Annotated in this window: 109 protein-coding genes, 1 tRNA gene and 1 other annotated feature (1 of these 111 running past the window's edge); of the genes, 91 read left to right on the top strand and 19 right to left on the bottom strand. The window is 58.9% G+C overall.

The genetic code is table 11. The annotated features are described in order from the left end of the window. From AC50YL_RS21465 to AC50YL_RS21455, 3 genes are all read left to right on the top strand, one after another. Positions 1–326, top strand: partial view of a phosphotransferase family protein gene (locus tag AC50YL_RS21465; RefSeq protein WP_494834615.1) — the 3' portion only. The gene continues 787 nt to the left of window position 1, outside the view; the window shows 326 of its 1113 coding nt (coding positions 788–1113); the start codon falls outside the window, past its left edge; its stop codon occupies positions 324–326. Next, on the top strand, positions 323–913 hold the full coding sequence (locus AC50YL_RS21460; protein WP_494834614.1) for a TetR/AcrR family transcriptional regulator: 591 nt from the start codon (positions 323–325) through the stop codon (positions 911–913). The genes AC50YL_RS21465 and AC50YL_RS21460 overlap by 4 nt, the downstream gene beginning before the upstream one ends. A gap of 85 nt (positions 914–998) precedes the next feature. Next, positions 999–1445, top strand: a complete 447-nt coding sequence (locus AC50YL_RS21455; protein ID WP_494834612.1) for a DoxX family protein — start codon at positions 999–1001, stop codon at positions 1443–1445. A gap of 123 nt (positions 1446–1568) precedes the next feature. On the opposite strand, the gene AC50YL_RS21450 is transcribed toward AC50YL_RS21455, so the two are convergent. Then, complete coding sequence (locus tag AC50YL_RS21450; protein WP_494834610.1) at positions 1569–2300, bottom strand: TetR/AcrR family transcriptional regulator C-terminal domain-containing protein; 732 nt, start codon at positions 2298–2300, stop codon at positions 1569–1571. A gap of 111 nt (positions 2301–2411) precedes the next feature. Here AC50YL_RS21450 and AC50YL_RS21445 point away from each other — a divergent pair, with 111 nt between their 5' ends. Next, a complete protein-coding gene (locus tag AC50YL_RS21445; protein WP_494834609.1) occupies positions 2412–3095 on the top strand; it encodes a DUF6022 family protein in 684 nt (227 codons plus the stop codon). Between the two features lie 184 nt (positions 3096–3279). Beyond that, positions 3280–4311 carry a methyltransferase domain-containing protein gene (locus AC50YL_RS21440; RefSeq protein ID WP_494834608.1) on the top strand — a complete coding sequence of 344 codons (1032 nt, stop codon included), beginning with the start codon at positions 3280–3282 and terminating at the stop codon, positions 4309–4311. Between the two features lie 55 nt (positions 4312–4366). Here the strand turns inward: AC50YL_RS21440 and AC50YL_RS21435 are convergent, their stop codons facing one another. From AC50YL_RS21435 to AC50YL_RS21420, 4 genes are all read right to left on the bottom strand, one after another. Next, the gene (locus AC50YL_RS21435; RefSeq protein ID WP_494834607.1) at positions 4367–4834 is read right to left on the bottom strand and encodes a DinB family protein; all 468 of its coding nucleotides are present in this window, start codon (positions 4832–4834) and stop codon (positions 4367–4369) included. A gap of 41 nt (positions 4835–4875) precedes the next feature. Continuing rightward, positions 4876–5388, bottom strand: coding sequence for a HugZ family pyridoxamine 5'-phosphate oxidase (locus AC50YL_RS21430; protein ID WP_494834606.1), 513 nt, complete (start codon positions 5386–5388; stop codon positions 4876–4878). A 537-nt stretch (positions 5389–5925) separates the two neighbouring features. Next, entirely contained in the window at positions 5926–9651 is a 3726-nt protein-coding gene (locus tag AC50YL_RS21425; RefSeq protein WP_494834604.1) for a non-ribosomal peptide synthetase family protein, read from the bottom strand. A gap of 74 nt (positions 9652–9725) precedes the next feature. Beyond that, positions 9726–11483, bottom strand: a complete 1758-nt coding sequence (locus AC50YL_RS21420) for a methyl-accepting chemotaxis protein (RefSeq protein ID WP_494834603.1) — start codon at positions 11481–11483, stop codon at positions 9726–9728. Positions 11484–12094: 611 nt separating this feature from the next. On the opposite strand from AC50YL_RS21420, the gene ilvD reads away from it, so the two are divergent. From ilvD to AC50YL_RS21390, 6 genes are all read left to right on the top strand, one after another. Further along, positions 12095–13783 (top strand): dihydroxy-acid dehydratase, encoded by a 1689-nt coding sequence (gene ilvD, locus AC50YL_RS21415; protein WP_494834602.1) that lies wholly within the window; start codon positions 12095–12097, stop codon positions 13781–13783. Positions 13784–13899: 116 nt separating this feature from the next. Further along, positions 13900–14523: a TetR/AcrR family transcriptional regulator gene (locus AC50YL_RS21410; RefSeq protein ID WP_494834600.1), complete on the top strand. Its 624-nt coding sequence runs from the start codon at positions 13900–13902 to the stop codon at positions 14521–14523. Between the two features lie 60 nt (positions 14524–14583). Continuing rightward, positions 14584–15807, top strand: a complete 1224-nt coding sequence (locus tag AC50YL_RS21405; RefSeq protein WP_494834598.1) for a YhgE/Pip domain-containing protein — start codon at positions 14584–14586, stop codon at positions 15805–15807. 57 nt (positions 15808–15864) lie between these two features. Further along, entirely contained in the window at positions 15865–16281 is a 417-nt protein-coding gene (locus tag AC50YL_RS21400) for a VOC family protein (protein WP_494834597.1), read from the top strand. A gap of 154 nt (positions 16282–16435) precedes the next feature. Further along, complete coding sequence (locus tag AC50YL_RS21395) at positions 16436–17221, top strand: phospholipase D-like domain-containing protein (RefSeq protein WP_494834595.1); 786 nt, start codon at positions 16436–16438, stop codon at positions 17219–17221. 176 nt (positions 17222–17397) lie between these two features. After that, positions 17398–19827, top strand: coding sequence for a sensor domain-containing diguanylate cyclase (locus AC50YL_RS21390; protein ID WP_494834594.1), 2430 nt, complete (start codon positions 17398–17400; stop codon positions 19825–19827). A 62-nt stretch (positions 19828–19889) separates the two neighbouring features. On the opposite strand, the gene AC50YL_RS21385 is transcribed toward AC50YL_RS21390, so the two are convergent. Then, positions 19890–20576, bottom strand: coding sequence for a TetR/AcrR family transcriptional regulator (locus AC50YL_RS21385; RefSeq protein ID WP_494834592.1), 687 nt, complete (start codon positions 20574–20576; stop codon positions 19890–19892). 191 nt (positions 20577–20767) lie between these two features. Between AC50YL_RS21385 and AC50YL_RS21380 the strand changes: the two genes are divergently transcribed. Next, positions 20768–22219 (top strand): DHA2 family efflux MFS transporter permease subunit, encoded by a 1452-nt coding sequence (locus AC50YL_RS21380; RefSeq protein ID WP_494834591.1) that lies wholly within the window; start codon positions 20768–20770, stop codon positions 22217–22219. Positions 22220–22377: 158 nt separating this feature from the next. Here the strand turns inward: AC50YL_RS21380 and AC50YL_RS21375 are convergent, their stop codons facing one another. Then, on the bottom strand, positions 22378–23190 hold the full coding sequence (locus tag AC50YL_RS21375; protein WP_494834590.1) for a helix-turn-helix domain-containing protein: 813 nt from the start codon (positions 23188–23190) through the stop codon (positions 22378–22380). Positions 23191–23356: 166 nt separating this feature from the next. Between AC50YL_RS21375 and AC50YL_RS21370 the strand changes: the two genes are divergently transcribed. From AC50YL_RS21370 to AC50YL_RS21320, 11 genes are all read left to right on the top strand, one after another. Next, positions 23357–24169 carry a phytanoyl-CoA dioxygenase family protein gene (locus tag AC50YL_RS21370; protein WP_494834589.1) on the top strand — a complete coding sequence of 271 codons (813 nt, stop codon included), beginning with the start codon at positions 23357–23359 and terminating at the stop codon, positions 24167–24169. A 241-nt stretch (positions 24170–24410) separates the two neighbouring features. After that, on the top strand, positions 24411–25157 hold the full coding sequence (locus AC50YL_RS21365; protein ID WP_494834588.1) for a phytanoyl-CoA dioxygenase family protein: 747 nt from the start codon (positions 24411–24413) through the stop codon (positions 25155–25157). A 51-nt stretch (positions 25158–25208) separates the two neighbouring features. After that, positions 25209–26057 (top strand): helix-turn-helix domain-containing protein, encoded by an 849-nt coding sequence (locus tag AC50YL_RS21360; protein WP_494834587.1) that lies wholly within the window; start codon positions 25209–25211, stop codon positions 26055–26057. Between the two features lie 213 nt (positions 26058–26270). Next, positions 26271–27416 (top strand): metallophosphoesterase, encoded by a 1146-nt coding sequence (locus AC50YL_RS21355; RefSeq protein WP_494834586.1) that lies wholly within the window; start codon positions 26271–26273, stop codon positions 27414–27416. A 109-nt stretch (positions 27417–27525) separates the two neighbouring features. Next, complete coding sequence (locus tag AC50YL_RS21350) at positions 27526–29841, top strand: alpha/beta hydrolase family protein (protein ID WP_494834585.1); 2316 nt, start codon at positions 27526–27528, stop codon at positions 29839–29841. Between the two features lie 45 nt (positions 29842–29886). Next, positions 29887–30315: an RbsD/FucU family protein gene (locus tag AC50YL_RS21345; RefSeq protein WP_494834584.1), complete on the top strand. Its 429-nt coding sequence runs from the start codon at positions 29887–29889 to the stop codon at positions 30313–30315. A gap of 75 nt (positions 30316–30390) precedes the next feature. Beyond that, on the top strand, positions 30391–30609 hold the full coding sequence (locus AC50YL_RS21340) for a hypothetical protein (protein ID WP_494834583.1): 219 nt from the start codon (positions 30391–30393) through the stop codon (positions 30607–30609). Positions 30610–30754: 145 nt separating this feature from the next. Next, complete coding sequence (locus AC50YL_RS21335) at positions 30755–32941, top strand: alpha-galactosidase (protein ID WP_494834582.1); 2187 nt, start codon at positions 30755–30757, stop codon at positions 32939–32941. Between the two features lie 110 nt (positions 32942–33051). After that, a complete protein-coding gene (locus tag AC50YL_RS21330; protein WP_494834581.1) occupies positions 33052–33444 on the top strand; it encodes a phage holin family protein in 393 nt (130 codons plus the stop codon). A gap of 144 nt (positions 33445–33588) precedes the next feature. Then, on the top strand, positions 33589–34041 hold the full coding sequence (locus tag AC50YL_RS21325) for a YhjD family protein (protein ID WP_494834580.1): 453 nt from the start codon (positions 33589–33591) through the stop codon (positions 34039–34041). 153 nt (positions 34042–34194) lie between these two features. Then, a complete protein-coding gene (locus AC50YL_RS21320) occupies positions 34195–34578 on the top strand; it encodes a cupredoxin domain-containing protein (protein ID WP_161744656.1) in 384 nt (127 codons plus the stop codon). A 79-nt stretch (positions 34579–34657) separates the two neighbouring features. Here the strand turns inward: AC50YL_RS21320 and AC50YL_RS21315 are convergent, their stop codons facing one another. Next, a complete protein-coding gene (locus AC50YL_RS21315) occupies positions 34658–34915 on the bottom strand; it encodes a hypothetical protein (RefSeq protein ID WP_161744657.1) in 258 nt (85 codons plus the stop codon). Positions 34916–35025: 110 nt separating this feature from the next. Here AC50YL_RS21315 and AC50YL_RS21310 point away from each other — a divergent pair, with 110 nt between their 5' ends. From AC50YL_RS21310 to AC50YL_RS21290, 5 genes are all read left to right on the top strand, one after another. Next, positions 35026–35313: a Dabb family protein gene (locus tag AC50YL_RS21310; protein ID WP_494834579.1), complete on the top strand. Its 288-nt coding sequence runs from the start codon at positions 35026–35028 to the stop codon at positions 35311–35313. Between the two features lie 145 nt (positions 35314–35458). Continuing rightward, positions 35459–35884: a DUF86 domain-containing protein gene (locus AC50YL_RS21305; protein WP_494834578.1), complete on the top strand. Its 426-nt coding sequence runs from the start codon at positions 35459–35461 to the stop codon at positions 35882–35884. Positions 35885–36021: 137 nt separating this feature from the next. Further along, positions 36022–36687 carry a helix-turn-helix transcriptional regulator gene (locus AC50YL_RS21300; RefSeq protein ID WP_494835255.1) on the top strand — a complete coding sequence of 222 codons (666 nt, stop codon included), beginning with the start codon at positions 36022–36024 and terminating at the stop codon, positions 36685–36687. Positions 36688–36840: 153 nt separating this feature from the next. Next, positions 36841–37323 carry a DUF948 domain-containing protein gene (locus tag AC50YL_RS21295; RefSeq protein WP_494834577.1) on the top strand — a complete coding sequence of 161 codons (483 nt, stop codon included), beginning with the start codon at positions 36841–36843 and terminating at the stop codon, positions 37321–37323. Positions 37324–37449: 126 nt separating this feature from the next. Then, on the top strand, positions 37450–37851 hold the full coding sequence (locus tag AC50YL_RS21290) for a YtxH domain-containing protein (protein WP_494834576.1): 402 nt from the start codon (positions 37450–37452) through the stop codon (positions 37849–37851). 160 nt (positions 37852–38011) lie between these two features. Here the strand turns inward: AC50YL_RS21290 and AC50YL_RS21285 are convergent, their stop codons facing one another. Then, positions 38012–38917 (bottom strand): AraC family transcriptional regulator, encoded by a 906-nt coding sequence (locus AC50YL_RS21285; protein ID WP_494834575.1) that lies wholly within the window; start codon positions 38915–38917, stop codon positions 38012–38014. Between the two features lie 171 nt (positions 38918–39088). Between AC50YL_RS21285 and AC50YL_RS21280 the strand changes: the two genes are divergently transcribed. The 6 genes from AC50YL_RS21280 (at position 39089) to AC50YL_RS21255 (ending at position 43695) form a co-directional block, all read left to right on the top strand. Further along, positions 39089–40387, top strand: a complete 1299-nt coding sequence (locus tag AC50YL_RS21280; protein WP_494834574.1) for an alpha-glucosidase/alpha-galactosidase — start codon at positions 39089–39091, stop codon at positions 40385–40387. A 217-nt stretch (positions 40388–40604) separates the two neighbouring features. Then, positions 40605–41414, top strand: a complete 810-nt coding sequence (gene racE, locus AC50YL_RS21275; protein ID WP_494834572.1) for a glutamate racemase — start codon at positions 40605–40607, stop codon at positions 41412–41414. 131 nt (positions 41415–41545) lie between these two features. Further along, the gene (locus AC50YL_RS21270; RefSeq protein ID WP_494834571.1) at positions 41546–42763 is read left to right on the top strand and encodes a M14 family zinc carboxypeptidase; all 1218 of its coding nucleotides are present in this window, start codon (positions 41546–41548) and stop codon (positions 42761–42763) included. Positions 42764–42783: 20 nt separating this feature from the next. Next, on the top strand, positions 42784–43029 hold the full coding sequence (locus AC50YL_RS21265; protein WP_494834569.1) for a hypothetical protein: 246 nt from the start codon (positions 42784–42786) through the stop codon (positions 43027–43029). Between the two features lie 114 nt (positions 43030–43143). Beyond that, positions 43144–43446, top strand: a complete 303-nt coding sequence (locus AC50YL_RS21260) for an iron-sulfur cluster assembly accessory protein (RefSeq protein WP_161744665.1) — start codon at positions 43144–43146, stop codon at positions 43444–43446. Positions 43447–43470: 24 nt separating this feature from the next. After that, on the top strand, positions 43471–43695 hold the full coding sequence (locus AC50YL_RS21255) for a YuzB family protein (protein WP_161744666.1): 225 nt from the start codon (positions 43471–43473) through the stop codon (positions 43693–43695). A 79-nt stretch (positions 43696–43774) separates the two neighbouring features. On the opposite strand, the gene AC50YL_RS21250 is transcribed toward AC50YL_RS21255, so the two are convergent. Together AC50YL_RS21250 and AC50YL_RS21245 are read right to left on the bottom strand one after the other, a co-directional pair. Next, positions 43775–45778: an LTA synthase family protein gene (locus AC50YL_RS21250; protein WP_494834568.1), complete on the bottom strand. Its 2004-nt coding sequence runs from the start codon at positions 45776–45778 to the stop codon at positions 43775–43777. A gap of 101 nt (positions 45779–45879) precedes the next feature. Beyond that, on the bottom strand, positions 45880–47022 hold the full coding sequence (locus AC50YL_RS21245) for a THUMP domain-containing class I SAM-dependent RNA methyltransferase (RefSeq protein WP_494835253.1): 1143 nt from the start codon (positions 47020–47022) through the stop codon (positions 45880–45882). A gap of 128 nt (positions 47023–47150) precedes the next feature. Here AC50YL_RS21245 and AC50YL_RS21240 point away from each other — a divergent pair, with 128 nt between their 5' ends. Continuing rightward, positions 47151–47792, top strand: coding sequence for an O-methyltransferase (locus tag AC50YL_RS21240; RefSeq protein ID WP_494834567.1), 642 nt, complete (start codon positions 47151–47153; stop codon positions 47790–47792). 111 nt (positions 47793–47903) lie between these two features. On the opposite strand, the gene AC50YL_RS21235 is transcribed toward AC50YL_RS21240, so the two are convergent. Then, the gene (locus tag AC50YL_RS21235) at positions 47904–49118 is read right to left on the bottom strand and encodes an MFS transporter (RefSeq protein ID WP_494834565.1); all 1215 of its coding nucleotides are present in this window, start codon (positions 49116–49118) and stop codon (positions 47904–47906) included. A gap of 201 nt (positions 49119–49319) precedes the next feature. Here AC50YL_RS21235 and hemE point away from each other — a divergent pair, with 201 nt between their 5' ends. From hemE to hemG, 3 genes are read left to right on the top strand one after another with little or no spacing between them, the layout of a single operon-like run. After that, on the top strand, positions 49320–50390 hold the full coding sequence (gene hemE / locus AC50YL_RS21230; protein ID WP_494834563.1) for a uroporphyrinogen decarboxylase: 1071 nt from the start codon (positions 49320–49322) through the stop codon (positions 50388–50390). Further along, positions 50383–51324: a ferrochelatase gene (gene hemH / locus AC50YL_RS21225; RefSeq protein ID WP_494834561.1), complete on the top strand. Its 942-nt coding sequence runs from the start codon at positions 50383–50385 to the stop codon at positions 51322–51324. Before hemE ends, hemH begins: the two co-directional genes overlap by 8 nt. Positions 51325–51359: 35 nt before the next feature. Continuing rightward, complete coding sequence (hemG, locus tag AC50YL_RS21220) at positions 51360–52826, top strand: protoporphyrinogen oxidase (protein ID WP_494834559.1); 1467 nt, start codon at positions 51360–51362, stop codon at positions 52824–52826. Positions 52827–52947: 121 nt separating this feature from the next. On the opposite strand, the gene AC50YL_RS21215 is transcribed toward hemG, so the two are convergent. Next, a complete protein-coding gene (locus tag AC50YL_RS21215) occupies positions 52948–53487 on the bottom strand; it encodes a phosphatidylglycerophosphatase A family protein (protein ID WP_494834558.1) in 540 nt (179 codons plus the stop codon). Between the two features lie 163 nt (positions 53488–53650). Here AC50YL_RS21215 and AC50YL_RS21210 point away from each other — a divergent pair, with 163 nt between their 5' ends. From AC50YL_RS21210 to rdgB, 3 genes are all read left to right on the top strand, one after another. Continuing rightward, positions 53651–54709: a GerMN domain-containing protein gene (locus tag AC50YL_RS21210; RefSeq protein WP_494834556.1), complete on the top strand. Its 1059-nt coding sequence runs from the start codon at positions 53651–53653 to the stop codon at positions 54707–54709. Positions 54710–54851: 142 nt separating this feature from the next. Further along, positions 54852–55598, top strand: a complete 747-nt coding sequence (rph, locus tag AC50YL_RS21205) for a ribonuclease PH (RefSeq protein ID WP_494834554.1) — start codon at positions 54852–54854, stop codon at positions 55596–55598. Next, on the top strand, positions 55595–56236 hold the full coding sequence (gene rdgB / locus AC50YL_RS21200) for an RdgB/HAM1 family non-canonical purine NTP pyrophosphatase (protein ID WP_494834553.1): 642 nt from the start codon (positions 55595–55597) through the stop codon (positions 56234–56236). The genes rph and rdgB overlap by 4 nt, the downstream gene beginning before the upstream one ends. Before the next feature lie 170 nt (positions 56237–56406). Here rdgB and asnB read toward each other — a convergent pair whose 3' ends face one another. Beyond that, complete coding sequence (gene asnB / locus AC50YL_RS21195) at positions 56407–58251, bottom strand: asparagine synthase (glutamine-hydrolyzing) (RefSeq protein WP_494834552.1); 1845 nt, start codon at positions 58249–58251, stop codon at positions 56407–56409. A gap of 193 nt (positions 58252–58444) precedes the next feature. On the opposite strand from asnB, the gene AC50YL_RS21190 reads away from it, so the two are divergent. The 3 genes from AC50YL_RS21190 (at position 58445) to AC50YL_RS21180 (ending at position 60575) form a co-directional block, all read left to right on the top strand. Continuing rightward, entirely contained in the window at positions 58445–58798 is a 354-nt protein-coding gene (locus tag AC50YL_RS21190) for a hypothetical protein (protein WP_494834550.1), read from the top strand. Next, the gene (locus AC50YL_RS21185; protein ID WP_494834549.1) at positions 58795–59142 is read left to right on the top strand and encodes a hypothetical protein; all 348 of its coding nucleotides are present in this window, start codon (positions 58795–58797) and stop codon (positions 59140–59142) included. The genes AC50YL_RS21190 and AC50YL_RS21185 overlap by 4 nt, the downstream gene beginning before the upstream one ends. A 101-nt stretch (positions 59143–59243) precedes the next feature. Continuing rightward, on the top strand, positions 59244–60575 hold the full coding sequence (locus AC50YL_RS21180) for a 5'-deoxyadenosine deaminase (RefSeq protein ID WP_494834547.1): 1332 nt from the start codon (positions 59244–59246) through the stop codon (positions 60573–60575). 59 nt (positions 60576–60634) lie between these two features. Here the strand turns inward: AC50YL_RS21180 and AC50YL_RS21175 are convergent, their stop codons facing one another. Together AC50YL_RS21175 and AC50YL_RS21170 are read right to left on the bottom strand one after the other, a co-directional pair. Next, a complete protein-coding gene (locus tag AC50YL_RS21175; protein WP_494834546.1) occupies positions 60635–61507 on the bottom strand; it encodes an SDR family oxidoreductase in 873 nt (290 codons plus the stop codon). Between the two features lie 211 nt (positions 61508–61718). Then, positions 61719–61795 (bottom strand) — tRNA-Arg (locus AC50YL_RS21170). Between the two features lie 366 nt (positions 61796–62161). Here AC50YL_RS21170 and AC50YL_RS21165 point away from each other — a divergent pair. From AC50YL_RS21165 to murC, 22 genes are all read left to right on the top strand, one after another. Next, entirely contained in the window at positions 62162–62962 is an 801-nt protein-coding gene (locus AC50YL_RS21165; RefSeq protein ID WP_494834544.1) for a hypothetical protein, read from the top strand. A gap of 91 nt (positions 62963–63053) precedes the next feature. Continuing rightward, complete coding sequence (gene tig, locus AC50YL_RS21160; RefSeq protein ID WP_494834542.1) at positions 63054–64355, top strand: trigger factor; 1302 nt, start codon at positions 63054–63056, stop codon at positions 64353–64355. Between the two features lie 216 nt (positions 64356–64571). Next, positions 64572–65153, top strand: a complete 582-nt coding sequence (gene clpP, locus AC50YL_RS21155) for an ATP-dependent Clp endopeptidase proteolytic subunit ClpP (RefSeq protein WP_161744682.1) — start codon at positions 64572–64574, stop codon at positions 65151–65153. 34 nt (positions 65154–65187) lie between these two features. Beyond that, the gene (gene clpX, locus AC50YL_RS21150; protein ID WP_161744683.1) at positions 65188–66444 is read left to right on the top strand and encodes an ATP-dependent protease ATP-binding subunit ClpX; all 1257 of its coding nucleotides are present in this window, start codon (positions 65188–65190) and stop codon (positions 66442–66444) included. A 101-nt stretch (positions 66445–66545) separates the two neighbouring features. Continuing rightward, positions 66546–67667, top strand: coding sequence for a flavodoxin-dependent (E)-4-hydroxy-3-methylbut-2-enyl-diphosphate synthase (gene ispG, locus AC50YL_RS21145; RefSeq protein WP_494834541.1), 1122 nt, complete (start codon positions 66546–66548; stop codon positions 67665–67667). Positions 67668–67808: 141 nt separating this feature from the next. Continuing rightward, a complete protein-coding gene (lonB, locus tag AC50YL_RS21140; protein ID WP_494834539.1) occupies positions 67809–69515 on the top strand; it encodes an ATP-dependent protease LonB in 1707 nt (568 codons plus the stop codon). Between the two features lie 86 nt (positions 69516–69601). Further along, positions 69602–71956 (top strand): endopeptidase La, encoded by a 2355-nt coding sequence (gene lon / locus AC50YL_RS21135; protein ID WP_494834538.1) that lies wholly within the window; start codon positions 69602–69604, stop codon positions 71954–71956. An 18-nt stretch (positions 71957–71974) separates the two neighbouring features. Beyond that, entirely contained in the window at positions 71975–72604 is a 630-nt protein-coding gene (gene yihA / locus AC50YL_RS21130) for a ribosome biogenesis GTP-binding protein YihA/YsxC (RefSeq protein ID WP_494834537.1), read from the top strand. A 167-nt stretch (positions 72605–72771) separates the two neighbouring features. Next, positions 72772–73362: a non-ribosomal peptide synthetase module gene (locus AC50YL_RS21125; protein WP_494834535.1), complete on the top strand. Its 591-nt coding sequence runs from the start codon at positions 72772–72774 to the stop codon at positions 73360–73362. 334 nt (positions 73363–73696) lie between these two features. Continuing rightward, positions 73697–74095: an adenosylmethionine decarboxylase gene (speD, locus tag AC50YL_RS21120; protein ID WP_494834533.1), complete on the top strand. Its 399-nt coding sequence runs from the start codon at positions 73697–73699 to the stop codon at positions 74093–74095. Between the two features lie 183 nt (positions 74096–74278). After that, a complete protein-coding gene (hemA, locus tag AC50YL_RS21115) occupies positions 74279–75664 on the top strand; it encodes a glutamyl-tRNA reductase (RefSeq protein WP_494834531.1) in 1386 nt (461 codons plus the stop codon). 132 nt (positions 75665–75796) lie between these two features. Then, positions 75797–76510 (top strand): cytochrome c biogenesis protein CcsA, encoded by a 714-nt coding sequence (gene ccsA, locus AC50YL_RS21110; RefSeq protein ID WP_494834529.1) that lies wholly within the window; start codon positions 75797–75799, stop codon positions 76508–76510. A gap of 35 nt (positions 76511–76545) precedes the next feature. Next, on the top strand, positions 76546–77223 hold the full coding sequence (locus tag AC50YL_RS21105; RefSeq protein WP_494834528.1) for a precorrin-2 dehydrogenase/sirohydrochlorin ferrochelatase family protein: 678 nt from the start codon (positions 76546–76548) through the stop codon (positions 77221–77223). Positions 77224–77235: 12 nt separating this feature from the next. After that, positions 77236–78186, top strand: coding sequence for a hydroxymethylbilane synthase (gene hemC, locus AC50YL_RS21100; RefSeq protein WP_494835251.1), 951 nt, complete (start codon positions 77236–77238; stop codon positions 78184–78186). Continuing rightward, positions 78183–79754: a uroporphyrinogen-III C-methyltransferase gene (cobA, locus tag AC50YL_RS21095; protein WP_494834526.1), complete on the top strand. Its 1572-nt coding sequence runs from the start codon at positions 78183–78185 to the stop codon at positions 79752–79754. The genes hemC and cobA overlap by 4 nt, the downstream gene beginning before the upstream one ends. A 14-nt stretch (positions 79755–79768) precedes the next feature. Beyond that, positions 79769–80764 carry a porphobilinogen synthase gene (hemB, locus tag AC50YL_RS21090; RefSeq protein WP_494834525.1) on the top strand — a complete coding sequence of 332 codons (996 nt, stop codon included), beginning with the start codon at positions 79769–79771 and terminating at the stop codon, positions 80762–80764. A gap of 63 nt (positions 80765–80827) precedes the next feature. Further along, the gene (gene hemL / locus AC50YL_RS21085) at positions 80828–82129 is read left to right on the top strand and encodes a glutamate-1-semialdehyde 2,1-aminomutase (RefSeq protein WP_494834523.1); all 1302 of its coding nucleotides are present in this window, start codon (positions 80828–80830) and stop codon (positions 82127–82129) included. A 38-nt stretch (positions 82130–82167) separates the two neighbouring features. Beyond that, positions 82168–83154 carry an RluA family pseudouridine synthase gene (locus AC50YL_RS21080; RefSeq protein WP_494834522.1) on the top strand — a complete coding sequence of 329 codons (987 nt, stop codon included), beginning with the start codon at positions 82168–82170 and terminating at the stop codon, positions 83152–83154. A 190-nt stretch (positions 83155–83344) separates the two neighbouring features. Then, a complete protein-coding gene (locus AC50YL_RS21075; protein ID WP_494834521.1) occupies positions 83345–84796 on the top strand; it encodes a LysM peptidoglycan-binding domain-containing protein in 1452 nt (483 codons plus the stop codon). A gap of 144 nt (positions 84797–84940) precedes the next feature. Then, positions 84941–85181 (top strand) — a binding site (T-box leader). A gap of 113 nt (positions 85182–85294) precedes the next feature. Continuing rightward, the gene (locus AC50YL_RS21070; protein WP_494834520.1) at positions 85295–87955 is read left to right on the top strand and encodes a valine--tRNA ligase; all 2661 of its coding nucleotides are present in this window, start codon (positions 85295–85297) and stop codon (positions 87953–87955) included. 5 nt (positions 87956–87960) lie between these two features. Continuing rightward, positions 87961–89331, top strand: coding sequence for a bifunctional folylpolyglutamate synthase/dihydrofolate synthase (locus AC50YL_RS21065; protein ID WP_494834519.1), 1371 nt, complete (start codon positions 87961–87963; stop codon positions 89329–89331). A 7-nt stretch (positions 89332–89338) separates the two neighbouring features. Next, positions 89339–90733 (top strand): UDP-N-acetylmuramate--L-alanine ligase, encoded by a 1395-nt coding sequence (gene murC, locus AC50YL_RS21060; RefSeq protein ID WP_494834518.1) that lies wholly within the window; start codon positions 89339–89341, stop codon positions 90731–90733. 229 nt (positions 90734–90962) lie between these two features. Here the strand turns inward: murC and AC50YL_RS21055 are convergent, their stop codons facing one another. The 3 genes from AC50YL_RS21055 to AC50YL_RS21045 all read right to left on the bottom strand — a co-directional run bounded on the left by AC50YL_RS21055 (position 90963) and on the right by AC50YL_RS21045 (position 92978). Next, the gene (locus AC50YL_RS21055; protein WP_494834517.1) at positions 90963–91850 is read right to left on the bottom strand and encodes a peptidoglycan-binding domain-containing protein; all 888 of its coding nucleotides are present in this window, start codon (positions 91848–91850) and stop codon (positions 90963–90965) included. A 223-nt stretch (positions 91851–92073) separates the two neighbouring features. Beyond that, positions 92074–92586, bottom strand: a complete 513-nt coding sequence (locus AC50YL_RS21050; protein ID WP_494834516.1) for an SRPBCC family protein — start codon at positions 92584–92586, stop codon at positions 92074–92076. Positions 92587–92645: 59 nt separating this feature from the next. Then, positions 92646–92978: an ArsR/SmtB family transcription factor gene (locus AC50YL_RS21045; RefSeq protein WP_161744702.1), complete on the bottom strand. Its 333-nt coding sequence runs from the start codon at positions 92976–92978 to the stop codon at positions 92646–92648. A gap of 134 nt (positions 92979–93112) precedes the next feature. Here AC50YL_RS21045 and AC50YL_RS21040 point away from each other — a divergent pair, with 134 nt between their 5' ends. The 25 genes from AC50YL_RS21040 to AC50YL_RS20920 form a co-directional block, all read left to right on the top strand. Further along, positions 93113–94522: an SPOR domain-containing protein gene (locus AC50YL_RS21040; protein WP_494834515.1), complete on the top strand. Its 1410-nt coding sequence runs from the start codon at positions 93113–93115 to the stop codon at positions 94520–94522. Positions 94523–94584: 62 nt separating this feature from the next. Continuing rightward, positions 94585–94827: a DUF4321 domain-containing protein gene (locus AC50YL_RS21035; protein ID WP_494834514.1), complete on the top strand. Its 243-nt coding sequence runs from the start codon at positions 94585–94587 to the stop codon at positions 94825–94827. A 35-nt stretch (positions 94828–94862) separates the two neighbouring features. Continuing rightward, positions 94863–95492, top strand: a complete 630-nt coding sequence (locus tag AC50YL_RS21030; RefSeq protein ID WP_494834512.1) for a Maf family protein — start codon at positions 94863–94865, stop codon at positions 95490–95492. A gap of 68 nt (positions 95493–95560) precedes the next feature. Further along, positions 95561–96253 carry a RadC family protein gene (radC, locus tag AC50YL_RS21025; protein WP_494834510.1) on the top strand — a complete coding sequence of 231 codons (693 nt, stop codon included), beginning with the start codon at positions 95561–95563 and terminating at the stop codon, positions 96251–96253. A 44-nt stretch (positions 96254–96297) separates the two neighbouring features. Next, on the top strand, positions 96298–97332 hold the full coding sequence (locus AC50YL_RS21020) for a rod shape-determining protein (protein ID WP_494834509.1): 1035 nt from the start codon (positions 96298–96300) through the stop codon (positions 97330–97332). A gap of 100 nt (positions 97333–97432) precedes the next feature. Beyond that, positions 97433–98308, top strand: a complete 876-nt coding sequence (gene mreC, locus AC50YL_RS21015; RefSeq protein WP_494834507.1) for a rod shape-determining protein MreC — start codon at positions 97433–97435, stop codon at positions 98306–98308. Next, positions 98305–98829, top strand: a complete 525-nt coding sequence (gene mreD / locus AC50YL_RS21010; RefSeq protein ID WP_494834505.1) for a rod shape-determining protein MreD — start codon at positions 98305–98307, stop codon at positions 98827–98829. Before mreC ends, mreD begins: the two co-directional genes overlap by 4 nt. Before the next feature lie 69 nt (positions 98830–98898). Next, the gene (gene minC, locus AC50YL_RS21005) at positions 98899–99558 is read left to right on the top strand and encodes a septum site-determining protein MinC (RefSeq protein WP_494834504.1); all 660 of its coding nucleotides are present in this window, start codon (positions 98899–98901) and stop codon (positions 99556–99558) included. A 16-nt stretch (positions 99559–99574) separates the two neighbouring features. Next, positions 99575–100366 carry a septum site-determining protein MinD gene (gene minD / locus AC50YL_RS21000; RefSeq protein ID WP_161744710.1) on the top strand — a complete coding sequence of 264 codons (792 nt, stop codon included), beginning with the start codon at positions 99575–99577 and terminating at the stop codon, positions 100364–100366. A gap of 7 nt (positions 100367–100373) precedes the next feature. Next, positions 100374–101522, top strand: a complete 1149-nt coding sequence (locus tag AC50YL_RS20995; protein ID WP_161744711.1) for an FtsW/RodA/SpoVE family cell cycle protein — start codon at positions 100374–100376, stop codon at positions 101520–101522. Between the two features lie 65 nt (positions 101523–101587). Then, positions 101588–102376, top strand: a complete 789-nt coding sequence (locus tag AC50YL_RS20990) for a hypothetical protein (RefSeq protein ID WP_494834503.1) — start codon at positions 101588–101590, stop codon at positions 102374–102376. Between the two features lie 78 nt (positions 102377–102454). Continuing rightward, entirely contained in the window at positions 102455–103450 is a 996-nt protein-coding gene (locus tag AC50YL_RS20985; protein WP_494834501.1) for a peptidoglycan DD-metalloendopeptidase family protein, read from the top strand. Continuing rightward, entirely contained in the window at positions 103443–104330 is an 888-nt protein-coding gene (locus AC50YL_RS20980; RefSeq protein WP_494834499.1) for a site-2 protease family protein, read from the top strand. Before AC50YL_RS20985 ends, AC50YL_RS20980 begins: the two co-directional genes overlap by 8 nt. 43 nt (positions 104331–104373) lie before the next feature. Further along, positions 104374–105600 carry an Rne/Rng family ribonuclease gene (locus AC50YL_RS20975; protein WP_494834497.1) on the top strand — a complete coding sequence of 409 codons (1227 nt, stop codon included), beginning with the start codon at positions 104374–104376 and terminating at the stop codon, positions 105598–105600. Between the two features lie 186 nt (positions 105601–105786). Further along, a complete protein-coding gene (gene rplU, locus AC50YL_RS20970) occupies positions 105787–106098 on the top strand; it encodes a 50S ribosomal protein L21 (protein ID WP_161744716.1) in 312 nt (103 codons plus the stop codon). A gap of 11 nt (positions 106099–106109) precedes the next feature. Beyond that, entirely contained in the window at positions 106110–106451 is a 342-nt protein-coding gene (locus AC50YL_RS20965; RefSeq protein ID WP_494834495.1) for a ribosomal-processing cysteine protease Prp, read from the top strand. Between the two features lie 14 nt (positions 106452–106465). After that, entirely contained in the window at positions 106466–106771 is a 306-nt protein-coding gene (gene rpmA / locus AC50YL_RS20960; RefSeq protein ID WP_090641680.1) for a 50S ribosomal protein L27, read from the top strand. 133 nt (positions 106772–106904) lie between these two features. Beyond that, positions 106905–107633, top strand: coding sequence for a Spo0B domain-containing protein (locus AC50YL_RS20955; RefSeq protein ID WP_494834492.1), 729 nt, complete (start codon positions 106905–106907; stop codon positions 107631–107633). Between the two features lie 17 nt (positions 107634–107650). Continuing rightward, the gene (gene obgE, locus AC50YL_RS20950) at positions 107651–108979 is read left to right on the top strand and encodes a GTPase ObgE (protein WP_494834491.1); all 1329 of its coding nucleotides are present in this window, start codon (positions 107651–107653) and stop codon (positions 108977–108979) included. A gap of 171 nt (positions 108980–109150) precedes the next feature. Further along, a complete protein-coding gene (locus AC50YL_RS20945; RefSeq protein ID WP_494834489.1) occupies positions 109151–109588 on the top strand; it encodes an ACT domain-containing protein in 438 nt (145 codons plus the stop codon). A 23-nt stretch (positions 109589–109611) separates the two neighbouring features. Continuing rightward, complete coding sequence (locus AC50YL_RS20940; protein ID WP_494834487.1) at positions 109612–110898, top strand: homoserine dehydrogenase; 1287 nt, start codon at positions 109612–109614, stop codon at positions 110896–110898. Positions 110899–111014: 116 nt separating this feature from the next. Continuing rightward, positions 111015–111992: a homoserine kinase gene (gene thrB / locus AC50YL_RS20935; RefSeq protein ID WP_494834485.1), complete on the top strand. Its 978-nt coding sequence runs from the start codon at positions 111015–111017 to the stop codon at positions 111990–111992. Beyond that, complete coding sequence (gene pheA, locus AC50YL_RS20930; RefSeq protein WP_494834482.1) at positions 111989–112864, top strand: prephenate dehydratase; 876 nt, start codon at positions 111989–111991, stop codon at positions 112862–112864. Before thrB ends, pheA begins: the two co-directional genes overlap by 4 nt. 27 nt (positions 112865–112891) lie before the next feature. Further along, complete coding sequence (gene ilvE, locus AC50YL_RS20925) at positions 112892–113773, top strand: branched-chain-amino-acid transaminase (protein WP_494834480.1); 882 nt, start codon at positions 112892–112894, stop codon at positions 113771–113773. 175 nt (positions 113774–113948) lie between these two features. Beyond that, the coding region (locus tag AC50YL_RS20920; protein ID WP_494834478.1) for a LysM peptidoglycan-binding domain-containing protein at positions 113949–115343 on the top strand (1395 nt) is incomplete at its 3' end.

Raw genomic sequence — 115343 nt, 5'->3', positions numbered from 1 at the left:
TGATCGACATGGCTTATTGGGAGCCCGAGGTGTACGGCGGCTGGACGGACCTGGGCTTTACCGGGCTGGACGGACCTGGGCTTTACCGGGCTGGACAAAACGAAGATCGTCGCGCGGTTGGACGCGTTTTTGCTGCTTGTGCTGGATCATTTTCGCAAGCGCTGATTATGATCGGCCGTCAAAAGAGCGAAGAAGCGGGCAGGCGCCGATCGAGCTGCTTGAAGGAGCCGGTTGAAGACGGCTTCTTTTTATTCAACCTATATACAAACCGATGGTCTGTATATATAATAAAAGCAACAACTGGAAAACGGAGGAAATCGCAATGAAGCAGGAAGAACGAAGACAGCTGACCACCCGGCAGCTGCTGGAAGCCACGAAGGCGCTCATCGGGGAGAAGGGATGCCACGTCATCACGATGAAGGACATCATGGAACGGTCCGAGCTGTCCAAAGGCGCGATTTTCCATTACGTGAAGAGTAAATACGAACTGTTCGCCTGGGTGCTGGAGGAAAGCCTGTCCGATACGAACGACCGGTTCGAGGACGAGGTCGAGCGGCACGGCGGTTCGTTCGAGCAGCCGATGCAGCTGCTGGCGAAGCGTTTCGCCGAATTGGAGGACGCCGGTAGCCCGACCAACAAGGTGCTGATGTATTTGCTGGGCAAGGAGGATGAACCGGCGGTCGCCGAGGTGCTGCGGCAATTTTACGAGCGGTCCGTCCGGCTCTCCAAGCAATGGATCGTCACGGGACAGCGGCACGGCGTGATTCCCGGGTCGGTCGATGCCGACCGGACGGCGGAGCTGTTCGTGGTTTTGGCGCTCGGACTGCGCGCGAGAGCGTCGATTCCGAATGCGGCGCGGGCGTTCACGGCGGAGCATTTCGCCTTGTTCGTGAGCAGCAGCCTGCGTGGCTAGCAGGCTCCGCATGCACCGCGAGGAACGTCGGCTTAGCGTCTATGGGAGGATAACCTTGGTTCACTAAACACGGGGAGGAATCGAAATGGCGCCTTTCATCGTCTTGTCCGGTTCATTCATTTTGTTTCGCATCCTGGGTTTCGCCGGCGTACCGTATTTCGCGGATTGGCAGCATGCGCTGCAGGCGGCCGTCGCGGCCATGCTGCTCTTGACGGCTTCGGCGCATTGGGGCAAGCGCCGCGCGGATCTGATCCGGATGGTCCCGCGCACGCTGCCGAACGCGGCGGGCATCGTCACGGTGACGGGCATGCTGGAGATCGCGGGCGCCGCGGCCATGCTGGTTCCGGCGTATTCGCACGCCGCGGCCGTTTGCTTGGCCGTCTTCTTCCTGCTGATCTTCCCGGCCAACGTGCGGGGAGCGCGGGAGAAGCTGACGATCGGCGGCAAGCCCGTACCCGGATTAATCGTGCGGACCGCCTTGCAGCTTGCGTTCATCGCGGCGGTGCTGCTGGCTTCCCCGACGATCTTCTAACGCTTGCGCTGCGACGATTCTCTATGCCAACCAGGCGGATTCAACAGGCTATCCGAACACGACAAATCGAGCGGCTATCCGGGACGTGCGTATTTCCCGGGATAGCCGTTTTTTGTCGTGCGATCAGTAGGACTCGCGGCGTTCCCCAACGAGCTGCGCGCGAAATCCGTCCAGCAGCACGTCCAAGCCGAAGCTGAATTCCTCGTCGCCGTTCATCGAGACTGTAAAGGCCGCCAGCCGGACGAAATGCGGATACCGCTCCCGCGGCAACGAGAGAATCTGCTCCGTATAGCTGTTCTCCGCCTCGTCCCGCCGGGGCTGCGCGGCTTGCGCCCGCTCGCGCAGCCGGGTTTCTTCCTCGACGAAGCCGTAAATATAATTTTTGAGCATGGCGGCCAGCCAGGGAACCCGCTCGTCCCCGAAACCGGCTTCGGCCAGCGTACGGTACAAATATTCGATATGGTCCAGACGATTCGGACTGGCTGCATGCGCCGCGTTCATGATCGGGACGGCATCGCGGAATCTAAGCAGGCTGGCGCGGAAGCTCTCCGCCCACGATCTCAGCTGCGCCGGCCAAGCCGCGGCGGGATCGGGAATATGGATGCTGACGCTGATTTCCTCCGCCAACAGATGCAGCAGCTGCTCCTTGTCCTTCACATGGTAATACAGCGCGGCGGCTTTCACGCCGAGGGCATCGGCGATTTTGCGCATGCTGATGCCATCCAACCCTTCATTCCGCAGCAGCTGCAGCACGGCGCCGATAATGCGCGCGCGGTCAAGCGGCGTATGAAGCGGCTCGGTTCCGGTATTGCCTATACCCTCGGCTGGGGAGGGATGAATGCGTCTTCTTGCCATGATGGCTCGACCTCCAAGTATGCTGTTGACAAGTATAGCATATAACGATTAATCTAACGGTATTAAATTATTATTTATCACTGTTAAATTGCTGCGGGGAGACGATGAACGATGACGAGAAGCACGATTGAAGCGATTACCCGAATGGCCGAAAAGACAATGGCGCACGCCTGGCGAGCGGTATTCGAAGACCAACAAGCCGAGTTGAAGGAAATGTTCGCCGCCCACGGCGACCGCGCCTACGGCGTATGGATCCAGCGGTTCATGCTGCCCGTTGCCGCAAGGCTTGCGGAAGAAGGATACAGCATCAAGCCCGGCTTCAACCGCAAGGATTCCGTGGAGAACTGGGGACCTCCGGAAGAGCGCGAGCGCTGCGCCTGGTACGTCGTGCGGACGGAGGACGGCGGCGCGCCGGGAACGATGGTGCTCCAGGTGTACCATTCGCACCGTTCGTTTCGCCTGCCGCGCGCTCCGCGGCTGCTTGCGCTGGAAGCGACGGAGCGGGAGGCTATCGTCGCCGCGATTTCCGATCCCTCCTTCCGGATCCGCTGGGATCTTCCGCAGGAGCGGCTGCCGCTGCAGGAACCGCATGGCGCAACCGGACGGCAGTCGTTCGAGTATGCGACGGATGCTTCCCTCGGCGACGGCTTGAAACCCGGGGAGGACGGCCAGCTGCACGGCTGGAACCTCGACGACTCGCTCGCCCACTGGGGCCGGTACGGCTGGGAGCTCGTCTCCGTCGCGCCGGCATCGGGCAGGCTCGTTGCTTTCTTCCGGCGGCCCTGCGCCGATTGAGCAACGAGGGCCGCGTCATATCGACGGCCGCAGGGTTCATACAATGACTGTATGGAGCAATTCGGAGGAGGGCGGTCTTCTATCATGGCTGCAACATTCGGCTACAAGGTTTCGGTGCGGATAAGGCATAACGGCACGGCTGCAAGAGGCTCTGCATCGCGGGCGAAGAAGAGGGGGGCTGCGCATGCAGCGCGTTGATCTGGGCTGCGGAGCCGACAAACACCGCGAATGCGTCGGCATCGACCTCATGCCGTCCGTTCATCCCGATATCGTGCATGATTTGAACGACAGGCTGCCGCTGGAGGACGATTCCGTGTCCTTCCTGCTCGCGAGCAGAAGCTTGGAATACGCGAAGGATATGGGAAGCGTGATGAAGGAGATCTACCGGGTCTGCAAGCACAAAGCGGTCGTCTGCATCGTCGCTCCGCATGCCCAGGCCGCGATTCATATCGCGAACCCGGCGGCGCGCAGCCATTTCAACGAATACACGCCGTATTATTTGACGCCGAAGGAGCATCATCACGAAATCGTATCGGCCGCGCAGTTTTCGCCGGAGTTCATTGCCGAAGAGGATCTCGGTGTCGATTTCCGGCTGCTGCGCATGGAATTTTTCTACTTCCCGCTTTATTTATCGCCGCTCTACGAGCCGGGAGAACGGATCGGCTTGATGGACGTGCAGCTTAACATGGTGGATGAGATCCTGTATCATTTCGCGGTCGTCAAAGAACCGATCACCAAGCAAGAATGCAGCATTCTGGCCGGCTCCCCCTTGGAGGAACCGGCCCGCATCAAGGAACGGCGCCTGCACGACAGCATGCTAACGAGGCAAAATGCCGAAAATGTCATCGAGTCCGAGCCCGCCCCGCAGGCCGAGGGTGAGGTAGAGCGGCCTGCCGCGGAGGAAAACGGCCGAAAGAAAGCGGCGGGTACGATCAAACCGAAGGCCAAATCCGATCCCAAAGCGAAACCGGAATCGAAGACCGGCACCAAAACGGATGCCAAAACCAAAACGGATGCCAAACCCAAGCCGGATGCCAAACCCAAACCCGATTCGAAGGCCGTCCCCAAATCCGATCCGAAAACGAAGCCGAAGGCGAAACCCTCGAAGGCCGGCACCGCGAAATCCAATAAGCAGATGCAAATCAAAATGGTGGAACCGGAAAAGCCGGAAGTCGTCCGGCGTCCCTCGCGCGTGGTGTATTTGCGCAAAGACTAACCGAAAGCGGCCCCGAAAGCGGCAGATTGCCGTTCTCGGGGCCGCTTGCGTCGCGCTAGGCCTGCTTATCCTTGGCGCTCTTCTGAATGAGGGAAATCTGACCGGCGTGGATGCCGGTATGGTACATAAGCCGGCCGACCGCCTCGAGCGGCGTCGTCGCGGGACCGCCCATCGGCGATTCGACGGGCTCGGTCCAGGCTTCCTCCGGGAGATCGCGCATGGCCATGCGCAGATGTTCGTTGGAATCGCCCAGCAGCTGCAGCAGGTCGGTCAGGTTGGCCTCGCCGCCGCTGTCGCCGGCCGGCCCGGCGTTGGTCGAGAGTCGGATCCCTTCCGGTATCGGTTTGCGGAAGAACCATTCCGTGAACATGAATTCGACTTCCGCGTTGTGCTTCAGCATGTAGCCGATGGAAGCGGGGCCGGCCTTCAGCGCCAGGTCTTCCTGGGGCAGCTGCGAGGCGGTGCGGAAGAAGCGGGACTGGATGGCGCTCCAAATGGGAAGCACGGAATCATAGTGGCTCATGGCGTTATTCCTTTCTATTGGCGAATATGGAGGCTGGCAGATCAGGCTTTTGCCGCCGTTTGGCCGTGGCCGTCGCGGTTGACGTGATCGAAGGTATCGCCGGCGAGATCGATATCGTAGGCCTGCCCGAACCCCGCGACGTAACGGCCTTCCCGAGCGGCAAGCTCGAACAGGGAAAAATCGAGTCCGCGCAGCATGGCGATCATGTTCCCGCCGAATCTGGCTTCGAACAGCGCGAAGATTTCTTCGTGTCCTTCATTGCCGACGTTGGCGGCGCTGCAAACGAAGCGCGCGCGTTGGCGGGCGAACAGATTCGCGGTGCTGGATTCGTCCTCGATCAGCATGACGTCGACGAGCGGATTGCTTTCGAGGTGGCGGAAATGATTCGCGATCCGGCTGATATAGATGTAGAACCGGCCTTCATGCTTCACGAACGGAGCATAGGAGATGAACGGGCTGCCGCTCTCGTCGACGGTGCTGAGCAGCAGCGATTTCAGGCTGTCGGCGAAGAGCAGATACTGCTGTTTGATCTTGTCGTTATCGATCGGTTTCAAGTCGTTTCCTCACCTTCTTCGAATAATGGATGTTCGCGGTCCGGAGCCGGCATGCACGGAATCGTGGATTCCGGATGTTCTGCGGCTGCGCGCTTACGGACGGCGTGAGCCGATCGCGGCCGCCTTCGGGAGTTTCGTGCGATTAGGGACGGTTGATGTCCGGGCGGCCTCGTCAATGACGGCATTTTCGCTGTTCCGTGCTTTGCAGGGCGGCTGTTATCGCCAGAAGCGAGGTAAGCAGCACGGCTTTGAAAACGGCTTGCTTCATGATACGGAAAACCCTCCATACGTAAGCGATAATGAATGCACTCGAATTATATCAATAATGATAATCATTATCAATTAAATTTTTGGCGATCCATGGAAACCCGCCGACGGGAGTCGCTTGCGCAGTAAGTTTGCGACCGGAAAACCGGACATACATAAAAGCGGCGCGCTTCCCCGAACGGGGAGCGCGCCGCTGCCGTATTTCCACTAAGCCCCGAGACCATCTCGCCATGCGGCGATCCGGCATCCAGCTTCGGATAGGAGGTTATTTTAAGAAGTTACCGCCGGCATGGCGGGGGCAGCCGGCCAATACCCGATTTTCGCCGCGTAAGCGATCATCCGGCGCAGGAAATCGCGATCCGGTTCCGCGCAGCCGATTCCCGTGCCGTTCAGGAGCGCGGTCGTTTCCGCGCAGCCGTAACGGTACGGGGAATTTTTGGCGCCGTCGCCTTCCAGCTGCGCCATTGCCAGCTTGACCGCTTCGAGGTTGCCGGTCGCGCCGCTGTGCATCAGCCATTCGCCGTAAGCGGACGGCGCCAGGGTCTCGATGTCGTAGCCGAAGCTCCGCAGACCGTCCAACAGCTGCGAATACGGCAGTTGCACCGGATTGCAGATGTGGTACACGCATCCGATCGTATCGGGACGCAGCGCCAGATGGACGATCGACTGCCCGGCATAATCGATCGGCGTGAAGTCCACGTCCCAGTCGGCTTCAACCGCTTTGCCGAAGACCAGCATCGCTTTGATCATGCGGTAGAACGCATTGCTGTCGATGTTGCGCTGGAATCTGCCGTTGAGCGAGTGGCAGGTCAGATTGCCCGCGCGGTAAATCGTCACGTCGAGCCCGTGGCCGGCCGCTTCGATAAGCAGTTTCTCCGCTTCGAGCTTGCTGTTCGTATAGACGCTTTCGACGCGCAGGCCGGCTTCGAACACCGGCTGCTCAAGCACCCGTTCCCATTGCCCGCTCAAGGCGAGATCCTCGGGGATGCCGAGCGTGGAGACGTGATGGAAGCGCACGCGCCGCGGCAGCACCTCGGCCAGCCGCACCAGATGGCGGGTACCGTCGACGTTCGTTTTCGCAAACCGTTCCTCGTCGCCGAAATGGCGGACGTCGGCCGCGCTGTGGATGATCGCGTCGATCTTCGCCCGAATGACCGCGGCATCCGCTTCGGAGAAGCCGAGATCGGGACGTTCCAAGTCCCCTTCGACGGCGATGACCCTGCCTTGCATCAAGTCCAGGACCGCCGGTCCGAAATAATGGCTCATCGTGTCCTGCAAACGGGTCAAGCCGTTCCATTTGCCGGATTTCCGGACGATGCAGTAGATCTCAGGGCTGCTTTGCTGAAGCAGATCGTACAGCAGCTGAGAGCCGAGATAGCCGGTGGCGCCGGTCAGCAGCACGGCCTTCGGCATCGCGTCAAGGGGAAGCGGACGAATCTCGCCGAAGGCAAGCGGATATTCGTCGAGCGCCGTTTTGTCGCGCTTGGCCGAAATAGCCGTAACCGTCGGAGTCGCAGCAGGCAACCGAAGCGCCTCCTCCAGCGCTTCGGCCTGCAGTTCCTCCGTTCGCCGTGCCAGCGCCGCGACCGTTCTGCAGCGATAGAAATCGTTGATTTTCAAGCCGGGGAAGACCGGCATCAACAGCGTCAGCACGTGCATGACCGCGAGCGAATCGCCTCCGGCGGCGAAGAAATCGTCGTGGATGCCGACCTGCTCGAGCTCGAGCGCCGCTCTCCAAGCCTGCGCGATCGCGGCTTGGGTATCGTTCTCGGGCCCCGGGCCCCGCGCTTCGGCGTTTTCCTCGCGATGCTCGTAGCCGGCCAAGGTTTTACGGTCGATTTTACCGGTCGGGGACAGGGGCATCGCGTCCAGCTGCACGATCCGCTTCGGCACGAAATACGCGGGCAGCTTCTCGGAAATCTCCCGTTTGATCAAGGCCGGCGGAACCGGGTGTCCGTCCCGGGACGTGAAGAAGCCGATCAGCATGTTGTGGCCGTTCGCGTCCTTCTTCGGAATGACGGCGACGTTCTGCACGTTCGCGATCTTGATGAAATTGTCCTCGATCTCGCCGATCTCGATCCGATGGCCGCGGATCTTGATCTGCGAGTCGCGGCGTCCGGCGTATTCGATCGTGCCGTCCGGCAGCAGCTTCACGATATCGCCGGACCTGTACATCAGCTCGCCTTCCGCGAACGGATTCGGGACGAACGCCGCGGCCGTCTTGTCCGGCTGGTTCAGATACCCTTTGGCCAGTCCGACGGTGGAGATGCACAATTCGCCGTGAACGTTGACCGGGCAGAGCCGGTTCGCTTCGTTCACGATGTATACCTTGTAGTTGCCGATCGGTTTTCCGATCGGCACGTTCGTCAGCTCGTCCGGGATCAGCGCGTCGACGACATGCGTCGTGGTGCAGACCGTGCATTCGGTCGGCCCGTAGACGTTCACGATCGCGATGCGGTCGCGGAAATGGCGCTGGAACGCCCGCACCTGCGCGCCGTAGAGCGCTTCGCCGGCCACGGTGATGAGTTTGACGCCGGCCAGCTTGCGGTAACCCTCGTCCGACAAGTAGGCGGTAATTTCATTGAAGAACACGGTAGGGAGGATCGCGACGATCGTCGTTCCCGTGCGCTCCACGGCGGACGCGAACAGCTCGACCGAGATTCGCTCCTCCGGCGAGAGCAGGTACAGCGTCGCGCCGTAGAACAGCGCGCCGATCGTATCCCAGACGGAAGCGTCGAAGCTGTAGGTCGAGAACTGCGTGAGCACGTCCTCGGGCTCGATGTTGCAATCGCGCCGGACCGTTTCCCCGAGGTTGACGACGCCTTCGTGTCGAATGAGCGCGCCTTTCGGCCGACCCGTCGATCCGGACGTGTAGATGATATAGGCGAGATCATCCGGCAGGACGGCCACGTTCGGATTGCCCGAGCCGTTGAAGCCGGCAAAGTCCCGGTCGCACGCCAGCACGTCCTTGACCGCTGCGGCGCCGGCGCTCAGCCCCCGCGCGCCCTCGAGATAACGTGCCTTGGTCACGATAAACGCGGAGCGAGTGTCCGCCACGATATATTGGTTGCGCTCCTCGGGATGTTCCGGATCCACCGGCACGTAGGCGCCGCCGGCCTTCAGCACGCCAAGCAGGGAGACGATGAGCTCGATGCTCCGCTCCATATAGATCGTCACGAAATCGCCGACGCCGATTCCTTGCGCGAGCAGGGCGCGGGCCGTGCGGTTGGCCGCCTCGTTCAACTGCCGGTAAGTCAAGGCGCCTTCGGACGAGGATACGGCCGTTTTATCGGGGTAACGGACGGCCATCCGTTCCACCATCCCGTGAACGGTCTCGTTCCGTTCGTAATCCGCTTCGGTGGCATTGAGCAGCCGGTGGGCCGCCGCGTCCGCTTCCGTTAGGATATCGACGCCGGCGATGCTTTGGTCCGGATCCGCGAGCGCGGCTTCCAGCAGCGCGGCGTAATAATGCGCGAAACCGGCGATCGTCTCCGCTTTGAACAGCGAATCGTCGTATTCCACGACGGATGTCCAGACGCCTTCGCTTTCGCGAAGCTGCCAGATCAGCTGCTCTCCGGCGGCTTTCGGCGACCGACGGACGGCGAATCGGGTTTCGGCCTTGCCGCCGTTCGACGCAGCGCGGTCAGCCGCGACGCGCACGAGCTCGCGGATGCCGCGGAACGTCGCGCCCGGTTCGATCTCGAGCGATACGCAAGCGGACGAATCGTTCAGATGCAGTCCCGCCGTCAGTTCCTTCTCGCCAGACATCCGGTAGATCCAGGCATAATAAACGGCAGCCAGCAAGTCTTCGACCTGCGGATCGGCATGCGCGGCGCGCTCCATCGCTTCGCTCAACCGGGCTCCGAGCGAATGCTCGGCGATCGAGAATGCGCAGGTACGGTGATGTTTGGGGAAATCGGTCGGCAGCAGCAGGACGTTATCGCGTAGGTCGGTATTCGCTTGTGAATCGACGATTTTCTCATTCATGGCTCTCATCCGTTCTCCCCTTGATCCATTGCAGGGCATGATGGTTTATTGGTTGGCTTGCGCGATTACGACGACGGAACGGCTTATCGTTTCGGGCTTACTTTGAATTGGCCGACCAGCGATTGCAGCTCTTCGGACACGGCGTTCAGTTCCGTCGAAGCTTCCACGATCGTGCCGAGCGATGCTTTCTGCTGCTCGATCGAGCTTGCGATCCGCGAGCTGTTCTCGGCGGTCATGCCGGCGGTCGCGGAAAGCTCCTCCGACGTGGCGGTCAGCTCCTGCGTGCCGGCGGACATTTGCTGTGTCGAGCCGGATACTTCGTGGATCTGATTGGAGACCGTGCGCGTGGCGAGCAGGATATTGCCGAACAGGTACTCGAGGTTGCCGGCGACTTCGATGCCCGAGCGAACCTCGCCGGAGCCTTGTTCCATCGCATGGACGGCCCGGGAGATCTCCGCTTGGATTTCCTTGATGAGCTCGGTGATTTGCGTCGCGGACTGATTGGATTGCTCCGCCAGCTTCCGGACTTCTCCCGCGACGACGGCAAAGCCTTTGCCGTGCTCCCCGACCCTGGCAGCCTCGATCGAGGCGTTGAGCGCCAGCAGGTTGGTTTGCGCGGCGATGTTCGCGATGACCGAGACGATGTTCTCGATTTCCTGGGAACGGCTCTCGAGCTGCTTGACGACGGCGCCGGTGTCGGAGACGAATTGGTCGATTTGGCTCATCTGCTCGGTCACCTGCTTAACGACGCCATTGCCTTCAATCGAGATTTGTTCCATGACGGACGCTTCGTTGGCCACTTGCGACGAATTGTCGGAGATGCTCTGGATGACGACCGCCATTTCGGACATCGCCCGCGCGCCTTCGCCGGCGGCTTGCTCCTGGGCGGAGATGTTATGCATGATTTCGTTGATGCTGGCGGTAATCGTCGACGCTTCCGCGCTATTCTGCTCGGATATGGCATGCAGCCGTTTGGACGAGGCGTTCAGCAGATGGGTGGCTTGCTGCACCTTCACCATCGTTTCGCCGATGCGGCCGACCATCACGTTGAATTTCGCGTTGATCCGACCGAGGTCGTCGTTCCCGGTCTTGATCGAGATGTCCAGGTTGCCCTCGCTGACCTGCTCGATGCCGCGCATGAGTTCTCTCAGCGGCTTCATCGTCGTGCGCGAAACAAGATATTGAACGAGCAGCACGATGACGAGGAAGATCGCCATGATGCCGATGCCGCTCGTAAGCAGCTTGTTCAGTCCTTTCGGAACGGCGCTCGCGTCGACGTCGGCGGCGAAATACGCGAAGGTTTTCCCGTCCGCATCATGGATCGGGTACGCGACGGTCGTCCACGTGCCGAAATCGTCGGAGTAGAAGGACGTAAAGGTCGGCTTGCCGGTGGCGAGCATGCTTTTCAACCCGTCCTCGACTTCTTTCGGCTGCTCGTAGAAATCGCCGATGTTCAGCTTCGCTTCCTTGAAGGCGTCCATCAGGCTGGTCGGCATGGCGACGAGCGTCGTCTGATTGCCGTCTTTCAGTTCGGTTCCGAATATGTACGCCTGCGCGATATTGGGATTATCTTTATTGACGGCGTCGAGATACGTCCGCAGCTTCGCTTGCACGGGGCCGTCGTAGCTTTTTTCCGTCACGGCCTGCTCTACGGCTTTCGCGTCGAGTCCTTTGGCCCAGGTTTGGGTAACCGCGGTAATCTCGCCGTGGAGTTGATCGATCAGCACGTTTTTCTCGATCAGATAGCCGGACGCGATGAGCACGGCCCCGATCAAGATGATGTTAAAGGACGAAAGTAGCAGGTTTTTCATAAAAAAAGACATGCCGATCATTTTTTTCATGTTGTTTCGCTCCTGGTATGATTGTAGTTGGAACTATGCCGGATCCTTCTTATGTGCAGGTCTAAACTCCCTCCTTCTGGGACTGATGCTTTGGGGAAACGCGTAAAACAGCCGAAAATACCCAAGACTTTTATATTATCGTAAGGGAAGGACTGGAATTTTATAGAATTCACAAACTTTACAAAATTCTTCTGATTAATTACAAGGGAAACGCATACGAAATAGGAGCGAAAAAGAGGCTTTGCATACGTAATAAATACAGCCGAGGCAGGACGGGAAATCGCGGCATTATAGCAAAGAAAGGGCTTCCGGAAAACGGAAATCGTTTATCGGTTTGTCGGAATTAAAGGTAAGCCGGCATAGGCTGAATTCCGATGCGAAAAATCCCGCGCCGGCAGGACGGGGGATACGGCAAGCGTCCAACCAAGCGCACGCCGCTGATTAAGGGATGCGCGAATGGGATATTATATCCGAGATATTCGCAAGCGGAATCTCCCGATGCGAACGCGAGGCTGCGAGGAACTCGTTGTAAGAAATGTAAGTATGCGATATATTGTATACATATATCGATTATGAATCTTAGCTTCATTACGAAAGGATGGTAAGGCTTAATGAACGACAAAAAAGATCTGCGCATCCGCAGCAAGGTCATCAGCGAAGGCGCGAACCGGGCTCCGAACCGCGCGATGCTGCGCGCGGTCGGCTTCACGGACGAAGATTTCAAGAAGCCGATGATCGGGGTGGCGAGCACCTGGAGCGAGGTGACGCCGTGCAACATGCATATCGACGGACTCGCCCGCGCGGCCAAGGAAGGCGTGCGGGAACACGGCGGCGCGCCGCTCATATTCAACACGATCACCGTCTCGGACGGCATCTCGATGGGGCATGAAGGAATGACGTTCTCGCTGCCGAGCAGAGAGACGATCGCCGATTCGATCGAGATCGTCACCGGCGCGGAGCGGTTCGACGGACTCGTCGCCGTCGGCGGCTGCGATAAGAACACGCCTGCCTGCCTGATGGCGATCGGCCGCTTGAACCTGCCGTCCGTGTACGTCTACGGCGGAACGATACAGCCCGGAAAGCTGGACGGCAAGGACGTCGATATCGTCAGCGCGTTCGAGGCGGTAGGAAGCTACCACGACGGCAGGATCACCGCGGAAGAGCTGCACAAGGTAGAATGCAGCGCTTGCCCGGGCCCGGGCTCCTGCGGCGGGATGTATACAGCCAATACGATGGCTGCTGCCGCGGAAGCGATGGGCATGAGCCTTCCCGGTTCATCCTCCACCGCGGCGATTTCTCCGGGGAAGGAACAAGAGTGCCGGGAAGCGGGCGCACAGGTGCTGCGTCTGCTCGAGAGCGGCATTTATCCGCGCGACATCATGACGAAACAAGCGTTCGAGAACGCCATCACCGTCGTTATGGCGCTCGGCGGCTCGACGAACGCGTTCCTTCATCTGATCGCGATCGCCCACTCCGTAGAAGTGGAGCTGACCTACGACGATTTCGAGCGGATTCGCGCGAAGGTGCCCCATCTGGCGGATCTGAAGCCGAGCGGCCGATTCGTCATGGAGGACTTGAACCGGATCGGCGGCGTACAGGGCGTCATGAAGCTGCTGCATGCGGAGGGGCTGCTGCACGGGGAATGCATGACGGTTACGGGACGCACGCTGGCGGAGAATTTGGATGCGTCGGCGCCGCTCGCCCTTGATCAGACGATCATCCGTCCGTTCGATAGGCCGCTTAAGCCGAACGGGCCGTTGTACGTACTGAGGGGCAACCTCGCGCCGGAAGGAGCGATCGCCAAGATGTCGGGCATGAAGAAGCTCCGCTTCACGGGGCCGGCACGCGTATACGACAGCGAGACGGCCGCGACGGAAGCGATTCTGAACGAGGAAATCCGCGCCGGCGACGTGCTGGTCATCCGTTACTGCGGACCGCAGGGAGGTCCGGGCATGCCGGAGATGCTGTCCGTCACCGCGCTGATCGTCGGCAAAGGACTCGGCGGCGAAGTCGCGCTCATCACCGACGGTCGTTTCTCCGGCGGCTCGCACGGCTTCGTCGTCGGGCACGCGGCGCCGGAAGCGCAGGTCGGCGGTCCGATCGCACTGCTGCAAAACGGCGATCTCGTCACGATCGACAGCGAGACGCAGGAGATCTCGTTCGACGTGACGGCGGACGAATTGGCGGCACGCAAAGCGGCATGGACGGCGCCGCCGCTCAAGGCGAAAAGCGGCGCGCTCGCGAAGTACGCGCGCCTGGTGTCTTCCGCCTCGAAAGGCGCGGTCACGGATTTATTTTAATTCGTACCGCCTTCAAGCGAGCCGCGCGGCTATTTGATTGACATTCGGCCGAATAATGCGTATGATTTCGTTAAACAATCGTAGAATGAAATGAAGGCAAAGCGAGGCGAAAGGCATTGAAACGGATTCCCCGGACGAACAGGGACATGCAGGCGGCGGAACGCAGGGAACAGATATTGCAGGGCGCCAAGGAACTGTTCGCGGAACACGGCTTTCACGGCACCTCGATGCGGATGATCAACAAGCATGTCGGCATCACGGACGGTCTCCTGTATCATTATTTTCCCGGCGGGAAACAGGAGATTCTGGAGACGGTCTTCACGGAGGCGCAGGAGTCGAAGGTGGCCTTCATGGACGAACTTCTGGCGTCCATGGATCCGGATCTGCCGCTCGAGACGGCGCTGTCCCAGTTTTTGATCGGCTTGTACACGATCTTGACGGGAGACAGGGCGTTCATCCGGATCATGTTCCGCGACGCGGAATCCGTGCAATCGAACCGGCGGAATTTCTTGTCCGAAATGATCCAGCAGCGGCATCGCAGCCTTACGGAAGTGCTCCGGAAACGGGCGGAAGCGGGCGAGATCCGCGAGATGGACTTCGGGTTGGCCGCGCATCAGATGTTGTCCGTCGGCGTCATTTGCGCGCTTCGGGAAGTCTCGTTCATTAATGTCGTCGGCGTCGAAATCGAGACGTATATTCGTAATATGGTCACTTTCTCCGTGTCGCAGTGGCGAAAGTGATTTTTTTTGGCCTGTCCATTCACCGAGCGTTGAATTAATTAATTTGGAGGTCGTTTTTTAATGCTCAAGTTTTTCCGGCAAAAGCATCCTTATCTCGCCATTCTCATCGTCTTTATGGTCATTCTTGTCCTGGGTATGGCGCAGCTCGGCTCCTCCGTTAATCCGGTGCCGAAGGATCTTCCCGTGCTGCTCGTGCAGGGCGATGCCGGAGCCGAGACGCCTGCGGGCGAGTCGAATTTCGGCAAGCAGCTGTCCGATCGCATACAGGCGGCCGAAGCGCCGAACGGCGGAGAGATGCCGCTGATATGGCGAACGGCATCGTCGGAGGACGCGGCCGTCGATGCGTTGAATCGCGAGGAAGCTTATGCCGCGCTCGTGATTCCGGCCGATTTCTCCAGTAAGCTGGCAAGCTTGTTGACCGCGGACCCGCATCCCGCGGGCGTCACGCTGTACATCAATCAAGGCATGAATTACAACGGCTCGACGATGACGAATCAAATCTTGACGAAGCTGATGGACGGCGCGAGCGGCCAAGTCCGGGAACAAATGCTGGCGAACGCTTCCGACCATGGCGGCATGCTGACGGTGAAGCAGTCGGAGGCATTGGCGGCACCGATCGCGGTGACCACGCGCAATCTGAATGCCGTAGGCGCGAACAGCGCGAACGGCAACGCGCCCGTCGTGCTCACGCAGCTCGTCTGGTTCGGCGCGATGGTGGCGACGGTGATGCTGTTCGTGGCGGCGAAGAAAGCGACCGAGCACGGCTTCCGTCTTCATCGCCTCGGCATACGGATCTCCCAGATCGTCATGGGTGCCGTGGCGACGGGCGCCGCTTCGCTCAGCATCCTCTGGATCGCCGGCCAATGGTTCGGCTTGGCCATTCCGGATTACGCGGCGGTCGGCTGGTATCTGTTCTTCGCCGGCTTCATGTTTTTTCTCATCCAGACGACCGTCATGAGCTGGCTCGGGTTCTTGGGCATGCCGCTGTTCATTCTCGTCTTCTTCTTCGGCGCGCCGATCCTGACCCTGCCTCCGGAGCTGCTGCCCGCGTTCAGCCATCATTTCCTGTACGATTGGCTGCCGCTCCGCTTCGCCGTCGAGGGTCTGCGGGACCTGTTTTACTTTTCGGGATACCGGAATTTGAGCGCGCCGACCTGGACGCTGGCAGCGATGGGAGGAGGCGGCATCGTCTTGACGCTGCTTTCCGTGCTGAAGAAGCACGGCATCGCGTCGCCTGCGGCCGGGCCGTCCGAGGCGGCGGGCGTTTCCAGCGGCATCCAATAACCGCGGAATTTGACATAAGAGGGCTTATCCACTATCCTGACGAAGAGGTGATCGATAGTGGCTGTTCAGTCCGATAAAATTTTCGTTAATTTACCGGTTAAGGATTTAAAGAAATCCGTTCAGTTTTTCAACGAGGTCGGGTTCGGGTTCAATGCGCAATTCTCCGACGAGAATGCGGCATGCATGGTCATCAGCGAGCATATATTCGTCATGCTGCTGTCCGAACCGTACTTCAAGAATTTTACGAAGAAGAAAGTGGCCGATGCCAGCAAAAGCACGGAAATGATTCTGGCCATCTCCGCCGCAAGCAAGGAAAGCGTGGACGAAATCGTCTACAAGGCGCTGTCCTCCGGCGGTAAAATATCGAACGACCCGCAAGACCACGGCTTCATGTACGCTTGGAGCTTCCAAGACGTCGACGGCCATTTGTGGGAAGTCATCTACATGGACGAGAGCGCCGCGTCCCAAGGCTAAGCCCGTCCGCGAATCGACAAGAGAAGACTCCGCCGCAGCGGAGTCTTTTTTGGTTGCGGGAGAGCCCGAGCCGCTCGCATTCCGGGCGGCGGCGCGGTTGAACGTCGCGGAATTCGTGGTAAACTAAGGAAAACCGCATGCAGGAGGCAGCAGCATGAAACGCATTCCTTTCGTACTTCCGGCATTGTTAGCCGTGTTCCTCTCCGGCTGCTCCATCTACGCTTCGCCTTCGGCGTCGGCTCCGGCCGCTGAAGGGATTCAGGCGGAATGGGCGTTCACGCAGGCGGACCAGCAGCCGGAGCGGCTGCTGATCGGCGTCATCGACGGTGCCGGCCAAACGCTCGACATCGCGATCTACAGCTTGACGAAGCCGGACATCGTGGACGCGATCAAGCGCGCGCAGAAACGAGGCGTCGCGGTGCGCATCATCACCGACCGCATCCAGGCCCAAGGCAAAAGCCAGCGCGAAGCGCTCAAGCTGCTCGGCAGCGCGGGCATTCCGATGAAGCAGAACAAGCACGGCGGACTCATGCATCTCAAAATGACGATCGCGGACGGCAAGACGGCGACGACGGGCTCGTTCAACTACTCGAAGGCCGCGAGCACGGACAACGACGAGGTGTTGATGGTGCTGCGGGGCAGCGAGGTCGCGCAGTCGTTCGAATCCCAATTTCAGGCGATGTGGGAAGATGCGGACGGATTCGTCTCCATCTCGCCCTCCATCGGGAAGGAAGCCGAAAACGTCTCGGAGACCGATGCGGAAGCCGAACCGGAGTCGGCGTCAGAGACGGAGCCGCCAGTCGGACCGACAGCCGGCGCGGCCGCGTTCGCGAGCTGCGCCGAAGCGAAGGCCGCCGGCAAAGCGCCGCTTCATAAGGGCGATCCCGGCTACAGCGCCAAGATGGACGGCGACGGCGACGGCGTCGCCTGCGAGAAATAAACGGCTGCCGCAGGAAGCGGGAAAGCCCGCCTATAGGCGGGCTTTTTGCCGTGTTGCGGAACCGGACGGCATTTTCACGCGGAATGCCGGAGGAATTTCGGTTTTTTTGTCGAATAAAGATCGCATGCATCCCCCCGGGTTGCCCCGGCTTCGACCAGCAAGGAGAGTGACCGAACATGAAAGCCGCGCTTCAACCCGCCAAGAAAAGGCCGACCCTGAACGGCAAGCTGCGATCGCTTGGCCTCGTATTCGTCCTAATCGTCGGCTGCGCCTGCACGTTGATCTTCTCGTATGTCGAGCTCGTGAATCAGAAGACGAGCATTCATCGCCAATTGGAACAAACGATCCTGCTGCAGCAGCAGTTTATCGATAAATGGCTGGACGACCGGATGTCGGACATTCGGCTCATCGCGAATTACCCCGCCGTCAAAAGCGGGGAAGCGGATCAAACGCTGGAGCTGCTCGGACTCGTCAAGAGCAATCACCGCGAATTTCGATCGCTGACCTCCGTAGACGACAAAGGCTATACCGCGGACGGCTTGAACATCCAGGACCGCTCCTACTTCGCGGAAGCGCGGCGGGGCAACGATTCGATCTCGGACGTGCTCCTCTCGCTCAAGGACGGCAAACGCATCATCGTGTTCGCGGCGCCCGTCATGGGTAAGGATGATCTTTTCAAAGGCCTCGTGATGGGAACGGTCGAGCTGACGACCATCGAGCAGCTGATGGAGCGGTTCTCGTACGGCGAGAAAGGGCAGACGTACCTCGTCGACCGCGACGGCACGCTGATTACGGGCGAAGGCAGCGGCGCCGATCATCCGGAGCGGGTCGGTCAGACCCTGCTCGAACGTGCCGAAGCCGGCATCCAATCGCGGCATGCCTACCACAATTACGACGGCATACCGGTGTACGGTGATTATCTGTGGACGAAGAACGGCAGCTGGCTCATCATCGGCGAAGCCGCCCGGAAGGACGTATTGGCTTCGCTCTATACGGAGCTCGAGTACGCGTCGTTGTTCATTTTGCTGGCGATGCTCGCGGCGGTGCTCGTCATGCTGCGGACCTCGAAGAAGATCGCGAACCCGGTCAACCATCTGCTGCGAGGCGTCCGGATGATCAAGGACGGGGGTTATCATTACCGCATCGACCCCGGCGTGCTGGACGCGTCGACGGTTGAATTCCGCCAGCTCGGCCTGACGTTCAATTCCATGTCGGACACGATCCTGGAGCATACGGCCGCGCTTGGCAAGGAGCGGAATTTCGCGTCGTCGATCATCGACACGGCGGCTTCGCTGATCATCGTCCTGGATAAGGACAGCCGCATTCTGCGCTTCAACGCCAGCTGCGAGACGGCCACCGGCTATACGTTCGAGGAGATGCGGAACGAGTCCATCTACGCCCGTTTGATCCCGGAGAACGAACGCGCTACCGTCGAAACGCATTTTATCGAGCTAATGACTACTCGGGGGAGCAACCGCAACGAGAATCATTGGCGCTCGCGTTCCGGGGAGCTGCGTCTCATCGCGTGGTCGAATACGATATTGCCGGAGACGGACGGCAAGATCAAGCACGTCATCGGCATCGGCATCGACATCACGGAGCAGCGCAAGGTCGAGCTGGCACTGGAAGAAAGCCGGGTGCGGCTGGGCACCATCATCGAGACGGTCCCGTCCGGGATCGTCGTCGTCGAGGAAAACGGCATGATCTCGATGGCGAACCGAATGGCGGAGGATATCTTCGGCATGGACAAGGCATCGATCGTGAACCGCGCGTACCAGGATGCCGTATGGGTGCTGTACGACTTCGGCGGCAATCGGATGCCCGTGGACGATTTCCCCGTCACGGTCGCCATGCGCACGGGACGGACGGTAACGAACCGCGAATTCATATTCGAGAAGCCGGGCGGCGCCCGTACGATGATTTCCTGCAATTGCTCGCCGGTATTCGATCGCGAAGGGCGCATTCGCAGCGTGCTCGTCTCGTTGTCGGACATCACCGAGCGGATCGCCGTGCAATCGGAGCTTCAGGCGGCGAACGACGAATTGATGAAGCTTTCCTCGCTCGACGGTTTGACGGGCGTCTTCAACCGCAGGTATTTCAACGAGCGGCTGCGGGAGGAATGGGATAAGCACGCGCTGAAGAACGAACCGCTGTCGCTGATCATGCTGGACATCGATTATTTCAAGGCGTACAACGACACTTACGGCCATCTCGGCGGGGATATGTGCCTGAAAACCGTAGCGGCGGCGATCCGCGATTCGCTCGACGGGCCGAGCCGCTTCGTCGCCCGCTACGGCGGCGAAGAGTTCGGCGTTGTGCTTCCGGGCACGGCACGGGAGGGAGCGGCGGCGCTCGCGGAATCGCTGCGGGTCCGGGTGGAACAACGGGAAATCGCGCACGCGAGATCGCACGTCAGCCGTTACTTGACGATCAGCCTGGGCGTGGCGACCGTCGTGCCCGACTTCGGAAGCGATGCGGAATCGCTGGTATCCGCCGCGGATAAAGGGTTGTACGAAGCCAAGCGGAGCCGCAACCGGGTTGTCGCGGAGGATGGTCGGCAAGCGGAGGCGGCAGCGTCCGCGGAAGCCGATTTCCGGGGCTTGTAAGCGAGGGAACGCCAAAAAAGGTCCGCGGGGATGCGTCTGATCGCATCCCGCGGACCTTTCGTCTAATACACGCCGTACGTCACTTTGCGGACCAACTGCTCGATTCGTTCGGTCATGGCCGAGTCGTCGATGCGCTCGTACACGTCGGGCTTGAACAGCTGACGCTTCTTGATCTGGTAGTAGTCGCCGATCGCGCCGCGCAGCGTCAAGTTATGCTTCATCAGGTAATGAGGGTCGAGCAGGTTGCGGAACATCAGCTCATCCTGCAGGATGAGCAGCGTCGCGTTGGATTCGTGGAGGCAGCCTTCCGCCATGCCTTGCTCGTAGAAGCGGCGCAAGCGTTCATGCCGCTCGCTGATCGCGACGTCGATGGAAGCCATCAGCTGCGGATACACCTCGCGAAGATCGTGGAAGAACACTTCCGTGCCGTAGTTCGCGATCATAAGCGTTTGGGCGAACGATGAGTTAAAGCCTTTGATGAAGGCCTCGCTGCTTCCGGTCTCGAATTGGCTTTCGGAGCCGACGACGAACCGGACGAACAGCTGCGCCAAGTAGTCTATGATTTCATCGCGTGAAGGAAAATATTTGTACAGGGTCGCTTTGGACAGGTCCATCGTTTTGGCGATGTCGTCCATGCGCAGGCTTTGAAAGCCGCTTAATTTCACGGGATGAAGAAGCTTGGCCACGTACTTGTTCTTGATGGTATCGTCCGTATATCGGCAGCTTTGCGTTTCATTGGTCGTTTCCATAAGCGCTCACACTCTCTTTCCATACCAGTTAGTATACACAAATCGGAACCCGAAATAAACTGTCTAGCCGAACTAAACTAAAAACGATGAAATGAGTTTACTTTATCTAGGTATTGGTGTATGATCAGTTCTGCGAAATGGCGCAGCCTGACGACGCCATTACTTTCAAGCAAGGGAGAGAAACCATCCTTATGAGCAATTCCACCGTTGCGAACGTCCGCTTCTGGCCCATTATGATCGCCATCTTCTTCGGCGCGTTCCTAAGCATTCTCGGGATCAGTACGATCAACGTGGCGCTGACCATCTTCATGAACGACTTTCATGCCGGTCTCAGCACCGTTCAATGGACGCTGACCGGTTTCATGCTCTCGCTGGGCACGATCGCGCCGTTGACCGGCTACCTGGGCGATAAATTCGGGTATAAAAATGTCTACCTCTACGCCATGGGCGGCTTCGTCGTCTTCTCGCTGCTGTGCGGCCTGGCATGGAACATCGAATCGCTGATTACGTTCCGCATCCTGCAGGGGATCTTCACGGGGCTGATCCTGCCGGCGACGATGACGATCATTTTCCAGGTCATCCCTCGGGAAAAGCAGCCCTTCGCCGTCAGCATCTGGGGACTCTCCGCCATGCTCGCGCCGGCATTCGGACCGACGATCAGCGGCTGGCTCATCCAACAGTTCAGCTGGCATTGGCTGTTCCTGATCAACGTCCCGATCGGCATCATCGCGATCGTGTTCATTATGATCATGATTCCGAGTTACCGCATCGGTTCCGCTACGCGGCTCGACAAGGTCGGACTGGTGACCGTCATGGTCAGCAGCGCGTCGCTGCTGGTCGCGCTCAGCGAAGGCCGCGAGTGGGGCTGGGGTTCCGGCAAGACGATCGGGCTGTTCGCGGTCGGCGTGCTGTTCCTGGCCGCGTTCATCGTCCAGGAGCTGAGATCGAAGAGCCCGCTGCTTAATCTGCGCGTGTTCGGCAATTACCGTTTCTCCATTACGCTGGTGGCGAATACGATTATCACGATCAGCCTGTATTCCGGCACCCTGCTCGTGCCGCTCTTCCTGCAAAACGTCCAAGGGACGTCGGCGATGGACACGGGGCTCGTCCTGCTGCCGTCTTCGCTGATCATGGCGCTCGCGATGCCGATCGCAGGCAAGATCTATCCGCGCGTCGGCGCCAAATGGATGACGGTGTCCGGCCTCGTGCTCATCATCATCGGCAGCTACGAGATGACGCAGCTCCACAGCGACAGCTCGAATTTCTATATTATCTTCTGGATGGCCGTTCGCAACCTGGGCGTGTCGTTTGCCGCCGCTGCGACGAGCACGGCCGGCATGGAAGAGATCGGGCCGTCCATGGTCGGCCACGCGTCCTCGGTGACGAACTGGGTCCGTAACGTCGGCGGGTCGTTCGCGATCGCGCTGTTCACGTCGCTGCTGGCTTCCCACTCGCTGACGCATGCCGCCGACTTGGCGCAGGCCGGCGGGAATACGCCGGCGGTCATTCAGATGCTCTCGTTCACGATGAGCGTGAACGACGTGTTCCTGATCGCGACCTTCATCGCGGTAGCCGCGATTCCGTTCACTCTGTTGATCCGCAAGAAACGCGGTACCGCGAAGACGGAAGCCGTGGCGGCTTAAGACGCTGACGGCAAAAGAGCGCATCCCGGAGAAATCCGGCGATGCGCTCTTTGCGTTTGCCGCAGGAATGCGGCACAAATGCGAGTGGCACGCTACAGCTGCCGACGCCTCCGCGTTCGCATGCGGCGATACGGGAGCGGCGAAGCCGCGCATGCGACCTACGAATGGTCTTGATTCTTGTAGGTTCGCGGGTTGACGCCGAACCGCTTGCGGAATTGGCTGGCGAAGTGGTTGTAGTTCAGGTAGCCGACCTCCTCGGCGACTTCCGCGGCCTGGCGGCCGGAATGCTCCAGCAGCAGCGCCGCTTGGCGGATGCGCATGTCGTTCAGCGAATCGATGATGGACGAACCCGTCGACTCCTTGTATAGATGCGATAGCCGCGACGGCGACAAGCCGATCTCCCGCGCCAGATCTTCGATGCGGACGGGGTCCTGCATGCGGGAGGAGAGCAGATGACGGACTTCCTCGATCCGCGGATCGAACTGCTTGGAGAGGCGCCGGGCGAGCAGCAGGACGATCTCGCGGATCGCATTCTCGCACAGCTCCCCCCAATATAGGCCGCGTTCGATGGAATCCGTCAGGATGCGCCGGAACGCCCGCTGCATGCGTTCGCGCGCGGATTCGTTGTCCATCGCGAGGACGAGCAGCTTGTCTTGGGGCAGGAGGCTCGTCTCCGTGATCCGCGACGTGAAATGCGCCCACATGAAATGCCAATTGCCGCCTTTGCGCGTCCCGTATTGATGGGGCACGCCGGGCTGCATAAGCGTGACGTCGCCGGCTTGGCAGAATCGTTCTTCTCCGTCGATGACGAAGTAACCGCTTCCGTCCAACGTATAGGTGAGCAGCCAGTCGCTCATGCCTTCAGGCCGTTTCATGGCGTAGGAATCGGGGTGGTTGAAATGTCCGGCAACGACGGTGCGAATGCCTTGTTCTTTGATGACGGAGGGCAAAGGGTTCTTTTTCGCGTTCATGGCTTGCGTTCACTCCCGGCGCAGCGTAGTTGGCTTCCAATATTTCGATTATAGCAGGATCGATGGAGTTTTCAGCATGATTCTTACTTCTGCTTCGCGGCGGCCGGTACTACAATGAAGACATGGAGAACACATCTCAATGCCATGCCAAGGGGGAAGATCACAGATGCCGCAACCGCTGCGCGCCATTACGGAGGAACAGAAGCGTCAGTTCGATACGGAAGGTTATCTGGTCGTAAAGGGACTGTTTTCGCCGGACAATCTGGCGGAGATCGAAAGCACGTTCGAGACGATGAGCCATGAAACGGTTCCCGGCTATTTCGAGCCGAATCTGGCTGGCGATGCCCAGGATCCGCTCAAGCGTTACCCGCGGGTCATGCATCCGCACCGCTTCAACGACACGGCGAAGAAATACATGCTGCACGCGCCGGTGCTGGGCATATTGGCCGACCTGTACGGCGAAGAGGCGTACGCGGCCCAAAGCATGTTCTATTACAAGCCGCCCGGCTCCAGGGGCCAAGCGCTGCACCAGGACAACTTTTATTTGAAAGTGGAGCCGGGAAACTGCATCGCGGCTTGGACCGCGGTCGACGCCGCGGACGAAGAGAACGGCGGCCTCCTGGTCGTGCCGAAGACGCAGTCGTACGACATCGCCTGCCCGGACACCTCCGCAGATACGACGGAATCGTTCACGAACCATTACGTGAAGCCGCCCAAGGACGGGGTCGCCATGCCGGTCATCATGGATAAGGGGGACGTGCTGTTCTTCAACGGCAACCTGATCCACGGCTCGTACCGCAACAAGACGAAGGACCGCTTCCGCCGGGCGTTCATCTGCCACTACGCGAATGCGTCCGCGGCCACGATCAATATCCACTACAATCCGCTCTTCAAAGCCGACGGCACGGAAGTGGTGCTGGAGGGCAATCCCGATGGCGGTCCGTGCGGCGTGGAAGTCGGCGAGTTCACGTACCATTAAAGCCGTGCAATCCGTGCAAGTCATGCAGATGCACGCGCGCCGCAGTCCAACGGACTGCGGCTTTTTGCCGTCCATGCCCGGCGCGAATTAAGGGATTCGGATCGCATCTGCCGAAGATAAGCATACTTTATCGGTGAAGAAGAAAAGCGCTTTCGCCGCAATCGCGCGATAATAAGGGCATGGCAGGCAACGACGCTCTTGAAAGAGAGCGGCAACCCCGATATCATAGGAGGCGGAAGATATGTCAAACATCGCAAACGGAAAATTGACGCAAGCGGAAGTGGATTTCTACGACGAACAGGGCTATGCGCTGTACAAGAATCAACTGTTCGGCGCCGAGAAGCAGGCGGAGCTGTCGGCGATCTTCGAGGAACAATGGGAAATGGTCGGCCGCCGGCTGAACAGCGAGCTGGACACGCCGCATTTCCGCGACGAGCGGCTGCTGAAATTTCTGCTTGCTGACGAGGTGCTGGATCTGGTCGAACCGATTCTCGGGCCGAACATCGGGCTTTGGTCGAGCCACTTCATCTGCAAGGAGCCGCTGATCGGCAAGCAGACGCCGTGGCATGAGGATTCCGCGTATTGGAAAGGCCGGCTCGACCGGTTCGACAAAATCGCGACCGTCTGGCTCGCCATCGACCGCAGCAACAAGGAAAACGGCTGCATGCGCGTCATCCCCGGCACGCACAAGAACGGCTTCTCGGACTACGAGGCCGTGAGCGAGGACGAGAATATTTTCGCGACGCAGATCAAGAACATCGACGAGTCCAAAGCGGTCTATTTCGAGCTGGAGCCGGGCCAATGCTCGATCCACGATTCCCGGATCATTCACGGCGCGACGCCGAACAAGAGCCCGAACCGCCGCTGCGGCTATACGATGCGCTATTTCTCCACGGATGCGAAGGTCATTCCGGAGAAAAACCCGGGCTTCAAAATATGGCTCGCGCGCGGGAAAGACATCGCGGGCAATCCGTTTGTCAACGCGTAATTCCTGAAGGGAATCGCGATTCGGTACCGGTCGGAAGGGGCGGTTGGCCGCATGCATGACTACAAGGGACCCGAGCGTCTGATGAACGACAGCTATATGACGCCGTCCGCCTCGGTCAGCCTGTTCAAGCATCGTCTCGACGGCCGGATCGATACGCATTGGCATGAGTTTTTCGAAATGGGCTTCGTCGTATCGGGCGGAGGCACCCATGTGCTGAACGGCGTGCCGGAGCGGCTGGGCAGAGGCTCGGCTTTTCTGCTCACGCCCGCGGATTTCCACAGCCTGGAGCCGGATGCGGGCGAGACGCTGGAGCTGTACGATCTGATCTTCAACGATCGGTTCATTCGGGAACCGATGCTGGAGCTGCTCTTCGATCACGGCGTCCGGCATACGGCCGTATACGGCAGGGAGGAATACGAGGCGGCGGAGCGGGAATTCGAGCTCGTTTGGGAGGAATCCGCGGGCGGCCGTGCGGGAAACGCCATGCTGGTGCAGGGCAGCGTCGAGCGGCTGCTCATCCAATTGTCCCGCAGGAGCGGGCCGGCGCCGGCCGCTGACGGCGATGCGCGCGGCGCCGGCCTTCCGATTGCGCCCGCCGTGCGCAAGGCGCTCATCTATATCCAGCATCATTTCCGCGAGACGCTTTCGCTTGACGATGCCGCCGCGAGCTGCGGTTTGTCGCCGAATTATTTCAGCGAATGCTTCAGCAAAGGAACGGGCGTCACGTTCCAGGCGTACGTGCAGGACTTGCGCCTGCAATTCGCCAAGTCGCTGCTGAAGACGACGCGCCTGCCGGTCACCGAGATTTGCTTCGCCTCCGGCTTCAATACGCTGCCTCATTTCGAGCGGGCTTTCAAGAAGCGTTTCGGCGGGACGCCGCGGGATTATCGGAAGCGATAGAAAGGACTGGGCTTCAAACCGGCTGCGGAAGGACGCAGCCGGTTTTTCTTCGTTTCGCTGCAGGCCGCTCGCCGGATAAACGAACGAGGATGGGCTTGCGATGCGCGCTTGCCGCTCAAATCGCATTTCCTTCGCCGAATCGCTATACTAATAGAAGGCAAGAAATGAATCATAGAATCGGATCGAGTCGCGAAAGGTTGTGGGGAGTTCTTCATGCGGAAGCTGCCGGCACGTGTCAGAATGATGCTCATGCTTTTTATTTTCGTTTGCCTGCAGGCGTACGCGGGCTGGCATTTGAAGCTGTTTATCGGAGAATCGCCGGCTATCGGCGGAGCTGCGTTCGAAGCCGTCTATTGGCCGTTGTATGTGATCGTCGCCTTCGGGTACTTATTCTCGCGGATGCTGCGCAAGCGCCTTCCCGGACCCGTCGTGCTGGCGTGGAAACGGGTTGGCGCGTATTGGGTTGCCGTATTCGAGTACGCCATCGTGCTGCTCCCGTTCGCGGATCTGGCCGCCTGGCTGCTGCGCGCCTTGTCCGTATCGAACGCGGACGCGATCCTGTACGTCGGCGGCGCCGTCATCGTCGTTATGCTCGCGATTCTGCTCCGCGGCTCATGGAATGCCTGGTCGCCGGTCGTGCGCGAATACGCCGTCGCGATCGATAAGCCGGCAGGCAGCTTGAAGGAGCTGCGCATCGCGGTTGCTTCCGACTTGCATCTGGGCACGACGGTCGGAAGACGGCATCTGGACCGGCTCGTCCGGCGGGCGAACGCGCTGGAGCCGGATCTGATGCTCCTGCCCGGCGACGTGCTGGACGACGACGTCGAGCCGTTCGTCCGGTTTAATTTCGGGGATCAGCTGGCCCAAATCAAGGCGAAGTTCGGCACGTACGCCGTTCTCGGCAATCACGAATATTACGGGGGCGGCATCGACGTCTACGTGAAAGCGATGCATGGACTCGGCATCCCCGTTCTGCTCGACGAGACCGTGACGATCGGCGACGGCTTCTACTTGATCGGCCGCAAGGACAAGACGGATCGCGACAGGGCATCCGTCGCGGAACTGACTGCCGCCTTGCCGGACGATAAGCCGCGCATCCTGATGGACCATCAGCCTTCGGCGATTCGGGAGATCGCCGGCGCGGGCATCGATCTCTCGCTGCACGGCCATACGCATCGCGGCCAGATGGCGCCGAACCATTGGATCACGAGGCGGATTTTCGAATTGGATTGGGGCTACAAGCAGTTCGATTCCTTGCATGCAATCGTCTCCTCCGGCTTCGGCACATGGGGACCGCCGATCCGCATCGGCAGCCGCAGCGAGATCCTGTTCGTTACCGTCAGGTTCGGCTCCCAATAGTGACAACAAATTCGTATTGGTCGCTGCCGGGATCCGTCGTATAATTTACTAGCAGCTAGATTCGGAGAGTAACCTACAACGACGCATCGACGAGGAGTTGGAGCCGCAGATGGACCTTGAATTGAATTCGCCGCTCATGCCGCTGCCAACCCCTCCGCAAAGGAAGCCCGCATGGAGGCGGCTGGCGGCCTGGCTGGTTGACCGAGGCAGGATGACGCTTCGATTCGATACGCTGATCTGGCGTTTCGCCATGGCCGGGCTCTGGGTCGCGTGCAGCGCGGTGCTCGTGATCACGGCGCTCGGCATGCCGACTGGCATCGGCGTCGCGTTCGACGCCGCGGTCGCGGTGGCGATCGGCACGCTTGGCATGGCCGCCGCTGGTTTGGCGGGAGCGTACGTTCTGGCGCTTTGTTACGCGCCCGTCCCGCGGCTGACGACCGGCGTGCTCGCGTTTACGGGCTTCGCGATGTGGTACGTGGGCGACAAAGCCAATCTCGGCGATTGGATCTCGCTCGTGCTGGCGGCGATTATCGCAGGCATCGGGTTAGCCGGCGGGTTGTTCGTCGGCCTGCTTGCGCACCGGCGCGTGCCGGCGCTATTAAAGGTCGCGTTGATCGTCGCGATCACGGTGTCCGGCCTCAGCTTCGACAGATGGCCCATGAACGTCTACGGCGACGTTCCCGCGGACGCGCAGGTAGTGACGCCCGAACCGGAGGTCGCGCAGATCGCGGCGGGCAATCCATCGGCGGACGGTCCTTATCCCGTGACATCCTTTACGTACGGAAGCGGCACCGACACCAAGCGGGACGAATTCGCCTCGGGCGCCGCATTGAAATCGGAATCCGTCGACGCATCCGCCTATATCCACCGCTGGAAATGGCTGAGAAGCCTGTTCTGGGGCTTCGACGAGACCAAGCTTCCGGTTAACGGCCGCGTGTGGATGCCGGAAGGAAACGGACCGTTCCCGCTCGTGTTGATCGTGCACGGCAATCATTTGATGGAACAGTTTTCCGACGAAGGCTACGCGTACCTGGGCGAGATGCTCGCAAGCCGCGGATTCATCGCCGTGTCGGTGGACGAGAATTTCCTGAACTATTCGTTCTGGGGCAATATTCCCGACAACGACATGAAGGTGCGGGCGTGGATGCTGCTGAAGCATCTGCAGCAGATCGAGACGTTCAACGAGCAGGCGGGCAGCCCGTTCTATCACCGGGTAGACCTGCAGCAGGTCGCGCTAATCGGGCATTCCCGCGGCGGGCAAGCGGTCGCCATGGCGGCGGACCGCTCCGCATGGTTCGACAAGGACAAGACGCTTGCGAGCCTGGACGCCGTGAAGATCCAAGCCGTGATCGCGATCGCCCCGACCGACACGAACGTGGACAAGAAGAAAGCGCAGCTGAAGGATACGTACTACTTGTCGCTGCAGGGAGCGAGCGACGGCGACGTCGACACGTTCGGCGGGGAACGCCAATATATCCGTTCCAGCTTCACGCCGGGCTCCGACCGCTTCAAGGCGACGTTGTACATCGGGGAAGCGAATCACAGCCGGTTCAACACGAGCTGGGGCACGATGGACGACAGTTTGCCGGGGGGATTGCTGCTCCGGAAGGACGAGATGATGGACGCCGACGACCAGCGGCAGGTCGCGAAGGTGTATGTCGGCGCCTTCCTGGAAACCGCGCTGCACGGGAACGCGCAGTACGAGACGTTGTTCAGCGATTACCGCACGGGCGAAACCTGGCTGCCGGCCGCAACGTACTTGAACCGGTTCGAGAACGGCAGCTTCCTGCCGCTCGCGCGGATCGACGAAGATTACGACAAGACGAAGCTGACCAACGGCGCGACCGCCAAAGCGGAGCGCCTGCAATGGTCCGAAGCCGCGGCGGAAGACCGCGACGGGAATGACAAAGGCACCCGCGGCGCGGTGCTGCAGTGGAAGCAGGGGGACGGCAGCTACTCGCTGCTGCTCCCGGAATCGATCGATGCGCTCCATGGCCGCACTTCGCCGGCGCATCAGGAATTGGTCTTCAACATGACGAATTTGGAAAGGGATTTGCCCGGCTTCAACCAAGATTCGGACAAGGACGGCGGTTCCGGCATTCCGCTGCCGCAAGTGGAGATCGAATTGCGAAGCCGGAACGGCGCGGCCGCGCGGCTGCCGCTTTCCGAGTTCAAAGCGGTCGTGCCGCTGCCCTACACGCACTTCACCTTGTTCCCGTGGATGGAGAACAGCGTCATGAACGGCAAGTACAAAGAGCCTACGGAACCGGTGTTTCAGACCTACGGCCTTCCGTTCGACCGGTTCCAAGCGGTCAACGCCGAATTCGACCCCGCCCATTTGTCGCAGGTGACGTTCTATTTTACCAGTGACCAGGGTAAAGTCATGCTGGACGATATCGGCATCGCCGATGTCGTCAAACCATGAGCGCGGAATTATGAGAAGCAAAATCGCCCAAGGAGGATTTAAGACATGCTAATCGGCATTCCGAGAATCATTTCTCCCGAGCTGCTCAAAGCGTTGATGGAGATGGGGCACGGCGACGAAATCGTGCTGGCCGACGCCAATTTTCCGGCGGCGAGCCACGCGCAGCGGCTGATTCGCTGCGATGGCCATCCCATCCCGGAGCTGCTGGACGGCATTCTCCGGTTGTTCCCGCTCGATCCGTACGTGGCCAAGCCCGCCGCGCTGATGGAGGTCGTGCCCGGCGATACAGTGGAGACGCCGATCTGGGACGTCTATGGTACCGTTATCCGCGGCCGCGCCGGTCTGGAAGCGCCGTTCGAAACGGTTGAACGCTTTGCATTTTATGAGCGGGCCCGCAAGGCGTACGCTATCGTGGCGACGGGGGAAGGCGCGCTGTATGCGAACCTGATCCTTAAGAAAGGCGTTATTTCGTAAGGTTCCGGCCCAGGCCGGCCGTTTCCGGGGAAGAATCGGGGATGGCCGGTTTTTTTATGGGCGTTTGGCAAAACTATGCCGAAAACGGAACGTTTGGAGGCGATGCATCCGCATGCGGGAAAGGTCGCTCTGTCATTGGCCGATTTTTATGATGCTCACGCTGAAACCATGTACCGGTATCACTTGAACACATGGCGAATGCTGGAGCGGAGCGGGTGGAAGCCGGGCAAGGGGGATCTGGAGCTGCATGTTACGTTCACCTTGAAATACTCCGGCGTCTTCGAGTTGAAATAATGAAGATTGAACCTACAATTCTCCATAGGATCGCTAAAACCCTCCATGTCATGCAACGCATGTTCCGCCTATACTTGTAGACGGCTGGCGTATATCGCATCTCACTCGGCCAGCATCGTTTATTCCATAGGGAGGGTATTCCGTTATGTCGATAAAATTTTATGCCGAGAGCGGCTTGTTTCACCTGCAGACGCGCTCGATGAGCTACATGTTCCAAGCGCTGCAGGGCTTTCCCGCGCATGTCTACTGGGGACGCAAAATCAGCGAGGGCAGCGCGGAGCGCCTGCTGCAGCGCGTCGAACGGGCATCCTTCAGCCCGAATCCGGTTCCCGAGGACCGCTCGATCTCGCTTGACACGCTTCCGCAGGAATATCCGGGTTACGGCTCCGGCGATTTCCGAAATCCCGCTTATGCCGTGCAGCTCGCGAACGGCACGACCGTTACCGAGCTGCTCTACGTTTCCCATGCGATTCAAGCCGGCAAGCCCGCGCTGGAAGGACTTCCGGCCGTCTACGCGGAGCGCGCGGACGAAGCGGAGACGCTGATCGTCACGCTCGAGGACAAGCCGTCCGGCTTGAAGGTCGAGTTGTCGTACGCCGTATTCGAAGCGTTCGACGCGGTGATCCGCTCGGCGCGCCTGATCAACGCGGGCGACGAAGTCCTGCAGCTCACGAGAGCGCTCAGCTTCAGCGTCGACCTGCCGCACGACCGGTTCGAGCTGCTGCAGCTTTCCGGCTCCTGGGCGCGCGAGCGTTACGTGCACAAGCGCGCGCTGACGCCGGGCATCCAAGCGATCGAAAGCCGCCGCGGCTCCAGCAGCCATAACAACAACCCGTTCTTCGCGCTGCTGTCCGAGGGCGCGACGGAAGACCACGGCGACGTCTACGGCTTCAGCCTCGTCTACAGCGGCAGCTTCGCGGGCGGCGTCGAGGTGGATCAATTCCATACGTCCCGCGCGTACATGGGCATCAATCCGTTCGATTTCTCCTGGCGCCTGGAAGCCGGCGAATCGTTCCAAACGCCGGAGGCGGTCATGGTCTTCTCGCATGAAGGGCTCGGCGCCATGTCCCGCACCTACCACGAGCTGTACCGCACGAGATTGTGTCGCGGCGCTTTCCGCGACGCGATCCGGCCGATCCTCGTCAACAACTGGGAAGCGACGTACTTCGATTTCAACGCCGACAAGATCGAAGCGATCGCCAAAGCGGGCAGCGAGCTCGGCATCGAATTGTTCGTGCTCGACGACGGCTGGTTCGGCCGCCGCGACAGCGACAACAGCTCGCTCGGCGACTGGATCGTGGACAAAAAGAAGCTGCCGAACGGGTTGGAAGACCTGGCGGAGCGCGTTCGCAGCCACGGACTTGAATTCGGCCTCTGGTTCGAGCCGGAGATGGTCTCGCCGGACAGCGACCTGTACCGCGCGCATCCGGACTGGTGCCTCCACGTACCGGGACGCCGCCGTTCCGAAGGCCGCCAGCAGCTGATTCTCGATCTGTCCCGCGCGGACGTGCAGGCTTATATCGTGGAGTCGGTGAGCGGCATTCTCGCGAGCGCGCCGATCACCTACGTGAAATGGGACATGAACCGCAACATGTCCGAGATCGGCTCGGCGCTGCTGCCGGCCAACCGCCAGCGCGAGACGGCGCACCGGTACATGCTCGGCTTGTACAACGTGTTAGAGCAAATCACGTCGGCCTTCCCTAAAGTGCTGTTCGAAAGCTGCTCCGGCGGCGGCGGACGCTTCGATCCCGGCATGCTTTATTACATGCCGCAGACGTGGACGAGCGACAACTCGGACGCCGTCAGCCGGTTGAAGATCCAGTACGGCACGAGCATCGTGTACCCGGTGAGCGCCATGGGCGCCCATGTATCCGCCGTGCCGAACCATCAGGTGCACCGCAATACGCCGCTCAAGACGCGCGGCGACGTCGCGATGTCAGGCAATTTCGGCTACGAGCTGGATCTGACCAAATTCTCGGATGCGGAGAAAGAGGAAGTGAAGCGCCAGGTCGAGCAGGTCAAGGAAGTGCGCGGGCTCGTCCAATATGGCAGCTTCTACCGGCTGCTCAGCCCGTTCGACGGCAATGAGACCGCCTGGATGTTCGTATCGCCGGATCAGCGCGAGGCGCTCGTCGTGCATGTCGTCGTGCTGAACGAAGCGCACGCGCCGCTTGGCCGTCTGAAGCTGAAAGGCTTGAACGCCGATTTCCGGTACGAGCGGATCGGAACGGACGACATCGCCGGCGGGGACGAGCTCATGTACGCGGGCGTCGCCAAGGAGCGGGCGCACGGCGATTATTTCAGCACCGTATACCGCTTCCGGGCCAAGTAACCCCGCTCGTCCCGAGAAATAGACGGCCCATCAGGTACAGATGACGGGACAACCCGTCTCCCTTCCCCATATGCTATAGGGCAGCGAAGTCTGAAGGGAGAGTGGGACAAGTGCCGCATACGATCGTTTGCAGTACCTCGGCCGTTTTTGGCATCGTGCTGACCTTCTCGTTCGGTATCTGGCCGGAATCCCTGACGTTGCTTTTGGTCGCCATGGGGGTCGACTACGTGACGGGAACCACCGCTGCCATACGAGAGAAGAGAGGGCTGAACAGCTCTGTCGGTTCTTGGGGATTGGCGCGCAAGGGCATGATGCTGCTCGTGATCATGCTCGCGCATCGCATCGACATCCTGATGGAGCTTAACAATATCGCGATGGGCGGAGCGGTTTACTTCTATTTGGCCAACGAACTTATTTCCATCACCGAGAACCTGGGCCGGATCGGCGTTCCGATGCCGGACCGGCTGCGCCAGCTGATCGAGGTGCTCAAAAATAAAAAGTAGCCGTATAGCGCTCCGGCATCGAGGCCATCCTGAAACGGGATGGCTTCTTTTTTGTTCTCGCGCGCCTCCGGTCGCATTGCGCAGTTGACATCGGTTTGTTATAATGGGAACAAATGTTCTTGTCATTCGATTTGGAGGGGACTTATGGTGCTGGATACGGAGACGCGCACGTCGCAGCTCGTCAAGGAGTCGCCGCCGGCTTGGCCCGGCAGGGAAACGCAAGGCGATGGCGATTCGCCGCCGGCGCAGCTCGGCAGGGAGCTGGAGCTCGTGAAGCGTTATGTGCTGCTTGGGGTTGTCAAGGCCATATTGGAGCATGATATCCGCATCGTGGGAGCGGCGCCGACGAAGCTGCCGCGTTTGTACGAATCCATGCTGCGCGGGCTGCAGGACCGCGTTCTGCTGGAGCTGGCCGACTTGCGCAAGCAGTTCAGGGCAAGCGGGATCGGGGTATATGAAGAGAAGCGGACCAGGGAAGCCTTGACGGCCAGCTACCGCTGCATGGGTTACGAGCGGTCGTTTTCCATGCCGTGGACGTTCGTGAAGGCGGAATCGGAACGGGTGCTCAAAACGTATCTCCGAACCAATCGGAGATAAAGGCGGCATCATCCGTTTTCTGTCAAATAACGTTCATCGTTTTGTCAAAAAAAGAAAAAAGTTTATCGGTTGACACAGTTTAAGGTTGAGAATATCGGACGATCTTAGGTAATATAAGGAGTAGACATTTGATGAAAAGGGGAGCAAGAAGCAATGCATAAGTGGATTATGTTTGTCGTTTTCGCTGCGGCTTCGGTTCTGGGCATTATTTTGCTGACGACTCAGCTTCCGGGCAAACCGGTCGATGAAGCTGCATCGCTGCCGCCGGGCGAAAGTTTGATGAAAGTGGAAGCTTCCGCGGACTTCGTTTTTGACCAAAAGGAATATCATGTCAAGAAAGGCGATAAAGTGAAGCTGGAACTCGTCAACAAAAGCGGCATTCACGGTCTTGCCATTCCTGACCTCGGCATTGAATTGAAGGGCGATAAGCTGTCGCAAGAGGTAACGTTCGATAAGGCGGGTACGTTCGAGATGCACTGTGCCGTCATGTGCGGCGTAGGCCATGCGGATATGAAATCCGTGCTGATCGTTGAATAAGCAAAACAAAAGGAGCCCGCTGCGGCTCCTTTTTTAACACCTGTTCCCGCAACGGCGGACGACAGCGCGCATCCGCCCGCTAATCGTAGGAATGACGGCGGCTTCTGCTTCTGCCGATGGCCCAATCGCAGATGAAGCCGAGAAGCGCCCACGTAGCGACGGTGAGTACGTACATAAGGTAGACGTTGACCTGGTGAATGTCCACGATCATGTCCGCGATCCAGGCGGGAACGCTGAACATGAAGAAGACCATGTTGTGCGGATCGTATCCCGTGGAATTGTAGAGGCATAAAGCGACGCCGATGAGCGTGGCCGTGATCGTTACCGGATAACGCATGAGCTGCATCTCCTTTGCTGGAAGATTGCCGAGTGGCGGCACCTTGCGTTATTATGTGACAAAAGGGTGCAGCGCATCCCGACCACAATTTATGAAGGAGCGAACTTATCATGATTACGCATATCGTTATGTTCAAACTCAAGGACGGGAGCCCGGAGAACGTTGCGCGAACGGTTGAAGTGCTCAAGAACATGGAAGGCAAGATCGACGAGCTGCGCTCCATCGAAGTCGGCACCGACATCGTTCATTCGGAGCGTTCGTACCATATTGCCCTCGTGACCCGCTTCGATTCGTTGGAGGCGCTTAACGCGTACCAGGTTCACCCGGAACACAAAAAAGTCATCGCGCATATGAGCGAAGTTCGCGAAGCTTCGGTAAGCGTAGATTACGAAACGTAAGGACGGGCCATAACTAATGGGTGACGTTTTCGAAATGATGACCTACCTGATCGTCATTATCATCAGTCTCATCGTGATGACGGTCTGGCTGAAACGCAAGGCACGCAAGAACAAACGGTCTTAACCGGAATCCGAGGTACGAGCAATGTATTATGTAAACCGAGAACAAATCTCCGTCCGGCTGGCGGTGCTTCCCGACGTGGCGGACTCGCTGCTTTGGCTGCGCGCCAATTGGGACGGCAGCCTTATTCATGGCATGGCGCAGGAGAGAGCCCTGCATTTGGCGATCGAGACCGTAACCGACGTCGGCAGCTATCTGATCGACGGATTCATCATGCGCGATGCCAGCAGCTACGAGGACATCATCACGGTCATCGCCGGCGAGCAGGTGTTTCCGGAAGCGCTGCAAGCGCCGCTGCTCGAGCTGGTCAAGCTGCGCAGGCCGCTGGTGCAGGATTATTTCGACTGGACGCGCGAGGCGCTTCATCCATTGGCGGCGGAGATGCCGGCCGTGCTGACGGCTTTCAAGCAAGCCGTGGAAGCCTACCTGCTTCGGGAGCTGGGCGAGTAACGCGGGCTAAGCCGCGCCGATTTACGAAACGGCCGAAATGCGTTACAATGACGTCATTAGCTGGACTTACAGGCCGAAAGCTGGCTTGCGGGCCAAAGCGAATCTTGCGGGGGCCAAAGGTGGTAGATGGAATGGGAATGGAACTGAACGGAACGCCATTTATGCGCAAAGAACAAGCCGTAAGGCAGGAGGGCTCGACGAGGCAGACCGTGCTGACGCTGCTCAAGACGAACGGGCAGATGAATGCCGGGGAGCTCGCGAAGCAGCTGCAGATTACGGAAATGGCCGTGCGGCGCCATTTGAGCACGCTCGAGCGCGACGGTTTGATCGCGCCGACGATCGTGCGGCAGGCGATGGGCAGACCGACGCATATGTTCAGTTTGACTGAACAGGCTGAGCTGTTATTCCCCAAAAATTACCATGTGTTGGCGATGGATCTGCTGGAGGAGCTTGAGGAAGACCCGGAAACGGCGATGATGATCGACCGCCTGTTCGAAGGGCGCAAGCGCAAGCTCATGGAGCGTTACGCGCACCGGATGGAGGGCAAGACGCTCCAAGAGAAAGTAACGGAGCTGGCCGCGATTCAGAACGACGGCGGCTATATGGTGCAGGTGGAGAACGATGCCGAGGGTCTGGTGCTCCATGAGTACAATTGCCCGATCGCGCAAGTCGCGAACCGTTACCAGCAGGCCTGTCAATGCGAGCTGGCGCTGTTTCGGCAGCTGCTCGGCACGGAGGTCGAACGAACGGAATGCTTGGCGAAAGGCGGCGGCAAATGCAGCTATCGCATCGCCGGCGCATGACCATAGAATGACGCAGTTAGACGCGGGAGCTCGGCTTCCGTGTCTTTTTTTGTTCCTGAAACTGTGTCAAGTCAAGCCTATGCTGTTTATACTATTAATACGAAATGGGCACGAGCCCAATCGTACAGAGAGTTGGATGGAGGTGGGCCCTGAATGGCCATTTGGTTTGAAGGAGCTGCGGCCGCTGCGTTCGTCGCATTGGTCGTCGGCGTGCTGATGTGGCTGAGGTCGGTCGACAAGCGCATGGGAAAGCTGATGCAGCTGGCCGAGTCGCTCGAACGCCGCGCCGAAGTCGCCGTTGCCCAGGTCAGCGATTTGCTCGACCCGGTAACGGAAACGGCGCGGACGGTACAGAAATCGGTGGATGGCATTGCGAAGCTTACGGAAGCAACCAAGCGCATCGGAGAGTCGGCGAACCAATTTTCATTCACCGTCAACCGGATCTCCAGCGAGCTGAACGACACGGTCGAGCAATTCGCCAGCAAGTCCGGCGAGAAGGCAAAACGCGGGATTGCGGACGCGATGGGCTGGGCGGAAGTCGGTTACGCCGTATGGCATTTCTGGAAAGACAAACGGAAAGAAGAAGCCGCGGCCGAATCCTTGCATGCGCAAGCCGTGAAACAGGGCACGATATGAGGTAATAAGCGACTGCAGCCGCATGCCGCAGGCAGCGAGCGAAACAGTCAACTAATCCATGCTGACGGCGAAGCCGGAGATACTTGGGCAAAACCGCCGCAGCTAAATAAAAAGGAGTGTTCCATAATGGCAAAAAGCAGAGGTTTTATGTATGGCGCGATCGCAGGTGGCGTAGTAGGTTCCGTGGCAGCACTGCTGCTGGCTCCGAAATCGGGCCGGGAACTCCGCAAAGACATCGCCGATAAAACGCATGCGGTATCGGATCAAACCGCGCGCATCGCCGGTCAAGTCGGCGACAAAACGGTTCAAATCGCCAAGCAAGTCGGATCGACCGCAACCACGGCCGCTTCCAAAGCGAAGGATACGGCATCGTCGGTCATCGATAACGTGCGCGGCTGGCGCTCCGAAGCCAAGGATACGATCGAGGAAACGGGCGAGCAGATTAAGGATGCCGTGGAAGACGTGAAAGAACATGGCCAAGAGCTGATGAAAGAGCACCGCGAAGAGCTTCAAACGGCGAACACCTAATGCGTGTTCGATAGCATAGCGGAACGAACCGAGATAGGCTTTGCCGCCGGCAGCGATGTCGGACGGCAAAGCCTATTTGCTTGCGCGGCGCCATCGCGGCAAACGGAGCTCGGACACGCGTCGGCGGTCAAACCTCGTGCGTCCTGCTTCGACGTTCGCGCTACCCGTTCCTGGCTTGGGACCGGTATTCGGAGGGCGAGCAGCCGAACGTTTTGCGGAATTGTTTGGAGAAATACAAAGCGTCGGGATACCCGACGGAAGAGGCCACCTGGTCGATGGACAGGTGGTTTTGCCCGTTCAGCAGCTCTTTGGCGCGTTCCATGCGAACCTTCAGCAGAAACTGCATCGGCGATACGCCGGTGATCTGCTTGAACATTTTGGACAAATGGGTACGGTGGTAGCCGAGGCTGCGCGAGAGCTTCTCGATCGAGATCGGCTGCGCGTACTGATAGGACAGCCAGCGCACGGCGCGCTTGATCTGGCGTTCGATGTCCGGAAGGATGGCGAGGGAATTGAAGGCAAGCTTGCCTTCGTTCAGCAGGCCGAGCTCCTTGAGCAGCACGCGGAGATGTCCGCCCGCTTCGAGGTCGGCCAGCTCGGGAAAGGGCGTCTGCTCGAGCGTTCCTCGGATCTTGCGGTACAGGGAGGTCAGCGGACGGAGCTCCCGGCCATGCACGATGGGATTGGCGGCCGAGAAGCCGAGGCTGAGCAGCAGATGGCCGGCGGCATGGCCTTTGAAGGCGACCCAGACGTAATGCCACGGATCGTCGTCGTCCGCGACGTAGGAGAACAGCTCGTCCGGGAAGATAATGAACGTGTCTCCGCGCGAACAGGGATACCGGTGCCCGTCGATCTCGAACGTCCCGCGGCCGGAGATGACCGTATGGACGAGGTAATAATTGTGCACGGCAGGGCCGATGCCATGGCCGGAGACCGTCTTGCCTTCGCCGCTGAACATGACCGACAGCTCGCCCTGGGCCGGCTGGGAATTGTTCATGACGGTGAATTTGGAATGGTCGGGGTTGCGCGACTTGCTGCGGACGGCCGCGGGGATCGTACTCATCATAGCGCCTTCTTTCCTCGATGGATGACCCTTTCAGTGTAAATGAGAAAAATACAAATGTACATATTTAAAATGCTTTAATTCCTACTCAAACCGATGTTTATTGCTCTATAGTAGTGTATAGAAGAAGACATTAATCCGCTTACATGCGAACTATTTCGAGGAGGACATTCCATGCCGAAGATTACTTTCATTGGTGCCGGAAGCACCGTATTCGCCAAGAACGTGCTGGGCGATTGTCTCGTGACGCCATCCCTGCAAGGCTTTGAAATCGCGCTGTTCGATATTAACCCGGAGCGGCTTTCCGATTCCGAAACGATGCTGAACCATATCAAGAACACGTTCGGCAGCACGTCCGTCATCAAGGCCTATACCGACCGCAAAGAAGCGCTGCGCGGCGCCAAGTACGTCGTCAACGCGATTCAAGTGGGCGGCTACGATCCGTGCACGATCACGGACTTCGAGGTTCCGAAGAAATACGGCCTGCGCCAAACGATCGCCGACACGGTCGGCATCGGCGGCATTTTCCGCAACCTGCGCACGATTCCCGTCATGCTCGACTTCGCGCGGGACATGCAGGAGGTATGTCCGGACGCGCTGTTCCTGAACTACACGAATCCGATGGCCGTGCTGACGAACGTCATGAACACGCATGGCGGCATCAACACGGTGGGCCTCTGCCACAGCGTGCAGGTGTGCGTGAAGGATCTGTTCAAGAACCTCGGCATGGACGATACGGGCGTGAAATCCAAGATCGCCGGCATTAACCACATGGCTTGGCTGCTCGAGGTGTCCAAGGACGGCGTGGACCTGTATCCGGAAATCAAGCGCCGCGCGCGCGAGAAGCAAAACGAGAAGCATCACGACATGGTCCGCTTCGAAATGATGCTGAACTTCGGCTACTATATCACGGAATCCTCCGAGCATAACGCCGAATACCACCCGTACTTCATCAAGCGCAACTATCCGGAGCTGATCGAGCGGTTCAACATTCCGCTGGACGAGTATCCGCGCCGCTGCATCGAGCAGATCGGCAATTGGAAGAAGCTGAAGGAAGAGCTCGTGGGCAATTCGACGCTGGAGCACAAGCGGACGCACGAGTACGCGTCGTACATCTTCGAAGCGATCGAAACGAACGTGCCGTTCCGCATCGGCGGAAACGTCATGAATACCGGCTTGATCACGAACCTGCCGCGCGAAGCGTGCGTCGAGGTAACGTGCCTGGTCGACCGCAACGGCGTTACGCCGACGTACGTGGGGGACCTGCCGCCGCAATGCGCCGCGCTGAACCGCACGAACATCAACACGCAGCTTCTGACGATCGAAGCGGCGATCACCGGCAAGCGCGAGCATATCTACCATGCCGCGATGCTGGACCCGCACACCAGTGCCGAGCTGTCGATGGACGACATCAAAGCGATGTGCGACGACTTGATCGAAGCGCACGGCGACTGGCTGCCCGCTTACCGTTGATCCGTTATACGCATGCACGCCGTCCAGGCCGCATCAGCTAAGCGCAAGCGAAGCCGACGCCGCCGGGACGGTTTTTTTCTCTGTCGTCCCGCCATTCGCCGCTTGTCTCGCCTTGTTGAACCTTGTCCCGATTTGCGCTAAGATGTAGGTACCTTTTCGTCAACGAAGTCATATCTTATTGAAGTCCTGTCAAAACGTTCAAGAAAGCGGTGTGTCTGTGCAACAACCGATCGCAATACTGGATTCTGGCGTCGGCGGTTTAACCGTGGTCAAGGAAATCATGCGCCAGCTTCCCCGGGAAAAAATCATGTATTTCGGCGATACGGCCAGAGCGCCCTACGGCCCGCGGCCCGCTGAAGAAGTGACTCGGTTTACGAGGCAAATCGTGGAGTATTTGATTCAATTTCGTCCGAAAATGATCGTCATCGCCTGCAACACGGCTACGGCCGTCGCGCTGGAAGATATTCGTTCAAGGGTGGCCATTCCCGTCGTCGGCGTCATTCATCCCGGCGCCAGAGCCGCCAACGGCCGCACGCAGTCCGGCATCGTCGGCGTCATCGGTACCGAAGGGACGATCCGAAGCGGCGCGTACGAACAGGCGCTGAAGCAATTGTCGCCCTCCATCGACGTGATCAGCTTGGCTTGCCCGAAATTCGTCCCGCTCGTCGAGCAGGGGAATTTCCGTTCCCGGGAAACGCAAGAGGTCGTGGAGACCTCGCTTCAACCGCTCAAAGCGCGCAATATCGACACGCTGATACTCGGCTGCACCCACTATCCCTACCTGTCGGACACGATCGCGTCCGTCATGGGCAGAGACGTGATGCTGATCAGCTCCGCGGACGAGACGGCACGGGAGATCAGCACGATCCTGCATGACCGGAACAGGCTGACCCGGGACGCCGAGCTGCCGATCCACCAGTTTTTCTGCAGCGGGGATCCGCGGATGTTCCGCATGATCGCCCAGCAGTGGCTCGGCGAGCAGATCGAATTGACGCCTGTCGTCTGGCAGGTTCCGAAGATCGGCTAATAAGAGCATCAACCGTTAAGAGCCGTCAACGCCGCAAGCGTTGGCGGTTCTTTGTCGTGTCAAGGAATGACGGCATTCCGGCGGGCATAGCATGTAGCATAATGACACGAACCTAACGGAGGTGACCCTGCATGCTGCCATACGTCGTGCAGGCGGGCGACACGCTGCTGCGCATCGCCCGTACGTTCAACGTGAACAAGGAATCTTTGCTCGCGGCGAATCCCGGTTTGCACGCCGCCCGCCCGCTGTTTCCGGGCTTGCTGCTGTCCGTTCCCGCGCAGACGGCCTTCATATACCGTGTTCAGCCCGGCGATTCGCTGCTCGGGATCGCGGGCAAGTTCGGTTTGTCGCTGCAGGCGCTCCTGCAGGCGAACCGGCATCAAGATTTGAAGAAGCTGCTGCCGGGCTTGCTGCTGACGATTCCGTGTCCGGACAACGGGCGGGTCGTGGACGGCCGCGCGGAGTACGGACAGCGCGAGCTTGCCGCCGACGCGGAGGCGCTGCTGAAGGCGTACCCGTTTCTGCAGGTCGAGCAGATCGGCGCGAGCGTCATGGGCAAGCCGATTATTGCCGTCCGCCTCGGCGATGGTCCCGCGAAAGTGCATGTCAACGCCGGCATGCACGCCAACGAATGGATTACGACGCCGCTGCTCATGACCTTTCTCGAGGATGCGGCGAAGGCGGCCTCATTCGGCCATAAGCTGTGCGGCGTCGACATGCGTTCGCTGCTTCAGCGGGTCACGCTGTGGGCCGTTCCGCTCGTCAATCCGGACGGGGCGGAGCTCGTTCAGGAGGGGCTGCGTCCGGATCATCCGCACGCGCAGGAGCTGCTGCGGTGGAACCGCGGTTCGGACCGGTTTCAACGGTGGAAGGCCAACATCCGGGGCGTCGACTTGAACGACCAATTTCCCGCGTTCTGGGAAGAGGAGCAGTCGCGCCGGGCCGCGGACGGGCCGGGGCCGCGGGATTATCCGGGCCCTCATCCGCTATCGGAGCCGGAGGCGGTCGCGCTGGCCGAATTTACGGCGGAGCAGCAGTTCGACCTCGCGGTGGCGCTGCACACGCAGGGGCAGGAGATCTATTGGAATTATCGCGGCTACGAGCCGGTCGACGCGGAGCGCATCGCCCGCAGGCTGGCACGGGAAAGCGGCTATAAGCCGGTGAAGCTGACGGGCAGCGACGCAGGGTACAAGGATTGGTTTATCCTGCAGTATCGCAAGCCCGGCTATACGGTCGAGGTCGGATACGGCGTCAATCCGCTGCCGATCGAAGCGTTTCCGGACTTGAACGACGAGGTGCGGCCGCTTCTGGTCGCCGCCTTGGAGGCAGCCGCTTCGCTTGTGCTATAATAAGCGCATGAAGGAGGCGGATGCCTGTGCGCAAACTGCTGTCGCTCCGCCATTGGCGGACCGTGTTCGTCCGAATCTTCCGGTTGCTGGCCGCAAAGGAAGTTCGGCTGCTGGACAAGCTCCTCTATTTGGTGCCGGTGCTGCTGTACTGGGTTCTCCCGGACGTGATGCCGTTCGTGCCCATCGACGATATCGCCGTCACGATGATCGCCGCGGAACTGTACACGCGGTACATGGAACGCAAATACGGCCGCGCGCTCAAGTAGCGGTTGAACAATGGCCGAGCTTTCTATACAATAGAATAAATAAAGTTGCATAACGATTCGGGCGGCTGCGATCTCGCATCAAGCAAGTCCCATCCATAAGGAGCTGAAGAAGCAATGAACGTCAAAATCTCGCGCAATGCCGCGAAGGTGCTTCGCGAAGAAATCGATAATCCGGAGAACGAAGGCAAGTTTCTGCGGGTCTACATCACGCATTCCCACGGCGACCACGCCCACTACGGGATGAAAATGGACGACGCGTCCGCGAACGACGAAATCATCGAGACGGACAAGGACATCAAGGTCGTGCTGGAGAAAGGCGTCGAACTGCTGGACGGCGTGCGCATCGATTATTTCTACGTGCCGCAGGAAGGCTTCATGATTTCGAACCCAACCAAAGGCAACACCGGCGACCACTAATCGAATTGGCTTGGGGAGAGGAACATGGCAAACGATATTCGCATTTGCGATAAATGCAAGCATATACGTCCGAAAACGATGGTGCCGAAGCTGCAGGAGCTGGCGCCGGACGCGGACATCAAGGTCGCGTGCAAATCGTACTGCGGTCCTTGTTCGCGGTTTGCCTTCATTTTCATTAACGGCCGTTATATAACGGCGCCGACCGAGGATGAAGCGATCGAGAAGGCGAGCAAATATATTAAAAAGTAAATGAAACATCAAACCAAAGACCCTTCGTCCGGACTTCTCCGGCCGAAGGGTCTTTTGGTTATGTCGCGTTACCGTCCGGCTATTCGCCGTGCAGCGCCGGCACCAAATCATGCTCCACGACGAGGTCCGACGCCTGCAGTTCCTTGCGCGCTTCGTCCGCGCCGGCTTGGCAGCCGCTCGTATCCGGCAACAGGCTCCCGTCCGCGAAGCGATAGCATTTGCCGTGCTCCGGGAGGCCGTCCTCGGCGGGCAGGTAGAGCACGCGTCCGTCGGTAAACGCGCCGTTGCGGAAGACCACGCGCTTGTCCGCGAGCGGCTGCTCGGTGACGAGCGGCGTGCCGATCATGACCTTGCCGCTGCTCGGGATGCCGAGCAAATGCAGCACGGTCGGCGTGACGTCGAGCTGGCCGCCGACTTGATGGTAGGTCCCGGCGACGGCATCGTCCGGGAGATGGACGAGGAACGGCACGCCTTTCAGGACGCGGAAGCGGTCGGCCTCTCCCAGCTTGCGGCCGAGGAAATCCTCGAACGGCTGCCAGTCCGGTATCGAGTTGTCGTGATCGCCGTAGAACATGAAGATCGACGAATCCCATAAGCCGGCTGTCTTAAGCTCGTCGACCATTTCCCCGATAGCCGCATCTGCGTAATGCACGGCTTCCAGGTAGTCGCCGAAGATCGTGCCTTCGAACGCGCCGACGTCGAGCGTCCGGGCCTTCGCCGGCAACGTATACGGATGGTGGCTGGACAGCGAGATCAGGAAGGAATAGAACGGCTGGCGCTGCGTCTTCATCAGCGCGGTCGCCTGCTTGAAGAACGATTTGTCCCCGAGCGACCAGCCGAGCGGTTCGTCGATGACGAACGCGTTCTTGCTGAAGAACCGATCGTAGCCCAGCGTGCCGTACATGATGTTCCGGTTCCAGAAGCCGCCGTCGTACGCGTGGAACGCATTTGCCGTATATCCGTTTTCCTTCAGCGCCAGCGCCATGCTGTCGTAATCGTGCTGGGCGAACCGGGTGAAGACGGAGCCCGACGGCATCGGCTGAAGCGAGGCGTTGGCGGCCAAATCGGCGTCGGACGTCCGGCCTTGGGCCGTCTGATGATAGAAATTGTCGAAGTACATCGATCCGGACATCAGGTTGTTGATGTTCGGCGTCACTTCTTGTCCGTTGATTCGCTGTCCGACGACGAAGCTTTGAAAGGCTTCCAGCTGAATCAGAATGACGTTCATTCCCCGATAGCGGCCGAACAGCGGGTCGGACTTGGCAAGCTGCTCGCGCGTCTCGCCGCGGGTTTGGAACCACTGCTTCGCTTGCGCCGTTTGCGCCTCCGTCGCGCCGTTTCCGTGCAGCCAATGTTCGTCGGCGTACCGGTACAGGTCGTACCCGTGAAAACCGAGCACGCCGGTCACGTTGTACAGGGACATGTTCCACCAATTGCCCGTGAACAGCTCCGACGCCCAGGAGGCCCGGGCTTTGTGCACCGGAACGAACACGAGCGCGAAGCCGATGGCGAACGCGGCCAAGCCGAGCGGCATCCGGCGCAGGACGGTCCGGGTCCGTGTCGCGCGGGATCGGTCGTAAGGGGTTAACCTCGAAGGAAACAGGTCGCGGAAGCGCTTGCCGAAGAAGGCGCAGCATCCGAGCGGCAGCAGCAGGAGCCAATCCGCGACGAACCAGAGATCCCCGGGGGACAACAGCGCGCGGATGCTCGCTCCCAGCTCTCCGACCTGACCGGCCTGCAGCAGGACGGGCACCGTAACGAGATCCTGAAAGTAGCGAAAATAGACGAGATCGCAGTAGACGACGGCCGTAAGCGCGACGTCGAGCGCGATCAGCGCAAGCAGCCGGCCGCGTCCCGGCAGCCAGAGCGTCCAGAACGATACCAGCGCCAGCGTTCCGACGGCGACCATCCGGTCGTCCCCGTTCATGTCCATGTAGGGTACGTGAACGAGCCGATCGAAGAGCGTAAGCTTGAAGAGCATGAGAAGAACGAACACGAAGAGGTCGAGCCTCAGGAGCGCGGAGGCAAAACGAAACGGCGCCCGCAGACGGCGCCGTTTCATGGGGAGATCCGGTATGGTCATGGGATAAGCATTCCTTTCGCGTCGCGTCAAGCGGTTTACAAAAACGCAACATCTTATCCCATTATAGTAGGTTTGCCCGAAGAGTCCAAACCGCTCCGCCGTCAGAATTTGCCGCGCGGCGGCAGCGGACCGAAAAATTGATAAAACGTGCATTCGATGCGGCCGTTGAACAGCTTGCGCCGCTTATCCGACTTGCGTCCGATGGTCTCCTCGAACGTGCGCGACTGGGTCAGCGCGAACGTGGACCAGGTCGGCAGGTACAGCATGCTCAGGCCGAGCTGGCGGACGGCTTTCTCCGCGTCCGTCTCGTCGCCGAGCCGCGAGCCGTACGGCGGATTCGTCACGATGCAGCCGTAATCGCCGTCCGGTTTGATCCGTGATACCGGCATTTGCGTCAGCTTGATCTCCTTGGCGAAGCCGGCTTTCTTCACGGCCGCATCCGCGACTTCGAGGGCGGCCGGATCGATATCGGAGCCCGCGATCTGCAGCGGGATATCGTCCTTGACGCTGTCGAAGGCCTCCTCCCGCGCCTGCTCCCAGAGCCTGTCCGGCACGAGCGGCCAGCCTTCGCTGTTGAAGGTGCGCCGCAAGCCCGGCGCGATGTTCCAGCCGATCATGGCCGCTTCGATCGGAATCGTGCCGGAGCCGCAGAACGGATCGTACAGGGGCCGTTCCGGCTGCCAGCGGCTGAGCAGCACCATCGCCGCCGCCATCGTTTCCTTGAGCGGCGCTTCGGTGACGAGCTTGCGGTAGCCGCGCTTGTGCAGGCCCGGTCCGGTCGTATCGAGCGTGATCATGGCGATGTCGTTCAGCAGCCACACCTCGATGACGTACCGGGCGCCGTCCTCTTGAAACCACTCCGTCCCGTAGACGGTTTTCATTTTCTCGACGACGGCTTTCTTCACGATGCTCTGGCAGGCCGGAACGCTGCTGAGCTGCGATTTGTGCGAGCGTCCTTCCACGGGAAACTCGCCGTCCTCCGGGATCCATGCGGGCCAGTCGATCGCTTTGGCCCCTTCGAACAGCTCCTCGAACGTCGTGGCCGGATATTCCGCCATCTTGATCAGCACGCGGTCCGATGTCCGCAGCCACAGGTTGGCGCGGCAAATGTCGGCCGGTCCGCCTTTAAACACGACCCGGCCGTTCTCGACCTTCTGGTCGACGTAGCCGAGATCCATCAATTCGCGCGAGACGACCGCTTCCAGCCCCATGGGCGCCGTGGCGATCAACTGCAGGTTGTCCATTGTTTCTATTCCTCCGCCTTCTTGCTGCTTGTTTTCGATCAGCGAAAATCTTACAATCAAGTATAGGGCATCCTAGGGATTAATTACAAACGTTACCTGATCGATATGGCGAGAGGAGAGCGAACGATATGTCGACTGAACAAGAAGCGACCGAGCAATACGTGGACCGCCTGCTCGGCGAAGACGCGGATCTGGCGCGCGTCCACGCGTCGATCGAAGCGAAAGGCATGCCGCAAATCTCGATCGCATCCGGCTATGGCAAACTGCTGACGATGCTCGTCCGGATGTCGGGGGCCGTCAACGTGCTGGAGATCGGCGCATTGGGCGGCTATAGCGGCATTTGCCTGGCGAGAGGCTTGCGGGAAGGCGGCCGGCTGACTTCGCTGGAGCTGATGCAGGACTACGCGGATACCGCGCGCGGCAATCTCGAAGCGGCCGGACTCGGCGACCGCGTGACGTACCTGGTCGGCGACGCCAAGGACAGCTTGGCCGTCTTGGAGCAGGAAGGCCGCAAATTCGATTTCTTCTTCATCGACGCGGACAAGGACAGCTATCCGGAATACCTGGAATGGGCGATCAAGCTCGGCAATCCGGGCGCGGTCATTACGGGCGACAACGCGCTGATGCACGGCAGAACGATCGACGCGGACAAGAACGGCCCGTCCGTTCTGGCGATGCGCGCGTTCAACGAGACGATGCTTGGCGACGAACGGCTGACGGGCACGCTGCTCCCGGCATACGACGGCTTGGCGATCGCGATGATCAAGTAACGGCAGCGGCACGCATAGCGGACTCATTTGGCTCGTCATAAGAAAGAGTGCCGGACATTCCCGAGGGGGAAAAGTCCGGCACTCTTTTTACGCTGCGGCGCTGATCGGCAGCTATTCCTTCGCGACCGCTCCGCGCTTCGATACCAAGGTCCGGCGCACCCACAGCGCGTTGACGAAGAACATGGCGGAGGAGATGAGGAATACCCCGCCGATGCCGGTCCATCCGGAAATCAAGCCCCCGACGATGGGACCGATCATGTTGCCGAGCGACAGCATGCTGCTGTTGATGCTGAAGGCCCGCCCTTCCATGCCGTCCGGCGTGAACCGGCGCACGAGGGCGTTGACGGACGGGATCAGTCCGCCGAGGAAGCAGCCCTGCAGCAGCCGGAAGAGCAGCAATTGCCAGACCGTTTCCGCGAACGCCTGCGGGATGAACATCAGGGCGGCGCCGACCAGCGAGATGCCGAGCACCTTCTCCTGGCCGATCCGGTCGCTGAGCCTGCCCAGCATCGGGGCGGCGACCATGTTGGTGATTCCGGCCGCGGAGCTGACGAAACCGGCCCAGAAGGCGAGATTGACGTCCGTGCCGTGCAGCTTCTGCACGTAGAGCGGCATGAGCGGGTTCGGGCCGATCATGGCGAATTGCAGCAGGAACGTGACCGCGAACAGCGCGGTCAGCTGCGGCACGCCGCTCAGCTGGCGGAAGCCGGCGATGATGGAGACGGCCGGCTTCGAAGCGGCGGCAGCCCTGTCGAAGCGCTCCTTGACGACGAAGAACGCCAGCAGGGAAGCGGCGAACAGCGAGACGCCCGTCAAGTAGAAGATCGGCCGGTAGCCTACCGCATCCGCCAGCAGTCCGCCGAGGAACGGGCCCATAATCGTGCCCGCGATGCCTCCGGACTGGAGCGTGCCCATGGCGAAGCCCATTTTTTCCTTCGGCGTGTTGATCGACACCAACGAGACGGCAGCGGGATTGAAGCCCGAGATCGTGCCGTTCACCATGCGGAGTATGAGCAGATGCCATGGGGAAGTGGCGAAGCCCATCAGCACCATGACGATCGCCATGCCGAAACCCGAACGGAGCAGCATCATTTTCCGTCCGTATTTGTCCGACAGCTTGCCCCACAGCGGTTGAAACAGGAAGGCGGTGACGAAATTCCCCGCGAAGATTATGCCGGCCCACGTCGCGATCTCATGCTGGTTTGTCATGCCGATCCGGGGGCTTTGCAGATACAGCGACATGAACGGCATGATCATCGTCATGCCGCCCATGACCAGAAACTGCCCGATCCACAGCACGGCAAGGTTTTTCTTCCACTGTTCCATGCGAATCTCCCATCGATGCGAATATCGTGCGAATCCTAGATCCCAATTATACCATAGCGCGCGGGAAGTCCAAGAACGGCAGGCGCCGAACCTTACATTGTCATATGTTTGTCAATGATCCTCCGGGCGGAGCGGTTGTTACGAGTTTGCAAAAAGGGCATAATGGAAACGTAGGGAAAACGATAGAAATGGGGAACTTCAATGAGCTACAACGACCTGTTCATCCGGGCTTGCCGGGGAGAAAGCGTCGATCGCTTACCCGTTTGGTATATGCGGCAGGCGGGACGGTACGATCCCGATTACCGTAAAATAAAAGAAAATTACTCGCTGCTCGAAATTTGCAAACAGCCGGAGCTGGCCGCGGAAGTAACGATGATGCCGGTCAAGAAGCTCGGCGTCGACGCGGCGATTCTTTATTCCGATATCATGAATCCGGTCGCGTCCATCGGGATCGATTTCGACATCGTCGGAGGGGTCGGTCCGGTCATCCATAATCCGATCCGCACGGCGGAGGACGTCGCGAAGCTGACGCCGATCGACGTGGAAGGCGATTTGTCCCACGTGCTCGAGACGATCCGCATCTTGGACCGCGAGCTCGACGTGCCGCTGATCACGTTCGCCGGCGCGCCGTTCACGATCGCGAGCTATCTGATCGAGGGCCGTCCGTCCAAATCGTATATCAAGACGAAGACAATGATGTATTCGGAACCGAAGCTGTGGTTCTCGCTGATGGACAAGCTCGGGGACATGGCCATTGCCTATTTGCGCGCCCATATGGCAGCCGGCGGCAAGGCGTTCCAGCTGTTCGACAGCTGGGTCGGCGCGCTCGCTCCGCGCGACTTTGCGACGTACGTGCTGCCGACGATCGAGCGGATATTCGGCGAGTTGTCGGATTTGCCGCAGCCGAAAATCTATTTCCCGGGCGTCGCGTCCGGCGAACTGCTGCCGACGCTCGGCAAGGTGAAGGCCGATATTATCGGGCTGGACTGGCGGGTGCCGATCGCGGAAGGCCGCCGCAGGCTCGGCGGCGATTTCGGCGTGCAGGGCAATCTCGACCCTTACCTGCTGACCGCGCCGATGGCCGTCATCCAAGAACACGCGAAGGCGATCATCGACGAAGGCATCAAGGAACCGAAGTACATCTTCAACCTCGGTCACGGGCTTTTCCCGGAGGCGTCGCTCGACAAGCTGCGCGAGCTGACGGACTACGTGCATGATTATTCCGCGCGGGCCATATCCGCCCTCGGACTGGAGGAAGTCGCCCATGGCTAACGGGAAAATCGGCGTGCTCGTCATGTCTTACGGAACGCCCGAAAGCATGGACGGCATCGAAGAATATTACACGCATATCCGTAGAGGGCATGCCCCGACGCCGGAGCAGCTCGCGGAGCTGACCGCCCGGTACGGCGCGATCGTAGGCGGGGTGTTCCCGCTTCGCGAGAATACGAACCGCCAGGCGGAGGGTCTGCAGGCCGCATTGGATGCCGCGGCGCCGGGCCGGTACGGCGTCTATCAAGGACTCAAGCACGCGCGTCCGTACATCGAAGACGGGGTCGAAGCGATGGCCGCCGCAGGCATCAAGCAGGCGGTCGGCATCGTGCTTGCGCCGCATTACTCGACGATGAGCGTCGGCAGCTATATGTCGCGCGCGCAGGAGAAGGCCGAGCAGCTGGGCATCGCGTTCCAGGCGATCGAAAGCTATCATCTGCATCCGAAGCTGATCGAAGCGCTCGTGAAGCGGGTGAGAGACGCGCATGCCGAGCTCGTCGGGATGACGGGCGAAGGCCAGCCGATCAAGGTGCTGTTCAGCGCCCACAGCCTGCCGGTACGTATACGCGAGGCGAACGACCCTTATGAGCAGCAGCTGCTAGACACGTCTTCGCTCGTCGCGGAGGGCGCCGGCGTGGCGGATTGGGGATTCACGTGGCAAAGCGCGGGACGCACTCGCGAGCCATGGCTTGGCCCGGACATCCTCGAGACGCTGAAGGAAACGGCGGAGGCGGGTTATAAAGGCGTGCTGTCTGCGCCGATCGGGTTCGTATCGGAGCATCTGGAAGTGCTCTACGATATCGACATCGAAGCGCAGGCCGCGGCCAAGGAGCTCGGCGTCCGACTGGTCCGCATCGACATGCTTGGGACGGATCCGCTTTACATGGAAACGCTGGCGGACAGCATCGAACAAGCCAGCCGGGCAGTTTACGTCTAGTGGAGTTCGATATGGATAGAGGAGATGACTCGCGCATGCGGAGTAACGGTAAGCTGGATCGTTTTGTCGTCATCGGCGGCGGGATCAGCGGACTCAGCTCCGCTTTTTATTTGTTGAAGGAAGCGGAGCTGCGAGGACGCGAGGCGCAGATTACGATCGTCGATCCGGCGGAGCGGATCGGCGGCAAAATCAATACCCTGCGCAAGCAGGGCTTCGTGATCGAGAAAGGGCCGGATTCGTTTTTGGCGCGCAAGACGCCGATTATCGACCTGGCTTTCGATCTGGGCATTCAAGACGAGCTGACGGGCACGAACCCGGCGGCGAAGAAGACCTACATCCTGCACCGCGGCAAGCTGCATCCCATGCCTCCGGGCCTCGTGCTCGGCGTGCCGACCGAGATCATGCCGTTCGCCAAGACGGGCTTGCTGTCCTGGGGCGGCAAGCTGCGGGCCATGCTTGATTTCGTGCTTCCCGCCAGCAAGGCGGAAGGCGACGAATCCGTCGGTTCGTTCCTGACCCGGCGCGTCGGCGCGGAAGTGATGGAGCGCATCGCGGAGCCGCTGCTGGCGGGCATTTACGCAGGAGACTTGTCAAAGCTGAGCCTGCAGTCGACGTTCCCACAGTTCCGGGAAGCGGAGCTGCGCCACGGCAGCCTCATTCGCGGCACGCGCGCCAACAAGCGCAAAGGCGCCGCGGCGCCGGCCGCGCCGAACAAGCTGCCGAAGCAGCTGCAGCGCAGCATGTTCCTGACGTTCAAGAACGGCTTGTCGACGATGCTGGAGGCGCTGAACGAGGCGCTGGCCGGTGCCGAACGACGGATGGGTCGCTCCGCGGTCGCGTTCCGGCAGAACGATAAGGAGGATATCGAGCAAGGAGCGGCACCGTACGAAGTGCTGCTCGGCGATGGCGAGATTTTGTCCGCGGACGGGATCGTCATTACCTCGCCTGCCTCGGAGGCCGCGGACCTGCTCGAGCCGCATATGCCGGTGGACGCGCTTCGCGCGGTCAAGTACGTCTCGGTCGCGAACGTCGTCATGGCATTCGACAAGGCTTCGTTCGGCGTCGAGTTCGACGGCTCCGGCTTCGTCGTGCCCCGCTCCGAAGGAACCACGATCACGGCGTGCACGTGGACCTCGGCCAAATGGCTGCATGCCAGTCCGGGAGACAAGGTGCTGCTGCGCTGTTACGTCGGCCGCGCGGGCGACGAGGAAGTCGTCGACCTGCCCGACGAAGCGCTGGAGGAAGCCGTGCGCCGCGACATTCGGGGCGTGCTCGGGATCACCGCGGAGCCGCTGTTCACGGAGATTACGCGGCTTCACCGCTCCATGCCGCAATATCCGGTCGGCCATGTGCAGGCGACGGCCAAGCTGCGGGCGCAGCTGCGTGCGGCGATGCCGGGCGTCTGGATTGCCGGCGCGGCGTTCGACGGCGTGGGGCTGCCGGACTGCATCCGGCAAGGCAAGGAGTCGGCGTCCATCGTGTACCGCGCGATCGACCGCTGAGCACTAGGATATTCATACGGCATCAAACAGGGTATTGCGTTTGATGGACAATCAAAAAAGGACGAGGCAGATGCGCGTTGCATCTCTTCGTCCTTTTTGGCGTACCGTCCGGCGTGCCGTCTCAATCGATCGGCGGGCCGATGACACCCTCGCGCTCGGCCTGCTTGCGGTGCGCGATCCGACTGCTGGCAGCCGCGGCGATGGCCCCGACGATGTCGTCGAGGAACGTATGGCAGGCCGCATCGTGCTTATCGTTCAGCTTCTTCAGGATCCCGGGCTTGAGCTTGTCGACGTAGCCGAAATTCGTGAAGCCGATGCTGCCGTACACGTTGACGATGGACAAGGCCAGAATCTCGTCGCAGCCGTACAAGCCTTCGTCGTTCTCGAGCATCTCCTGCAGCGGAGAGAGCAGCTTGCCTTCCTCCGCGAGGATGTCGAGCTGGATGCCGGTCAGGACGGCATTTTGCACCTCGCGCTTGCTGAGCACGGCTTCCACGTGCTTCTCGCATTCATCGAGCGTGAGGTCGGGGAAGTAGTCCTTTTGCAGAAAAATGACGAGTTCGGCGATTTGCGACGTCGCGACGCCGCGTTTCGTGAGCCATTCCTTCGTGGCTTCCGCGATTTTGGTGCTGTTCAATTGGTAGGAATCGGATTTGGTCAATGGTAGGCACTCCTTGTCTCGATTTCGTGGACAAAACTGGTCTAATTGATTCGAAGGGCTCGTATACATAGTACTACAAAGCAGGACTTGTACCAAAAGGGCGGCATGCCGCAGGTTTGAAGGCCGGTTTCACCATGTATCCAAAATGGGGAGGAAACGTTTAATGACTCATTATCGCCTGTTTCGCCGGGCGGCGCTCGCCGGAGCGCTGGCTCTGCCCATCTTGACGACCGGCTGCGGATTGTTTTCCCAGCCCGCGAGCGAATCCATCGATCCGCCGCCGAACAGCACGCAGGACGTCAGCACGAATGTCGATCAAGACGCGACGACCGCGCAAGGAGAAGGCCAATCCCAAATGACGCTTTACCTAAGCGACCGCAACGGTCTGCTCGCCCCGGTTACCGTCATGTCCGCGCTTGGACAAGACGAGAAGCCTGGACAAAAAGCGCTTGAAATGATGGTGGACGGCAGTCCGTACGCCAATGAGCTGCCAGACGGCTTCTCGGCGATCCTGCCGGAGGGAACCGCGATCAAGCAGCTGAATATCGTTCCGGATCAGAAGCTCGCCATCGTCGATTTCTCCAAGGAGTTCGCGAATTACGATGCCGCGGACGAACGGAAAATCGTCGAGGCGGTGACCTGGACGCTGACAAGCCTGCAGGATGTCCAGAACGTCAAGATTTGGATGGAAGGCAAGGAGCTTGCGGTCATGCCGGTCGACGCGATGCCGGTCGACGAGCCGCTTACGCGCGCGGTCGGCATTAACCTGGAAGCCGCGAACGGAATCGATTACAGCACTTCTGCGCAGGTGACGCTGTATTTCTCCGCGCTCTCGCCGGATAACGAGCCTTATTATGTGCCGGTAACGCGGCTAGTAAACCGCAGCAACAACCGCGCCAAGACCGCGATCGAGCAGCTCATCAGCGGCCCGATCGGCAACCAGCCGCTGAACGCGGTCATCACGCCGGACGTGATCGTGAAGAACGTCACCAAGGCGAAGGACGTCGTGACGGTCGAGCTTCAGGACGACGGCTACCAAGCCGGCGAGGCCGAGCCGGCCGAGATGCTGCAAGCCATCGTGCTGTCCCTGACCGAGAATACTGGCCTCGGCAAAGTCCAGATCAAGCTGAACGGCAAATCGGACTTCGTCGATACGGAAAATCAATCGTACGCCGAACCCGTCAGCCGTCCCGTGTACGTGAATGCCCCGTTCAAATCGTAATGACGCCGCCGAGATCCGCCCCGGGCAAGCCTTATCCGCCCCCGGGGCGGATCTTTTTTTGCCCTTGGATGGCGGCAGAGATGTTTTTCGGGTCGGCTTTTGGTAAAATGGTTTGGACCCATCGACAGGAGGATTACAGATTATGAGAGTGGACGGACGGCAGGCGGACGAGCTTCGCCCGGTTACGATTACGCTGCAACCCAACAAATACGCGGAAGGCTCCGTGCTCATCGAGTTCGGCGATACGAAGGTGCTCTGCACCGCTTCGATCGAGGAACGGGTGCCGCCATTCATGAAAGGGCAGGGCAAAGGCTGGATTACCGCGGAGTACGCGATGCTGCCCCGCGCGACGCAGGTCCGGAATCATCGGGAATCCGCGAAAGGCAAGCTTACGGGACGCACGATGGAAATCCAGCGGCTGATCGGCCGCGCGCTGCGCTCGGTCGTGGACCTGCACGCGCTCGGAGAACGTACGATCACGCTGGATTGCGACGTGCTTCAAGCGGACGGAGGCACGCGGACGACCTCGATTACCGGCGCTTTCGTCGCGCTCGCGCTGGCCGTGGACAAGCTGAACAAGAACCAGGCCTTCGCGAAATACCCCTTAACCGATTTTCTGGCTTCGGTCAGCGTCGGCGTCATTCAGGACCGTACGCTGCTGGACTTGAACTACGAAGAGGACTCCAAGGCGAAGGTCGACATGAACGTCGTCATGACCGGCGCCCGGAAGTTCGTCGAAGTGCAGGGCACCGGCGAAGAAGCGCCTTTCTCGCGGGAGGAATTTAACGGACTGCTGGCCATCGCGGAAGAGGGCATCGCCAGCTTGATCGCGAAGCAGCGGGACGTGCTCGGCGACAAAGGCGGCCGGATCGGGACGGGCAAGGCATGATTCGGGGCGGAACGGTCGTCGTCGCGACCAAGAACGCGGGCAAGGTAAGGGAATTCGCGCATGCTTTCGGCAAGCTTGGCATGAAGGTCGTCAGCATGTTCGATTATCCCAACCTCCCGGACGTCGTAGAAGACGGCGTCACCTTCGCGGAGAACGCGCGCAAGAAAGCGCGGGAAGTGGCGGAAGCGCTGAACATGCCGGTGCTCGCGGACGATTCCGGATTGGAAGTGTCGGCGCTCGGCGGGGAGCCCGGCGTGTATTCCGCCCGATATTCGGGGGAAGGCGCGACGGATAGCCGCAATAACGAGAAGCTTCTGCGGGAGCTGGCGCGCGCGACGGACGGGGGCGGATCGGCGAAGCGGCTGCCGGACGGCACGACGCTGCTCGGCGAAGCGCGATTCGTATGCGCGCTTGCGCTATACGATCCGGCGTCCGCCGAATTCGCGGAAAGCGAAGGCGACGTTCCCGGCTTCATCATGGATCGGCCCAAGGGCGAAGGCGGCTTCGGCTACGATCCGTTGTTTTGGGTGACGTCCGAGGGCAAGGGCATGGCGGAGATGACGATGGAAGAAAAGCAGGCCGTTAGTCACCGCGGCCGCGCGCTCGCGGACTTGCTTGGGAAACTGGACGTCCGTTAGAGGCGCAGAAGCTTCCGGATCGGAGATTCAAGATCCACGTAAATAAACCCCATTCGCAGAGGGGCAGGCGAAATTTTCGCCGGCGCTCCTCTAGTGGATGGGGTTTTTCGGCATTCGCATTCGGCATTTCGGCATGGAAATCAAATACGCTTGCCCGTGCTCGGCGGCCCTTAGCGAATCACGACATTATAATCGCGCAGCCACATATCCATCTGCAGCAAATACGCGAACAGCTGCGGCCCGGACATCAGCTGGCCGAACCACGGCAGATTGGAGCTGGCTTCTTCCGATTCCGCCAGCTGGCGGATTTTCTTCACGTTGATCAGCGGGAGCAGCGGCGAATTGCCTTCGTTGATGACATCCAGCAGCTGCGTGCGAACCGCGTTCAGGTAATTCGGATTATGCGTTTTCGGATAGGGGCTCTTCTTGCGATACAGAACGTCGTGGGGAAGGACGCCCTCCAGCCCTTTGCGCAAAATGCCCTTTTCCCGGTCGCCAGCCGTTTTGATTTCCCACGGAATATTGAACACGTATTCGACCAGCCGGTGATCGCAGAACGGCACGCGCACCTCCAGGCCGACCGCCATGCTCATCCGGTCCTTGCGGTCCAGCAGCGTCGGCATGAAGCGGGTAATGTTGAGGTACGACATCTGCCGCATTTTGCGGGCCGCCGCGTCCTCGCCCGGGAGATGCGGGACCTCCGCGACGGCGTCGAGGTAACGGTCGCCGATGTATTCGAGCGGCCGAATCCAAGCGGCGACGTCCTGCGAGAGCAGATCGGCCCGCATGCCGGCGGCCAGCGACCATGGGAACGTGCCGGCGTTCAGCGCGTCTTCGCGGTGAAACCACGGGTAGCCGCCGAAGATTTCGTCCGCCGCTTCGCCGGAGATCGCCACGGTCGCTTCTTTCTTGATTTCCCGGCAGAACAGGAGCAGCGACGAGTCCACGTCGGCCATGCCCGGCATATCCCGCGCCGTCATCGCCTCATGGAGCGCGCCGACAAGCTCAGGCGTGTCGATGACCTTCGGATGGTGGACCGTGCCCAGATGCGTCGTCATGCGCTCGATCCACGGCGCGTCGGCGTTGGGCTGGAACGCATGGGATTTGAAGTGTTTGTCGTTATCGACATAATCGACCGAGAACGTATGAACCGTTCCCTGCCCGGTCTCGTTATAGTAATTCACCGCCAGCGACGTGAGCGCGCTGGAATCCAGGCCGCCCGAGAGCAGGGTGCAGAGCGGAACGTCGGAGACGAGCTGCCGTTCCACCGTATCCTTCAGCAGATCGCCGACGGTCCGGGCGGTCTGCTCCACGTTCTCCGTATGCGGACGGCTTTCCAGCCTCCAATAGTGCGAGATTTGCGTGCCGGCCCGGCTCACGATCGCGCATTGTCCGGGAAGCAGCTCCGTGATGTCGCGATAGACGCCGACGCCCGGCGTTCTCGCCGGTCCGACGATGAAGATTTCCGCCAGGCCCTCGGGCCCGACCTCCGGTTTCACCTCGGGATGCGCCAGCAGCGCCTTCGGCTCCGAGCCGAAAATGAAGCGGCCGAGCTGCTTGGAGAAGAAGAACGGCTTGACGCCTAGCCGGTCGCGCGCGATGAACAGCCGCTCTTCCCGCGAATCCCACAGCGCGAAGGCGAAGATGCCGTTGAACCGCTCCACGCAGGACGGGCCCCATTCCATATAAGCGACGAGCAGCACCTCGGTGTCGCAGGTCGTCGTAAACCGCCTTCCGCGGCTCTCCAGTTCCTTCTTCAGCTCGGGCGCGTTATAGAGCTCCCCGTTGTACACGAGGACATAGGTATCGTCGTCGGACATGCGAACCATCGGCTGCGCTCCGTTCGCGGGATCGATGACGGAGAGTCTGCGGTGTCCGAGCGCGCAATGCGGCGAGATCCAGGTACCGGAGGCGTCCGGGCCGCGGTTTGCCAGCGTATCGGTCATTTTCTCCAGGATGATGGATTGTTTCGTCAGGTCAGCGGTCCAATCGATCCAGCCCGTGAATCCACACATGGTTCTCATTCCTTTCCTGATGCAGGGTTAAAAACAGCGATACTAGAATGGTTATGCCCATGAGATGGATAAAATGTCTGTCCGCTGGGGGATGCTAGAGCTAGGATCATGCTTTCGAAGCAGTTTTGTTTTCCTTGCCGGCAGACCGGCTGCAAGCCACGCGCACAAAACGTTTAGAAGGGAGTTTTCAATAATGGCAAACGAGCACGAAGCATCCTATTATGAACGAAAGCCCTATTACGTATCCGTTCAGGCAGGCTCGATTCTGGAAGATCCGACGGTCGCTTCGTACGAGCTTGCGATAACGGCGAACGAGGAGGAGCTCAACCGGCTGCAGGAACTGATGGAGGAATATTCATCGATGGACGAGGCGCAAGCATCCGTTTACGCTTTGAGTCCGTTTCGTTCCGCGTCCGACAAGCAGATTAACGCCGGCACCGACGGGCTGCTCGTCGACATTTACCGGCTGCTCTACGAGCTGGGAACCGACGAAACGAAGCAGCATGTGGCGACGATGGGGCTGTTTCCGGACGGGAGCCTGCAATGATCGTGACGGAAGCGCATGTCAGGAGAGCCGCCGACCGCGACGGCCTGCACTGCGCGGAGGTCGAGGTGCGGACGAGCGACGCGCAGACGCCTGAGCTGCTTGCCTATTTCGGCCGGTCCCGGGACGACGATTACGACATGATCGCGGTCGTGAGCAACGACGCCAGGAGCGAGATCGACTGGTACGACAACAGCCTGCACCAAGCGTTCGCGGACATGACCGACGAGCTGTTCGATACGCCGACGATGAAGACGGATTGGGGCGAGCGGGAGACGTTCAAGGATCAGGTGCTGTCGTACCCCGGCGTGCGGGGCGATATTCGGCGCCTATTGGACGGGTCATAAATTTTTCGAATGTTCAATCTTCTTCACTTGCTTCCATGTTACAATGTGAGCATACTTGACAAGATGCTAGCATGTCTTGCGGAGGAAGCGAGGGCTGCCCAATGGGAATGACGCTGTTGCGTAACGCGACGATCGTCACGATGAACGAAAAGGACGAGATAGTGACCGGTGACGTCATGTTCAAGGATGATATCATCGTTTCCGCCGGGGGACGGATTACGGAGTACGACGCGGCGGCGACCACGGTCGTCGAGGCCAAGGGGAAGCTGCTGCTGCCCGGCTTCGTCCAGACGCATATTCACCTCTGTCAGACGCTATTTCGCGGACGGGCCGACGACATGGCGCTCATGGATTGGCTGCGGACGCGCATCTGGCCGCTTGAAGCGGCGCACGACGAGGAATCCGTCTACTATTCGGCGATGCTCGGCATCGGCGAGCTGCTGCGGAGCGGGACGACGACGATTCTCGACATGGAGACGGTCAGCCATACGGATTTCGCCTTTCAAGCGCTCGCGGCCGGCGGGATCCGGGCGATCTCCGGCAAAGTGATGATGGACGCCGGCGGCGACGTGCCGGCCGGGCTGCAGGAGGAGACGGACCGATCCGTGGCCGAGAGCACCGCGCTGCTCGAGAAATGGCACGGCTACGACGGCGGCCGCATCCGATACGCGTACAGCCCGCGTTTCGTCGTCTCCTGCTCGGAACGCCTGCTGAAGGAAGTGAGGGACCTCTCGGCGAAGCATAACGTGCTCGTGCATACGCACGCGGCGGAGAACCGGGAAGAGATCGATCTCGTCATGCGGCAGCGCGGGATGCGCAACGTCGTCTATTTGGATCATATCGGGTTGACGTCTCCCCGGCTCGTGCTAGCCCATTGCATCTGGCTGGACGACGAAGAGCGCGATATTTTGCGGCGGACGGGGACGCGTATGACGCATTGCCCGGGCTCCAACCTGAAGCTGGCGTCGGGCGTGGCGCTCGTGCCGGAGCTGCTGGAGCAGGGGATCGAGATGGGCATCGGCGCGGACGGGGCGCCCTGCAACAACACATTGGATATGTTTCAGGAGATGCGCTTGACCGCGCTGCTGCACAAAGCCCGCTGCGGTCCGGAAGCGATGAACGCCCGGACGGTGCTGCGCATGGCCACGATCGGCGGCGCGAGGACGCTGGGACTGGATCATTTGATCGGCAGCATCGAGCCGGGCAAGAAGGCGGACGCCGTGCTGCTCGACTTGGAGGATTTCCATACGTTTCCTTCCTATGACGCGGATCCGTACTCGCGGATCGTCTACGCAGCGTCGAGAAGCAGCGTAGCCTACGTGTGGGTTGACGGCAAGCTTGTCGTGGAGCGGGGTAAGGTGAAGACGGTCGACAAACGGAACGTCCTCCGCGAAGCGGACCGTTCCATCGCGCGGCTGCTCAAGCGAATCTGAAAAAGCCGGGAACGCCTCCATGCCGCTTGCATGAAGGGGTCCCGGCTTTCGTGCGTCTATCAGCCGTTGACGATTTCGCCGCCGTTGACGTGAAGCACCTGCCCGCTCATATAGGAGGAGTCGCCGCAGGCCAGATAGACGTATGCCGGAGCCAGCTCGTCCGGCTGTCCCGCCCGCTTCATCGGCGTGTCCGCGCCGAATTGGGCGACCTGCTGGGCGTCGAACGTCGACGGAATGAGCGGCGTCCAGATCGGTCCGGGCGCCACCGCGTTGACCCGAATGCCCTGCTCCGCGAGATTCATCGCAAGCGAGCGGGTGAAAGCGACGATCGCGCCTTTCGTCGAGGAATAATCCAACAGCGTCGGGCTCCCGCGATAGGCCGTGATGGATGCGGTATTAATGATGGCCGAGCCTTTCTTCAGGTGAGGCATGGCGGCTTGCGTGACATAGAACATGCCGAAGATGTTCGTCTTGAACGTGCGTTCCAGCTGCTGCGGCGTGATTTGTTCGATTTTATCCTGCGGGTGCTGCTCCGCGGCGTTGTTCACGACGATGTCGAGCCCGCCGAGCTTGTCGGCGATCTTCTCGACGGCGTCTTTGCAAAAGGCGGGATCGCCGATATCGCCGGCGATCGTGAGGCATTTGCGGCCGAGCGCTTCGACGAGTTCTTGAATATCCCCGGCATCGTCATGCTCGTCGAGGTACATGATCGCGACGTCCGCGCCTTCCTTGGCGTACATGAGGGCGACGGCGCGGCCGATGCCGCTGTCGCCGCCGGTAATCGCGGCTACCTTGCCGGCGAGCTTGCCGGCGGGCTTGTACGCTTCCGATTGAAATTGCGGCCGCGGATTCATCTCGCTTTCGAGACCGGGCTGCCTATTCTGGTGCTGCGGGGGAAAGGATGTCGGACGTTTGGGCTGTTGCTGCGTCATGCGGGATCACTCCTTCAAAAGAATATGGCTTGCTTGAGCAAAGACGGCATTCCCTTATATTGCGGCGATCCCTTTTTATTTAAACGCATGGCTTCGCATTCTTAACGCAAAACAAAAAAATCCCGAACGCCGGCATGTCGCCGAGCGTTCGGGAGGATGGTTCGATTCGGATATTTCGTGCTGCCGACCGCGTGTCCGGAAGCCAATGAAATGGCGTCCCAGGAGGGATTCGAACCCCCGACAACACGCTTAGAAGGCGTGTGCTCTATCCAACTGAGCTACTGGGACACGTAGGAAATAATATAGCATGGGCATTTTAAAATTGCAACCCATAATCTTCATTGTATTCGTCGGTCCGCGCCATGGCTCATGCGACTCTATTAAAATAGCGGCATTCATGTTTCAAAAAAATCGGCTTCGGCCAAAATGGAAATGAACGGCATGGAGTGTTATAATCGAACTCTACCCGAACATCAGGCCGGCGGGCAGTACGGCAAACAAGGCGGTGATTCTATTACGACGTCCAATTCTTCCCACGATGACAATAGAGAGAACGTTTACTTATTTCCTAATATGCTCGACCAGTACCAAAATCATCTCACCCGGCTTTTGGAGTCCGAGCAGTACGGAGAAGCGAAGGATCTGCTGCGCTTTTTGCTCCATTGCCAAGGCGAGGAGAAGCGGCATTACGAAGAGTGGAGCAATCTGCTGACCTGGCTTGACGTCGCCTTCCCCGGTTACGAGAGCACGGGAAATGGCACGACCGCATACATAGAAGACGAAGACAACGAGGACGCGCTCCGCGAACGGGCGCTCGCCCCGCCGGAGTACGACGAGGATTACGTGCAGCAGGTGCTCTATATCATGCAGCATCATCCCGTGGCGGACCAGCAGCTGCTCGCGCTGGAACGCGCGGCGTATTTGACGCATCCGGGCGTCGACGAGGTCATCCTGAACTGGCTGACGAGCGCGGAGCTTCATCCGGAGCTGCAGTTCAAAGCGCTGCAATGCCTGAAGAAGCGGGGCGTGACGGGGACGGTCGGTCTCGAGCGGATGGGCGAGTTCGTGGAGCTGGAGATCGAAGCGACCCCGCTTTCCATGGAAGAATTCCCGCCGGTCGTGACCAGAGTCGTCGAACGGGTAGAGTCCGTGACCGAAGTGATCGAGGTGTCCCTGCCTCATTTCGCGCGCGAGTTATGGAAAGAGTGCCTCCAATGCATTTACGGCACGACGGCGTACGAACGGCTGCAGAACGACGACGACGAGACGGTGGACAGCTACTCGGCCGCGCTTCACCAAGTATTGGAATTATCGCTTTACGGACGGGTCAACGACGACGAAGTCCGGGATACATACGGCATTACGGACGCCCTCCGCTTCCGGTACGAACAGGCTTGCAGGACGCTTCGCCAAATCGTGCAATTGCGTTTGGAGGATGACGGGGGCAAGTCTTGATATTCGTTTGATTGTTGAGTATAATAGAATGGTTTATTACGGGTAAGATCTGACGCAGAAGCGTTATTTAATTTGGAGGGGAAAGCATAACATGACAGCAACATGGGAAAAAATAGACAAGAATCTTGTCTCGATCAACGTTGAAGTTGAAGCAGGACAAGTTAACGAAGCGATCGACAAAGCATTCAAGAAGGTCGTTCAGAAAGTAAACGTTCCCGGTTTCCGCAAAGGCAAAGTGCCGCGGAGCATTTTCGAAGCCCGTTTCGGCATCGAAAGCCTGTACCAAGACGCGATCGACATCCTGCTTCCGGACACCTACTCGGAAGCGCTGAAAGAAACCGGCGTATTCCCGGTGGACCGTCCGGAGATCGACGTCGAGCAATTCGCGAAAGGCCAGACGTTCAAGTACACCGCTAAAGTAACGGTCAAGCCTGAAGTCGAGCTTGGCGAGTACAAAGGCCTTGAAGTGCCTGCGGCCGAAGCGGAAGTCACGGAAGAAGAAGTTGCTGCCGAGCTGAACCGTCTGCAACAGCGCCATGCCGAGCTTACGGTCCTTGAAGAAGGCGCGGCGGAGACTGGCGACATCACGGTCATCGACTTCGACGGTTACGTCGACGGCGAAGCGTTCGAAGGCGGCAAAAGCGAGCGCCATTCCCTGGAGCTCGGTTCCGGTTCGTTCATTCCCGGCTTCGAAGAACAAGTCGTAGGCATGCAAATCGGCGATTTCAAAGACATCGAAGTCACGTTCCCCGAGACTTACCATGCCGAGAACCTTGCCGGCAAAGCAGCCGTGTTCAAAGTGAAGCTGCATGAAATCAAACGCAAGAACCTGCCTGCGCTTGACGACGAGTTCGCCAAGGACGTAAGCGAGTTCGATACGCTTGACGAGTACAAAGCCGATCTGAAGACAAAATTGTCCGAGCGCAAAGTTAAAGAAAACGAATCCGCGCGCGAAGCGGCCGTCGTCGAGAAAGCGGCTGAAGTGGCCGTGGTCGACATTCCGGAAGCGATGATCGAGTCCGAAACGACCTTCATGCTGCGCGACTTCGAGAACCGTCTTCGCACGCAAGGCATGAATATGGAACTGTACTACCAGTTCTCCGGCCAAGACGAAGCGGCGCTTCGCGGTCAAATGCGCAGCGATGCCGAGAAACGCGTTCGCAACAACCTCGTTCTGGAACAAATCGCCAAAATCGAAGGCATTACGGTGGGCGATGAAGACTTGAACGAAGAGCTTGAGAACCTTTCCGGTCAATACAACCGTCCTGCCGCTGAACTGCGCGAGATTTTCGAAGCAAACGGCAACCTTGACAACATCAAAGAAGATCTGGTCCTGCGCAAAACGATCAAGTTCCTGCTCGACAACAGCAAGACCGAGACGGCAGTCGCTTAAGGCTCCGCCGACAATCCAAACTCCATTACCGATAAGGCACGTTTAACGCGTGCCTTATTTTATCCTCACCGGCGGTTTTTCGCGGTGCGGAGCCAGTCACGTACATATGTATTTACCCGTATCGTATACTGTAGTATTCAGAAAAATGACATTGCATTCGGAACATGTTAGAATAAGTAGTGATTTACAAGTCGATAACGAAAGAAGGTTGGTCGCATGAATCTGGTACCTATGGTCGTTGAGCAAACGAATCGGGGAGAGCGTTCTTACGATATTTACTCCCGTCTTTTGAAGGATCGGATAATTTTTCTGGGAAGTGCGATCGACGACGACGTAGCTAATGCCGTCATCGCGCAGCTGCTGTTCCTGGCCGCCGATGATCCGGAGAAGGATATTCATCTGTACATTAACTCACCGGGCGGTTCCGTAACTGCAGGCATGGGTATATTCGATACGATGCAGTTCATTAAGCCGGATGTTTCGACCATTTGCGTCGGTTTGGCCGCAAGCATGGGCTCCCTGCTGCTGACGGCGGGCGCCAAAGGCAAGCGCTTCGCGCTGCCGAACAGCGAAGTCATGATCCATCAGCCGCTTGGCGGCGTGCGCGGGCAAGCTTCCGATATCGCGATCCACGCGGATTGGATCCTGAAGACGAAGAAGAAGCTGAATCAAATTTTGTCGGACCGTACGGGTCAACCTTACGAACGTATCGACCGCGACACGGACCGCGACAATTTCATGAGCGCCGAAGAAGCATTGAACTACGGCCTGATCGATAAAGTCGTCACGTCCCTATAAAGACAGTCGAACCAACAAGAAGGGGTGAAAACTCATGTTTAAATTCAACGACGAAAAAGGTCAATTGAAATGCTCGTTCTGCGGCAAATCGCAGGATCAAGTGCGCAAGCTTGTCGCCGGACCGGGCGTTTATATATGCGATGAATGTATCGAGCTGTGCACGGAAATCGTCGAGGAGGAGCTCGGGCACGAAGAAGAGCTCGATCTGAAAGACATTCCGAAACCGCGCGATATCCGCAATATTTTGGATCAATACGTCATTGGGCAAGAGCAGGCGAAGAAGTCGCTCTCCGTAGCGGTATACAACCACTACAAGCGCGTGAATTCGCAGAACAAGCTGGAAGACGTCGAGCTCCAGAAGAGCAATATTTTGCTCGTCGGACCGACCGGTTCCGGTAAAACGCTGCTCGCGCAAACGATGGCGAAAATCCTCAACGTACCGTTTGCGATCGCGGATGCGACTTCGCTTACCGAAGCCGGCTATGTCGGCGAGGACGTCGAGAACATTTTGCTGAAGCTTATCCAAGCAGCGGATTATGACGTGGAGAAAGCCGAGCGGGGCATCATCTATATCGACGAGATCGATAAAGTGGCGCGCAAGTCGGAGAATCCGTCGATCACGCGCGACGTTTCCGGAGAAGGCGTTCAGCAGGCGCTGCTCAAGATCTTGGAAGGAACGGTTGCATCCGTGCCACCGCAAGGCGGCCGCAAGCATCCGCACCAAGAATTCATCCAAATCGATACGACGAACATCCTGTTCATTTGCGGCGGTGCGTTCGACGGTTTGGAACAGCTGATCAAACGCCGGATCGGCAAGAAAGTCATCGGCTTCAATACGGCAGGCGATGGCCAGAAGGATCTGAAGGCAGGCGAATACCTGTCGATGGTGCTGCCGGAGGATTTGCTCAAATTCGGCCTCATCCCAGAGTTCGTCGGCCGTCTGCCGGTCATCTCGACGCTGGAGCCGCTTGACGAAAGCGCGCTTGTCCGTATCCTCTCCGAGCCGAAGAACGCGCTCGTGAAGCAGTATCAGAAGCTGCTGGAGATGGACAACGTGAAGCTCGAGTTCGAAATGGGCGCGCTCGAAGCGATCGCCAAGGAAGCAATTAAACGGAATACGGGCGCGCGCGGCCTGCGCGCGATCATCGAAGGCTTGATGCTCGACGTGATGTACGAAGTGCCTTCGCGCGACGACGTCAGCAGCTGCCTCATTACGGAGAAGGTCGTTCAGGACCGGATCATGCCGGAGCTTGTTTCCAAGAAGGGCAAGAAGAAGGAAGAAAGCGCCTGATCCACTAAATAACACCTCAAATGCTTCCACCTCTGCTTGCTGCGGCCTGACTATTGCAGTTTGCAGGGGTGGACTTTGACGTTCATGGGAGAGGTTATATCATGTATTTGCGCAAGGATACGGTTCCGGTCAAGGTCGGTCCGCTGACGATCGGCGGCAGCGACGAAGTCATTATCCAAAGCATGTGCACGACGAAGACGGCCGACGTCGAAGCGACCGTCGCCGAGATTTTGCGGCTGGAAGAAGCCGGCTGCCAGATCGTCCGCGTCACGGTGAACAATAAAGAAGCGGCGGAAGCCATCAAGGAAATCAAGAAACGCATTCATATCCCGCTTGTCGCGGACATTCATTTCGATTACCGTCTGGCTTTGGCCGCGATCGAGAACGGCGTGGACAAGGTCCGGATCAATCCAGGCAATATCGGGCGCCGCGAGAAGGTCGAAGCGGTCGTCAAAGCCTGCAAAGAACGTAATATCCCGATCCGGATCGGCGTCAACGCCGGTTCGCTGGAGAACCATCTGCTCGAGAAGTACGGCTACCCTACGCCTGAAGCGATGGTGGAGAGCGCCTTGTTCCACATCGGCATCCTGGAAGAGCTGGATTTCCACGATATCATCGTGTCGTTGAAGGCGTCCGACGTGCCGATGGCGATCGCGGCGTACCGCATGGCGGCGGAAGTCATCCGCTATCCGCTTCATCTCGGCATTACGGAAGCGGGAACGCTGCATACCGGCACGATCAAGAGCTCGGCCGGCATCGGCGCGCTGCTCTCCATGGGCATCGGCAACACGGTTCGGATCAGCCTGAGCGCCGATCCGGTCGAAGAAGTGAAAGTAGCGCGCGAGCTGCTCAAAACGTTCGGCCTCATCACCAACGCGGCAACGCTCGTGTCCTGCCCGACCTGCGGCCGGTTGGATATCGACTTGTTCTCGATCGCCAACGAAGTCGAGGACTATATCAGCAAGATCAAAGTGCCGATCAAGGTGTCGGTGCTGGGCTGCGCGGTCAACGGACCGGGAGAGGCGCGCGAGGCCGATATCGGCATCGCCGGCGCCCGCGGCGAAGGCATGCTGTTCCGGTACGGGGAAATGATCCGCAAGGTGCCTGAAGCGGAGCTGCTCTCCGAGCTGAAGAAAGAAATCGACGAAATCGTGCGCGTGTTCGAAGAGACGGGCGAAATTCCCGGTCGCAAGCATCAGCCTGGCGCGCACGTAACCGCATAAGAACAAACTTTAGTCGAATAGCGCGATTATTCCATCCGGCCGGGGGCAATACTGAACAGTATACGCCCTGTAAAGGCCGGATTTTTTTGTACGGGAAGAATGGCCCGAGCTGTCCTTTCTGTGACGAGAGGAGTGTCGCAAATGAGTTTAAGTGTGATTCTGATGTTCATTCAAGTGTTCTTCGCGATCGTGATCGGTTTGTATTTTTGGAATTTGCTGCGCAACCAGAAGACGAACCGGTCTGCCGTCGACCGCGAGTCCCGCAAAGAAATGGATAAGCTGCGCAAGCTGCGCTCCGTGTCGCTGACAAAGCCGCTGTCCGAGAAGACGCGTCCGCAGACGATCAACGACATCGTCGGCCAGCGCGATGGCCTCCGCGCGCTGAAAGCGGCGCTCTGCAGCGCCAACCCGCAGCATGTCATCATATACGGCCCGCCTGGCGTCGGTAAGACGGCCGCTGCCCGCGTCGTGCTGGAGGAAGCGAAGAAGAATCCGACTTCCCCGTTTTTGGCCGATGCCAAGTTCACCGAGATCGATGCGACGACCGCCCGTTTCGACGAGCGCGGCATCGCGGATCCGCTCATCGGTTCCGTTCACGATCCGATTTATCAAGGTGCGGGCGCCATGGGCGTCGCGGGTATACCGCAACCGAAGCCCGGTGCCGTCACGAAAGCGCACGGGGGCATGCTGTTTATTGATGAAATCGGCGAATTGCATCCCATCCAGATGAATAAATTGTTAAAAGTGCTGGAAGACCGCAAGGTGTACCTGGAGAGCGCGTACTACAATTCGGAAGACAACAACATTCCGATGTATATACACGATATTTTTCAAAACGGGCTTCCTGCGGATTTCAGGCTTGTAGGCGCGACGACGCGGTCGCCGCAAGAACTGCCGCCGGCGCTGCGTTCGCGCTGCATGGAGATTTATTTCCGTCCGCTGCTGCCGGACGAGATTTCGCAGATCGCGGTCAACGCGCTCAAGAAAATCGGTCTGCCGCCGTCGCAGGAAGCGATCGACGTCGTTACGCGCTATGCCACGAACGGCCGCGAAGCGGTCAACGTCATTCAGCTTGCCGCCGGCCTGGCCTTGTCGGAGAAACGGGAATTCATCACGGCCTCCGACGTGGAATGGGTGGTCAACAGCAGCCAAATTCCTCCCCGCCCGGACCGCAAGGTGCCGGCCGCCCCGCAGGTCGGTTTCGTAAACGGCCTGGCCGTGTATGGACCTAATATGGGCACGTTGCTCGAAATCGAAGTCAGCGCGATCGGCGCGCGTCCGGGGAAAGGCGTCTACACCATCACCGGGGTCGTCGACGAAGAGGAACTCGGCGGCGGGAGCAGCCGTACGCTCCGGCGCAAAAGCATGGCGAAGGGCTCCATCGAGAACGTGCTTACCGTCCTGCGGCGGATGGGCATGAAGCCGGAAAACTACGACTTGCATATCAACTTCCCGGGCGGCACGCCGATCGACGGGCCTTCCGCGGGCATCGCGATGGCGACGGCGATTGCCTCCGCGATCAAGGGAGAGCCGATCAACCACAAGCTTGCCATGACGGGCGAAGTGGGCATTCACGGGAACGTCAAGCCCGTCGGCGGCGTGCTGGCCAAGGTGGAAGCGGCATTCCAGGCGGGAGCCGATACCGTCATTATTCCGCGCGAGAACTGGCAGGCGATTTTCGCCGACCTGCAAGGCGTGCGGGTCATTCCGGTCGATCACGTCGAGGAAGTGTTCCGCCATGTCTTCGGGGCGGAATACATGGACGCTCCGGCGGCGGCTCCGGTACAACCGGCCGACGTTTTTATCGCGACGGGCTTGCCCTATTTGCAGGCTGATTCCGTTGAGTGATAAAATGGAGAAAGGCTTTAAGACTTAAGGCCGAGGTTTTCGGTCACGATAGGGTGAACGTGAACTTCAACGACGGAGGTGCTGGAATGGGACCTGCTAAATGGAAAGGTCGTCGATTGCCCCTGCTGCCCTTACGGGGGCTTCTTGTATATCCAAGCATGGTGCTGCATTTGGACGTTGGCAGAGATAAGTCCGTGCGGGCGCTGGATCGCGCCATGCTGGACGATCATATGATTTTGCTTTGCTCGCAGTCGGAAGTAAACATCGAGGAGCCGTCGCAGGAAGATATTTACCGCGTCGGCACGGTGGCGAGAGTCAGGCAGATGCTGAAATTGCCGAACGGCACGATCCGGGTGCTGGTAGAGGGCGTCGTTCGCGCCGAGATCGTCGATTATTTGCCGAACGACGACTTCTACGAAGTATCCATCAGGGAACTTCCGGAGTCCGAAACGACGGATCCCGAAATCGACGCGCTGATGCGCACGGTGCTTAACCAGTTCGAGCATTATATCAATTTGTCGAAGAAAGTGACGCCGGAGACGCTTGCCGCGGTATCCGATATCGACGAGCCGGGCAGGCTCGCCGACGTGATCTCGAGCCATCTCTCGCTCAAGATCAAGGATAAGCAGGATATCCTGGAGACGGTCGACGTGCGCGAGCGCCTGGAGCGGCTTCTCGACATCCTGAACAACGAGCGCGAAGTGCTGGAGCTGGAGCGCAAGATCAGCCAGCGCGTCAAGAAGCAGATGGAGAAGACCCAGAAGGAATACTATCTGCGCGAGCAAATGAAAGCCATTCAAAAGGAGCTCGGGGAGAAAGAAGGACGAGCAGGCGAGGTGGAGGAGCTTCGCACCCAGATGGCCGAATCCGGTATTCCGGAGAGGGTCAGGGAGAAGGTCGAGAAGGAAATCGACCGGCTGGAGAAGATGCCTTCCACATCGGCCGAAGGCGGCGTCATCCGCAATTATATCGATTGGTTACTATCACTTCCTTGGAGCAAGCAAACCGAGGACGATCTGGACGTCAACAAAGCCGAGAGCATTTTGAACGAGGATCATTACGGGCTGGAGAAGCCGAAGGAGCGGGTATTGGAATACCTGGCCGTCCAACAGCTCGTGAAGAAGCTGAAAGGACCGATTCTCTGTCTCGTAGGGCCCCCGGGCGTCGGCAAAACGTCCATGGCCCGTTCGATCGCCAAATCGCTCGGCCGCCAATTCGTCCGTATCTCGCTCGGCGGCGTTCGCGACGAAGCGGAGATCCGCGGACATCGCCGGACGTACGTCGGCGCCATGCCGGGCCGTATCATTCAAGGCATGAAGACGGCAGGCTCGCTCAATCCGGTATTCCTGCTCGACGAGATCGACAAGATGGCGATGGATTTCCGCGGCGATCCGGCATCCGCGCTGTTGGAGGTTTTGGATCCGGAGCAGAACAACACGTTCAGCGATCACTTTATCGAAGTGCCGTTTGATCTCTCTAAAGTGATGTTCGTCACGACCGCGAACGCGATCCATAACATTCCCCGGCCGCTCCTCGACCGGATGGAAGTGTTGTACATCCCGGGCTACACGGAACTCGAGAAGCTCCAGATCGCCTCGCGTTACCTGCTGCCGAAGCAGAAGAAAGAACACGGTCTCGGCGATGAGCAGATGGTGATGGGCGAAAGCAGCCTGCTGCAGGTCGTCCGCGAATATACCCGCGAATCCGGCGTCCGCAACCTCGAGCAGCAAATCGCGGCGATCTGCCGCAAAGCAGCGAGAGCGATCGTAAGCGAAGGCGAATCGCATGCGATCGAGGTCGATTCGGCGAAAGTGAAGGAATGGCTCGGACCGGCGAAATTCCGCTACGGTACGGCGGAAGTCGAGAATCAAGTCGGCGCCGTGACCGGTCTGGCCTGGACGGAAGTGGGCGGCGATACGCTGGTCATCGAAGTCACGGTGCTGCCGGGAAGCGGCAAGCTGACCTTGACCGGCAAACTGGGCGACGTCATGAAGGAATCGGCGCAAGCCGCGTTCAGTTATACGCGCTCCCGGGCGAACGAGCTTGGAATCGATCCGCAATTCCATGAGAAGAACGACATTCATATCCATATTCCCGAAGGCGCCATTCCGAAGGACGGACCTTCGGCCGGCATCACGATGGCGACGGCGCTGATCTCGGCGCTCACCAACCGATACGTCAACAAGGAAGTGGCGATGACCGGCGAAATCACCCTGCGTGGACGGGTGCTGCCGATCGGCGGCCTGAAGGAGAAATCGCTTGCCGCGCACCGCGCAGGCATCAAGAAAGTCCTTCTGCCGAAGGAGAACGAGCGCGACCTCCGCGATATTCCGGACAGCGTGAAAGCCGACATGGAATTCGTGCCGGTCGGGACGATGGATGAGGTGCTGCAACACGCGCTGGCCGTCACGGAAGCGCATGCGCCGGTACAAACGCATTAGAAAGCAGGTAGCAAAGACGTGAAAATTATGAACGTGGAATTTGTCATCAGCGCCGTAAAGCCGGATCAGTACCCTGACGATGCCTTGCCAGAGTTTGCTCTGGCAGGGCGTTCCAATGTGGGGAAATCCTCGCTGATCAACCGCATGATCATGCGCAAGGGCTTGGCGCGCACCAGCTCGCAGCCGGGCAAAACGCAGCAGCTCAACTATTATCGCGTGAACGACCGCGTGTATCTGGTCGATTTTCCTGGCTACGGCTATGCGAAAGTGTCCAAAGTACAACGCCAACAGTTCGGCACGATGATCGAGACCTTCCTCGGCGACCGGGAGCCCCTTAAGATGGTGTTGCACATCATCGATATCCGGCACGAGCCGTCCAAGGACGACATCCTGATGTACGACTGGCTGAAGCACTACGAGATTCCGGTATGCATCGTCACGACGAAGGCCGACAAGATTCCGAAGAGCCAGTGGCCCAAGCAGGTCAAAATGATCAAGCAGGCGCTCGGTTTCCACCCAGCCGACCGTCATGTGCTGTTCTCGTCGGAGACCGGACTAGGCCGCGACGAGCTGTGGGCGGTCATCAACGAGGCCATCGAAGAAAGTAACGAAGAAGCGGCAGAAACCGAAGAAGTTTCAATCGAATAACGAGGATAACGCACAAAAGCGCGGACTCATTGTAAAATCTCCTTAATTATTCAGAAATATGCGAGAATATCGCGGCTGGGCGGCAGGAATAAAAGTCCTTGATCGGGTATAATATACGTAGCAGTGGATTTACAAACGCGTTACTTTATAGAATTGAGGAGATTTTTATGGCTCAGCGGATAGCCACGGAGTATGTCAATGCTTCTCTGCAATTAACGGCTGAAGAGATGGCGGGATTTGTCCGGTTTTTCGAAGACCAGCACGTCAAGCTTCAAGTGCGGGTGCTGGATAACGGCAATCACGAGATGGTTCTCGAGGACGACGCAGGACGAGAAGAGGTCCGCTTAACTTTCGAGCGTCAGCAAGATCAGTTTGTTAGTTTGCTTTCCTGCCGCATCATGCATCCCAAGCTGACGAATGCCATGCGCAAAGCCGTAGCGGCTTTCCGGGGCGACGCAGTCGTCAATCGCATTTATCCGAACTATACGATGACGTACCACTACGTGCAAGGCAACGTTCGCAAAATTGTTGAACACAAAAACAATGAAGCGAGAGTGATCTTCGAGTTCAAGGATACGATCGGTCAACTGGAAGCGGCTTTCCGGGTCATGGACATCGAGAATGAAATCAAAATCGCACAGGGTGCGATCGATCAACTGCTTGATTTGCGCAATCAGTGCAGCGATCGGGAACAAATCGCGATTATCGATCGGCGCTTAGCTACTTATACCAAGCACCTGTTCATGCTGGAGGCATGATCGGGATCGCTTGAATCATTGAGGAAAGGCCGCATGCTTGCGGCTTTTTTTTTATTGTTTCCGCCCGATGGGACGAACACAGAATGACCCGGGGCAACATACGTTTATAATTGGAGTTTCCGTCATGTTCTCGGATCGATTCCGCCTAAAAAAAACTATTGCATTTCTCGGCGATAGATGGTATTTTTATTTTCGTTGCAATGAATATTAGGAACCAGGATTCACTCAGGACATGGTAATGTTGCGAGAGGAAAGTCCCTCGGGCAGTGAATGACGTAGGTCCTAGCGGATGAAATTACTAAACATTTTATTCCTAGGAAGGGGGAACCGAAAGATGGAATACTCGACTTTCGGAAGACACGTTGCTGTTGATACTTGGGGTGTGGATTTTGACCTGCTCAACAACGCGGAATTTTTACAAGCCCAAATGGTAGAGGCGGCTGAAGCTTGCGGCGCTACCGTACTCTCAGTGCAAGCCAAACAATTTGAACCACAAGGCGCGACCGTGCTCGTATTGCTGTCGGAAAGTCATCTTTCCATTCACACGTATCCTGAGAGAGGTTTTGCTGCTCTTGATTGTTATACCTGTGGCGAAACCGTGGATCCGCAGCTGGCGATCGACTACATGATGTCGGTATTGAAACCGAAAATGGCACATGCTAAGAAGCTTGTTCGCGGCATGGGAGAACTGCAAGTCGTTGAACCGGATATGAAGCAAGCCGAGCTTGTGTAACATTTTTTTAATAAGAAAATTGGAAGGCCGCGAAGCGATTCGCGGTCTTTTTGTTTGCCCGAGAACCGCGTGAAAACGCATGACGTGATTTCAAACAATTTTCATAATTGCAGGGGTATGGCTTGTCGAACTGTGCTATACTAAGTGATGAAAATGATCAAGAAGAAGGGCAGGTGAACGCACATGCACATTATAGTTGTCGGACTGAATTATCGGACAGCTCCTGTCGAGGTCAGAGAACGATTTACGTTCGCAGACCGCGATATGCCTGAGGCTTTGAAGCAATTGAAGCAAACGAAAAGCATCATGGAATGTGTCATCGTCGCGACCTGTAACCGCACGGAACTATATGCAGTCGTCGATCGTCCGCATTTGTGCGGTCATTACATTCGCAGCTTTATGGAGAAATGGTTCGGAACGCCGAGGGAGCAATTTACCTCGGATCTATATATGTACGAAGACGAACGCGCTATCGAGCATCTGTTCCGCGTTACCTGCGGACTGGATTCCATGGTGATCGGCGAGACGCAAATTCTTGGGCAAGTAAAGGATGCGTTCTTGTTGGCGCAAGCGGAGAAGACGACCGGCACGCTCTTCAATTCCATCTTCAAGCAGGCGGTTACGCTCGCGAAGAAAGCCCATTCCGACACGGCGGTCGGCGAAGCGGCGGTATCGGTCAGCTATGCCGCCGTCGAGCTCGGCAAGCGGATTTTCGGCCAATTCGGCGGCAAGACGGTCATGATCGTCGGCGCTGGCAAGATGAGCGAGCTGACGGCGAAGCATCTGTACTCCAGCGGCGTCGAGCGCGTGTATGTCGTGAATCGTACCTACGACCGGGCGGTACAGCTTGCGGATAAATTCAACGGCACGCCGCTCAACATGTCGGACGCGATCGCGCGTCTGCACGAGACGGATATCGTGATCAGCTCGACGGGGTCGGACGGTTTCGTCCTCGTGCGCGAACAAGTCGAAGCGGCCATGCGCAAACGCAAGTCCCGTCCGCTCTTCATGATCGATATCGCGGTGCCGCGGGATCTCGATCCGGCGATCGCTTCGGTGCAGAACGTATTCTTGTACGATATCGACGATCTCGAAGGGATCGTTGAAAGCAATATGGAACAGCGCCGCCATGAAGCGGCGAAGATCGAAACCTTCATCGTCGCGGAGCTGGAAGCGTTCCGCCAGTGGTACAAGACGCTCGGCGTGGCGCCGCTCATTCAAGCCCTGCAAACGAAAGGGGCCGACATCCATGCTGAAACCATGGGGAGCCTGTCCAAGAAGCTGCCTGATTTAAGCGACCGCGAGCTCAAAATCATTCATAAGCTCACGAAGAGCATCGTCAATCAGATGATGCACGATCCGATATTGCGGATCAAGGAAATGGCCGGAGAGAAGCACGCCGACCAAGCGATGGACATGTTCGTGAAGCTGTTTGCGCTGGAAGAAGAAGTCGAGCGGGCGGAGATGAAGGCGGAACCCGCCAAACCGCTCCAGCGGGCAGAAGCGGTTTCATCGGCAGAAGCCATGCCTATGCTCGGCAAAGGCGCGGCACGGGCGATATTGACCTAATTCGGCCAACGGTTTGCGGAGGCGCTTATGGTTACTCATAATTGGTTTTATGATGGAATACTGTATGTTTATGCCCTGAGCCTCCTGTTTTACTTTTCGGATTTCGTTGATCGAAACCGGCAAGCGAAACAAGTGGGAACAGGGCTGCTTATTTTCGTCTGGGTGCTGCAGACGGGCTTTCTCGTTCATCGGATCATCTCCCATTTGGATATGACGCTCATGACGCTGTTCGAATATTTGCTCGTCTTTTCATGGCTGCTTGTCACGGTATCGTTGGTGATGAGCCGTTTTTTTCGAATGGAATTTATTGTGTTTTTCGTTAATGTAATCGGATTCGCGGTATTAACGGTCAATTTGTTCCGGATCGGGTCGGGAACGTCGCTCGCGCGGTGGGAGCTTGCCCACGACATGCTGATCGTGCACATCATCCTTATGATTCTGGCTTATACGGCATTTACGTTCAGCGCGATTTTCTCGGGGATGTACCTGTTCTTGTTCGCGCGCTTGAAAGGCAAGCAGTGGACCAAACGGATGCAGCGGCTGCCGAGCCTGGACGCCGCGGACCGCTTTATGTTTCGCGTCTCGCTCGTAGGGACGCCGCTCTTGATGCTGTCGCTGGCGGTCGCGGTTACGTCGATCCTGATCGAAGGACGGTACGGCTTGCTGCTGGATTGGAAGGTGCTGACATCGTTTATTGCGCTCGGCCTGTACATTTGGAATGTCATGAAGCATCAATGGTTTGACGGTGCGGGCTTGAAGTTTGCGCGCTTCAACCTTGTCAGCTATGCCGTGCTGCTCTTGAACGTACTCATTAACCAGGCTTCTAACTTTCACGGCTGGTCGTAACGCAGCGCACAAGCATTCGCGGGGGAGGAACGGCGATGTCGGCGTATTATCCGATGATGGTGAAGCTGTCCGGCAAACGATGCGTCGTCGTCGGAGGCGGTCCGGTCGCGGAACGCAAAACGCTCGGCCTGCTGGAAGGCGGCGCGGGCGAGTTGATCGTCGTGGCTCCCCGCGTGACGGCCAAGCTCGAGGAACTGGCTGCCGCCGAGTCTATCGCGTTACGGCGCAGGGAATACAGAGATAGTGACGCGGACGGGGCTTTTCTGCTTATCGCGGCTTCGGACGACCGCGTGTTGAATGCTCGGCTCGCGGAATACGCAGAGAGCTGCGGGATACTGGTCAATACGGTCGATCTTGGCGATCGGGGAAGCTTCATTACGCCGTCCGTCGTGCGGCGAGGCGCGCTCGTCATCGCATTGACGACGGGGGGAGCAAGTCCTGCTTTGACGGCGTTGTTGAAGCGGAAGTTTGACGGGGAGTACGGGCCCGCGTACGAACGATTCGTTTATCGGCTCCATGCGCTTCGAAAGCGGGTGCTGGCGGAGGTGGGAGACCCAGGTCTCCGCACAGCCGTATTGCGGCTTGCGGCCGAAGAATTGCCGCAGCGGGAGCCGTTGAAGGACATTGGAAATGCCGGGAAACAGGTTCCGGACGAGCTCGAAATACAACATTGGATGATCAGGCTGCTGGAAGCGGCCGAGAGGGGACGTTGAAGCATGTCGTATATGGTAGACGGACGCAGGGTGATCGTCGTCGGAACGAGACAGAGCGCGCTGGCGGTGACGCAGACCGGACAAGTCATCGACCAATTGAAGGCGCTAAGCGCCGAGCATGGCTTGCCGTATGAATTCGAAGTCCGCAAAATCGTGACGAAGGGCGACCGAATCCTTGACGTGACATTGTCCAAGGTAGGCGGCAAAGGGCTATTCGTCAAAGAAATCGAGCAAGCGCTGTTCGACGGCGAAATCGATCTTGCGGTTCACAGCATGAAGGACATGCCGTACGAGCTGCCGGATGGCCTGATCAACGGCGCAGTGCCGAAGCGCGTGGATCCGCGCGACTGCTTGATCTCTGCGAGCGGCGTTTCTTTCGAGGACTTGCCGCAGGGAGCGAAGGTCGGCACGAGCAGTCTTCGCCGTTCCAGCCAGCTAATGCATGCGCGGCCCGATCTGCGGATCGAGTCGGTTCGGGGCAATATCGATTCCCGCATCAAGAAGCTGGAAAGCGAGGGTTTTGATGCGATCGTCTTAGCGACTGCCGGATTGCAGCGGATGGGCTGGGAAGCGAAAATATCGTCTTATCTGTCCGAGGAGCTTTGCGTGCCGGCCGTCGGCCAAGGCGCGCTCGGCATCGAATGCCGCGAGAACGATAGCGATGTCCGTCATTTATTGTCGCTTCTGAACGACGAGACGACGGCCCTCGCGGTCGCCGCGGAACGCAGCTTTCTTGGCGCCTTGAACGGCGGCTGCCAGATTCCGATCGGCGCCCATGCCCGCATCGTGAACGGTGATGGAGCGGCGCAGCTCGAGCTTACGGGAATCGTCGGATCTCCGGACGGCGCCGTGCTGCTGAAGGAGACGGCTCGAGGACAGGACGCGGAAGCGCTTGGACTGGAAGTCGCGGAATTGCTGAAGCGCAAAGGAGCGGACCGCATCTTGGCGGAAGTGAGAGGATGATCGATTTGCTGACGGGGAAAAGCAAAGGGAAAGTCTATCTGGTCGGTGCGGGTCCTGGCGACCCGAAGCTGATTACGATTCGCGGCATGGAATGCATCCGCGCCTGTGACGTCATCGTCTATGACAGGCTTGCCAGCCCGAGGCTGCTTCGCTATTTGAAGCCGGACGCGGAGAGGATCTACGTGGGCAAACTGCCCGATCGCCATACGATGAAGCAGGAGGACATCAACCAACTGCTCGTCGATCTGGCGCTTCAGGGGAAAATCGTGACCCGTCTCAAGGGCGGCGATCCCACGATCTTCGGACGCGTGGGCGAGGAAGCGGAGCTGCTTCAGCAGCATGGGATCGAGTTCGATATCGTGCCGGGGATTACCTCCGCGATCGCGGTGCCGGCGTATGCGGGCATTCCCGTTACGCACCGGGACTTGGCTTCATCTTTATCGATTATTACGGGCCATGAGAGCCCGGACAAGCTCGACCATTCCATCCATTGGGATAAAGTAACGCTGGCTACCGGCACGCTCGTATTTCTGATGGGCGTCGCCAAAATCGGCTATATCGCCGAACAGCTCATCAAGAACGGCAAGCCGGCCAACACGCCCGTCGCGCTTGTTCGCTGGGGGACCCGCGTCGAACAGCGAACCGTGACGGGGACGCTCGAAACGATCGAAGCAATCGTGGATGCGGCGAATTTCAAGCCGCCGGCGGTCATCGTCGTCGGCGACGTCGTACTGCAGCGCGAGAAGCTGAATTGGTATGAGAAGAAGCCGTTGTTCGGCACGCGCGTGCTCGTGACCAGAGCCAGGTCGCAAAGCAGCGATCTGAGCGACCGGATCGAAGAGCTCGGCGGCGAAGCTTGCGAATTCCCGGTCATCGCAACGAGACCAATCTCCGAGCCGACCGCGATCGCGCAGGCGGATGCCGCGCTTGCGGATACGGACGGCTATGATTGGATCATGTTCACGAGCGTGAACGGCGTGGATTATTTCTTCGACCGGCTCAAGAAGCTGCGCGTCGACATCCGCCAATTCCATCGCGCCAGCATCGCCGCCGTTGGCCCGAGGACGGCAGAGGCGCTGGAGCAGCGCGGCGTCCTCGTGGATGCGCTCCCCGTGAAGTTTCAGGCGGATGATCTGTTGGTTAGTTTGTCCGACCGCCTGGAGCCGGGCCAGCGCGTGCTGCTGCCGCGAGGGGATCTGGCCCGGGACGTGCTTCCGCGCGAGCTGAAGGCGAGAGGCTTGCTTCCCGTCGAGATCGACGTTTATGAAACGGTCATTGCCCAGGATCAGGACGAAGCGGTGCTGGAGCAGCTGCGGGAGGGCAGCATGCACGTCATCACGTTCGCCAGCTCCTCCACGGTGACGAACCTGTTGGAAGTGCTTCGGCGCATGGGCGTCGAGCAACCGCTCGACCTGCTGCGCAACGTCGACATCGCCTGCATCGGCCCGGTAACGGCCCAAACGGCGGCCGAAGCCGGCTTGACCGTAACGATACAACCCGAACATGCGACGATCGACGGACTCATCGCGGCAATCGCGGAGTCCCGGATCGCGCAGGTTACTGAATAGGAGGCGTTTGAATCATGGCATTTCCACTTACGAGGCACCGCAGGCTGCGCAGAACCGCGGCCATGCGCAGCATGGTCCGCGAAACGCACCTGAGCGTGGACGATTTTATTTATCCGCTGTTCGTCACGCACGGCACGAACGTGAAAGAAGAAATTTCTTCGATGCCGGGCGTCTACCATCTGTCGCTTGATTTATTGCGCGCTGAAATCGAGGCGGTCGTCGCTTCCGGCGTGAAGGCCGTGCTCCTGTTCGGCGTGCCCGATTCCAAGGATGCGGTCGGCACGTCGGCGTTCGAAGAGAACGGCATCGTGCAGCAGGCTACGCGGGCGGTCAAGGAATGGGCGCCCGATCTGCTGGTTATCGCGGATACATGCCTATGCGCTTATACGGATCACGGACACTGCGGCATGATCCATCACGATCACCGTACCGGCCATGCCGAGATCGATAACGATGCCTCGCTCGAAGTGCTGGTGAAAACGGCCGTGTCGCAAGCGCAGGCCGGCGCCGATATTATCGCCCCTTCCAACATGATGGACGGCTTCGTCGGCGCGATCCGCGAAGGACTTGACGCTGCGGGCTTCGAGATGGTGCCGATCATGTCTTATTCGGTCAAATACGCCTCGGCTTTCTACGGCCCGTTCCGCGAAGCCGCGCATTCCTCGCCGCAGTTCGGCGACCGCAAGACGTATCAGATGGATCCGGCGAACGCGCGCGAAGCGCTGCGCGAAGCGGAAGCCGACGTCGTCGAAGGCGCGGACATGCTGATGGTGAAGCCGGCTCTTGCCTACATGGACATCATTCGCATGTTGAAAGAGCAATACGATCTTCCGTTGGTCGCCTATAACGTGAGCGCGGAGTATTCCATGGTGAAAGCCGCGGCGGCGAACGGCTGGATCGACGAGCGCGCGATCGTGCTGGAGACGTTGACGGGCATGAAGCGAGCGGGCGCGGATTTGATCATCACGTATCACGCGCTGGATGCCGCACGCTGGCTGAAAGGCGAATAATCCGTTCGTCAGCGGAGATACCGCTCGGGCAGGCCATAATTTCAAGACAGGCAGGTGTCAACCATGATAGAAAAAAATCGCAAACGGTCGGACGAACGCTCCAAGGCTGCTTTCGCGAAAGCGAAAACGGTCATTCCGGGCGGCGTCAATTCGCCGGTACGCGCGTTTAAATCCGTCGGACTCACCCCTGTGTACATGGAGCGCGGCGAGGGCTACCGCGTCTACGATATCGACGGCAACAGCTATATCGACTACGTCGCTTCCTGGGGACCGCTGATTATGGGCCATGCGCACCCGCAAGTCATCGAAGCGGTGAAAAAAACCGCCGAGAAAGGGACGAGCTTCGGCGCGCCGACGGAATTGGAGACGCTGATGGCGGAGCTGGTCTGCGAGCGCGTGCCTTCCGTTGAAGTGGTGCGCATGGTGAATTCCGGCACGGAAGCGACCATGAGCGCGCTGCGCCTTGCGCGGGGCTATACGAAGCGGAGCAAGATTTTGAAATTCGAAGGCTCCTATCACGGCCATGCCGACAGCCTGCTGATCAAAGCCGGCTCCGGCGTCGCTACGCTGGGGTTGCCGGACAGCCCGGGCGTTCCGGAGAGCGTGGCCTCGCATACGATCACCGTTCCGTACAACGATCTGGATGCCGTCAAATTCGCGTTCGAACGCTTCGGCGAGGAGATCGCCTGCATCATCGTGGAGCCGGTTGCCGGGAACATGGGCGTCGTTCCGCCGCTGCCCGGGTTTCTTCAAGGGTTGCGGGAGGTCACGACGCAGTACGGCAGCCTGCTGATCTTCGACGAGGTCATGACGGGATTCCGCGTCCATTATCACTGCGCGCAAGGGCTGTACGGCATCACGCCGGATCTCACTTGCCTCGGGAAAGTCATCGGCGGCGGCTTGCCGGTCGGCGCTTACGGCGGCAAGCGCGAGATCATGGAAATGATGGCGCCGAGCGGTCCGATCTATCAAGCGGGCACGCTGTCCGGCAATCCGCTCGCCATGGCGGCGGGCTACACGACGCTAAGCCTCTTGACGCCCGACACGTACGAGCAAATGGAGCGCATGTCCGTTCGCCTGCAGCTCGGATTCGAAGCGAACGCGGCAAAGCACGGCATCGCGAGCACGATCAACCGCGTCGGCTCCATGGTCTGCCCGTTCTTCGCGGAGACGCATGTGATCAATTACGATACGGCCAAAACCGCCGACCTGGAGCGGTTCAAAGCGTATTTCGGTTCCATGCTCGATCTGGGCATCAGCATCGCGCCGTCGCAGTTCGAAGGCATGTTCGTATCGGGCATTCACGACGAAGCGGCCATCGACCTCACGATCGAAGCGCATGACGAAGCCCTTCGCCGACTGTAATACGGCAGGATTATAGCGATAGAGGAGTGGAAATGATCATGGATCATCTTGCGCTGCCCTACGAGCGGCACGAAGAATGGTTGACGCTGTCTTCGGCGCTGCTGCTCGATTTCGCCCGAACCGCAGGCAAATTTTCTTCTCCGATCGAGGCCGGGAGCCATCCGCATCAACTGCGGATATGGCTGCTGGCCCTCGGTTTATTTCCGGAGAAATGGTTGAACCGGCTGTTCTCGGTCGGCGGCATCCGGATGGAGGGCGATCTCGTCCTGCTGCGGACGTTCCTGCCCGGCGATCCAGGCAAGGACGCGGCATACCGCATGGGGCTGGAGGCGCTGCCTGGCGCGCAGCCCTGGGAAGAGGTCTCTGCCGAGGCCCTGTTCGGCGATGATTGGTGTCTCGTGATGAATAAACCCGCCGGAATGCCGGTGCATCCTTCGGCTCCGGGGCAGCGGGGCACATTGGACGAAGCCGCTGTCCGCGACAGCCTGCGGCGCGGCGAGAGGCAGCCCGCCAAGCATATTCACCGGTTGGACGACGATACCGCCGGTCCGGTCCTGTACGCCCGCAACGAGCTGGCGCAGCTGCGGCTGGACGAGGCGATGCGGGAGAAAGCCATCGGCCGGCAGTATGCCGCGATCGTCCATGGCGTGCCGAATCGGAGGAGCGGTACCGTGAACGCGCCGATCGGCAAGGACCGCCATCATCGTTCCAGAAGAAGGGTAACCGCCGAGGGAGACGCCGCGATCACGCATTACGAGGTTCTCGAATGCTATAAGGAGGCAGCGCTGGTCCGCTTATGGCTGGAGACGGGAAGAACGCATCAGATTCGCGTCCATATGAGCCATCTCGGCCATCCGCTCGTCGGCGACGCCTTATACGGCGGCAGCGACCGCGTTTTGCGCCATCAGGCGCTGCGCGGCGAACGACTCGCCTTCGCGCATCCCTGGAACGGCCGGGCGATGACGCTGGAGGCCCCGGAACCGCCGTGGTTCGCCGAGGCGCGCCGCCGCCATGCTTCCCTGTGAAAATCGTAGTCATGCCTGCCCACCCCTTGCCATATAGATAAATAGGCAAGATGAAACGATTGACGCCTCTTAGTCGGCGCTGTCCGTTTCATTCCATAGGAATATAAGCAAAGCGGGCGAATGCTCGTGCTTTCTTGTATTCGAAGAAGCTGCAACCAAGCTTTTGAGAGGGGAAAGGAGGACGACTAGCGTGCCAAGCCAGTCAAACGGTTTGCGATTCGATATCTATGAACGGGTGCATTTGCCCGATGAAGTGGCGGCTATCGACGAGCTGGACGAGATCGAGCTGATACCCCGCATCGGCATCGTTCAGCAAGACGAGCAGGTGCTGCTGAAGGGCCATCTGCTTCTGACGGGCGTCTACCGGTCGGAGGAACAGCCGCTGTCGGAGCAATCGCTGGAGCATTGGATACCGGTCGAAATTACGCTGCCGCTGAACCGCATTCATCGCCTGGACGACATTTCCGTGGAGATCGACAATTTCGACGTGGACGTCTTGTCTACGCGGACGCTCAATATCACGGGCGTGCTGTCGTTATTCGGCATCGAGATCGAGCAGGCCAACCCGCAGGGGGAATGGACGAGGGAAGAGCCGTATACGGTCGTGCACAGCAGGGAAGACGAAGATCCGCAGCAAGCGGCCCCGCCGTTTTTCGCGCCGCAGGAACCTCCTTCGTCCTTTGCGCCGCAAGAAGCGCCTCCGTTCTTTGCGCAGCAGCCGCAGTTCTGGCAGCCGGACCTGCAGCGCGAAGCGGCGGAGCAGGAAGAGCAGCGCTATGCGGCCTTTCAGACGGAAGCGGAGGAAGCGCGCGAAGCGTTAGCCCGCGCGGCCAGGGCGAGGGAGCAGGAGCTGCTCGTCTCCGCCCAGCAGGAAGCGGCGCGTCAGGAAGCCGAACGACAGGAAGCTGCCCGGCAGGAAGCCGCGTTCGCGGAATCGGCCCGTCTGGAGGCGGAGCGCCAAGAGGCTGCCCGGCAGGAAGCCGCGTTCGCGCAGGCGGTCCGTCAGGAAGCGGAACCGGCGGATGCGTTTCAGGAAATCGAGCGCCAGACGTCGTTCCAGCCGCATGAGCCCGTGCAGCAAGAGGCGCAGGCGGCCCAGGTGTGGGAGCAAACACCTATTGCCGAGGAAACGCAGCCGGAACCGGCTTCCTTCGACCAGCCGGAGTTCGAACCGCAAATTCGTCAGCAGCCGGCTCAGCCCGCGGCGATCGCGCCGGATTTGTTCGGCGAGGTGTCCGTTCCGGAGTCGGATGCGGAACCTAAGCCGCTGCGCGTCGCGCTTTCCGGCAAGCCCGCGGAAGAAGAAGCGGCGCTGCAAGGCGCGGGCAACGTCACCTTCAGGTCTCTGCTGCAGTCCAGCCGGCGCGAGCAGGAAGCCAAGGCGGCGGCCGAGCAGCATGCGGAACGCGAAGCGGAACAGATCCGCAAAACGACCGGCGACGACATCGAATGGAAAAATCTTTTCTACGGCCGTCCGAGCGACGAAAACGCGTTTCGCAAGGTGCGGCTCTGCATCGTGCAGCGCGAGGAGACGCTCGACGTCATCGCCGGCCGGTACCAGCTGCAGGCGCGCGAGATCGCGCTGTACAACCGGCTCAGCGATCAGGTCGTAAGCGAAGGCCAAGTACTGTACATTCCGTAATACGGCGGCGCCAAGCCTGCCGGAGGTCCTCCAAGGAGGGCTTCCGGCAGGCTTTTTCGTTGCGACGCGCGGTAGAACGCCTATTGGGATTGACGATTGCAAATAAGAACGTGTATGATAGAAAAAATAGGGCAATAATTTAATTGAATGACGTTGATGGGGAAGAGTGGCAGGAATACCTTCAGAGAGCGGAACCGGTTGCGCTGAGAGGTTCTGCAGGGACTTACTGTGACTGGTCGCCCCGGAGTCGCTGGAATGAAGCGAAGCATTTCGCGTAGTTGCGGCCGGCTGCAGCCGTTATCTGTCAATGAGTTGTCGAACCGGCGCAGATTGCCGCTTCGGAACAAAGGTGGTACCGCGGAAGCCAGAACCTTTCGTCCTTTGCTATAAGGGCGAGAGGTTTATTTTTTTCGTTCATTTTAGATGCGCTTAACGACCGGCGGCGCGCGAATCCGCGCCTGAACCGGAAGAGGACATAATATGGAGGTAGGAATGGACATGTCGCAGAAACAAACGATGACTGAAATGCCGACGACCTATGACCCGAAGGCCGCGGAAACGAAATGGTATCCTTTCTGGATGGAGGGCAAGTTTTTCGAAGCGGGCAAGCGCCCTTCGGCGGAGCCCTATACGATCGTCATCCCGCCGCCGAACGTAACGGGTATGCTGCATATCGGGCATGCGCTCGATTTCACGCTGCAGGATATCCTGATCCGGACCAAGCGGATGCAGGGCTTCGACGCCCTCTGGCTTCCGGGCACGGACCATGCCGGCATCGCGACGCAGACGAAGGTTGAACAGAAGCTGCGCGAAGAAGGAAAGTCCCGCTACGACCTGGGACGGGAGAAGTTCCTGGAGAAAGTATGGGAATGGAAGGACAGCTACGCCGAGACGATCCACGACCAGTGGGCGAAAATGGGCTTCTCGCTCGATTATTCGCGCGAACGCTTCACGCTCGACGAAGGCCTCTCCAAAGCGGTGCGCGAAGTATTCGTTCGTCTTTACGAGAAAGGCTTGATCTATCGCGGCAAGAAGATCATCAACTGGGATCCGGCGGCCCGGACGGCGTTGTCGGATATCGAGGTCGAGCATAAAGAAGTGAACGGCCATCTGTACCATCTGCAGTATCCGCTGAAGAACGGCTCCGGCGTCATCACGGTCGCGACGACCCGTCCGGAAACGATGCTCGGCGATACGGCGGTCGCGGTGCATCCCGAAGACGAGCGTTACAAGCACCTGATCGGGGAAATGATCGTGCTGCCGATCATCGGCCGCGAAATTCCGATCATCGCCGACGAATACGTCGAGAAGGATTTCGGCTCCGGCGCGGTCAAGATTACCCCGGCGCATGACCCGAACGACTTCGAAGTCGGCCTGCGCCACAATCTTCCGCAAATCAACGTCATGGACGAAAGCGGCACGATGAACGCCGAGGCCGGCCCTTACAACGGGATGGACCGCGCGGAATGCCGCAAGCGGATCGTCGCGGACATGCAGGCGAGCGGCGTCTGCGTCAAGATCGAGGACCATGTCCATCAAGTCGGTCACAGCGAGCGCACGGGCGCCGTCGTCGAGCCTTATTTGTCGACGCAGTGGTTCGTGGACATGAAGCCGCTTGCGGAAGCGGCCATCGAAGCGCAGCGCGGCGGCAAAGGCGTTAACTTCGTGCCCGACCGGTTCGACAGAACGTATTTGCAATGGATCGAGAACGTGCGCGACTGGTGCATTTCCCGTCAGCTCTGGTGGGGTCACCGCATTCCGGCTTGGTATTGCGACGCCTGCGGCGCGATGCATGTCGCCCTCGAGGATCAGACGGCCTGCTCGGCCTGCGGCAACGAGTCGCTCCGCCAAGACGAAGACGTGCTCGATACGTGGTTCAGCTCGGGTCTCTGGCCGTTCTCGACGTTAGGCTGGCCGGAACAAACGGAAGATTTGAAACGTTTCTACCCGACGGACGTCCTGGTCACGGGTTACGATATTATTTACTTCTGGGTTGCCCGGATGATCTTCACCGCCTTGGAATTCACCGGCGAGGCGCCGTTCAAGGACGTGCTGATGCATGGACTCGTTCGCGACGAGAACGGCAAGAAGATGTCCAAGTCGCTCGGCAACGGCGTCGATCCCCTCGAGGTGATCGAGAAATACGGCGCGGACGCGATGCGCTACATGATCTCGACGAGCAGCACGCCGGGCCAGGATCTGCGCTTCCGCTGGGAGCGGGTCGAACAGGCGCGCAATTTCGCCAATAAGATCTGGAACGCTTCCAGGTTCGCCCTCATGAACCTGGAAGGCGTCACGGCGGCGGACATCGACATCAACGTGAAGCTCGGCACCGCCGACCGTTGGATCCTGCATCGCCTGAACGCGGCGGTCGCGGATACGACGCGCTTGATCGACAGCTACGATTTCGGCGAGACGGGACGCGTGCTGTACAATTTCATCTGGGACGATCTGTGCGACTGGTATATCGAGTTCGCGAAGCTGAACCTGAACGGCCAAGACGCGGCGGCAAAACGCGCGACGCAGTCGGTGCTGGCTTACGTGCTCGACCGTACGCAGCGTCTGATTCACCCGTTCATGCCGTTCATCAGCGAGGAGATCTGGCAGCATCTGCCGCATGAAGGCGAGACGATCACGCTTGCCCCATGGCCGGTGTACGACGCCTCGCTGGAAGCGCCGGATGCCGTTGCCGAGATGGAGCTCCTCATGGAGATGATTCGGGCAGTCCGGAATATCCGCGCCGAGGTCAACGTGCCGATGAGCAAGAAGATCGAGCTTCAGATCAAGCCTTCCGGCGCGAACGAAGCGGCCATTCTGGCGCGCAACGAGGAGTTCATCGTTCGTTTCTGCGGCACGTCGAAGCTTGACGTCAGCCTCGAATTGAGCGCTCCGGACAAAGCGATGACCGCGGTCGTGACCGGCGCCGAAATGTATTTGCCGCTTGCCGGCCTGATCGACATCTCGCAGGAGATTGCCCGTCTGGAGAAGGAAATCCAATATCTGGACAGCGAAGTGACGCGCGTGGAGAAAAAGCTCGCGAACGAAGGCTTCGTGGCGAAGGCGCCGGCGAAAGTCATCGAGGAAGAAAAAGCGAAAATGGCTGACTATGCCGATAAGCGCGATAAAGTCAAAGCGCGCATCGCGGAATTGAGAGGCTGAAGCAGATGAGCGAACAACAACATGACATAAAGCCGCTCGCTTCGTACGAGGAAGCGAGATCGTGGATCGAAGGGCTGGTCGCATTCGGCATTCGCCCCGGCATGGAGCGTATCCAGAAGCTGATGGAGCTGACGGGCCACCCGGAACGCAGGCTCAAGTTCATCCACGTGGCGGGCACCAACGGCAAAGGCTCGGTCTGCGCCTATCTAACCAGCGTGCTGATTCGCTGCGGCTACGACGTAGGGACGTTCACGTCCCCGTACATCACGAAGTTTACGAATCGTTTTCGATACAACGGCACCGACATTCCGGAAGAGACGTTGCTGGCGCTCGCAAACCGGCTGAAGCCGCTCGTCGAGGAGATTGCCGCAACGGAGCTTGGATCTCCTTCGATGTTCGAGGTATCGACGGCACTCGCGATTCTCTATTACGGAACGGTTGCTTATCCGGATTTCGTCGTATGGGAGACGGGACTTGGCGGTCGTCTCGATGTGACCAACATCGTGACTCCGATCGTCTCGGTCATCACGAACGTCGGCCACGATCATATGGATATCCTGGGTGACACGCTCGAAGCGATCGCCGCGGAGAAGGCCGGCATCATCAAGGCGGGGGTTCCCGTCGTCAGCGCGGTGAGTCAGCCTGAAGCCGCGCAGGTGATTCGGGATACCGCGAGAGCGAAGAACAGCTCGCTGTATATGCTGGGCGACAAGTTTCACGAGACGGCGACCCTCGTCCGGGAGAACGAGCAGACGTTCCGTTTCGACGGGTTGTTCCGTTCGATCGACGAGCTGACGATTACGCTGAACGGCCCGCACCAACGGACGAATGCGGTCGTGGCCGTCATGACGCTGGAAGTACTGCGGCAGTATTACGCGCTGATGCTGGAGGACGAGGATTTGCGGGAAGGACTCCGCAGCGCCGCATGGCCGGGTCGCCTGGAGATGATCGGCGAATCGCCGCGGATTCTCATCGACGGCGCGCATAATCCCGAAGGCGCGGAGATGCTTGCGGCCGCGCTGCGGGAGACGTATTCGTACGAGCGTCTTCACCTTATGATCGCGATGCTGGCGAATAAGAATCATCGTGACACTTTGCGGCATATACTACCTCTAGTGAATACGCTTGTCGTGACAGAGGCGGATTTTCGCAAGGCTCTGTCCGCTGCCGATCTGGCGGCGCTTGTTCATGAACTTCGGGAGGAAGCGGGCTATTCTTTCGAGCTCATCGTGGAACCTGATTGGAAACAGGCGCTTGAACGGCTGAAGATGTCGACCGGCGAGGCGGATCTGGCAGTCGTGACCGGCACGCTCTACTTGATTGCCGACGTCCGCTCCAAATTGCTCTATAATCAGGATTCTGAAAAAGGTTGGTGAACCGTCTTTGAATACAGCAGAACACGTTCATTTCATCGGAATCGGCGGTTACGGCATGAGCGCAATCGCGCGTGTCATGCTGGAGATGGGCTATAAGGTAACCGGCTCCGACGTAGCGCGCCAAGAACTTACGGAGAAGCTTGCGGCCAAAGGAGCTCGCATATTCATCGGGCATCAGCCGGAGCATGTCGCCGGAGCGGACCTTGTCGTCTATTCGACGGCCTTATCCCGGGACAATGTGGAGCGGAAAGCGGCAGAAGATTTGAATATCCCTATCCTGCACCGGGCTCAAATGCTGGCTCGGCTGATGAACATCGGCAAAGGCGTCGCGGTGGCGGGAGCGCACGGCAAGACGACGACCTCGTCGATGATCGCGCTCGTGATGGAGACCTGCAAGCTCGACCCGACGTTCATCATCGGCGGCGAGATCGTCAATGTCGGCACGAACGCAAAGGCCGGCAAGGGCGAATACGTCGTCGCGGAAGCGGACGAGAGCGACGGATCGTTCCTGCAGTATCATCCGACGATCGCCATCGTGACGAATATCGAACCGGATCATCTCGAGAACTACGACGGCGATTTTAATAAATTGCGGGCAGCCTACGTGCAATTTCTGAGCCAGGTGAAGCAGGGCGGCAGCGCGATCGTCTGCGCGGACGACGAGAATATGCAGGGTATGCTGCCCGAGCTCTTGTCGGGGCCGCTCGGCCATGAAGGCGTGCTTTCATACGGCATCGACCAAGAGGCGGTGTATCGGGCCAGCAACATCCTGCTCGGGGACCGGAAGGTTTCCTTCGATATGACGAAGCAGGGCCAGCAGCTCGGAAGAATCGAGCTCTCGGTTCCGGGACGCCACAACGTGTACAATGCGATGGCTACCGTCATTACTTGCCTAGAGGCGGGGATCCCGTTCGCGTCCATCGCCGAAGCGATCCTCGATTTCCGCGGCGCGAAACGCCGGTTTCAAGTGCTGGGCGAAATCAACGACATTCTTGTCATCGACGATTACGCGCATCATCCGACGGAAATCCAGGCGACGATCAGCGCCGCGAAGTCGACGGGCAAACGGATAATCGCCGTCTTCCAGCCGCAGCGCTATACCCGGACGTTCTTCCTGCTGGAGCAGTTCAGCCGCGCGTTCCCGGAGGCGGACGAAGTGCTGATCACGGATATTTACTCCCCTGCCGGCGAGCAGCAGATCGAAGGCGTCAATTCGAAGAAGCTCGTCGAGCTGATCATCAAGAACAGCAACCCCAATACGAGCTACTATCCGACGAAGGAAGAAGCGTTGGCGGTGTTGACCGAACGGGTCAAACCGGGCGATCTCGTCATTACGATGGGGGCCGGCGACATCTGGAAGGTTGCCGATGCGCTGGCGAAATCGCTGCGCGCCAATGCCTAGGCGAGCGTAACCGAGCGACGGAGCCGCTGCCGTAAACGGCGTGCCTCGTAAGCTGAAAAGGGCCGTCATCCGGTGCGTTCACCGGATGACGGCCCTTCGTCGTCTTAGATCAAACGACAAGCCGGAAATCCCCAGCGGGGGTTTCCGGCTTGATGGCGTGCGTTCAGTCGTTTCCGCCGTTTTTGTCGTACCCGGATCCATTGCTTCCCGAGCCGTAATTGCCTTGCTTTTATTGACCGCCGCTTTGCCGTTGGGCGTTGTCTTGCCGTTGGCCGTTGTCTTGCCGTTGGCCGTTGTCTTGCTGTTGCCCGCCGCCTTGGCGTTGGCCGTTGTCTTGTCGTTGACCACCGCCTTGCCGTTGGCCGTTGTCTTGCTGTTGGCCGTTGTCCTGCCGTTGGCCGTTGTCTTGCCGTTGACCATTGTCTTGCCGTTGGCCGTTGTCTTGCTCTTGCCCGCCGCCTTGGCGTTGGCCGTTGCCTTGACCTTGACCGCCGCCTAGGCCTTGACCGCCGCCCTGACCCTGACCGCCGCCCTGACCTCGCCCGCCGCCTTGACCCTGACCGCCGCCCTGACCTTGACCGCCGCCCTGACCTCGCCCGCCGCCTTGACCTTGACCGCCGCCCTGACCTTGCCCGCCGCCTAGGCCTTTGCCGCCGCCTTGACCTTGCCCGCCGCCTCTTCCTTGACCGTTACCGCGCCCTTGCCCGCCGCCTTTGCCGTTCCGGATGCCTTGCGCGCGGCCGTTGTTCCAGCTTTTGCTTTTGGCTCGCATTTGCATGCCGGACTTTTTGGCGTGATAGACGTATACGATGGACTTAAGCGTTCGACTGTCGACGACGCCCGTAGCTTTGAGGCCGTGCTTCTTCTGATAGTACTTTACGCCTCGGACCGTCAGATCGTTGTAATGTCCGTCGATCGGCCCCGAATAGCTGCCAAGCGATTTCAACATCCCTTGAATGACGTATACATCCGGTCCTTTAGCCCCTTTGCCGATCGCGGAGCTGACGTTGGACATGCCTACGAACAGCACCAACGCCAGCATGGAAACTGCCAGCATTCGGGCAACCTTTTTGACATGCCATTTTTTCAAAGCACCAGCTTGGTTCTTCTCCTTCATTCAACAAGACACCTGCCTTAGTAAGTATGCGGACTCGTAAGCCACAGCCCTTACTATACCCCTAGTATTATTTTTCTTATGCCGCCGAGACGGGCTGGCCGATAAGCCAAAATCATCCAAACGTCCGAAAAAAAACAAACCAACCCGAAGGTTGGTCTGACGTCTTGACCGGCTGCCTCCGTCTCGAGGAAGGAGGGGGGCGGTATCTTGCATGATCGTGCCGTTATACAAGCGTCGCCAGGTATTCATCCAGCTGGGCAAAGGTACCGGCAAAGCCTTGTTGGACGTTGGAGCGGTTGCTGTCGAATGTATGAAGCTCTTCTTCGGAAGCGTTGACGGGGATGCCGCGCATCGTCAATTTCGTTTTGCCGTCCGCTTCCTCGAAGATCAAAGTATTCAGCATTTCCATCGGCCAAGTCGGGCTGGCCGGGTGGCGAAGCGTATTTCCCTCGGCGTCCGAGAAGGAATTGGTGAAGACCAGGCGCTCCGGAGGAGAGATTTCGCGGTAGACGAACTTGCCCCACATTTCATGGCCGTCCGGCGTTTTCATGCTGTAATGGAACAATCCGCCCGGGCGAAGGTCTACTTTCGCGACGTTCATCGCCAAGCCCTTGGGTCCCCACCAGTTCAACAGATGCTCGGCTTCGGTAAATACTTTGAAAACGAGATCGCGCGGGGCATTAAGCGTGCGGGTAAGGACCAATTCCTCTGTATTTCCTTTTTGCTGCTGGGTCATGACTCGAGAATACCTCCATAGTTAGCTTAATCGTGGTGAAACCGCCGCTTTAGGCCCTCCTAGTCGCCATCCGGCTTCTTGGCCTTGCTCTGAAGTTCTTGCAAATAATCCTCCAACTGATCGAAACGGTCCTCCCACACCCGGCGAAACGAACCCAGCCAAGCGTCCAGCTCCTGGAGCGGACGGGTTTCCAGCTTGTAAATACGCCGGTTGGCGGCAGGCTGCATCCCGACTAGCCCGGCATCGTGCAGTACGCGAAGATGCTTGGAAACCTGCGGCTGCTGGAGATGAAGCCTGTCGGCAATATCGCCTACCGGAAGAGGACCGTCGCGCAACAACTCGACAATGTGTAACCGGTTCGGCTCGGCAAGAGCGCTTAAAGTCGCATTCATGCTCATAATATACTCCATAGGGAATATTCCTGTAAAGGAATGGTTTGAAGCGAGAATGGCGCGGCTGCCTGGTCATAATTCTCTCAACTCTCTCATAGACTTGTACTAGAGTACGCGGACAAGGAGAGAGTGCGATGAATTCGAATGGACGCATTACGTATCGTTTCGATAAAAGGAGCGGTGAACGCGTGGAGCAGCCGCCGCAGGGGCAGCCGCGCGCATCGGAAGCCGATGCCGCCCGTTATTTTAAAGAGGAATTGAAATTCACGCCGGACATCCCGGCCTGGAACAGCCCGTTTCAAAATGATGCCCATGCGCTGGAGCAGCTTATTCGCGAAGCCGACGGCCAAATGCCGAAACGCGAACCGCAGCCCCGGGCAAGAGCTTATGCGGAAGAGATCGAGCCGGCGTATGTGCCGCTTCCACCGGAGAAGGTCATGCCGCCTTTCGAGGCCGATGATACGATATTGTTAGGCGACGAGGGAGCGGAACGCGAGATGCCGCTGCAAGCGTATTCCAAGCGCGGTGCGGCGTCTCCGATCATCGATATGTATCCTCAGATCGAAGTCGACGAGGACCTGTACGGGAGCCGCAACAAGCCGGGGAAGCGCATGTCTTCCGATACGCGGCTTACCGGTTCCGCGAAGCGGCCGCCGCAGGGGCCTTCGTGGTTCAAAGTGTTCGCTTCGGTCGCAGGCGCGATCGCCACGGGGGCGCTGTTCGGCTATTTCGTCCTGACGCTGTTCACGGGCGGGACCGGTTCCGATAGCACGGGCACGACCGGGGATTCCCTGCCTGCCGCAAGCGGCACGGTAACCGGCGGCGGAAAAACGGCAGGAGCCGCGAACGGAGGCAAGGCGACGGACGCCGGCAGCGCCAACGGCAATCCGGACAGCACGGGCGGCGCGGCGAGCGCCGGCGGGCTTCCGACGGTGAAGGTAGACGTGCCGGCGGCTTCCTATTACATGCTGCAATACGGGGTATTCAGTACGCAGGACGGGCTCAGCGCAGCCGCGGCGGAACTTCATGGCAAGGGGCTTGCGGCCGCATCGCTGACATCCAAGGACGATTATCGCATCTATGTCGGCATGTCGACGGACCGCGACGAAGCCGAACTTCTCGGCCGGACGCTTACCGGCATGGACGTTTACGTGAAGCAAATCGATCTTCCCGCGCTCAAGGCGGTCGCATATGGGGGCGCTTCGTCCGATGCGCAATCGTTCTTCGAAGACACGGCCCGGCTGCTTGCGAAGCTGGACGGCATGACGGTCGCAAAGCTGAGCGGCCAATCGGCAACGGACGGCGAATGGCAGGCGCTGCACCAGCAATGGACGGAATCCGCGTCCAAGATAGAGACCGGCATGACGGACAAAACGAATAAAGACACGCTGCACAAACTCGTTCAGGCCATGAACACGGCAGCCGTCGCTGCTGGCGAATACGCTAAAAAACCTTCCGAAGCCTATCTGTGGTCCATGCAGACTTCGCTCATGAACGCGGTCTTTATCCAGAAAGACTGGTTTGCTTCCATGGAATCATTGTAAAGCGTTCCCGGGACGCGTATAATGGAATGTACGTGTCAAAAAATGGCGAGGGACGTTGGAAGATGAAGAAAAATTTCTGGGTATTGCTGCTGTTCATCGTAATCGGTCTGCTGGCCGGCGCGCTTATCGCCCGTTCGTTGGCTACGGTCCCAGGACTTTCGTTTCTGACGAAATCGACCCCCATTGTTTGGTCGCCAGCCGCGGACTTGCTCGTGCTGAGCTATTCGTTCACGCTGCGGCTCCATGTCAGCCTGCTCAGCATCGCCGGCCTTGTGCTCGCCATTTGGCTGTACCGCAAACTGTAGGGAGCTGCTACGATCCGCAAAGGAGCCTTGCTTTGATGGAAATTTCCCGCACGACCCCAACTGAACATCCCAGCCAGCTCGTGCTGGCTTCGTCTTCTCCCCGCCGGCGGGAATTGGTCGCTTCACTCGGCCTTTCCTTGCCGGTTCTCATTTTGTCAAGCGACACGGATGAAACGACGCCTCCGGACTGGACGCCGCCGCAAATCGTCGAACGGCTCGGATTGCGCAAGGCGAGGGCTTCGGCAGAGCTCCTCTCGCCCGAAGACGCGTCGGCCTCGCTTGTTATCGGCGCCGATACGATCGTCGTGCTTGACGGCGAAGCGCTCGGCAAGCCGCGCGACCGTTCGCATGCCGTGGGCATGCTGAGCCGGCTTCAAGGGCGCCGTCACCAGGTGTTTACCGGTATCGCGTGCTTCGAGCCGCGAACCGGTCGGCAGCTGACCGCTCATCGCAGAACGGAAGTCGTGATGAAACCGCTTGATTCCGGTACGATCGAACGCTACGTCGAATCCGGCGAGCCGATGGACAAGGCGGGCAGCTACGGCATACAAGGCCGAGGCGCCGTGCTTGTCGACCGGATCGACGGCTGCTATTTCAACGTGGTCGGCTTACCGCTTTCGCTCCTGTCGGACATGCTGTCCGAGTTCGGAATCGCGATTATTTAAACGCGCCGGAACGTTTCGTTCTCGGCGCGCACTTGACACTAACCACTACTAGAAGGCAGGGAACTCACATGGAGGCAGGCAAGCCCTATGTGCTTCGAAACATCCCTAACGAAGACCGACCGAGAGAGCGCCTGATGACCGTTGGGGCCGATGCACTCAGTCATGCGGAATTGCTGGCCATTCTGCTGCGAACGGGAACGAGAAGCGAATCCGCCGTTCTCCTCGCATCGCGAATTCTTAATCAATGCGGCAGCCTGCGCGGGCTTGTGGACATGAGTATCGCGGAGCTGACCAAGATCCGCGGGATCGGACCCGCCAAAGCGGTCCAGATCCGAGCCGGCATCGAGCTCGGCCGCCGCCTTGCCCGCAGTCAGCAGGGAGAACTGCCGACGATCCGAAGACCTTCCGACGCAGCCCAAATCATGATGGAAGAGCTCCGCTATTTAAAGCAGGAGCATTTCGTTTGTTTGTACTTAAATACGAAAAATCAAGTCATTTTAACGGAAACGTTATCCGTAGGCACCCTCAACGCGACGCTCGTCCACCCTCGCGAAGTGTTTCGCGCGGCGATCAAATGCAGCAGCTCCTCGCTGATCTGCCTGCATAATCACCCCAGCGGCGATCCGACGCCGAGCCCCGAAGATATCGCCCTCACGAGACGCCTGGTAGAAGCGGGCGAGCTTGTCGGCATCGATGTACTCGACCATTTGGTAATAGGTGACAATCGCTTTATAAGTTTGAAGGAGCAAGGCCACATGTAATATAATAAGAGGGATTGTCTTACGAAAGAAAGGAAGATACAACTATGTTTGGTGGTTTTTCGAAAGATCTGGGAATCGATTTGGGTACAGCTAACACACTCGTCTACGTCAAAGGAAAAGGAATTGTCGTAAGAGAGCCTTCCGTGGTTGCTCTTCGTACCGATACCAAGAAAATCGAAGCCGTCGGCGAGCACGCCAAAAAAATGATCGGCCGCACGCCGGGCAACATCCGCGCGATCCGCCCGATGAAAGACGGCGTTATCGCCGATTTCGACACGACCTCCACGATGATCAAATATTTCATTCGTCAGGCGCAGAAGAGCCGTTCGCTGTTTCCGCGTCACCCGAACGTGATGGTTTGCGTGCCGTCGGGCATCACGGCCGTCGAGCAGCGCGCGGTGAAGGACGCGACCGTGCAAGCGGGCGCGCGGGAAGCTTTCACGATCGAAGAGCCGTTCGCGGCGGCGATCGGCGCGGACCTGCCGGTTTGGGAACCGACGGGCAGCATGGTCGTGGACATCGGCGGAGGCACGACGGAGGTTGCGGTCATCTCGCTCGGCGGCATCGTCACGAGCCGTTCCATCCGTATCGCCGGAGACGAGATGGACGAGGCGATCATGCAGTACATCAAGCGGATGTATAACCTCATGATCGGAGAGCGGACGTCCGAGCAGCTGAAAATGGAGATCGGATCGGCGCTTGCCCTGGAACAGCAGGAAACGGTCGAAATTCGCGGCCGCGACCTGGTGTCCGGATTGCCGAAGACGCTTCCGATATCGTCGGACGAAATTTGCGAAGCGCTGGCCGATACCGTCAATGCCATCGTCGACGCCGTCAAGGTCACGCTCGAGAAATGCCCGCCGGAGCTGTCCGCGGACATCATGGACCGCGGCATCGTCTTGACGGGCGGAGGCGCCTTGCTCAAGAACCTGGACAAGCTGCTCGCCCGCGAAACGGGGATGCCGGTCATCGTGGCGGAGAATCCGCTTGATTGCGTTGCCATCGGAACAGGCAGAGCGCTGGACAATATCGACCTGTTCAAAACACGCGGAGGTCCGGTTTCCCGCTCCAAGAAGTAATCCGGACATGGATTTTGGGGAAAACGGATGAGCGACGCTGATTGGTTTGAACGAGCCTGGGGTCGTTCGGCATTCAGCACGAAAATGGGCGGGTGAAGAAGTGTTTAATTGGATGCGCAACAAACGGATGTTTGTGCTCATGATCGTGTTTATTCTCTTCGTCGCCGTTTTGGGCTTCTCCATCGGCGACCGGAAGAAGCTGTCGTGGCCGGAGAATTTCGCGCTCGATACGACGGGCTTCTTCCAACAATGGCTGTACCGGCCGGCTGGCTATGTGTCGAATCTCGTGCACGACCTGTCCCATATGCGCGAGGTGTACAAGGAAAACGAGCAGTTGCGCATCGCGGCTGCCGCTTACGCGCGGGACAGCATCAAGTACAATTTCATGGAATCCCAGCTGAAAGACCTTCAGGAGGGCCTGCACTTCACGGAACGCCAGAAGGAACTGAACAATTACAAATACCTTATCGCGCAGGTCGTCGCCGTCAACAACGATCCGTACGACGAGACGATCCGCATCAATTTGGGCTCCAAGGACGGCATCAAGCCGAACATGGTCGTCGTCACCAACAAAGGCTTGGTCGGCTTGATCATGCGCGTCGATCCGTTCTTCTCCTCCGTCATGCCGATCACGAAGCTGAACGTGAATTCGATCGATACGAAGCTGATCGCGGCCACCGTTCTCGGCAAGGAAGAGAAGTCTTTCGGCATCGTCGACAATTACGATTCGGAGACCGGCAAGCTGTCCATGTCCAAAATTTCCGAGCATGACCCCCTGAAGAAAGGGGATACCGTCATTACGTCCGGCGAAGGCGGGGTTTATCCGCGCGGCATGGTCATCGGTACGGTCGACAGCAGCCAGGTAGGCGATTTCGGCCTGACCTACACGGCGACGATTACGCCGGCGGCGGATTTTGATCATTTGACCGAAGTGTTCGTCGTGCAAACCTCCGATTTGGGAGAAGAAACTCCATGAGCCTCCAGCGTATCATAGGCGTCATGGTGCTGTTCTTTTTGTCGGAAGGAACGATCTTCTACTGGTTGCTGCCTGATGATATGGTCGGGCGCATCGTACCGCATTTTACGCTCGCTTTCGTGCTCTTTGCGGCGCTCTACCGGGGACGGCACTCGGCGCTCCTGCTCGGCTTGTCGTTCGGCTTGCTGCAGGATCTGGCGTTTTACGGCCGGATTCTCGGCGTGCATGCCTTCGCGATGGGGCTGGTCGGATATTTAACCGGATTGTTGATGGAGCGCAAGCGCAGCACGCTCTTGATGGCGCTTTCCATGATCGGGCTGTCCACTCTCGTCCACGATACGGTCGTCTATTTCATCTACCGGGTGTTCCGGCTTACGGATCAAACGTTTGAATGGGCCTTGTCGCAGCATATCATTCCGAGCCTGTTTCTTCAGCTATTATTCGCTTTGGCCTTGTACATACCGGCAAGACGATGGTTCGAAGGCAGCATCAAGCCCAAAACGGACGAAGAAGAAGATTAACGCGTCCTTCGAGGCAGGAAAACGCGCGCGAATGAAAGAATCGTATAGAGAGAGAGGGGTGGAGCGAGCGTGACCGAGAAGCAGCATATTACGATAAAAGGCGTCAAGGACGGGTTGATTTTCCTCCTCGACGACAATTGCGAGTTTTCCACCTTGCTGGACGAACTGCAGTACAAATTGGAAAAATCGCATCAACAGCTGCTGACAGGTCCCATCGTTCACGTTCAAGTGAAGCTCGGCACCCGTCTGATCAACGAGGAAGAAAAAGAACGGATTAAAGCGACGATCCGGCAGCAGGGCAATCTGCTCGTGCAAACGATCGAGAGCGAAGCCAAGGTCGAAGCAAAGCCCGAAGACGGCAATAATATCAAGCTCTTGACGGGCATCGTCCGATCCGGCCAAACCGTCGAGCACGACGGCAACCTGCTGCTGATGGGAGACGTCAATCCCGGTGGCACGGTGCTGTGCACGGGCGATATTTACGTGCTCGGCGCGCTCCGCGGACTGGCGCATGCCGGCTACAAGGGAGAGAAGGATTCCGTCATTGCCGCGTCCTTGCTGAGACCGACGCAGCTCCGCATCGACGATGTCATCAGCCGTCCGCCGGACGAATGGATGACGGGGGACGCGATGATGGAGTTTGCCTTCTTGAGCGAAGGTGTAATGAAAATCGATAAGATGACGCAGCTGCAGCGTTTGCGTAAGCTGCCTGTCTTGTTTAGAGCTTGAGCGGGGGAGTGAAGTCATGGGAGAAGCGATTGTGGTGACATCGGGTAAAGGCGGGGTCGGCAAAACGACGACCTCGGCCAATATCGGCACGGCGCTTGCATTGCTTGGAAAAAAGGTGTGCATGGTCGATACGGATATCGGCCTGCGCAATCTGGACGTGGTCATGGGGCTCGAAAATCGCATTATCTATGACTTGATCGATGTCGCGGAAGGCCGCTGCAGGCTCAACCAGGCGCTCGTCAAGGACAAGCGATTCGAAGAGCTGTACATGCTGCCGGCCGCCCAAACGAAGGATAAGAGCGACATCTCGCCCGAGCAGGTCAAGGATATCGTCGTGGAACTGAAGAAGGAATACGATTACGTCATCATCGACTGTCCGGCCGGCATCGAACAAGGCTTCCGGAACGCCATCGCCGGCGCCGACCGCGCGATCATCGTCACGACGCCGGAGAATGCGGCCGTCCGGGATGCGGACCGGGTCATCGGACTGCTGGAGCAGGCGCAAGTGCCTTCGCGGCTCGTCATTAACCGAATTCGCGCGAATATGGTCCGCTCCGGCGATATGCTCGACATCGATGAAATCTGCCAGGTGCTTGCGATCGACTTGCTCGGCATCGTTCCCGACGACGAGAAGGTCATCCGTTCGGCCAATGCCGGCGAGCCGACGGTCATGGATCCGTCCTCGCGCGCCGCGATCGCTTACCGGAACATCGCGAGGCGGATGCTTGGCGACATGGTGCCTCTCATGCCGCTCGAAGAGAAGACGGGCGTCATGAAGCGATTCCGCAAGTTTCTCGGAATAGGATGATTGCGAAGTGCTGAATAAACTGAAAAAAATAGATTTGGGCATCATCTTCATCTTGCTCGCGCTTATGGCGGCCAGTACGCTGCTCGTGCACAGCGCCACGTACGGGAATCCCGAGTACGCGAACTACGACGTCAAGACCATGATCTTCTACGGCGCCGGATTTGCGATCGCGCTGTGCGCGTCTTTCTTCGATTACCGCGTGCTGCTGAAAGCGTGGCATGTGTTATACGGCCTTGGTTTGATTCTGCTGGTCGCCGTCTATTTGCTGGCGCCCGAGATCAACGGCGCCAAGAGCTGGTTCATCCTTCCCGGCGGGCTCTTATTCCAGCCGGCGGAGATGGTGAAGATCATTCTGATCATTACGGTCGCGTTCCTCATGGGGCGAAGGCAGGGCGATCCGCTCCGCATCCGGCAGGATTTATTCGTCGTCGCCGTCTTTTCGTTCGTGCCGTTCCTGCTCGTCATGATCCAGCCGGATTTGGGGAATGCCATCATCTATCTGGTCATCGTGCTCGGCATGTTATGGATCGGCAACGTGCGTTACACGCATGTGCTGATCGGGCTGTCGATCATCGTCGGCTGCCTGATCTTGTTCATGTCCTTGTTCAACACGTACAACCAGCAGATCCACGATTACATGGAAGATCACAACAAGACGCACTGGTACGTTCGGATCAACGGGTTCATCAATCCGGATACGGCATCCGGCGACGATGTGTATCAAGCGAATAAAGCCAAGATCGCCATAGGCTCGGGCGGTTTGACCGGTGACGGCTACATGAAGGGCGAATCCAAGAACCGGAAGTTTATCCCATATCCGTACTCGGATGCGATATTCGTCGTCGTCGGCGAGGAGTTCGGCTTCCAGGGAGCCGCGATTCTGCTGATGCTGTATTTCTTGTTGATTTACAGGATGATCATTATCGCCTTCCAGTGTTATGACTTGCGGGGATCGTTCATCGTCATCGGCATCGTGTCGATGTACGTCTTCCAAGTCTTCCAGAACATCGGGATGATGATCGGGCTTATGCCGATAACGGGCATTACGCTGCCGTTCATCAGTTACGGCGGGACCTCGCTGCTGCTGAACATGCTGTGCATCGGCATCGTGTTCAGCGTCAAGGTGCACCAAGAGAAGTACGAAATGGCCACGTAACCGTCCGGCATCGCCGGGCGGTTTTTCTTGTCCGGCGGCCGCAAGAAAGAGGAGGAGGAACCGTCGTGTTCGAGCACTACGTCGGCATCGATTATTCCGGCAAAGGTTCACCGCGGCAGAAGCATACCGCGATTCAGATCTACGAGTCGAGCGCAGACGCTCTCCCCGTACGGGCAGCCGGCCAGGCCAGCTGGTCCAGGGAAGGGACGTACCGTTTTTTGGCGAGTCGCTTGGATGAACAGCGAGCCGGGCAAAGGGGTGCGATGATCGTCGGGATGGACCATGGACTGTCGTTTCCGCTTTCTTATTTTGAGGAGACCACGCGGGTCAAGCCCGCATTCCACGACTGGATGGCGTTCATGCGTCATTTCGATGCGATATGGGGCGGGGTCAAGGAACAACCGGTCTCGTCGATTGCGGCGCCGACGCTGCCGTACGCGAATCCTTGGGAGCTGCGCTTGACGGAGAAATTCACGTCTTCGGCCAAAAGCGTGCTGAACCTGAATCCGACATTGATCTCGGTGGCGTTCTCCACGCATGCAGGTCTTCCGTGGCTGTACGAGCTCCGGCGCAGGTACGCCGACGTACTTCACGTATGGCCGTTCGACGGGCTTTTGCCGGATGGCGGCAGGAGCGTCATTGCCGAGGCGTACCCGTCATTGTTCTATAATCGCTATCAATACCCGCCGGAATTGACCAAGCGGGACGAGAAGGACGCGTACGCGGTATCCGTATGGCTGCGCGAGCAGGATGCCGGCGGCGCGCTGCGGCAGTACATGAGCCTGCAGACGTTGACCGCCAGCCAGCGAGAAGCCGTCGTGCCGCTGGAAGGATGGATTCTCGGCGTTTTATAATCCCCGGGACGAACTCATAACCCGTCCGACCGCCTCATATACTGGAGTGAACAAGCTGTATAGGTGGAGGGATAGGTTATGGATACGCGAAACAGCGTCCGCGAACGCAGGCAAGAACGCATCCGCCGGATCATGGAGAATAATGCCAAGCAGGCAGCGCGACAACAGTCTCAACCTCCGCAGCCTCAGCCGTTGAGGCATTCCCAGAGGCTGCAATCGGATCAAATGGCGCCGCTTATCGCGCCGAACCATGAGGATAACTATCCCGTCGGCCTGAACGTGCCGCCGGCAGGGTCAGGTCCGCGTCCGCATGAAGATGATCCGGAACGGCTGTGGAAAGCGAATCCCAATCCGTGGGAATCCGCGGGCTGGAACATCGCGCCTTTGCCAAGCAAGGATATCCGCGCCAGCAAGACGGGCGGTCCGCCGCCGGACCGGCCGAACGATTACCGGTTCATCGCGAGAGGGTTGTTTATTCAATCGGCCATCGCCGCGGCGCTGTTCGCGATCGTGTTCCTGATGTTCAAGGTGGATAATCCGGCAGCCAAGCAGGGGCAGGAGGCAGTAACCGCGGCATTGACGGAGAGCATGAATTTCGACGCGGCAGCGGCTATGTATAACAAATGGTTTGCAGGCGCCCCGTCGTTCATTCCGTTCTTCGGCAGCCATGGCGGCGAGGAATCCCGGCTTGCCGAGGGCGCCGTGGAGCTCCCGATCGTATCGCCGCTGCCGGCGGGCACGGTCGTGCGTTCGTTCGCGGAGACGCTGGGCGGCGTCGATATCGCGGGCAGCCCGGAACAGGCGGTGCTGGCGGCGGAGACGGGACGCGTCATCTTGGTCTCGAAGGACGGGAACGGCGGAGAAACCGTGGTCGTGCAGCATGCTAACGAGCGCGTGACGGAATACGGTCATCTGACCGGCGTGATCGTCGCGGCCAACGATTGGATAGAAGCGGGCAAAACCCTCGGGAAGCTTCAGGCGTCGAAGGAAACCGGCACCCAAAGCTTGCTGTTTTTCGCGGTGAAGGAGAAGGGCCGATACGTCAATCCGGCGGACGTCGTGCCGATTGATTAAACTCGGCGGCATCCGGTGGTCCGTTCATCCGCTGTTCGTGCTTATCATGCTCGCGTCAATCGTAACGGGGTACTTTGTCGAACTGCTGACATTGTTCGCGATCGTGCTCGTACACGAGCTGGGGCATGTCTTCGCGGCAAAAGGCTTCGGCTGGACGGTTCGCGAGGTGAAACTGCTGCCCTTCGGCGGGGTGGCTGAAGTCGAGGACGGGAGCGGGCTGCCGGCAAGAGAAGAAGCGCTCGTGGCGATCGCCGGCCCCCTCCAGAACGTCTGGATGGCGGGCGCCGCCTGGGTGCTCGGGCAAACCGGATTGTGGCACCAAGACTGGGCGGCTTACGTCTGCCAGGCGAATATCATGATCGGCTTGTTCAATTTGCTGCCGATCCTGCCGCTGGACGGCGGGAAGCTGATGCAGGCGGGACTGAGCCGGACGCTGACGTTTCACGGCACGTTGATTTGGGGTACTAGAATCAGTCTGCTCTTTAGCGCGTTAATGATCGTTAGCGCCTTAGTGCCGGCCGTGCTGAGCAAAAACGCGGTCCATCTACATTTGAACCTGGTCGCCGTCGGTTTGTTTTTGCTGCTGACCAATTGGACGGCGTACCGCAACATTCCCTTTCTTTTCCTTCGATTCCTGACCAATCGTGCCGTGTCGTCGTCCCGGTCGGTCTCGCGCGGGACCTGGGCTTTTCCGATCATCGTGCCGAAGGGTTACACGGTGTTGGCCGCGCTCCGGCTGTTCAAGCGGGACAGCTATCATTTGATCGTCGTGATGGAGGAGAAGGGGGACGTGCTGGGCGTGCTGCCGGAACAGCGGCTGGTCAGCGGATTTCTATCGGACGGAAAAGCAGACCGTGCAGTCTTGGAGCTTTTCATGTAAAATAGGTATCCGTGGAGACCGACTGAGGCAGGAGGTCAAGAGAATGAAGAAAATGCTGGTTCACGGTCAGAAAGACATGCTTCAAATCGCCATCGTGGACGATCAATCGCTGTACGAATACTATATGGAAAAGACGGAGAACGCCGGCCAGCTTGTCGGAAGCATCTTCAAAGCGCGCGTCGTGAACGTATTGCCCGGCATGCAGGCGGCCTTCGTCGATATCGGACTCCCGAAGAACGCCTTTCTTTATATCGATGACGTGCTTCATCCGCATTTGGACCGTCAGCCGAAGGAGAAGCCGCAGATCAACCAACTGCTTCATCCCGGCCAAGAACTGCTCGTGCAGGTCATGAAAGAACCGCTAGGCGGCAAAGGCGCCCGGGTAACGACGCATTTTTCCTTGCCCGGCAGGTTTCTGGTCTATATGCCGATTGCCGATTACATAGGCGTGTCCAAGAAGGTCAGCACCGAGTCGGAGCGATCGCGAATGCGCGCCGTCGGCGAACGGATCCGTTTGCCCGGCGAAGGCGTCATCATGCGAACGGCCTCCGAGGGCGAGAGCCTGGACGCGCTGCAGCAGGACGTGCAGTTCCTTAGGGAGCTCTGGCAGGAGATCAGGCAGCGGGGCGAGACGGCTTCCGCGCCGACGCTGCTGCACCGGGACGCGGATCTTGTGCACCGGCTGGTCCGCGACCTGCTGACGGCAGAGATCGACCAAATCTGGATCGACGACGGCTCGGTTTTCCGGAAGACGAAAGCTATGATGAAACGGCTTGCGCCCGCCATGCTGCCGCGGCTCCGGTTGTTCGAGCCGGTAATCGGCGGCGTTTCGCTCTTTCAGCAGGATCGTATCAACGAGCAGCTGAACGAAGCCTGCCAGCGCCGTTTCCGGCTCAAGTCCGGGGGCGATCTCGTCTGGGACCAGACGGAAGCGTTGACCGTCGTCGACGTCAACACGGGCCGATTCGTCGGTACCTCCGACCTGGAGGACACCGTGTTCCGCACGAACCTTGAAGCGGCCGAGCAGATCGCCAGGCTCCTTCGTCTGCGGGATGTCGGCGGCATCATCATCGTCGATTTTATCGACATGGAACTAGAGGCGCATCGCGAGCAAGTGATGCAGCTCCTCGAGCGCCACGTACGCTCCGATCGGACCAAATGCCAGGTCGTCGGGTGGACAAGGCTCGGTCTGCTGGAAATGACGCGCAAAAAAGTGCGCGAGCAAAAGCCGGTTCCGGCCAAGGAGCCGTCGGGCAGTCCGATATATTGACGAGTCCGGCATGCTATATTATTTCGTTGCTATCGGATATGATGTGTGATATTATGTTATGGTGTCTGCGATTGAGAACTGCGAATTGCCGGCCATTTACCGCACAGAACAGGTACATAAGCGCGTGAGAGCTCGCTTTCACGGCACCTGCATCAGGCGAGTCTTCGATATAAGGAGGTGCAACACATGTTTGCGATCATTGAAACGGGTGGAAAACAATACAAAGTGCAAGAAGGCGACGTTCTTTACATCGAGAAACTGGATGCTGCTGAAGGCGAGAACGTAACATTCGACCGCGTATTGGCTGTTTCCAAAGGCGAAGAAATCGTTACGGGTACTCCGGTTGTTTCCGGCGCTACTGTAACGGCGACCGTCGAGAAACACGGCAGAGGACAAAAAATCATCGTTTATAAATATAAAGCGAAGAAAAACTACCGCCGGAAGCAAGGTCACCGTCAACCGTACTCCAAAGTTACGATTGGCAAGATCCAAGCTTAAGAGGACAAACTATGATTACGGTCACCATTGAACGGCAGTCCGCCGTCGATTCGCGGATCGTATCGTTTGCGATAGAGGGACATGCCAAATTCGCCAATCCCGGCAAGGACATCATTTGCGCGGGGGTGTCGGCCGTATCGGTCGGCACGGTGAATGCGATCGAAGCGTTGGCGGGCGTCGAGCTCCCGGCTTCGATGAAGAGCGGCTGGCTCCGGTCCGAAATCCCCGCCGGAGAGGATGCGGCTTCCGATGCGAAGATGCAGCTTCTCCTGGAGAGTATGATCGTGATGCTCGAATCCATTGCGGCCTCGTACGGGAAGTACGTTGTCATTCGTCAACAATTTCGTGAATAAAGGAGGGAACATCCATGTTGAAACTGAATCTTCAGCTCTTCGCTTCGAAGAAAGGCGTAGGTTCCACAAAGAACGGACGCGACAGCCAATCGAAACGTCTCGGCGCTAAACGTGCCGACGGCCAAACGGTAACGGCGGGAAGCATTCTTGTTCGTCAACGCGGAACGAAAGTTCATCCGGGCAACAACGTTGGCATCGGTAAAGACGACACGCTCTTCGCGAAAGTGGAAGGCGTCGTGAAATACGAACGTTGGGGACGCGACCGCAAGAAAGTCAGCGTTTACCCGGTTGCAGCAGCAGCTGTCGCTGCAGCGGAATAAGCAACAATCCCCGGTCTGCTTGCAGACCGGGGTTTTCTTTTTTTATCTCCCCTATGCTTGTCCGGATGAACTTTCCGCTTACTCATGCTATACTGTTTAAGGTTAGGAAAGAATAGGAAAGTAGGCTCGATTCATGAATCGCACCCGATATTATGCGGCTGCTTCCGTCATTGCGCCTGCGGCGGCAGTATTAATTTGGCCCATGCACCGGTGGCTGCTGGCCGTCTTTCTGGTATGGATCGCGGCGGCGGCGTTTGCGTGGAACCGTTCTCTCCTGCGGGAACAGGCCGAACGGCTGGAGTTGCTCGAGAAATCGCTGCAGCAAACCGCGATTGCTACGCTTAATCATCACCGGCATGATTGGATGAACGATCTGCAAATTATCTTCGGCTATCTTCGAATGGGGAAGACGGATAAGACGATTCAGTGCGTGGAACAGATAAGGGAACGGATGTTGACCGAAAGCAAGATTGCCAAGCTCGGAATCCCGTCGCTCGTGATGTTCCTGCAATCATTCCGCACGCGAACCAATGCCATGATCATCGATATGGACATTGACGGCGAAGTGAATTTGGCCGAGCTGTTCCCCGACAAGGAACAGGCGGCGAATGCGATTATAGAGCTGATACAAGCTTACCGCGAAGCGGCCGTCTCGAGCAGCGGCGACGCGGCCAAGCTGATGATGGATATATCCGCGGACGAGGATAAGCTGCAGCTGTCGTTCCATTTCGACGGGAAGCTCGCGTCGGGCAGCGAATGGAAGAAGAATTGCGAGCGCGCGCTTCACGGTTCTCCGCTTCACATGGCGGAAGTGGATCATGGCAAGGGGACGTTGATCCTCGAGGCGCAGCTTGGACAATAGATGGAGGAAGCAAAGACATGTTTGTCGATAAGGCGAAAATTTTCGTAAAAGGCGGCGACGGCGGCAACGGGATCGTCTCGTACCGCCGGGAGAAGTACGTGCCGCAAGGCGGGCCGGCCGGCGGCGACGGGGGAAAAGGCGGCGACGTCATTTTCCGCGTGGACAACGGGCTTCGGACGCTGATGGACTTCCGCTACCAGAAGCATTTCAAGGGCGAACGGGGCGAGCGCGGCAAAGTCAAGACGATGCACGGGTCCAACGCGGAGAACACCGTGATTCGAATTCCGCCGGGAACGGTCATTTTGGATGACGATTCCGGAGAAATCATCGCGGACATGACGCAGCACGGCTCGGAGATCATCGTCGCCAAGGGCGGGCGCGGCGGACGCGGCAATACGCGGTTCGCGACGGCGAGCAACCCGGCGCCCGATTTCGCGGAAAACGGCGAAGACGGCGAAGAACGTTGGATCATCCTCGAGCTGAAGGTCATGGCTGACGTCGGCCTTGTCGGTTTCCCGAGCGTGGGCAAATCGACGCTGCTCTCGATCGTGTCGGCGGCCCAGCCGAAGATCGGCGCGTACCATTTCACGACGATATCTCCGAATCTCGGCGTCGTCGATGTCGGGGACGGCCGCAGTTTCGTCATGGCGGATCTTCCGGGATTGATCGAAGGCGCGCATGAAGGCGTCGGGCTCGGCCATGATTTTCTGCGGCACGTGGAGCGTACGCGCATTATTTTGCACGTGCTCGACATGTCGGGCTCGGAGGGACGGGATCCGTACGAGGATTGGGTAACCATCAACCAGGAGCTGGAGCTGTACAATCCGGTGCTGGCGGAGCGTCCGCAGATCATCGTGGCGAACAAGATGGACATGCCGGATGCCGAGGACAACCTCGCGCTGTTCCGGGAGCAGCTGCAGGCACGCGAAGACGAAGCCGAGCATCAGGTCGTGGCGATGTCCTCGCTGACGAAGCAGGGCGTTCAGGAGCTGCTCTATAAGGCGATGGACCTGCTCGAGACCGTGCCGGAAACCCGTCAGATCGAGGAAGTGCGCGACGTGGCGGAACGCAAGGTGTATACGCTGGACAAGGAAGAAGACCGCTCCTTCAAGGTCGGCAAGGAGAATGAGGGCTTCTACGTGGAGAGCGCCTACATCGAGAAATTCATGAAGCGCGTCAACCTGAACAACTCCTACGACGCGATCATGCGTTTCGCGAGAACGCTGCGCTTGATGGGCGTGGACGCGGAGCTTCGCAATATCGGGGCGAAAGACGGCGATATCGTACGAATCGGCGACTTTACCTTCGAGTTTTTCGAGGGAAGCGACTTCTATTACCACGAATAGCACGGAATCAGCTGCCGGGGCTGTGTTTGCATCTACTGCAGACGCGGCCGGGGCGGCTTTTTTTATACCTGGGATTTGCCGCATGCATGGAAATGACTATTGCCGCCATGTCGATTATTCGATATAATGTCCTCTATGGAAGAACAAATGTCTTCGATAGGAGGACGGTCAGTGGAGGAACGATATTACGTCGTTCGCGAGGATATGCTGCCGGAAGCAATCGTGAAGACCATTCAGGTCAAGGAAATGCTTCGCCGGGGCGATGCCGCCACCGTTCACGAAGCGACCGAGCGCGTAGGCCTGAGCCGGAGCGCCTTTTACAAGTACAAAGACGGGGTTTATGCGCAGGATCAGCTGAAGCGGGAAACGATCGTGACCATCTCCATGGACTTGGATCATCGCGCGGGCGTGCTTTCCAAGGTGCTCGGCCTCGTGGCCGGTTCGGAAGGAAACGTGCTGACGATTCATCAAACGATTCCGCTGCAAGGATTGGCCAACGTTGTGATTTCCGTCGATACCTCGCTCATGGGCGGGACGCTGTCCGAATTCACGGATGCGCTGCGCAGGCAGGACGGCGTCCGAAGGGCGTCCATCATCGGCCAAGGATAGACTATATACTGGAGGTTAACGGAATGAAACCGATTAAAGTAGGATTGCTTGGACTCGGCACGGTAGGAACGGGCGTCGTTCGCATCGTGGAGGGCCATCAGACGGATCTGCAAAGCCAGGTCGGATCCCCGATCGTTATCGAGAAGGTGCTCGTTCAAAATATAAGCAAGGTGCGCGCCATCAGCATCAATCCCGATAAATTGACGGAGGACGCTTGGGAAGTCATTCATAATCCGGAGATCGACGTCATCGTCGAAGTCATGGGCGGCATCGAGACGACCAAGAGCTATATCCTGGAGGCATTGGCCCGCGGCAAGCACGTCGTGACGGCGAACAAGGATTTGATGGCGCTGCATGGTCCCGAAATCCTGGCCGCGGCGCACGAGAACGGCTGCGACGTCCTCTACGAAGCGAGCGTGGCGGGCGGCATCCCGATTATCCGCACGCTGATCGAAGGCTTCTCGTCCGATCGCATAACCAAGATTATGGGCATCGTGAACGGGACCACGAATTATATTTTGACCAAGATGAGCAAGGAAGGCGCGGCATACGGCGATGTACTGAAGGAAGCTCAAGAGCTCGGCTATGCCGAAGCCGATCCGACTTCCGACGTGGAGGGGTTGGATGCCGCGCGTAAAATGACGATTCTGGCGACGCTCGGCTTCCGTGCGAACGTGGCTTTGGAAGACGTGGACGTCAAAGGCATCTCGGCGATCACGCGCGAGGATATTCTGTACGCGAAGCGGCTCGGCTATGAAGTGAAGCTGCTCGGCATCGCGGAGCGCCAGGACGATTACATCAGCGTCAGCGTGCAGCCGACGATGGTGAAGCTGTCGCATCCGATCGCCGCCGTGAACGGCGTGTACAATGCGGTGTACGTCTACGGCGAAGCCGTGGGCGAGACGATGTTCTACGGACCGGGAGCGGGAGAGCTGCCGACGGCAACCTCCGTCGTTGCCGATTTGGTGGCGGTCGTCAAGAACCTGAAGCTCGGCGTGAACGGCAAGCAGGAGCTGATCGCGTACAAGGAGAAGAAACTCAAAACCGACGAGCAGATCGCGTCGAAATATTTCATGCTGCTGCATGTGGCCGACCGCGCAGGCGTGTTGGCGCGCATCACGCAGGCGTTCGCCGAGCACGAGGTGAGCCTGGAATCCGTGCTGCAGCAGCCGAATCCGAGCAATCCGGAAGCCGAAATCATCATCATCACGCATGACGCGAACAAAGCGGCGGCCAAACGGGTCCTCAAATCGCTCGAAGCGATGGATGTCGTGAAGACGATCAAGAGCGTTTATCGCGTCGAAGGATAAGCAGGCGCGGGTAGTTGCAAGACAGGGAAGCGCAAGTAAATGAAGCTACGGATGAAGAACCTATGACGCACGGCATCGGTTAGAAACGCCATCCGTCATCTGGAGGGTGCGGGAGTATGATAAACGGCCAGGTATTGGTTAAAGTTCCGGCCAGCACGGCGAATCTCGGTCCGGGCTTCGATACGCTGGGCATGGCGCTGTCGCTTTACGCGTGGATCGAGATGGAGGCTGTCTCCGGCGGAGACACCGTTATCGAGCTTTACGGCGACGGATTGGAAGGCATTCCGACCGACAAGACGAACCTGACGTACAAAGTCGCTCGGCTCGTATTCGAGGAAGCCGGCCTGGAGATGCCGGAGCTGCGCATCGCCATGTACAGCGAGATCCCGCTTACTCGCGGGCTCGGCAGCAGTGCGTCCGCGATCGTCGGCGCACTCGTGGCGGCGAACGCGCTGGCAGGAAGTCCGCATAGCGAGGACAAGTTGTTCCAAATGGCTTCCGGGCTGGAAGGCCATCCCGATAACGTAGGGGCGTCGCTATTCGGCGGCATCGTCGTCTCGGCATGGGACGGGACGCGCGCCGAGAAGGTGCGTATCGCGCCGCACGAGAAATTGGAGGTGCTGGTGGCGATTCCGTCGTTCCAGCTGTCCACGGAGAAGGCGCGCCACGCGCTGCCTGAGAAGCTCGACATGAAGGATGCCGTCTATAATGTAGCGTGCAGCTCGCTGCTGGTGGCCGCGTTCGCGAGCGGCGATTTGGAGCTGATTCCGTTCGCCATGCGGGATAGGCTGCACCAGCCTTACCGGGCGCCTCTGGTACCGGGCATGTCCGAGATCCTGGAGCAGGCGACCAGCCGCGGCGCGCTAGGCATCGCGCTGAGCGGCGCCGGGCCGACGCTGCTGGCCCTGGTGGACCGGAGCAGCGACAGGAAGGCGGAGCTGGAGTCGTTCCTGCTGGAAACGCTTCGCGCCCATGGCATCGAGGCGGAAACGATGTGGCTCGCGCCTGCCTTAAACGGTCCGGAGCTGGCTATCTTCGGCGCAGGCAAGACAGTAACGTTCATGGAACGAATCAAAGGAGAAGTAAGGGCATGATAAGCGCAGCTTGTTTGACCAAAGGCTCCACGTCCGACGAAGCGGCCAGGTACATGCTGAACGGCTTCGGCGTCGACATTCGGTACGAGTATCACCGCATGATCGCGGACGTCTTCCTGTCCACGGCCGAGGGAAAAACGGATTATGCCGTCATTCCGATCGAGAACACGATAGACGGTTCCGTTAGCTTACATACCGATTGGCTGGTCGACGAGGTGAATTTGCCGATCCAAGCGGAGTGGGTCTACCCGTCGATTCAAAACCTGATCGGGGCTTCTTCCGAGCTGACGGAGGAAGGCGGAGAACTCGCTTACGGACGTATCGTGAAGGTCATGAGCCACCCTGTCGCGATGGCGCAGTGCACGCAGTATCTGAAGCGCCTCCTACCGCATGCGGAGCTGGAACATGTCGGCAGCACGTCCGAGGCGGTGCGCATCGTCCGCGACAATCCCGGGCGCGGCTGGGCGGCCATCGGGCAAGTATCCGCGGCGGCGGACAACGATCTCGCTGTTCTCGAACCCGCCGTCACCGACCATGACAACAATTACACGCGCTTCCTGCTTGTCGGCCGGGAGCCGTTCAAACTACGAACGTCGGAGAAACATAAGACGAGCGTCCTGATCACGCTTCCGGAGGATTATCCGGGTGCGCTGCATCAAGTGCTGTCCGCGTTCTCGTGGCGCCGGATCAATCTCTCGCGCATAGAGTCGCGGCCGACGAAGAAAAAGCTCGGCAATTATTATTTTCTGATCGATGTCGAGATGGCGATGGAAACCGTGCTGCTGCCGTCCGCGATCGCCGAGATCGAAGCGATCGGATGCCAGGTGCGCGTGCTTGGCAGCTATCCAAGCTTCACATACGAATCTCGTTAACTCATTTTCGGAGGTGCAGGTACGATCATGGCTGAACAAGTGATTTATCTCAACGGCGATTACGTGACCAAAGAGGACGCTAAGGTATCGGTTTTCGATCACGGCTTCCTTTACGGGGACGGAATTTTCGAAGGCATCCGCATCTACAACGGCAATATTTTCAAATGCAAGGAGCATCTCGACCGGCTGTACGACTCGGCGAAATCGATCATGCTGAACATTCCGCTTTCCTGCGGCGAAATGGAACAGGCGCTGGTCGAAACGATCCGGCGCAACGAGCTGCGCGACGGCTATATCCGGCTCGTCGTTTCCCGCGGTCCGGGCAACCTGGGCCTTGATCCGCAGCGCTGCCCGGCGGCATGGGTTATCATCATCGTGGAGCAGCTCGCGATTTATTCGGAAGAAGCGTACCGCGACGGTCTCGTGTCCGTGTCGGTCTCGCAGCGCCGCAATATCCCGGATGCGCTCAATCCGAAGATCAAGTCGCTGAACTACCTGAACAACATCCTGGTCAAAATCCAAGCCAACCTGGCCGGCGTCGGCGAGGCGATCATGCTGAACGCCCAAGGCTACGTGGCCGAAGGCTCCAGCGATAATATCTTCATCATCAAGCGCGGTGTCGTTTATACGCCGCCATGCTATGTAGGCGCCTTGGAAGGCATCACGCGCGCGACGATCATCGAACTGTGCGCGAAGCTGGGCTATGCGCTGAAGGAAGAGCCGTTCACGCTCCACGACGTATACGTGGCGGACGAAGTGTTCTTCACGGGCACTGCGGCCGAGGTCATCGCGGTACGCGAGGTAGACGGGCGTACGATCGGCGAGGGCAAAGCCGGCCCGATCACGACGCATTTGCTGGCGGAGTTCCGTAAAACGGTGGACGTCGACGGCGTGAAAGTGTACGAATAGGCAGGCAATGAACACGATTGAAGCTTTTTCTTGGCGCGAGCGCCGGGGAGAGCTTCAATTTTTTTTTATGAAGAAGGGTGACACTCGCCCACCTCCCGCATAGGATGTAGGGATTGATAACGGGCGTTTGCCGCGTCTGCCCAAGACGTAAAACGTGACAGGAGGTTTTTGTCGGGTGAAAATTCATATCGTAAAAAAAGGCGACACCTTGTACATGATCGCGCAAAAGTACAATGTATCGCTGGAAGAAATTTTAAAGCTTAACCCATCCATCACCAATCCGGACGAGATCGACATCGGCATGAAAATCAAAGTGCCCGCGATGCAAGGCGACGACATGGAGGTCATGCACCAGCACGTCGTGCAGCAGGGCGATACGCTCTGGAAGCTGTCCAAAGCGTGGGGCGTTCCGCTCGGCGATATGATCAAAGCGAATCCGCAGCTCAAAAATCCGAACGTGCTGCTGACGGGGGAAGTCGTAAACATACCTAAACCGAGCATGCCGGGCGCAATGCCGGAAATGCATGAAACGAATCACGGCCACAAATCGGGAACGGGCCATCACCCGCTTCATCCGTCGTCGGTCATGCAGGGCGTGCAGGGGCTCATGGGCAAAATCCCGACCGGCAAAATTCCGACGGGCAAAAAGCCGACGGGACCGAAGAACACCGCTCCGATACCTACGCCGGTTCCGATGCCCGAGCCGACGCCGGCTCCGATGCCGGTGCCGACGGAAGTTCCAATGGCAGAGAAGAAATATCCGATGCATCCGACCTACGAGCAAAACGTCGATTTGTTCAAACAGTACGGCATTCCCGCAACCGAGGTCATGTCGCTGCACGATATGCCGACAAGCCCGGTCCATAGCGGCTACGGCTACAGCCAACCGTCGGCCGTGTCGCCGGCGATGACAGGCGGCTACGGCATGCCGACAGCGGTATCTCCGGCAATGACGGGCGGCTACGGCTATGATATGCCGACGGCCGTGTCGCCGGCGATGACAGGCGGCGGCTATGGCATGCCGACGGCGGTATCTCCGGCGATGACCGGAGGTTATGGTTATGAAATGCCGACAGCGGTATCGCCGGCGATGACGGGCGGTTATGAAATGCCGACAGCAGTATCGCCGGCAATGACGGGCAGCTATGGCTACGGACAGCCGACCGCCGTCAGCCCTGCCGAAACGTCTCCCGGCCTGCCGTGGGGAGCGCCGAATTATGGCTGGGGATCGCCGATGGTGAGTCCTGCCAGCGATCAAGGCTACGGTTCCAACGCCGTATCGCCGGAGAGCACAGGCCCGATGGGCGGCTACGGCTACAATCCGTCGATGGTCTCGCCGGAGAGCATGGGCCCGATGGGCGGCTATGGGTACAATCCGTCGATGGTCTCGCCGGAGAGCATGGGCCCGATGGGCGGCTACGGCTACAATCCGTCGATGGTCTCGCCGGAGAGCATGGGTCCGATGGGCGGCTACGGCTACAATCCGTCGATGGTCTCGCCGGAGAGCATGGGCCCGATGGGCGGCTATGGGTACAATCCGTCGATGGTCTCGCCGGAGAGCATGGGCCCG

The organism is Paenibacillus sp. J22P277 (assembly GCF_059383675.1).
This window is presented reverse-complemented; position numbering and strand designations above follow the sequence as displayed.

Excerpts from the sequence above, each read along its gene's own strand:
- hemL (WP_494834523.1), top strand. The coding sequence starts at position 80,828 with ATGATAGAAAAAAATCGCAAACGGTCGGACGAACGCTCCAAGGCTGCT.
- AC50YL_RS21280 (WP_494834574.1), top strand. The coding sequence starts at position 39,089 with ATGCCGAAGATTACTTTCATTGGTGCCGGAAGCACCGTATTCGCCAAG.
- AC50YL_RS21360 (WP_494834587.1), top strand. The coding sequence starts at position 25,209 with ATGCATGACTACAAGGGACCCGAGCGTCTGATGAACGACAGCTATATG.
- AC50YL_RS21405 (WP_494834598.1), top strand. The coding sequence starts at position 14,584 with ATGCTCAAGTTTTTCCGGCAAAAGCATCCTTATCTCGCCATTCTCATC.
- AC50YL_RS21440 (WP_494834608.1), top strand. The coding sequence starts at position 3,280 with ATGCAGCGCGTTGATCTGGGCTGCGGAGCCGACAAACACCGCGAATGC.
- pheA (WP_494834482.1), top strand. The coding sequence starts at position 111,989 with ATGATAAGCGCAGCTTGTTTGACCAAAGGCTCCACGTCCGACGAAGCG.
- AC50YL_RS21380 (WP_494834591.1), top strand. The coding sequence starts at position 20,768 with ATGAGCAATTCCACCGTTGCGAACGTCCGCTTCTGGCCCATTATGATC.
- AC50YL_RS21045 (WP_161744702.1), bottom strand. The coding sequence starts at position 92,978 with ATGAATGCGACTTTAAGCGCTCTTGCCGAGCCGAACCGGTTACACATT.
- rpmA (WP_090641680.1), top strand. The coding sequence starts at position 106,466 with ATGTTGAAACTGAATCTTCAGCTCTTCGCTTCGAAGAAAGGCGTAGGT.
- ilvD (WP_494834602.1), top strand. The coding sequence starts at position 12,095 with ATGAACGACAAAAAAGATCTGCGCATCCGCAGCAAGGTCATCAGCGAA.
- AC50YL_RS21345 (WP_494834584.1), top strand. The coding sequence starts at position 29,887 with ATGCTAATCGGCATTCCGAGAATCATTTCTCCCGAGCTGCTCAAAGCG.
- AC50YL_RS21035 (WP_494834514.1), top strand. The coding sequence starts at position 94,585 with ATGAAGAAAAATTTCTGGGTATTGCTGCTGTTCATCGTAATCGGTCTG.
- AC50YL_RS21210 (WP_494834556.1), top strand. The coding sequence starts at position 53,651 with ATGACTCATTATCGCCTGTTTCGCCGGGCGGCGCTCGCCGGAGCGCTG.
- AC50YL_RS21395 (WP_494834595.1), top strand. The coding sequence starts at position 16,436 with ATGAAACGCATTCCTTTCGTACTTCCGGCATTGTTAGCCGTGTTCCTC.
- AC50YL_RS21445 (WP_494834609.1), top strand. The coding sequence starts at position 2,412 with ATGACGAGAAGCACGATTGAAGCGATTACCCGAATGGCCGAAAAGACA.
- AC50YL_RS21260 (WP_161744665.1), top strand. The coding sequence starts at position 43,144 with ATGAACGTCAAAATCTCGCGCAATGCCGCGAAGGTGCTTCGCGAAGAA.
- AC50YL_RS21105 (WP_494834528.1), top strand. The coding sequence starts at position 76,546 with ATGTCGGCGTATTATCCGATGATGGTGAAGCTGTCCGGCAAACGATGC.
- AC50YL_RS21080 (WP_494834522.1), top strand. The coding sequence starts at position 82,168 with ATGGATCATCTTGCGCTGCCCTACGAGCGGCACGAAGAATGGTTGACG.
- AC50YL_RS21310 (WP_494834579.1), top strand. The coding sequence starts at position 35,026 with ATGATTACGCATATCGTTATGTTCAAACTCAAGGACGGGAGCCCGGAG.
- hemB (WP_494834525.1), top strand. The coding sequence starts at position 79,769 with ATGGCATTTCCACTTACGAGGCACCGCAGGCTGCGCAGAACCGCGGCC.
- AC50YL_RS21355 (WP_494834586.1), top strand. The coding sequence starts at position 26,271 with ATGCGGAAGCTGCCGGCACGTGTCAGAATGATGCTCATGCTTTTTATT.
- AC50YL_RS20985 (WP_494834501.1), top strand. The coding sequence starts at position 102,455 with ATGGATACGCGAAACAGCGTCCGCGAACGCAGGCAAGAACGCATCCGC.
- AC50YL_RS21460 (WP_494834614.1), top strand. The coding sequence starts at position 323 with ATGAAGCAGGAAGAACGAAGACAGCTGACCACCCGGCAGCTGCTGGAA.
- hemG (WP_494834559.1), top strand. The coding sequence starts at position 51,360 with ATGCGGAGTAACGGTAAGCTGGATCGTTTTGTCGTCATCGGCGGCGGG.
- AC50YL_RS21255 (WP_161744666.1), top strand. The coding sequence starts at position 43,471 with ATGGCAAACGATATTCGCATTTGCGATAAATGCAAGCATATACGTCCG.
- AC50YL_RS21365 (WP_494834588.1), top strand. The coding sequence starts at position 24,411 with ATGTCAAACATCGCAAACGGAAAATTGACGCAAGCGGAAGTGGATTTC.
- AC50YL_RS21370 (WP_494834589.1), top strand. The coding sequence starts at position 23,357 with ATGCCGCAACCGCTGCGCGCCATTACGGAGGAACAGAAGCGTCAGTTC.
- clpP (WP_161744682.1), top strand. The coding sequence starts at position 64,572 with ATGAATCTGGTACCTATGGTCGTTGAGCAAACGAATCGGGGAGAGCGT.
- AC50YL_RS21295 (WP_494834577.1), top strand. The coding sequence starts at position 36,841 with ATGGCCATTTGGTTTGAAGGAGCTGCGGCCGCTGCGTTCGTCGCATTG.
- AC50YL_RS21315 (WP_161744657.1), bottom strand. The coding sequence starts at position 34,915 with ATGCGTTATCCGGTAACGATCACGGCCACGCTCATCGGCGTCGCTTTA.
- hemA (WP_494834531.1), top strand. The coding sequence starts at position 74,279 with ATGCACATTATAGTTGTCGGACTGAATTATCGGACAGCTCCTGTCGAG.
- AC50YL_RS21375 (WP_494834590.1), bottom strand. The coding sequence starts at position 23,190 with ATGAACGCGAAAAAGAACCCTTTGCCCTCCGTCATCAAAGAACAAGGC.
- cobA (WP_494834526.1), top strand. The coding sequence starts at position 78,183 with ATGATCGATTTGCTGACGGGGAAAAGCAAAGGGAAAGTCTATCTGGTC.
- AC50YL_RS21245 (WP_494835253.1), bottom strand. The coding sequence starts at position 47,022 with ATGGACAACCTGCAGTTGATCGCCACGGCGCCCATGGGGCTGGAAGCG.
- AC50YL_RS21290 (WP_494834576.1), top strand. The coding sequence starts at position 37,450 with ATGGCAAAAAGCAGAGGTTTTATGTATGGCGCGATCGCAGGTGGCGTA.
- thrB (WP_494834485.1), top strand. The coding sequence starts at position 111,015 with ATGATAAACGGCCAGGTATTGGTTAAAGTTCCGGCCAGCACGGCGAAT.
- AC50YL_RS21420 (WP_494834603.1), bottom strand. The coding sequence starts at position 11,483 with ATGAAAAAAATGATCGGCATGTCTTTTTTTATGAAAAACCTGCTACTT.
- AC50YL_RS21285 (WP_494834575.1), bottom strand. The coding sequence starts at position 38,917 with ATGATGAGTACGATCCCCGCGGCCGTCCGCAGCAAGTCGCGCAACCCC.
- hemE (WP_494834563.1), top strand. The coding sequence starts at position 49,320 with ATGAGCTACAACGACCTGTTCATCCGGGCTTGCCGGGGAGAAAGCGTC.
- asnB (WP_494834552.1), bottom strand. The coding sequence starts at position 58,251 with ATGTGTGGATTCACGGGCTGGATCGATTGGACCGCTGACCTGACGAAA.
- AC50YL_RS21320 (WP_161744656.1), top strand. The coding sequence starts at position 34,195 with ATGCATAAGTGGATTATGTTTGTCGTTTTCGCTGCGGCTTCGGTTCTG.
- AC50YL_RS21325 (WP_494834580.1), top strand. The coding sequence starts at position 33,589 with ATGGTGCTGGATACGGAGACGCGCACGTCGCAGCTCGTCAAGGAGTCG.
- AC50YL_RS20940 (WP_494834487.1), top strand. The coding sequence starts at position 109,612 with ATGAAACCGATTAAAGTAGGATTGCTTGGACTCGGCACGGTAGGAACG.
- clpX (WP_161744683.1), top strand. The coding sequence starts at position 65,188 with ATGTTTAAATTCAACGACGAAAAAGGTCAATTGAAATGCTCGTTCTGC.
- AC50YL_RS21425 (WP_494834604.1), bottom strand. The coding sequence starts at position 9,651 with ATGAGAGCCATGAATGAGAAAATCGTCGATTCACAAGCGAATACCGAC.
- AC50YL_RS21390 (WP_494834594.1), top strand. The coding sequence starts at position 17,398 with ATGAAAGCCGCGCTTCAACCCGCCAAGAAAAGGCCGACCCTGAACGGC.
- AC50YL_RS21270 (WP_494834571.1), top strand. The coding sequence starts at position 41,546 with ATGCTGCCATACGTCGTGCAGGCGGGCGACACGCTGCTGCGCATCGCC.
- AC50YL_RS21300 (WP_494835255.1), top strand. The coding sequence starts at position 36,022 with ATGGAACTGAACGGAACGCCATTTATGCGCAAAGAACAAGCCGTAAGG.
- AC50YL_RS21335 (WP_494834582.1), top strand. The coding sequence starts at position 30,755 with ATGTCGATAAAATTTTATGCCGAGAGCGGCTTGTTTCACCTGCAGACG.
- AC50YL_RS21350 (WP_494834585.1), top strand. The coding sequence starts at position 27,526 with ATGGACCTTGAATTGAATTCGCCGCTCATGCCGCTGCCAACCCCTCCG.
- ilvE (WP_494834480.1), top strand. The coding sequence starts at position 112,892 with ATGGCTGAACAAGTGATTTATCTCAACGGCGATTACGTGACCAAAGAG.
- mreD (WP_494834505.1), top strand. The coding sequence starts at position 98,305 with ATGAGCCTCCAGCGTATCATAGGCGTCATGGTGCTGTTCTTTTTGTCG.
- AC50YL_RS21435 (WP_494834607.1), bottom strand. The coding sequence starts at position 4,834 with ATGAGCCACTATGATTCCGTGCTTCCCATTTGGAGCGCCATCCAGTCC.
- AC50YL_RS21175 (WP_494834546.1), bottom strand. The coding sequence starts at position 61,507 with ATGACGCAGCAACAGCCCAAACGTCCGACATCCTTTCCCCCGCAGCAC.
- AC50YL_RS21450 (WP_494834610.1), bottom strand. The coding sequence starts at position 2,300 with ATGGCAAGAAGACGCATTCATCCCTCCCCAGCCGAGGGTATAGGCAAT.
- AC50YL_RS21305 (WP_494834578.1), top strand. The coding sequence starts at position 35,459 with ATGTATTATGTAAACCGAGAACAAATCTCCGTCCGGCTGGCGGTGCTT.
- AC50YL_RS21185 (WP_494834549.1), top strand. The coding sequence starts at position 58,795 with ATGATCGTGACGGAAGCGCATGTCAGGAGAGCCGCCGACCGCGACGGC.
- AC50YL_RS21265 (WP_494834569.1), top strand. The coding sequence starts at position 42,784 with ATGCCTGTGCGCAAACTGCTGTCGCTCCGCCATTGGCGGACCGTGTTC.
- minD (WP_161744710.1), top strand. The coding sequence starts at position 99,575 with ATGGGAGAAGCGATTGTGGTGACATCGGGTAAAGGCGGGGTCGGCAAA.
- AC50YL_RS21020 (WP_494834509.1), top strand. The coding sequence starts at position 96,298 with ATGTTTGGTGGTTTTTCGAAAGATCTGGGAATCGATTTGGGTACAGCT.
- AC50YL_RS20955 (WP_494834492.1), top strand. The coding sequence starts at position 106,905 with ATGAATCGCACCCGATATTATGCGGCTGCTTCCGTCATTGCGCCTGCG.
- ispG (WP_494834541.1), top strand. The coding sequence starts at position 66,546 with ATGTATTTGCGCAAGGATACGGTTCCGGTCAAGGTCGGTCCGCTGACG.
- AC50YL_RS21065 (WP_494834519.1), top strand. The coding sequence starts at position 87,961 with ATGAGCGAACAACAACATGACATAAAGCCGCTCGCTTCGTACGAGGAA.
- hemH (WP_494834561.1), top strand. The coding sequence starts at position 50,383 with ATGGCTAACGGGAAAATCGGCGTGCTCGTCATGTCTTACGGAACGCCC.
- AC50YL_RS21240 (WP_494834567.1), top strand. The coding sequence starts at position 47,151 with ATGTCGACTGAACAAGAAGCGACCGAGCAATACGTGGACCGCCTGCTC.
- rph (WP_494834554.1), top strand. The coding sequence starts at position 54,852 with ATGAGAGTGGACGGACGGCAGGCGGACGAGCTTCGCCCGGTTACGATT.
- hemC (WP_494835251.1), top strand. The coding sequence starts at position 77,236 with ATGGTAGACGGACGCAGGGTGATCGTCGTCGGAACGAGACAGAGCGCG.
- tig (WP_494834542.1), top strand. The coding sequence starts at position 63,054 with ATGACAGCAACATGGGAAAAAATAGACAAGAATCTTGTCTCGATCAAC.
- AC50YL_RS21385 (WP_494834592.1), bottom strand. The coding sequence starts at position 20,576 with ATGGAAACGACCAATGAAACGCAAAGCTGCCGATATACGGACGATACC.
- rdgB (WP_494834553.1), top strand. The coding sequence starts at position 55,595 with ATGATTCGGGGCGGAACGGTCGTCGTCGCGACCAAGAACGCGGGCAAG.
- AC50YL_RS21180 (WP_494834547.1), top strand. The coding sequence starts at position 59,244 with ATGGGAATGACGCTGTTGCGTAACGCGACGATCGTCACGATGAACGAA.
- AC50YL_RS21050 (WP_494834516.1), bottom strand. The coding sequence starts at position 92,586 with ATGACCCAGCAGCAAAAAGGAAATACAGAGGAATTGGTCCTTACCCGC.
- AC50YL_RS21235 (WP_494834565.1), bottom strand. The coding sequence starts at position 49,118 with ATGGAACAGTGGAAGAAAAACCTTGCCGTGCTGTGGATCGGGCAGTTT.
- AC50YL_RS21070 (WP_494834520.1), top strand. The coding sequence starts at position 85,295 with ATGTCGCAGAAACAAACGATGACTGAAATGCCGACGACCTATGACCCG.
- AC50YL_RS21055 (WP_494834517.1), bottom strand. The coding sequence starts at position 91,850 with ATGAAGGAGAAGAACCAAGCTGGTGCTTTGAAAAAATGGCATGTCAAA.
- AC50YL_RS20975 (WP_494834497.1), top strand. The coding sequence starts at position 104,374 with ATGAAGAAAATGCTGGTTCACGGTCAGAAAGACATGCTTCAAATCGCC.
- obgE (WP_494834491.1), top strand. The coding sequence starts at position 107,651 with ATGTTTGTCGATAAGGCGAAAATTTTCGTAAAAGGCGGCGACGGCGGC.
- AC50YL_RS21040 (WP_494834515.1), top strand. The coding sequence starts at position 93,113 with ATGAATTCGAATGGACGCATTACGTATCGTTTCGATAAAAGGAGCGGT.
- AC50YL_RS21125 (WP_494834535.1), top strand. The coding sequence starts at position 72,772 with ATGGCTCAGCGGATAGCCACGGAGTATGTCAATGCTTCTCTGCAATTA.
- AC50YL_RS20965 (WP_494834495.1), top strand. The coding sequence starts at position 106,110 with ATGATTACGGTCACCATTGAACGGCAGTCCGCCGTCGATTCGCGGATC.
- rplU (WP_161744716.1), top strand. The coding sequence starts at position 105,787 with ATGTTTGCGATCATTGAAACGGGTGGAAAACAATACAAAGTGCAAGAA.
- AC50YL_RS21340 (WP_494834583.1), top strand. The coding sequence starts at position 30,391 with ATGCCGAAAACGGAACGTTTGGAGGCGATGCATCCGCATGCGGGAAAG.
- AC50YL_RS21250 (WP_494834568.1), bottom strand. The coding sequence starts at position 45,778 with ATGACCATACCGGATCTCCCCATGAAACGGCGCCGTCTGCGGGCGCCG.
- lonB (WP_494834539.1), top strand. The coding sequence starts at position 67,809 with ATGAGTTTAAGTGTGATTCTGATGTTCATTCAAGTGTTCTTCGCGATC.
- speD (WP_494834533.1), top strand. The coding sequence starts at position 73,697 with ATGGAATACTCGACTTTCGGAAGACACGTTGCTGTTGATACTTGGGGT.
- lon (WP_494834538.1), top strand. The coding sequence starts at position 69,602 with ATGGGACCTGCTAAATGGAAAGGTCGTCGATTGCCCCTGCTGCCCTTA.
- AC50YL_RS21030 (WP_494834512.1), top strand. The coding sequence starts at position 94,863 with ATGGAAATTTCCCGCACGACCCCAACTGAACATCCCAGCCAGCTCGTG.
- AC50YL_RS21455 (WP_494834612.1), top strand. The coding sequence starts at position 999 with ATGGCGCCTTTCATCGTCTTGTCCGGTTCATTCATTTTGTTTCGCATC.
- radC (WP_494834510.1), top strand. The coding sequence starts at position 95,561 with ATGGAGGCAGGCAAGCCCTATGTGCTTCGAAACATCCCTAACGAAGAC.
- AC50YL_RS21190 (WP_494834550.1), top strand. The coding sequence starts at position 58,445 with ATGGCAAACGAGCACGAAGCATCCTATTATGAACGAAAGCCCTATTAC.